This is a genomic window from Rhodococcus sp. YH3-3 (assembly GCF_001653035.1).
Lineage (GTDB): Bacteria > Actinomycetota > Actinomycetes > Mycobacteriales > Mycobacteriaceae > Rhodococcus_F > Rhodococcus_F qingshengii.
The window spans coordinates 1,783,675-1,878,674 of record NZ_BCWH01000002.1; the positions used below are offsets into that span (position 1 = coordinate 1,783,675).

General features: G+C 63.4%; 77 protein-coding genes and 2 pseudogenes (1 of these 79 running past the window's edge). 41 read left to right on the plus strand and 38 right to left on the minus strand.

Annotated elements, in window-relative coordinates; all coding sequences use genetic code 11:
- The 3 genes from YH3_RS21420 to YH3_RS21430 form a co-directional block, all read right to left on the minus strand.
- On the minus strand, positions 1-1,024 hold a 1,024-nt coding region (locus YH3_RS21420), incomplete at its 3' end, for a lytic transglycosylase domain-containing protein (protein WP_238592673.1).
- Positions 1,025-1,138: 114 nt separating this feature from the next.
- Positions 1,139-1,681, minus strand: coding sequence for a DUF1003 domain-containing protein (locus tag YH3_RS21425; RefSeq protein WP_003945067.1), 543 nt, complete (start codon positions 1,679-1,681; stop codon positions 1,139-1,141).
- Positions 1,678-2,964, minus strand: coding sequence for a magnesium transporter MgtE N-terminal domain-containing protein (locus tag YH3_RS21430; protein ID WP_003945077.1), 1,287 nt, complete (start codon positions 2,962-2,964; stop codon positions 1,678-1,680). Before YH3_RS21430 ends, YH3_RS21425 begins: the two co-directional genes overlap by 4 nt.
- Before the next feature lie 72 nt (positions 2,965-3,036).
- Between YH3_RS21430 and YH3_RS21435 the strand changes: the two genes are divergently transcribed.
- From YH3_RS21435 to YH3_RS21460, 6 genes are all read left to right on the plus strand, one after another.
- A complete protein-coding gene (locus tag YH3_RS21435; protein ID WP_054187358.1) occupies positions 3,037-3,999 on the plus strand; it encodes a CoA ester lyase in 963 nt (320 codons plus the stop codon).
- A gap of 107 nt (positions 4,000-4,106) precedes the next feature.
- Entirely contained in the window at positions 4,107-4,601 is a 495-nt protein-coding gene (locus YH3_RS21440) for a general stress protein (RefSeq protein ID WP_003945065.1), read from the plus strand.
- 251 nt (positions 4,602-4,852) lie between these two features.
- Positions 4,853-6,190 (plus strand): ABC transporter substrate-binding protein, encoded by a 1,338-nt coding sequence (locus YH3_RS21445; protein ID WP_030536939.1) that lies wholly within the window; start codon positions 4,853-4,855, stop codon positions 6,188-6,190.
- An 80-nt stretch (positions 6,191-6,270) separates the two neighbouring features.
- The gene (locus YH3_RS21450; protein WP_044480569.1) at positions 6,271-7,152 is read left to right on the plus strand and encodes a carbohydrate ABC transporter permease; all 882 of its coding nucleotides are present in this window, start codon (positions 6,271-6,273) and stop codon (positions 7,150-7,152) included.
- 1 nt (position 7,153) lies between these two features.
- Entirely contained in the window at positions 7,154-7,984 is an 831-nt protein-coding gene (locus tag YH3_RS21455; RefSeq protein WP_003945075.1) for a carbohydrate ABC transporter permease, read from the plus strand.
- A 4-nt stretch (positions 7,985-7,988) separates the two neighbouring features.
- Positions 7,989-9,158 carry an ABC transporter ATP-binding protein gene (locus YH3_RS21460; RefSeq protein ID WP_003945069.1) on the plus strand — a complete coding sequence of 390 codons (1,170 nt, stop codon included), beginning with the start codon at positions 7,989-7,991 and terminating at the stop codon, positions 9,156-9,158.
- Between the two features lie 3 nt (positions 9,159-9,161).
- Here the strand turns inward: YH3_RS21460 and YH3_RS21465 are convergent, their stop codons facing one another.
- Complete coding sequence (locus tag YH3_RS21465; RefSeq protein ID WP_207624637.1) at positions 9,162-9,398, minus strand: hypothetical protein; 237 nt, start codon at positions 9,396-9,398, stop codon at positions 9,162-9,164.
- A 126-nt stretch (positions 9,399-9,524) separates the two neighbouring features.
- Here YH3_RS21465 and YH3_RS21470 point away from each other — a divergent pair, with 126 nt between their 5' ends.
- Together YH3_RS21470 and YH3_RS21475 are read left to right on the plus strand one after the other, a co-directional pair.
- On the plus strand, positions 9,525-10,790 hold the full coding sequence (locus YH3_RS21470) for a sensor histidine kinase (protein WP_064444249.1): 1,266 nt from the start codon (positions 9,525-9,527) through the stop codon (positions 10,788-10,790).
- A gap of 10 nt (positions 10,791-10,800) precedes the next feature.
- Positions 10,801-11,907 (plus strand): winged helix DNA-binding domain-containing protein, encoded by a 1,107-nt coding sequence (locus YH3_RS21475; protein ID WP_064444032.1) that lies wholly within the window; start codon positions 10,801-10,803, stop codon positions 11,905-11,907.
- On the opposite strand, the gene YH3_RS21480 is transcribed toward YH3_RS21475, so the two are convergent.
- The gene (locus YH3_RS21480) at positions 11,900-12,763 is read right to left on the minus strand and encodes a hypothetical protein (RefSeq protein ID WP_003945080.1); all 864 of its coding nucleotides are present in this window, start codon (positions 12,761-12,763) and stop codon (positions 11,900-11,902) included. The two genes, YH3_RS21475 and YH3_RS21480, sit on opposite strands and share 8 nt — an antisense overlap.
- Positions 12,753-13,392, minus strand: a pseudogene (locus tag YH3_RS36780) (metallophosphoesterase). The gene YH3_RS21480 and the pseudogene YH3_RS36780 overlap by 11 nt, the downstream one beginning before the upstream one ends.
- A 71-nt stretch (positions 13,393-13,463) precedes the next feature.
- On the opposite strand from YH3_RS36780, the gene YH3_RS21490 reads away from it, so the two are divergent.
- Complete coding sequence (locus YH3_RS21490; protein WP_007736116.1) at positions 13,464-14,048, plus strand: suppressor of fused domain protein; 585 nt, start codon at positions 13,464-13,466, stop codon at positions 14,046-14,048.
- Between the two features lie 25 nt (positions 14,049-14,073).
- Here YH3_RS21490 and YH3_RS21495 read toward each other — a convergent pair whose 3' ends face one another.
- Positions 14,074-14,520 (minus strand): SRPBCC family protein, encoded by a 447-nt coding sequence (locus YH3_RS21495; protein ID WP_007736117.1) that lies wholly within the window; start codon positions 14,518-14,520, stop codon positions 14,074-14,076.
- 134 nt (positions 14,521-14,654) lie between these two features.
- Entirely contained in the window at positions 14,655-15,725 is a 1,071-nt protein-coding gene (locus YH3_RS21500; RefSeq protein WP_007736118.1) for a magnesium and cobalt transport protein CorA, read from the minus strand.
- A 169-nt stretch (positions 15,726-15,894) separates the two neighbouring features.
- Here YH3_RS21500 and YH3_RS21505 point away from each other — a divergent pair, with 169 nt between their 5' ends.
- The 4 genes from YH3_RS21505 to YH3_RS21520 all read left to right on the plus strand — a co-directional run bounded on the left by YH3_RS21505 (position 15,895) and on the right by YH3_RS21520 (position 19,370).
- Complete coding sequence (locus tag YH3_RS21505) at positions 15,895-16,749, plus strand: PHP domain-containing protein (protein WP_007736119.1); 855 nt, start codon at positions 15,895-15,897, stop codon at positions 16,747-16,749.
- The gene (locus YH3_RS21510; RefSeq protein WP_164490628.1) at positions 16,746-17,360 is read left to right on the plus strand and encodes a MarC family protein; all 615 of its coding nucleotides are present in this window, start codon (positions 16,746-16,748) and stop codon (positions 17,358-17,360) included. The genes YH3_RS21505 and YH3_RS21510 overlap by 4 nt, the downstream gene beginning before the upstream one ends.
- Before the next feature lie 3 nt (positions 17,361-17,363).
- Positions 17,364-17,756 (plus strand): hypothetical protein, encoded by a 393-nt coding sequence (locus tag YH3_RS21515; protein WP_007736120.1) that lies wholly within the window; start codon positions 17,364-17,366, stop codon positions 17,754-17,756.
- Positions 17,757-18,176: 420 nt separating this feature from the next.
- Positions 18,177-19,370, plus strand: coding sequence for an NADP-dependent malic enzyme (locus tag YH3_RS21520; protein WP_058228126.1), 1,194 nt, complete (start codon positions 18,177-18,179; stop codon positions 19,368-19,370).
- Positions 19,371-19,443: 73 nt separating this feature from the next.
- Here YH3_RS21520 and YH3_RS21525 read toward each other — a convergent pair whose 3' ends face one another.
- From YH3_RS21525 to YH3_RS21540, 4 genes are read right to left on the minus strand one after another with little or no spacing between them, the layout of a single operon-like run.
- Entirely contained in the window at positions 19,444-20,133 is a 690-nt protein-coding gene (locus YH3_RS21525) for an ABC transporter permease (protein ID WP_003945081.1), read from the minus strand.
- A complete protein-coding gene (locus YH3_RS21530; protein ID WP_007736121.1) occupies positions 20,130-20,813 on the minus strand; it encodes an ABC transporter permease in 684 nt (227 codons plus the stop codon). Before YH3_RS21530 ends, YH3_RS21525 begins: the two co-directional genes overlap by 4 nt.
- A 4-nt stretch (positions 20,814-20,817) precedes the next feature.
- On the minus strand, positions 20,818-21,963 hold the full coding sequence (locus tag YH3_RS21535) for an ABC transporter ATP-binding protein (RefSeq protein WP_003945084.1): 1,146 nt from the start codon (positions 21,961-21,963) through the stop codon (positions 20,818-20,820).
- 4 nt (positions 21,964-21,967) lie between these two features.
- Positions 21,968-22,906, minus strand: coding sequence for an ABC transporter substrate-binding protein (locus tag YH3_RS21540; protein ID WP_003945094.1), 939 nt, complete (start codon positions 22,904-22,906; stop codon positions 21,968-21,970).
- Positions 22,907-23,109: 203 nt separating this feature from the next.
- Here YH3_RS21540 and YH3_RS21545 point away from each other — a divergent pair, with 203 nt between their 5' ends.
- Positions 23,110-23,994, plus strand: coding sequence for an ABC transporter substrate-binding protein (locus YH3_RS21545; RefSeq protein WP_030536932.1), 885 nt, complete (start codon positions 23,110-23,112; stop codon positions 23,992-23,994).
- A 51-nt stretch (positions 23,995-24,045) separates the two neighbouring features.
- Here YH3_RS21545 and YH3_RS21550 read toward each other — a convergent pair whose 3' ends face one another.
- The 3 genes from YH3_RS21550 to YH3_RS21560 all read right to left on the minus strand — a co-directional run bounded on the left by YH3_RS21550 (position 24,046) and on the right by YH3_RS21560 (position 27,452).
- Entirely contained in the window at positions 24,046-24,987 is a 942-nt protein-coding gene (locus tag YH3_RS21550; protein ID WP_050656196.1) for an alpha/beta hydrolase fold domain-containing protein, read from the minus strand.
- Positions 24,988-25,050: 63 nt separating this feature from the next.
- The gene (locus tag YH3_RS21555; RefSeq protein WP_007736128.1) at positions 25,051-25,881 is read right to left on the minus strand and encodes an SDR family oxidoreductase; all 831 of its coding nucleotides are present in this window, start codon (positions 25,879-25,881) and stop codon (positions 25,051-25,053) included.
- Positions 25,878-27,452, minus strand: coding sequence for an NAD(P)/FAD-dependent oxidoreductase (locus YH3_RS21560; RefSeq protein ID WP_003945071.1), 1,575 nt, complete (start codon positions 27,450-27,452; stop codon positions 25,878-25,880). Before YH3_RS21560 ends, YH3_RS21555 begins: the two co-directional genes overlap by 4 nt.
- Before the next feature lie 71 nt (positions 27,453-27,523).
- Between YH3_RS21560 and YH3_RS21565 the strand changes: the two genes are divergently transcribed.
- A complete protein-coding gene (locus YH3_RS21565) occupies positions 27,524-28,153 on the plus strand; it encodes a TetR/AcrR family transcriptional regulator (RefSeq protein WP_007736130.1) in 630 nt (209 codons plus the stop codon).
- Between the two features lie 72 nt (positions 28,154-28,225).
- Here the strand turns inward: YH3_RS21565 and YH3_RS21570 are convergent.
- From YH3_RS21570 to YH3_RS21590, 5 genes and pseudogenes are all read right to left on the minus strand, one after another.
- Positions 28,226-31,830 (minus strand): annotated as a pseudogene (locus YH3_RS21570) (multifunctional oxoglutarate decarboxylase/oxoglutarate dehydrogenase thiamine pyrophosphate-binding subunit/dihydrolipoyllysine-residue succinyltransferase subunit).
- Between the two features lie 175 nt (positions 31,831-32,005).
- A complete protein-coding gene (locus tag YH3_RS21575) occupies positions 32,006-35,815 on the minus strand; it encodes an ABC transporter ATP-binding protein (protein WP_064444033.1) in 3,810 nt (1,269 codons plus the stop codon).
- 36 nt (positions 35,816-35,851) lie between these two features.
- Complete coding sequence (locus YH3_RS21580; protein WP_042450365.1) at positions 35,852-36,625, minus strand: ABC transporter permease; 774 nt, start codon at positions 36,623-36,625, stop codon at positions 35,852-35,854.
- Positions 36,622-37,623, minus strand: coding sequence for an ABC transporter ATP-binding protein (locus tag YH3_RS21585; RefSeq protein ID WP_030536929.1), 1,002 nt, complete (start codon positions 37,621-37,623; stop codon positions 36,622-36,624). The genes YH3_RS21580 and YH3_RS21585 overlap by 4 nt, the downstream gene beginning before the upstream one ends.
- A gap of 68 nt (positions 37,624-37,691) precedes the next feature.
- Complete coding sequence (locus YH3_RS21590; protein ID WP_064444250.1) at positions 37,692-38,441, minus strand: hypothetical protein; 750 nt, start codon at positions 38,439-38,441, stop codon at positions 37,692-37,694.
- Between the two features lie 154 nt (positions 38,442-38,595).
- Between YH3_RS21590 and YH3_RS21595 the strand changes: the two genes are divergently transcribed.
- Positions 38,596-39,006 (plus strand): VOC family protein, encoded by a 411-nt coding sequence (locus YH3_RS21595; protein WP_003945129.1) that lies wholly within the window; start codon positions 38,596-38,598, stop codon positions 39,004-39,006.
- An 11-nt stretch (positions 39,007-39,017) separates the two neighbouring features.
- Here YH3_RS21595 and YH3_RS21600 read toward each other — a convergent pair whose 3' ends face one another.
- Both YH3_RS21600 and YH3_RS21605 read right to left on the minus strand, forming a co-directional pair.
- Positions 39,018-40,052 carry a glutathione S-transferase family protein gene (locus tag YH3_RS21600; RefSeq protein ID WP_064444034.1) on the minus strand — a complete coding sequence of 345 codons (1,035 nt, stop codon included), beginning with the start codon at positions 40,050-40,052 and terminating at the stop codon, positions 39,018-39,020.
- Between the two features lie 23 nt (positions 40,053-40,075).
- Positions 40,076-40,765, minus strand: a complete 690-nt coding sequence (locus YH3_RS21605) for a hypothetical protein (protein ID WP_042450362.1) — start codon at positions 40,763-40,765, stop codon at positions 40,076-40,078.
- Positions 40,766-40,890: 125 nt separating this feature from the next.
- Between YH3_RS21605 and YH3_RS21610 the strand changes: the two genes are divergently transcribed.
- Positions 40,891-41,514, plus strand: coding sequence for a PadR family transcriptional regulator (locus tag YH3_RS21610; RefSeq protein ID WP_063316848.1), 624 nt, complete (start codon positions 40,891-40,893; stop codon positions 41,512-41,514).
- A 2-nt stretch (positions 41,515-41,516) separates the two neighbouring features.
- Positions 41,517-43,001: a DHA2 family efflux MFS transporter permease subunit gene (locus YH3_RS21615; RefSeq protein ID WP_003945132.1), complete on the plus strand. Its 1,485-nt coding sequence runs from the start codon at positions 41,517-41,519 to the stop codon at positions 42,999-43,001.
- Here YH3_RS21615 and YH3_RS21620 read toward each other — a convergent pair.
- Positions 42,961-44,361 (minus strand): FAD-binding oxidoreductase, encoded by a 1,401-nt coding sequence (locus YH3_RS21620; RefSeq protein WP_064444035.1) that lies wholly within the window; start codon positions 44,359-44,361, stop codon positions 42,961-42,963. The two genes, YH3_RS21615 and YH3_RS21620, sit on opposite strands and share 41 nt — an antisense overlap.
- Here YH3_RS21620 and YH3_RS21625 point away from each other — a divergent pair.
- The 4 genes from YH3_RS21625 (at position 44,360) to YH3_RS21640 (ending at position 48,217) form a co-directional block, all read left to right on the plus strand.
- Positions 44,360-45,160: an enoyl-CoA hydratase/isomerase family protein gene (locus YH3_RS21625; RefSeq protein ID WP_007736151.1), complete on the plus strand. Its 801-nt coding sequence runs from the start codon at positions 44,360-44,362 to the stop codon at positions 45,158-45,160. The two genes, YH3_RS21620 and YH3_RS21625, sit on opposite strands and share 2 nt — an antisense overlap.
- Before the next feature lie 93 nt (positions 45,161-45,253).
- On the plus strand, positions 45,254-46,447 hold the full coding sequence (locus YH3_RS21630; RefSeq protein ID WP_007736152.1) for a class I adenylate-forming enzyme family protein: 1,194 nt from the start codon (positions 45,254-45,256) through the stop codon (positions 46,445-46,447).
- A gap of 35 nt (positions 46,448-46,482) precedes the next feature.
- Positions 46,483-47,244, plus strand: coding sequence for a crotonase/enoyl-CoA hydratase family protein (locus YH3_RS21635; protein ID WP_042450356.1), 762 nt, complete (start codon positions 46,483-46,485; stop codon positions 47,242-47,244).
- 7 nt (positions 47,245-47,251) lie between these two features.
- Positions 47,252-48,217 (plus strand): adenosine deaminase, encoded by a 966-nt coding sequence (locus YH3_RS21640; RefSeq protein WP_019749316.1) that lies wholly within the window; start codon positions 47,252-47,254, stop codon positions 48,215-48,217.
- 3 nt (positions 48,218-48,220) lie between these two features.
- Here the strand turns inward: YH3_RS21640 and YH3_RS21645 are convergent, their stop codons facing one another.
- Positions 48,221-49,534 (minus strand): D-arabinono-1,4-lactone oxidase, encoded by a 1,314-nt coding sequence (locus YH3_RS21645; protein ID WP_042450351.1) that lies wholly within the window; start codon positions 49,532-49,534, stop codon positions 48,221-48,223.
- Between the two features lie 78 nt (positions 49,535-49,612).
- Here YH3_RS21645 and YH3_RS21650 point away from each other — a divergent pair, with 78 nt between their 5' ends.
- Together YH3_RS21650 and YH3_RS21655 are read left to right on the plus strand one after the other, a co-directional pair.
- Positions 49,613-50,260: a TetR/AcrR family transcriptional regulator gene (locus YH3_RS21650; RefSeq protein WP_020908434.1), complete on the plus strand. Its 648-nt coding sequence runs from the start codon at positions 49,613-49,615 to the stop codon at positions 50,258-50,260.
- Positions 50,261-50,330: 70 nt separating this feature from the next.
- The gene (locus YH3_RS21655) at positions 50,331-51,506 is read left to right on the plus strand and encodes an amino acid deaminase/aldolase (protein ID WP_007736155.1); all 1,176 of its coding nucleotides are present in this window, start codon (positions 50,331-50,333) and stop codon (positions 51,504-51,506) included.
- A 29-nt stretch (positions 51,507-51,535) separates the two neighbouring features.
- On the opposite strand, the gene YH3_RS21660 is transcribed toward YH3_RS21655, so the two are convergent.
- Positions 51,536-54,979, minus strand: coding sequence for a bifunctional RecB family nuclease/DEAD/DEAH box helicase (locus tag YH3_RS21660; RefSeq protein WP_064444036.1), 3,444 nt, complete (start codon positions 54,977-54,979; stop codon positions 51,536-51,538).
- Between the two features lie 83 nt (positions 54,980-55,062).
- Here YH3_RS21660 and YH3_RS21665 point away from each other — a divergent pair, with 83 nt between their 5' ends.
- Complete coding sequence (locus tag YH3_RS21665; protein WP_082920627.1) at positions 55,063-55,704, plus strand: alpha/beta hydrolase; 642 nt, start codon at positions 55,063-55,065, stop codon at positions 55,702-55,704.
- Between the two features lie 5 nt (positions 55,705-55,709).
- Here YH3_RS21665 and YH3_RS21670 read toward each other — a convergent pair whose 3' ends face one another.
- Positions 55,710-56,327: a cysteine hydrolase family protein gene (locus YH3_RS21670; RefSeq protein WP_176450541.1), complete on the minus strand. Its 618-nt coding sequence runs from the start codon at positions 56,325-56,327 to the stop codon at positions 55,710-55,712.
- A gap of 92 nt (positions 56,328-56,419) precedes the next feature.
- Between YH3_RS21670 and YH3_RS21675 the strand changes: the two genes are divergently transcribed.
- From YH3_RS21675 to YH3_RS21685, 3 genes are all read left to right on the plus strand, one after another.
- Positions 56,420-57,121: a FadR/GntR family transcriptional regulator gene (locus YH3_RS21675; RefSeq protein WP_064444038.1), complete on the plus strand. Its 702-nt coding sequence runs from the start codon at positions 56,420-56,422 to the stop codon at positions 57,119-57,121.
- Positions 57,118-58,488: an FAD-binding oxidoreductase gene (locus YH3_RS21680; protein WP_064444039.1), complete on the plus strand. Its 1,371-nt coding sequence runs from the start codon at positions 57,118-57,120 to the stop codon at positions 58,486-58,488. Before YH3_RS21675 ends, YH3_RS21680 begins: the two co-directional genes overlap by 4 nt.
- Positions 58,489-58,575: 87 nt before the next feature.
- Positions 58,576-59,562: an NAD-dependent epimerase/dehydratase family protein gene (locus YH3_RS21685; protein ID WP_238592675.1), complete on the plus strand. Its 987-nt coding sequence runs from the start codon at positions 58,576-58,578 to the stop codon at positions 59,560-59,562.
- A gap of 56 nt (positions 59,563-59,618) precedes the next feature.
- On the opposite strand, the gene YH3_RS21690 is transcribed toward YH3_RS21685, so the two are convergent.
- The 4 genes from YH3_RS21690 to YH3_RS21705 all read right to left on the minus strand — a co-directional run bounded on the left by YH3_RS21690 (position 59,619) and on the right by YH3_RS21705 (position 63,880).
- Complete coding sequence (locus YH3_RS21690; protein WP_042450345.1) at positions 59,619-61,406, minus strand: long-chain fatty acid--CoA ligase; 1,788 nt, start codon at positions 61,404-61,406, stop codon at positions 59,619-59,621.
- A 139-nt stretch (positions 61,407-61,545) separates the two neighbouring features.
- On the minus strand, positions 61,546-62,244 hold the full coding sequence (locus YH3_RS21695; RefSeq protein ID WP_003945151.1) for a hypothetical protein: 699 nt from the start codon (positions 62,242-62,244) through the stop codon (positions 61,546-61,548).
- A 126-nt stretch (positions 62,245-62,370) separates the two neighbouring features.
- Positions 62,371-62,997, minus strand: a complete 627-nt coding sequence (locus tag YH3_RS21700; RefSeq protein ID WP_007736162.1) for a phosphoribosyltransferase — start codon at positions 62,995-62,997, stop codon at positions 62,371-62,373.
- Between the two features lie 55 nt (positions 62,998-63,052).
- Entirely contained in the window at positions 63,053-63,880 is an 828-nt protein-coding gene (locus YH3_RS21705) for a carbon-nitrogen hydrolase family protein (RefSeq protein ID WP_064444040.1), read from the minus strand.
- Between the two features lie 102 nt (positions 63,881-63,982).
- Here YH3_RS21705 and YH3_RS21710 point away from each other — a divergent pair, with 102 nt between their 5' ends.
- Positions 63,983-65,758: a DEAD/DEAH box helicase gene (locus YH3_RS21710; protein WP_003945121.1), complete on the plus strand. Its 1,776-nt coding sequence runs from the start codon at positions 63,983-63,985 to the stop codon at positions 65,756-65,758.
- 101 nt (positions 65,759-65,859) lie between these two features.
- Here YH3_RS21710 and YH3_RS21715 read toward each other — a convergent pair whose 3' ends face one another.
- The 4 genes from YH3_RS21715 to YH3_RS21730 all read right to left on the minus strand — a co-directional run bounded on the left by YH3_RS21715 (position 65,860) and on the right by YH3_RS21730 (position 70,499).
- The gene (locus tag YH3_RS21715; protein WP_064444252.1) at positions 65,860-67,758 is read right to left on the minus strand and encodes an ABC transporter ATP-binding protein; all 1,899 of its coding nucleotides are present in this window, start codon (positions 67,756-67,758) and stop codon (positions 65,860-65,862) included.
- A 92-nt stretch (positions 67,759-67,850) separates the two neighbouring features.
- Entirely contained in the window at positions 67,851-68,447 is a 597-nt protein-coding gene (locus YH3_RS21720) for a hypothetical protein (protein ID WP_007736169.1), read from the minus strand.
- A 56-nt stretch (positions 68,448-68,503) separates the two neighbouring features.
- Positions 68,504-68,914 (minus strand): YchJ family protein, encoded by a 411-nt coding sequence (locus tag YH3_RS21725; protein ID WP_007736170.1) that lies wholly within the window; start codon positions 68,912-68,914, stop codon positions 68,504-68,506.
- Between the two features lie 22 nt (positions 68,915-68,936).
- A complete protein-coding gene (locus tag YH3_RS21730) occupies positions 68,937-70,499 on the minus strand; it encodes a long-chain-fatty-acid--CoA ligase (RefSeq protein WP_064444041.1) in 1,563 nt (520 codons plus the stop codon).
- 262 nt (positions 70,500-70,761) lie between these two features.
- Here YH3_RS21730 and YH3_RS21735 point away from each other — a divergent pair, with 262 nt between their 5' ends.
- The 5 genes from YH3_RS21735 (at position 70,762) to YH3_RS21755 (ending at position 77,011) form a co-directional block, all read left to right on the plus strand.
- The gene (locus tag YH3_RS21735; RefSeq protein ID WP_003945134.1) at positions 70,762-71,535 is read left to right on the plus strand and encodes an ABC transporter ATP-binding protein; all 774 of its coding nucleotides are present in this window, start codon (positions 70,762-70,764) and stop codon (positions 71,533-71,535) included.
- 4 nt (positions 71,536-71,539) lie between these two features.
- Positions 71,540-74,074, plus strand: a complete 2,535-nt coding sequence (locus YH3_RS21740) for an ABC transporter permease (RefSeq protein WP_019749299.1) — start codon at positions 71,540-71,542, stop codon at positions 74,072-74,074.
- Between the two features lie 68 nt (positions 74,075-74,142).
- Positions 74,143-74,589: a hypothetical protein gene (locus YH3_RS21745; RefSeq protein WP_007736175.1), complete on the plus strand. Its 447-nt coding sequence runs from the start codon at positions 74,143-74,145 to the stop codon at positions 74,587-74,589.
- Positions 74,590-74,696: 107 nt separating this feature from the next.
- Positions 74,697-75,872 carry an acyl-CoA dehydrogenase family protein gene (locus YH3_RS21750; protein WP_007736177.1) on the plus strand — a complete coding sequence of 392 codons (1,176 nt, stop codon included), beginning with the start codon at positions 74,697-74,699 and terminating at the stop codon, positions 75,870-75,872.
- An 8-nt stretch (positions 75,873-75,880) separates the two neighbouring features.
- Positions 75,881-77,011 carry an acyl-CoA dehydrogenase family protein gene (locus YH3_RS21755; protein WP_042450334.1) on the plus strand — a complete coding sequence of 377 codons (1,131 nt, stop codon included), beginning with the start codon at positions 75,881-75,883 and terminating at the stop codon, positions 77,009-77,011.
- 58 nt (positions 77,012-77,069) lie between these two features.
- Here the strand turns inward: YH3_RS21755 and YH3_RS21760 are convergent, their stop codons facing one another.
- Positions 77,070-78,416 carry a DUF5691 domain-containing protein gene (locus tag YH3_RS21760; protein WP_007736181.1) on the minus strand — a complete coding sequence of 449 codons (1,347 nt, stop codon included), beginning with the start codon at positions 78,414-78,416 and terminating at the stop codon, positions 77,070-77,072.
- A 104-nt stretch (positions 78,417-78,520) separates the two neighbouring features.
- Here YH3_RS21760 and YH3_RS21765 point away from each other — a divergent pair, with 104 nt between their 5' ends.
- Together YH3_RS21765 and YH3_RS21770 are read left to right on the plus strand one after the other, a co-directional pair.
- Entirely contained in the window at positions 78,521-79,732 is a 1,212-nt protein-coding gene (locus YH3_RS21765; RefSeq protein ID WP_058037442.1) for a hypothetical protein, read from the plus strand.
- A gap of 136 nt (positions 79,733-79,868) precedes the next feature.
- Entirely contained in the window at positions 79,869-80,639 is a 771-nt protein-coding gene (locus YH3_RS21770) for a hypothetical protein (protein WP_003945109.1), read from the plus strand.
- 2 nt (positions 80,640-80,641) lie between these two features.
- On the opposite strand, the gene YH3_RS21775 is transcribed toward YH3_RS21770, so the two are convergent.
- On the minus strand, positions 80,642-81,589 hold the full coding sequence (locus YH3_RS21775) for an aldo/keto reductase (RefSeq protein WP_007732210.1): 948 nt from the start codon (positions 81,587-81,589) through the stop codon (positions 80,642-80,644).
- A 183-nt stretch (positions 81,590-81,772) separates the two neighbouring features.
- Here YH3_RS21775 and YH3_RS21780 point away from each other — a divergent pair, with 183 nt between their 5' ends.
- From YH3_RS21780 to YH3_RS21790, 3 genes are read left to right on the plus strand one after another with little or no spacing between them, the layout of a single operon-like run.
- A complete protein-coding gene (locus YH3_RS21780) occupies positions 81,773-82,198 on the plus strand; it encodes a hypothetical protein (RefSeq protein WP_030536906.1) in 426 nt (141 codons plus the stop codon).
- Entirely contained in the window at positions 82,198-86,151 is a 3,954-nt protein-coding gene (locus tag YH3_RS21785; protein WP_064444042.1) for an HAD-IC family P-type ATPase, read from the plus strand. The genes YH3_RS21780 and YH3_RS21785 overlap by 1 nt, the downstream gene beginning before the upstream one ends.
- An 11-nt stretch (positions 86,152-86,162) precedes the next feature.
- Entirely contained in the window at positions 86,163-86,444 is a 282-nt protein-coding gene (locus tag YH3_RS21790; RefSeq protein WP_064444043.1) for a hypothetical protein, read from the plus strand.
- Between the two features lie 86 nt (positions 86,445-86,530).
- On the opposite strand, the gene YH3_RS21795 is transcribed toward YH3_RS21790, so the two are convergent.
- Together YH3_RS21795 and YH3_RS21800 are read right to left on the minus strand one after the other, a co-directional pair.
- Complete coding sequence (locus tag YH3_RS21795) at positions 86,531-92,014, minus strand: carboxyl transferase domain-containing protein (RefSeq protein WP_064444253.1); 5,484 nt, start codon at positions 92,012-92,014, stop codon at positions 86,531-86,533.
- 542 nt (positions 92,015-92,556) lie between these two features.
- On the minus strand, positions 92,557-93,330 hold the full coding sequence (locus tag YH3_RS21800; protein ID WP_238592676.1) for a hypothetical protein: 774 nt from the start codon (positions 93,328-93,330) through the stop codon (positions 92,557-92,559).
- Between the two features lie 215 nt (positions 93,331-93,545).
- Here YH3_RS21800 and YH3_RS21805 point away from each other — a divergent pair, with 215 nt between their 5' ends.
- Together YH3_RS21805 and YH3_RS21810 are read left to right on the plus strand one after the other, a co-directional pair.
- Positions 93,546-94,277 carry a GNAT family N-acetyltransferase gene (locus tag YH3_RS21805; protein WP_003945124.1) on the plus strand — a complete coding sequence of 244 codons (732 nt, stop codon included), beginning with the start codon at positions 93,546-93,548 and terminating at the stop codon, positions 94,275-94,277.
- Positions 94,278-94,330: 53 nt separating this feature from the next.
- Positions 94,331-95,000 carry the 5' portion of a sigma-70 family RNA polymerase sigma factor gene (locus tag YH3_RS21810; RefSeq protein WP_003945115.1) on the plus strand. It continues 305 nt past the right edge of the window, so the window shows 670 of its 975 coding nt (coding positions 1-670); it begins with the start codon at positions 94,331-94,333; its stop codon lies beyond the right edge, outside the window.

Here is a 95,000-nt window from a genome sequence, read left to right on the forward strand (position 1 = left end):
CCGGCGGGATCAGTGCCTGGATCTCGGGTGAGAGTGCAGGCATGTCCGGCAGACCCGGGAAGAGGGGAGTGGTGGTCGGGGTCGGCGTCGTCGACGCTGATTCCTTGTCGCCGGCCGCCGGATCGGTAGCCGCAGCCGCGGCGAGTACGGCCGAAGCGGCGGAGTCTGCCGAGGCGGCGGCGTTGATCGCGGAGCTGCCGGTGTTGATGCCCGAGGTGTACGGCAGCTGACCGGAAGGAATGACACCGTTCTTGTATGCCGTCGACCACATGATCACGTTTGCTGCGTAAGCGGCCGAGTTGTTGTATCGCAGAACAGCTTTGGTCTCCTGGGCGACATCGCGCAGGTTGAGTCCGCCGCTGCAGAGGTACTTCGCTGCCGAGAGTGCCGCATCGAAGACGTTGTTGGGGTCCTTGATTCCGTCCCCGTTGCCGTCGCTGGCATATCCGGCCCAGGTGGCCGGAATGAACTGCATCGGCCCGACGGCGCGGTCGTGAGTGGGGTCGCCGTCGATTGCGCCCTTGTCGGTGTCCCGAATGACTTCGTTGCCTGCCAGCCGTCCGTCGAGGACGGGGCCGAGGATCGGGGTGACCGTCGTACCCACCGAGGTCGTCTTGCCGCCGTTGGCGTGACCGGATTCGATGCGTCCGATGCCGGCCAGAAGATGCCAGGGGATTCCGCATCCCGGTGCCTCGGTCATCATCACCAGCTCCGCGGAGCGGTACGCGTTCAGGACGATCTCGGGGATGCCCAGAGAGGTGAGGACGACGGCCGCAGCGTTGGGCGCTGCCGGGGCGCCGGCGACCGTATCGCTGGGCGGGGCCGATCTTTGCGTTCGGACCGTGCGGGGCGTCGGGAGGAAGTCGACAGAGTCCGGCTGCGCAATCGAGGCGGAGCCCGCCAGTGCGATCGGAACCTGTGACCCTCCGGTCGGTGCGCTTCCGGCAGTGAGGGCCGCTGGACCTGTGACGACGAGCAGTCCCCCCACCAGTGTGGATGCTGCAATCATTCCGCGTACTCGCACGATTCCCCTTTGCTGGCGCTCCCGCTCCGGAGTACCCACCGTGATATCCATATTGCTGTGACTTACGTTACATATCGGTCACGGTGCGTGCAGCAAAACTCAGCGAACGCTCAGCTAGTTGTGACTTTGTTTCGCAGTATTCGAGTCACGGTGCTTCTTCTTCGGGGTCGGTTCGCCGTCGGCAGCAAGGATCGACTTGATCTCCTCGAGCTCCCGTCGCAGGTAGTCGCGGGTGGCAACCTCGCCGACGGCGATACGCAGAGCTGCGAGTTCTCGGGCGAGGAATTCGGTATCCGCCTTGGTTTGCTCGGCGCGTGAGCGGTCCTCCTCGAGTGAGACCCGGTCGCGGTTCTCCTGACGGTTCTGGGCCAGCAGGATCAGCGGCGCCGCGTAGGCGGCCTGGGTGGAGAAGGCCAGGTTGAGCAGGATGAACGGGTACGGGTCCCACTGCAGGGCCACCGCGAACACGTTGATCAGGATCCAGACGATCACGATGATCGTCTGGATTGCGAGATAACGCCCGGTGCCGAGGAAGCGGGCGATGCGTTCACTGACGCGCCCGACAGCTTCGACGTCGAAATCGAGATTGAACCGGCGGCTTCCGCGGGGCGTTTCCAGTCGTTGCCGTGCGGTCGTGCTCGACGCCCGTTCGCTCATCGGAGTAGTTCCTCGTCGTCGGAGTAATCCTCACGCCAGTCTTCCGGCAGGAGGTGATCGAGCACGTCGTCGACCGTCACGGCCCCGATCAGGTGGTTCTCGTCGTCCACGACCGGCCCGCATACCAAGTTGTACGTCGCGAAATATCGGGTGACCGACGCCAACGAGTCGTCCGGGGCCAACCGGGGCATGTCGGTGTCGAGTAGTCCGCCTACCAGGCTGGCGGGAGGCTCGCGGAGAAGCTTCTGCAAGTGGACGCAGCCGAGATACCGCCCGGTCGGAGTCGCCGTCGGCGGACGTACGACGAAGACCATGCTCGACAGCGCCGGGGTCACGTCGTAGTTGCGGGCGCGGGCAAGGGCCTCCGCGACCGTCGTCGAGGCCGTCAGTACCACCGGTTCGGGCGTCATCAGACCACCGGCAGTGTCCGGGGAATGCTCGAGCAGGCGTCGAACAGGTTCGGAATCCTGCGGGTCCATCAACTGAAGCAGTGACTCGGCCTCGGTTTCGGGCAGCTCGCCCAACAGGTCGGCGGCGTCGTCGGGATCCATCGCTTCGAGTAGATCGGCGGCGCGTTCGACTTCCAGGTGCATCAGCAGATCGGTCTGGTCGTCCGCCGGCAGTTCCTGCACGACGTCGGCGAGGCGTTCGTCGTCGAGCGCCACGGCCAGTTCGTGGCGGCGCTTCTCCGGCAGTTCGCGCATGGCGTTGGCCACATCGGCGGGTCGCATGCCTTCGTACTGGAGAAGCAGGTGAGCTACGCCCTGGCCGGGGAGTGAGAGATCGCTCTGGGTGAGGCCGGCGACGTGCTGCCAGTCGACGATGTGAATCGCCGCGCGTCGACCGAGGCGTCCGCGATGGCCGCGAACCGCGACCTTGGAGACCACCCAGTCTCGCGTCCGCGTCGATTCGATTCCGAGATCGACGACTATCGTGTCGACGCCGTGAAGCTCCTCGAGTTCCGGGTCGTCCACGCGCACATGCGAATCGAGTACCTGCGCCAGAGCGAGCACTTCGCCCGGGCGCTGGTTGAAGCGCCGCAGACTGACGTTGCCGGTGGTGAGGGTGACTGCACTCGGTTCGATTGCTGTCACACGCAACATCGGAACGAAAATGCGTTTGCGCGTGAACATTTCGATCACCAGACCGAGAACGCGGGGTTGCTGGCGTCCGATGCGGACCGTGATGACGACGTCGCGCACACGACCGATCGATTCGCCGTCCGGGCCGAGTACAACCAGGCCGGCAAGCCTGGCTGCAAATACCTTGCCTGCTGCTGCCATGATTGCAAGGCTAATTCGTCCAGCGTCAAAATCTGCAACGGCGCCACCGAAAATCGAGAAGGGCAGTCCGCAATGACTTCACGCAACCGTTCCCGTCGATCGGTATTGGCAGTTCCCGGCAGCAGTCGGAAGATGATCGACAAGGCGAAGGGATTGCCCGCCGACGAGATCTTTCTCGACCTCGAAGATGCGGTGGCGCCGCTGGCGAAGCAGGCGGCCAGGGAGTCGATCGGCGACGCGTTGGCCGAGGACGGGTGGGGCAAACAGGTCAAGGTCGTCCGGGTCAACGACTGGACCACCGAATGGACGTATGCCGACGTCGTGGAGGTGGTGGGCCGCGCCGGAGCGCATCTGGACGCCATTCTGCTGCCCAAGGTTCCCGATGCGAGTCACGTCCAGGCGCTCGATTTGTTGTTGACGCAGGTCGAGAAGGCCAACGGTCTCGAGGTCGGCAGGATCGGGATCGAACCGCAGATCGAGAACGCGATCGGCTTGACCAACATCGACGCGATCGCCACCGCGAGTCCCCGCGTCGAGGCGCTCGTGTTCGGCCCGGCCGACTTCATGGCGAGCTTGAACATGCGAACTCTGGTCGTCGGTGAGCAACCGGACGGCTACGACCGCGGTGACGCGTATCACCACATCCTGATGACCATCTTGATGGCCGCGCGGGCGCACGGCGTCCAGGCCATCGACGGGCCGTACCTGCAGATCCGCGACGTCGAGGCTTTCACTCGGTCGGCTGCGCGAACGGCAGCGCTCGGTTTCGACGGCAAGTGGGTTCTGCACCCCACGCAGATCGAGGCGGCCAACGAGGTGTTCAGTCCGCGCCAATCCGATTACGACCGTGCGGAACTCATCTTGGACGCGTACGCGTTCCACACCTCGGCTGCCGGGGGAGGGCGGGGCGCCGTCATGCTCGGCGACGAGATGATCGACGAGGCGAGTCGCAAGATGGCACTGGTGATTTCGGCCAAGGGTCGCGCCGCGGGGATGGCGCGCACGTCGGAATTCACGCCGCCCGAACACGCCTGACGCTCGCATAGCCGAACGAATCAGGTCTGTAAAGGGCACAATAGGGGGTAGATGTACTTGCGTCATCCGCGTGGATGACGTGCCCGAAAAGAGGAGCGCAGCCAGCCATGTCCAATCCGCTCGGTCAATCGTCGAATGGGTCGCGCCGTGGAGCGTTGCCGACACCGCCTTCGGGATGGCCCATCGGGTCGTACCCCACCTACGCCGAGGCGCAGCGCGCAGTCGATTACCTCTCCGATCAGGAATTCCCGGTTCAGGACGTCACGATCGTCGGCGTGAACCTGATGCAGGTCGAGCGAGTTCTCGGTCGGTTGACGTGGGCCAAGGTGATCGGTGGCGGCATCGTCTCCGGTGCTTGGCTCGGTGTCTTCTTCGGCCTGGTGCTCGGAATCGTCACCGGTGGTTTCCTCGCTCCGCTGATCGCGGGCATCGTGGGCGGCATCATCTTCGGTGTCATCTCCACGACGATTCCGTACGCCGCGACGCGTGGGCAGCGGGACTTCGCCTCGACGATGCAGTTGGTCGCCGGACGTTACGACGTACTGTGTGAGCCCAAGACGGCGGAGTCGGCGCGCGACCTGCTCGCCAAGCTCGCCATCTGACATTCTCGCTCGGGCTGCCAACTTGTGTGATCTCGGTTACTTTATGTACACGCGGGCGAGGTAGTACTGGCTTCCCGTGACCGTTTGCCGGACAAGGAAATAGGTCCCTTCTCCGGCAAAAGTGCCGATGTGTGGTGCGTCGGCCAGCCGTAACGACTGCGCCGTCTCGCCGCCCGAGGAGGACGGCTGTGCAGAACAAGAGATCGCGGGCGGGGCAGAACGAGAGATCGCGGGCGGGACAGAAGAAGAAATTGCGGGCGGGGCTGCTCGGCGCGGCAACATTGTTGTTGGCGCCCTTGCTCAGTGCGTGCGGATCGGACAATGACGACGGCGTGGTGCTGTCCTTCTACACCGCTGCCGACGGCGCCGAGCAGTATGCGGAGGCCGCCGCCAATTGTTCGGCGGCGTCGAACGGCGCGTACCGGGTCGAGCAGAAAACTCTGCCCAAGGGTGCCGACGACCAGCGACTTCAGTTGGCCCGGCGTCTGACCGGCAATGACAAGTCACTCGATCTGATGACGCTCGACGTGGTGTGGACTGCCGAATTCGCCGAAGCGGGATGGGCATTGCCGCTTCCTGACGACGTGGCGGCCGAGGTCAGCAACGGGACGCTCGAGGGTCCGCTGGAGTCGGCGAAGTGGCAGGACCAACTCTATGCGGCGCCATTGAACACCAACACCCAATTGCTCTGGTATCGAAAGGATTTGATGCCGGACGGGCAACCACCCCAGACCTGGGATCAGATGATCGACATCTCCGAAGGCCTGGCCGCGGAGGGGCGCCCCAGCTGGATCGGTGTGCAGGGCAAGCAGTACGAAGGATTGATGGTCTGGTTCAACACCCTTCTCGCCAGTGCCGGCGGATCGGTGGTGGGGCCGGACGGAACAACCGTGACGGTGGCCGACGGTGATGCTGCCCAGCAGGCGCTGACCGTCATGAAGCGCGTCGCTACCGCCAAGGGTGCGGATCCCTCGATCTCGCAGGGGGATGAAGCGTCGTCGCGACTGGGTATGGAGAGCGGCAAATCTGCCTTCCAGGTCAACTGGCCGTTCGTGCTGCCCGGCATCATGGAGAACGCCGAGAAGGGCGATCTGCCGTACATCGACGACAAGGGCAACGTCACCAGTGAGAACACCGGAAACACGGTGCTCACGGTGAACGGAGAACGGAATTTCCTTGCCGCTCCGTATCCCTCGGTGATCGAGGGTAAGCCGGCCGAGGTCACGATCGGCGGCTTCAACGTGGCGGTGGCCAAGACCAGCCAGCATCCGGACCTCGCTTTCGATGCGCTGACCTGTCTGCGTAACGAGGAGAATCAGCGCAACAACGCGGTAGCCGGTGGCGTTCCGCCGACTCTCGAGAGCCTGTACGACGACCCGGCGTTCCAGGAGGCGTACCCGGCGTGGCGTGAGGTTCGCGACAGCCTGGACACCGCTTCGGTTCGGCCGGTTTCTCCTGCCTATCAGAGTATTTCGACGCTCATCACTGCCACGCTGAACCCTGTGGGAAACATCGATCCGGAATCGACCGTGAACGATCTTGCCGAGCAGGTACGCAAGGCAGTCAATTCCGAGGGGCTGATTCCGTGACGATCGACAGCGAAAATTCGGGAGCTGCACCAACAGTCGCGACGCCATCGCCGGAGCCGAAGCACTCCGCGAAGTCGAAGATGTCCGACGGAAAGGCGGCTGAGCGTCGACTCGGTCTCTGGCTGGTGGCCCCGGCCGCGATTCTCATGATCGCGGTGACCGCGTATCCGGTGGTCTACGCCGTTTGGCTGAGTTTGCAGCGCTACGACCTGCGCTTCCCGGATCAACGAAAGTTCGTGTGGTTCGACAACTACGTGTCGGTGCTGACCGACGGTTACTGGTGGCAAGCGTTCGCGGTGACGACGTCGATCACGGTTGTCTCGGTCGTCATCGAGTTCGTTCTCGGACTGACCATCGCACTGGTGATGCACCGAACGATCGTGGGTAAGGGGCTCGTCCGCACCGTTGTGCTCATCCCGTACGGCATCGTCACCGTCGCGGCGGCATACAGCTGGTACTACGCGTGGACGCCGGGGACCGGCTACCTCGCCAATCTCCTGCCCGACGGCAGTGCGCCGCTCACCGACCAGATCCCGTCGCTCGCGATCATCGTCCTTGCCGAGGTCTGGAAGACGACGCCGTTCATGGCGCTGCTCCTGCTCGCCGGCTTGGCGCTCGTGCCCGATGACCTTCTCAAGGCGGCTCAGGTGGACGGCGCCGGCGCGTGGACCCGGTTGGTACGCATCATCCTTCCGCTGATGAAGCCCGCCATCCTCGTCGCTCTGCTGTTCCGCACACTCGACGCATTCCGCATCTTCGACAACATCTACGTGCTCACGAAGGGAGCGAACGACACCGGGTCGGTGTCGATTCTGGGTTACGACAATCTGTTCAAGGCATTCAACTTGGGCATCGGATCCGCGATCAGCGTGTTGATCTTCGTGTGCGTGGCCGTGATCGCGTTCATCTTCATCAAACTTTTCGGTGCTTCGGCTCCCGGATCCGATACGGAAGGACGCTGACATGACCGTGACTCCCAGACTCAAGATCAGCTGGTCCGTCGTCAACCTTCTGGTCTTGCTGTACGCGTTGGTTCCCGTCCTGTGGATTGCGAGCCTGTCCTTCAAGCCCGCCGGAACCATCAAGGACGGCAAGTTCATTCCGGAGAAGTGGACCCTGGACAACTACCGAGGAATCTTCGACACCAGCGCCTTCACCAGTGCTCTGATCAACTCCATCGGCATCGGACTCATCTCGACGGTCATCGCCGTGGTGATCGGAACCATGGCTGCTTACGCGATTGCGCGCCTGGATTTTCCGGGCAAGAAGCTGCTGGTGGCTGTTGCCCTGCTGATCGCGATGTTCCCGCAGATTTCATTGGTGAGCCCGCTGTTCGACATCGAACGACGGCTCGGACTCTTCGACACCTGGGCCGGACTCATCCTGCCGTACATCACCTTTGCGTTGCCGTTGGCGATCTACACGCTCTCGGCATTCTTCAAAGAGATTCCTTGGGAACTCGAGAAGGCGGCGCAGATGGACGGCGCGACGCCGGGGCAGGCGTTCCGGAAGGTGGTAGCTCCGCTCGCCGCGCCCGGCATCGTCACGGCGGGCATTCTGGTGTTCATCTTCTGCTGGAACGATCTGTTGTTCGCGATCTCGCTGACGTCGACCGAACGCTCCATCACCGCCCCTGCGGCCATCGCAAACTTCACCGGCGCTTCACAATTCGAGGAGCCCACCGGGTCGATCGCCGCGGCCGCCATGGTCATCACCATTCCGATCATCATCTTTGTTCTGTTCTTCCAACGTCGTATCGTGGCCGGGCTTACTTCCGGCGCAGTGAAGGGATAAGCCTGTGGCCGAGATCGTGCTGGACAAGGTGACCAAGCTGTACCCGGACGGAGCCAAGGCGGTCAGTGATGTCGACATCACCATCGCCGACGGAGAATTCATCATTCTCGTGGGCCCGTCCGGTTGTGGAAAATCCACGACTCTCAACATGATTGCCGGGCTGGAAGACATTTCGACCGGTGAGTTGCGGATCGCGGGTGAACGCGTCAACGAACGCGCCCCCAAGGACCGCGACATCGCGATGGTCTTCCAGTCGTATGCGCTGTATCCGCACATGACGGTGCGCCAGAACATCGCGTTCCCGTTGACCTTGGCGAAGATGTCCAAGGACGAGATCAACGCCAAGGTCGACGACGCGGCGCGGGTCCTCGACCTCACCCAGCATCTCGATCGCAAACCGGCGAACCTGTCGGGCGGTCAGCGTCAGCGTGTGGCGATGGGACGCGCAATCGTGCGCAGCCCGAAGGCGTTTCTCATGGACGAGCCGCTATCCAACCTGGACGCCAAACTGCGCGTGCAGATGAGGACGGAGATCGCCCGTCTGCAGCAGCGGCTCGGTACGACAACGATTTACGTGACCCACGACCAGACCGAGGCGATGACGCTCGGCGATCGGGTAGTCGTGCTGCGCGGCGGAATCGTGCAACAGATCGGTGCGCCGCAGGAACTCTACGATCGTCCGAACAATCTGTTCGTGGCGGGGTTCATCGGGTCCCCGTCCATGAACTTCTTCCCCGGACAGTTGACGGCCGACGGTGTGAGCACGCCGATCGGCGATGTTCGCCTGCCCGCGGCGGCGCAGTCGAAGATCTCGGGCAGCGGCTCGGGCAAGGACGTCGTGGTCGGTATCAGGCCGGAACATTTCGAGGACGTGGCGCTGGTCGATGCAGCGCAGAAGCCGCACGGTGGGACGTTCACCGTCGACGTCGACGTGCTGGAATCGATGGGTTCGGACAAGTACGCGTATTTCCTCGCTGGTGGCCCCGCCGTCAACTCTCGTGAACTCGAGGAACTCGCCGCCGATTCGGGAACGGCCGTCGCTGGTGGCGGTCAACTGGTTGCCAGGCTCTCGTCCGAGTCCACGGTGGCCCAGGGCAGGTCTGTCGATCTGTGGTTCGATCCCGCCAAGATCGCGGTGTTCGACGGCGGTACGGGAGCCAATCTGCTGCTGTGACCTTTACCCGGGCAAGGTGACCGAATACGTCGCGCCCCAGGGGAGCGGTACCTGTTCGGGGCCGGGCGCTGCGTCGGCCGGTTCGGGTAGGGGGACCAGGCGGCCGAATTGTTCGTGATGGGTGGAGGCCGGGGTGGCTTGCGCTGTCCCGGCCACCACGGCGATCGGCGCCGCTGCCAGGGCGCCGGCGACGGCAAATCGAGTGGCGATGCGGCGCTTGCTTGCTCGGGTCGAGATCATGAGCACTCCTGCGTGGTTTCGAGGTTCGGTGAATGCTGTGCCATTCACGGTATTGCGGGTTGATTGTGAAATCTCGTGTGCGAAGCTCATTCACAGGGAACTGGGATGGGCGGCACAGGAGGACAGATGAACGAATCCTCGGTACGAACCGAGCACCTGCCCGGTGGCCCGGACCTCGAGCGGATCATGCGCGAACACGCCTACCGCGGTGCGTACCTCCAACTGACGGTGCGTGGCGCTCTGGTGCTGTTCATCGCCCTGACACTGATCTTCGTCCCGCCGATGAACGACGCGGGATGGTGTTTCGCGATTCTGGGCGCCTATGCCCTCTGGTCGGCAGCCGTGGCGCTGTGGATCCGCAAAGGCGGCACCGGCCCGGTGACGATGATCTGGCTCGGCTTGTTCGTCGACCTCGCCGTGCTCGCAACTCTGACATTGCTGACCGGTCTCGCAGCCGAGCAGAGTTGGACCGCCGACATCTTGAGCAACGGGCTCTTCGTCATTCCGGTTCTTGCGTGTACGCAACTGCGGACGGACGTGTGTGTCGGCGTCGTTGCCTGCACGATCGGGGTGTTCTTCGTTTCCAGTTGGGCAACGATGACTTCGAACTCCGAGCCGTGGCCGTCGATCCTGCTGAGCACCATGGCCTTGGCCGGAGTGGGCGCGGGCGCAATCGGATTGACTCGGATTCAAAGATCACGCGTGTTGACCATCGGACAACTCGTCGGGCATCGCACGAGCCTTCTTGCCGAGCTCATGGGGCTCGAGCAGCGTGAGCGCACGGAACTGTCGGAGCAATTACACGACGGGGCGCTGCAGTACGTCCTCGCGGCGCGGATGGATCTCGACGAATTGGCAGACAGCGCGGAGCCTGTCGCCCTGGCGCGAGCCGCGAAAGCGCTCGGTGAAGCGACAACGCTGTTGAGATCCTCCGTCTCGGAGTTGCATCCCACTGTCCTTGTTCACGTGGGTCTTGCCCGCGCAATCGGGGACCTCGCGCGATCGGCGCAGGGACGCGGCGGAGTGGTGGTCGACGTCGACACTTCGGGCTGGAACGACGATCTGCGCACGTCCGCGGACGAAGTCTTGTTCGGCGCCACCCGAGAGCTTCTGGGCAACGTCGTCAAACATGCCGGCGCGCAGAACGTCCGGATCGAGCTTGCACGACTGGACCACCGTGCGGTGCTCGTGGTCTCGGACGACGGTCGGGGGATCAGCGCCGATCGGATTGCCGAACGACGGGCTGCCGGGCACATCGGACTGCTCTCGCACGAACTGCGGGTTGTTGCCGCGGGTGGCTCGTTCTCGGTCGGACCGGGTGAAGAGTCCGGAACCCTCGCGCGAGTCGAGATACCGTTCGAGATCGTCACCGCCACTGACCACGATCGTTGAGGAGTTGTCGATGGCTGCACTGATCACCGATCGCGAGCTCAACCTGGCGACTCTGGCGCGGCAGTTCCTGCTGCGGAGGGCCGAGGTCAGTGCGTTGGATGCGATCGAGCACCTGGCAGGTCTGCAGGCCCAGGCGCCGAACCCGCCCTACCTGGCGCTGTGGGCGCGGCTGAAGAACTTTGCGGCAGAAGACCTCTCCACCCTTGTCGAGAAGCGCCAGGTGGTGCGGCTTGTTGCCATGCGGGGCACGGTCTTTGCTCTTTCGGCCGCGGATGCGGGTCCCTTCCGGGCCACGGTTCAGACGATCATGGAACGCGATCTCCACACCAACAGCACACAGCGTGCGGCGCTCACCGGGTTGGATCTCGACGCTCTGGCGCGGGCGGGACGGGACCTCGTAGCGGACGGGCCGCTCACCCAGATGCAGATGAGACCGATACTGGCAGAGCGCTTTCCCGGTCACGCGGCCGAGGGACTGGCGCACGGAGTTCGAGGACTTCTGCCGATGGTGCAGGTCCCACCGCGAGGCCTGTGGGGACGATCCGGAGTACCGGCACTGACGACCTTGGAGAATTGGCTTGGCACGGAAGTGAGTTCATCGCCGGATCCGGATGCGATGGTGCTTCGTTATCTGGCGGCCTTCGGGCCCGCCAGTGTGAAAGATGCGCAAGCGTGGTCAGGGCTCACGAGACTCGCCGAAGTCTTCGAGAGGCTACGTCCCGGCTTGATCACCTTTGTCAACGCGAAAGGGGCCGAGGTGTTCGACCTGCCGGACGCGCCACGACCGACCTCCGGAACACCGCCGGTCAGAATCCTTGCTCCGTTCGACAACATCCTGCTCTCGCACGCCGACCGCTCGCGAATCATGGACGAGCAGTACCGAACTCGCGTCTTCACCGTCAACGGCATCATCAAGCCCGCCATCCTGGTGCGCGGAAAGGTGGTGGGATTCGCGACGGTGACGCCGGACAAGGAGACGGTCGAATTGGGCGCGACTCTGTTTGCGCAGCAACCGAAGACCGCGCTCGCATCCATCGAGAAGGAAGCGCGTGCGTTGCTGAAATTCATGCACCCGAAGATCCCGAACCGAGAGGTGCGGATCGCTGTCGCTACGTAGCGGGCTTGTGCTTTCGCGGTGCTCGATCGCGTAGTTCGGCCACGATCTCGTCGTTCCACATGTGGCGCCGCACCAACCGGTACCGCTCCCGTGCAATCCACAGATATGCCTCGGCGTCGGTGTGTTCGGGCAACATGTCGGCGCCTCGCAGCATTCGCACGACGGGGAGAAACTCCTCACCGAACCAGCGGCGGGCGACGGTGTCCCGGCCGAGAAACTCACCCTTCTCCTGCATGAGGCGAAAACCCCACGCCTCCACGCACTCACTGAGTTCGGCGTACTCCCACGGGTCCGTGACTTGTACGGCTTCGCGTTGTGAACCCTGCAGCGGAACGCGGGTGAGGAAGAGGCGGCGATGATCCTTGATGAGCAGATCGGCGCGCTGAGTGATGCCTTCCGGTGAGATACGCGTGATGATCTCGGTGACGTACGCGTCGATTGTCTTCTGGTGCATCGCACACGCAATGGACACTCGGTGGTGCCCGTCGATCACGAAATGCATGGAGCCGACGCGATACAACTGAACAGGTGGTACCGATTCGCCGCGTCGTTGCGCCACCGCAAGTCGCTCCCAACGAGCGCGCGAGTGAGTGGACGTCGGACGGAAGTACCTGTCGAAATCACCTGTGCGGTCGACACTTCCGACTATCGATTCGATGGTGACGACCTGCAGCCCCAGAGACTTCTCGCCGACCTTGCCCAGAGCTGCGACAACCTCGTCGAACGGCAGGATCGCGTTGACGTCGTCGGGTTCGCGTCGTAGCCAACTGACCAGACGTGCCACGTCGGCACGTCGACGCTGACGAGCGAAGTCGTTTTCCGCGTCGGCTGTGGGAAATCCGGTGTCACGAGCCATGTCGGCGCCTCACGATCGTCGGCGGAGTACCTGGGGAAATCTCCATCAGCGTGAAGCCGACGGTATTGAGCACGATAGTCCGGCCTACCTCCAGATCGAGAGGGGTTCGCCCGTGCGGGTGGATGTGTCCGTGGACCATCACCGTCGGATCGAGGTTGTGAATCAAAGGCGTGAAGCATTCGAACCCTCGATGTGGCCGATCCTCGGCGTCGCCGACACCGCGGGCGGGACTGTGGGTGAGCAGCACATCCACGCCCGCCCGGCTGCCGGGAAGCCGCGATTGCCAGGCGTTTCGCCAGGTATCGGATGGAACCGCCGAGGCCGGCGATCCGCAGACCGGCGACGGTCACGATGCGTCCGTCGGCGTTGACTGCGCCGGTCGGCCCTGGCCACTGCGCCGGCATCCCTGCCCGCGTCCAACCGGATCTCTTGTTCGAATATCCGGACAGATCGGCGTCGTGGTTGCCGGGAACGAACACGCACGGCGCATTCAGCTGATCGGACAGGTACTCCAGATACGCAAACGGCAGATCGCCTGCGCCGAGGATCACGTCGACTCGGAGTGAACGAACCTGACTGCTCCACAGGAATTCGACAGTCTCGTCGCTGACAGCGAGAACGGAGACCATTTCGACGACGCTACCGCCACCGCGAGGTATCTGCGCTGCGAACCTCGCGGGCACGGTGTTTAGATGGACGAGTGTCAGACAGCGTCGTATCTTCCGTCCGGGCCCATCTCGTCAGCAGCATCGAGGGGCCGGACCCCACCGCGGCCTCAGTGACGTTCCTCGGTGTCGAACCGCTGGACGTGCTGCGTTTCGAATCACCCGACGGCCTGGTCCGCTACGTCACACTGGGGTGCTCGCGTCATCCGATGGGCGACCCCAACGAACTGGTCGCAGACCCCACACGCGGACCCCGCGCCGAGTTGGTACTCACGCTGCGCGGTGGCACCGGTGTGGCGTCAGGTGTGGCCAGGACGCTCGCGGTGCTGGCCGCGGCGCCGTCCGTCGAAGGCGTCGTGCTGCTCGAGGACGCACTGTTGGACCTGGGCGAGCCGCTGTGGAAGGACACTGCGTTCACGGCGGTGCTTCTCGGTGACAGCGGGATCGAAGACCTGACGCTGCCGGAGCCGTTCGACCCGGTGCGCTTCCTTGGTGTGGTCCCCCTGACCGGTACCGAAGCCGCCTGGGTGCGTCTGCGCGGCGCGGAGGCACTGAGGGAAGCGTGGACCGAGGCGGGGATCGACATCCGCGATCCGCACCGTTCCGCTGCCTCGCTCTAGCTGCGCTGGCGCTTTGTCCGTCAGATCATTCGGCGTGCACGAGGATGTCCGCCAAGTTCTCGAGACTTACCCGAACCGTCCGTGAAAATGCTTTCGTGACGATCGGGTCGGCCATCTTGCCGAATACTCCTCCCAGGCCGCTTTCGCTGTCGAGTCGGTAGGTGACCCGAGTGCCGTCACCGACTTCTTCGCAGGTCGTGGTCTGCGAGAAGCTGACCGGACTTTCGACGGACGTCGATTTCGACGATCTCGGTGGGTCGTACTCGGTGAATTCGGATGTCCACTCGAGACGCTTGCCCAGGATTCGCGAGACACCGTGCCAGCGGCTTCCCACGCCCATCGGGCCGTCGGTGATCTGTTTGCACTCGACCATCGAATTCTCCCAGTTGGGCCAGTTCTCGGCGACGGCGATGTACTCCCAGACGTCCTTGGGTGGCAACGCGATCTCCACGGATTGCTCGACTGTAGGCATGGTTGCTCCTCCACTTCTCCTAAGATCTGAATTTGCTTGTCGCAAAATGGATTTCGGGAACGGAATGAAAATGCGTACCCATATCCATTGTCCGCCTGCGACGGTGGCAAGTACAGGGAGTCAGCGTGAGTGGTTCACAGCCAGTTGTTGCGGCGGAAGAGAAAGAACAAGCCGACACACACCGAGGCGATGAGGAACAGGATGGACTGGTAGCCGTACTTGTAACCGAGTTCCGGCATGTTCTCGAAGTTCATCCCATAGATACCGGCAACGCCGGTCGGCACGGCGGCGATCGCGACCCACGCGGAGATCTTGCGCATGTCGGTGTTTTGCTGCACCGCGATCTTCGCGAGTGCGGCGTCGACCAGCGAACTCAACACCTCGTCGTATTCCGAGATACGTTCGGCCACGATCGTGTGGTGATCTCGTACGTCACGGAAGTATCGCCGGATCTCCTTCGGGACGAGGCCGCCCGCGGGCTGGGTCAGCTGGAGCAGTGGCAATCCGAGTGGAGTGACCGAGCGTCGTAGTTCGACGATTTCACGTTTGAGCAGGTAGATGTGCTCGACGGCAACGGTGTTCCGCGGGTTGAACACCAACTCTTCCATGCTGTCGACGTCCTGTTCGACGAGTTGGATGACGGAGAGATAGCTGTCGACGACGTGGTCGGTGATCGCGTGCAACACCGCGAACGGGCCCATGGTGAGGCGCTCGGGGTTCTGCTCGAGTGACTTGCGCACGCTTGCCAGTTCGGAGTGATCCCCGTGCCGGACGGTCACCACGAAGTCGGGGCCGACGAACACCATGATCTCGCCGGTTTCGACGATCTCGCTCGCCGTCGCGACGGACTCGTGCGGCACGTAGACGACCGTGCGCAGCACCAGGAACATGACGTCGTCGTAGCGTTCGAGTTTCGGGCGCTCGTGTGCATGGACGGCATCCTCGACCATCAGCTCGTGGAGTCCGAAAGTTGCTGCGACATCTTGCATCTGACCTTCGTCGGGAGCGTGCATGCCCACCCAGACGAACGCGTTGTCGCGACTACGAACCTCGGCCAACGCAGCGCGGTGCGTGTACTTGCCCGGCAACCGCACGCCGTCCACGTAGACCGCGCAGTCGACGATCGCGCGGGCTGCCGGAACGGGGATCTTGGGCGCATCGGCTTGCGTCGATTTGCCGTTCGACCAATTCGGCAGTGACGGCATGGTTGGCACGCTCGCTCCTTCTCGGTCTGTAATGCAGTGGAACGGCAGGGGAACGGCACTACAGCGACACCTGATCGAATTGCGCTGCCGCTGCGGCGTAATCGTACGTCAGCTTCCGGCTCGCCCACCGGAGCGCGATGAAGTTGCCGATTGCTGACACACTGGAACAGTGCGAATAGATCTTCACACCCACTCCAACGCATCGGACGGCACCGACACCCCGGCTGCCCTCATGCGCGCCGCAGCCGACGCCGGACTCGACGTCGTCGCCATCACCGATCACGACACGACTTCGGGCTGGGCCGAGGCGGCGCAGGCCTTGCCGGCCGGCGTCAGCCTGGTTCGTGGGATGGAGATGTCGTGCGAAGGTCGAGGTGAGCGTGGTTGGCCGGTCGCTGTACATCTGCTTGCGTACCTGTTCGATCCGACGCACCCCGAATTCGCAAAAGAACGTGAGCGACTGCGCGCCGAACGCGTCGAACGTATCCGGGTGATGACGACCATGATGGCGCGTGACGGTCTGCCCGTCGATCCCGATCAGATCCTCGCCGACGCCGGTCCGTCCGTCGGACGCCCGCACGTCGCAGCGGCCCTGATGCGAGCGGGAGTGGTGTCGAGCATCAGTGAGGCTTTCTCCGACCTGTTGTCCAGTCGAGGGCGATACGACGTTCCCAAGTACGACACTCCGCTCGAGTACGCCGTCGAACTGGTGGCAGCGGCCGGGGGAGTAACTGTCCTTGCGCATGGACGGGCGCGTTCGCGCGGCGGATTGCTTGCGCTCGACCACATCCGTGATCTGGCCGAGCTGGGTCTCGGGGGTCTCGAAGTCGATCACCCGGACCATCGCAGCGACGATCGTGACGTCCTGCGCCGACTGGCCGTCGATCTCGGCTTGGCAGTCACCGGATCCTCTGACTACCACGGCGAGAACAAGACGATCGGACTCGGCGACGAGCTCACGGACGAAGCCGAGTTCGACAAACTCGTCTCGGCTGCCACCGGCGTGGAGGTACTGGGGCGCTGATGCTCGACACCACGCTCTACCTCACCGTGTTCATCACGCTGTTCGTGATCATGGACCCGCCCGGAGTCATCCCGGTGTTCTTGTCACTCGTCGGACGTAAAAGCCGTGAAGATCGCAATCGAGCGGCATGGCAGGCCCCCGCCGTCTCCCTGGCGGTCATCTCGGTCTTTGCCATCGGCGGTCAGGCGATCCTCAACTACCTCCACATCGGCATTCCGGCGTTGCAGGGCGCCGGCGGACTACTCCTGCTTCTCATCGCACTCGAACTGCTGACCGGCAAGGCCTCCAACCGTCCGCAGGGAGCCGACGACGTCAACGTCGCACTCGTTCCTCTGGGAACGCCGATGATGGCCGGTCCCGGTGCGATTGCAGCCGTCATCGTCTTTGTCGCCCAGGCCGACGGTGAAGCGGCGTCGTATCTGGCCATCGCGTTGGCGATTCTGTCCATCCACCTCGTGCTGTTCGTGGTCCTGCGCTTCTCGACCGCACTGATCCGGATACTGGGCGAGGGTGGCATCAGTCTGCTGGCACGCATCGCCGGTCTTCTGCTCGCCGCCATCGCGGTTCAACTCATTGCGGAATCAGTCCGCGGATTCGTCGCGGGAGCGTAAGAGATGACATACGACGACAGGTACGACCGGAACGACAGGTACGAGGACGACTACCAGTACCAGGAATATCAGGACTATCAGTACGAAGACGATTACGACTATCCCGCCGACAAACGACAATGGCTGCTGGTCCGCGCTCTACGCGCCCTGAGTGGCACCGTGGCGGCCGGAATCGTGGTCTTGACACTCGTGATCATCGGTTCGGCATATCTGGGCGGCAACCGCGGATTCCCGGGTCCGGGAACAACGTCGATCACCGCGCACATTGCGGCCTCGGTGGTTGCTCTCGCCGCGCAGATCTGGTGCGACCGCAGGAGGGGTATCGCGGCGGTTGCCGGATCGGTGGTCGTGCTCGTGGTGGCAGGGCTGTTGTTGGTGACGCAGTGGTGGGGATGACTGGGTGGGGATGACACGGTGGGGATGACTGGGTGGGGATGACACGGTGGGGATGACGGCTCGGGTTCGAGTGTGGTGAGGAATCCGACCGCTTGGAGGATTTGATTGTGATCCGACTCTGGTGGCAAACTGGAGTTACTTCGAGGCGGCGCCACAGCCCGGCCCCGAAGTGCAGGTTTCGTCAGAATTTCTCCCGAAACCTAGATTGCATGGATACGCCAGGGCTCACCCGCCCCACACCATGACGCTTCGGATGTATTGCGGCCCACTTTCTCGCGCACGCCGAATGCTCTTCTTCTCAGTAGTCGTTCGCGGAAGAAATGATCTCTGACCGTTGTGAACGTAGTTTCGCAGCGGTCCGAAGGATTACTTCCCAGTAACCCAGCCCCGCTTGAGGCTGGACTAATCAGGAGTGTCATCGTGTCCCTCGTGACTGAAGCCATCAACGTACCCAAGGTCGAGTTGACCGACGAAGAAATCTTTGCCGCTCACGTCGGTGGCAAGCTCTCGGTCGAGACCACAGCACCGCTCGATACGCAGCGGGCCCTCTCGATCGCCTACACGCCGGGTGTTGCTCAGGTGAGCCGCGCCATCGCTGCAGACGAAACCCTCGCCGATCGATATACGTGGACCAACCGACTCGTCGTCGTGGTCAGCGACGGCACCGCGGTTCTCGGACTCGGCGACATCGGCCCTCGCGCGTCGCTGCCCGTCATGGAGGGCAAGTCGGCGCTGTTCAAGAACTTTGCCGGACTGAACTCCATTCCGCTGGTTCTCGACACCAAGGATCCCGACGAGATCGTCGAGACACTCATCCGACTGCGTCCGAGCTTCGGCGCGGTCAACCTCGAGGACATCTCGGCGCCGCGTTGCTTCGAGATCGAGAAGCGCGTCATCGAAGCTCTCGACTGCCCCGTCATGCACGACGATCAGCACGGGACCGCCATCGTGGTCCTCGCGGCACTCAAGGGCGCCGTGAAGGTCCAGAGCCGCGACATCACCACACTCAAGGTCGTCATCTCCGGCGCCGGCGCTGCGGGTGTTGCCTGCGCGAACATCCTGCTCGCCGCCGGAATCAGCGACGTCATCGTGCTGGACTCGAAGGGCATCATCTCGGGTGAGCGCAACGACCTCAACGACGTGAAGGCAGAACTCGCGGCCCGCACCAATCCCCGTGACCTGCATGGTGGTGCCATCGAGGCTCTCGAAGGTGCTGACGTGTTCCTCGGTGTCTCGGCGGGCAAGATCCCCGAGGAGCTCATCGCTTCGATGGCTCCCGAGTCGATCGTGTTCGCACTCTCCAACCCGGACCCGGAGATTCACCCCGAAACCGCGTCGAAGTACGCGGCGATCGTGGCGACGGGCCGTAGTGATTTCCCGAACCAGATCAACAACGTTCTTGCCTTCCCCGGTGTCTTCAAGGGCGCGCTCGACGCCGGCGCCCGTCGCATCACCGAAGGTATGAAGCTCGCTGCCGCCGAGGCAATCCTGTCGGTGGTCGGCGACGAGTTGGCGGCGGACAAAATCGTCCCCAGCCCACTCGACCCTCGCGTGGCACCCGCAGTAGCGGAAGCCGTCGCGGCCGCAGCGCATGCTGAGGGCGTGACCAGCTAAGAGGGACTACGAAAGCCCCGATCGGAACCCGCACACAAGGTTCCGATCGGGGCTTTTTCGTGTGTACCGAGAGCTACAGACGAGTGAGGTCGGGTGTTCGGCGCAGCCTGCCGGTCCCGGGAACCGATGCCCAGACCACCAGCGCCAGTAAGCCGTCCACGACGAGAGCCACAACCGCGACCAGGATTGCGCCGACGACCACTCGGTCGTACTTGTAGAGCGCGAGACCGTCGAAGATGTACCGGCCGAGGCCGCCGAGGTTGACGTAGGCGGCGACCGTTGCCGTGGCAATCACCTGTAGTGTCGCGTTACGCAGTCCGCCGAGAATCAATGGCAGCGCATTGGGTATCTCGACGCGGAAGAGCACTTGGAGTTCGGTCATACCCATCGCCCGTGCGGCCTCGACGACGCCGCGGTCGACGCTGGCGATTCCGGCGTACGTGCCGGCGAGTAGTGGGGGAATACCAAGAATGACGAGGGCGAGAATCGGCGGCATCACTCCCAGACCCATGAGAAGAACGAGGAAGGTCAGCAGGCCGAGAGTGGGCAGTGACCGCAGTGCGTTGACCAGACTGACGACCACGATCTCACCGCGACGCAGATGGCCGATGAGTAATCCGATGGGCACCGCGATCACAGCCGAAAGTGCCACGGCCAGAACGCTGTACCAGAGGTGCTGGAGGATGCGGGTGCCGATTCCGGTGTCGCCGCTCCAATTTCCGGGATCGACGATGAAGTCCCAGGCCCCGGTGAAGATGCTCATACGGGTTCCCCCTCGGCTGACAGGACGGCGGGAACCTTCGACGAGGTCGACGTTCTGGTCCACGGGGTCAGGAATCGGCCGATCAGATACAGGATCAGATCGAGCGCCAGTGCCAGCACGACGATCGCGATGATGCCCGCAACGATCTGGTCGGGATAGTCGCGGTCGTAGCCTTGTTTGAACAGGACTCCAAGCCCGCCGATTCCGATCAGAGATCCGACTGACACCAGCGAAATATTGGTAACGGCAATAACTCTGATGTTCGCGATCATCACCGGCAGCGCCAATGGCAACTCGACCGTCAGAGCGCGTCGTAGTGGTGTGAAACCGACGGCGGTGGAGGCGTCGATGACGTTGTCCGGCACCGAGTCGAGTGCTTCGGGTACTGCCCGGATGAGCAGTGCCGTCGCATACACGCTGAGTGCGATCACGACGTTGAGAGGATCAAGGGTCTTGAGTCCGAACAACTGGGGGATGGTGACGAACAGCGCGAGCGACGGAATCGTGAACGCAATGCTCGCCAGGGTCAACGTGATTCGGCGCAGCCATCTGACGTTGCGGATCGCTGTTCCGACCGGAACGGCAATCAGGAGACCGATCAGCAAAGGAAGCAGTGCCAGATACAGATGGGTCTTCGAGTAATCCACGACCGTCGAGAAATTGTCGATGAGCCAGCGCATGCCGCTACGACCCGAATCCCTCGGTGAAGGCGACGCGGTTGCGTTCCTCGTCCTCGCGTCGACGCTGATCTGCCAATTTCGCAACGACTTCGGAACCGAGGATCCCGCCGATGACCGCGCCCTCGCCGTCGACGGCAACGCCGATACCGGACGGCGACGAGATTGCCGCATCGAGTGCTTGGCGGAGGTCGCCGCCGGGGGAGAACAGCGAACCACCGGCAGACGTCGACTGAGCAAGGGTTCGTCCCGAGCGCAGGCCTTCGACGCCGGTCACGTCGATCCATCCCTGCGGAGTTCCGTTGTCCGTGACCACGAGAACCCATTCGCCCAATTCGAGACGTAGAGCCTTCAATTCGTTCTCGACGGCCGTGCGTACAGGGTGCAACGGAACCTCGTCGGCAGCGCGGAACGACAATCCCCGATAGCCGCGATCGCGTCCGACGAATCCGGCGACAAAATCCGTTGCCGGAGCGGCCAACACGTCGCGAGGTGCCGCCACCTGCTGAAGCCGCCCGCCGGGACCGAAGACGGCAATGTGATCACCGAGTTTGACTGCCTCGTCGATGTCGTGGGTGACAAAGACGATCGTCTTCTTCAGTTCGCTTTGCAGACGGAGCATTTCGGTCTGCAGATCCTCACGCACCACCGGGTCGACGGCGCTGAACGGCTCGTCCATCAACAGGATCGGCGGATCGGCCGCCAATGCACGCGCAACTCCCACACGCTGTTGCTGTCCACCCGAGAGTTGCCCGGGGTAGCGGGTGGCAAGTGAGATGTCCAGACCGACTCGTTCGAGCACACCCAACGCGGCTTTACGGGCGGCGCGGCGGGACTCACCGCGCAGCACCGGAACCGTTGCGACGTTGTCGATCACGGTGCGGTGCGGAAGCAGGCCGGCGTTCTGGATGACGTACCCGATGCCGAGACGCAGCTTCACCGCGTCGGTCTGGGCGATGTCACGACCGTCGACGAAGATCTTGCCCGACGTCGGTGTGATCATCCGGTTGATCATGCGCATCGACGTCGTCTTGCCGCACCCGGACGGCCCCACGAACACCGTGAACGACTCGGCCTCGATGGTGAGATCGAGACGGTCGACGGCGGTGGTGCCGTCCGGATACTGCTTGGTGACGCCCTCGAAGGTGATCACGTGACTACGAGACCGGCTTGTCGAGGCCCTGCGCCGTCACCCACGCCTTGGCCGCCGCTGCCGGCTCCGTCTTGGTGTCGCCGGACACCTGGACGTTGAGTGCCAACAACTCTTCGGTGGTGAGCTTGGCGGACACCGCATCGAGGACTGTCTTCAACTTGTCGGAAGACTTCGACGCGCGCAGCACCGGCACCACGTTCTGAGCCGGGAAATTGTTCTTCGGGTCTTCGAGAACCACGAAGTTGTTCTCCGGGATGGAGGCCGACGTCGTGAAGATGTTTGCCGCGGTGATGTCACCGGAGGAGAGAGCCTTCACGGTTGCCGGTCCACCGCCGTCGGCGATCGGAACGAAGTTGGCTGCCGAGATGTCGAGGCCGTAATTGGACTTCAAACCGGGCAATCCGGCTGGACGTTCCTGGAACTCGGCCGGAGCACCGAACTTGACCTCGGCGGAATGCGGAGCCAGATCGGCGATCGTCTTCAGGTTCCACTTGTCAGCGGTTTCCTTCGTGACGACGACGGCGTCCTTGTCCTCGGCGGATGCAGGCGTCGCAATTGCCAATTCCGACCCGAGAGCTGCGGGAAGAGCAGCGAGGACGTCAGCGGAGCTGGTGGCCGTGCTGTCGGGATCCAAGTACTGCAGGAGATTTCCCGTGTAATCCGGAATGACACTGATGGACCCGTCCTTGAGTGCCGGAATGTACGCCTCGCGGCTGCCGACGTTGAACGACGTGGACACATCGAACCCGTTGACACGCAGTGCTTCGGCGTAGATGTTGGCGATCGTCTCGGATTCGGTGAAGTTGGCGGAGCCGACGACGATCGCGTTGGGATCGCTGTTGGAGTCACCGTCGCTGCTACCGCACGCTGTCAGTGCAGTCAGAGAGACAACGGTTGCCGCGGCTACGAGCCAACGGTTGGAACGAAATCGTGAGGTGCGCATGAGCGTCCTTCCGGTTTTTCGGGCGTCCCGTGTTTCGGGCGTCGGAAACCATTCCCTTGTGGCGAAGCCACCCGAGTGACTTCGACGGCGCCGCCACCGAGTGGCTGCGTCAGGACTGGTTACCGCGCATCGCCCGACAAGTGTAACGATAGGTACCGACATGGCACGGTTTTCGATCCATGGGATTGGATGTGAGGATTTCGGTGAAGAGCACACGCACGAAGTATTCGACTGTTGTTGCAGCACTGATGGTCCTGCCGATTCTCAGCGGATGCGCAAACGGTGATTCGGTGGTAGAGGGTGCCGAAGCGGAGTCTCGTGACCAGATCGTGGTGGCTGCTGACGCATCGGTGGAGAGTTCGGTGTTGGCCGAGGTGTATTCGACGGTGCTCTCCTCCTCCGGCCTGTCGGCTCGCGTCGAATCGGTGGGTGGTGGCCGAAACCAATCACTCGAGGCTCTGGACGCAGCGCGAGTCACTTTGGTGCCCGAGTTCACCGGCGCGCTGCTCGATCACTACGACCCGTCATCCCCGGCCCGCAAGGCCGACGACGTCTTCGAAGCCTTGAGTCGCTCTCTGCCGGAGGGTCTTTCGGTCTCCGACTATGCGATGGCCGAAGATCGTGCGGTCCTCGCACTCGACACCGGATACGCACAGTCGTTGGGAGCGAAGACGATAGAAGCCTTTGCTCCTTCGTGTGCCGCGGCGAGGCCGCTCGTCTCCGCGAGATTCGTCGAGGACGGGGCAGTGGAACAGTTGGCCGAGGGCGCCGAGTGTGTCTTCGCCGGTGTCGATCAGGCAACGCCGGCAGACGTACCCGGTGCACAAGTATTCGGAACCACGACGCTGTCGGCGTTGGCACAATCCGATGCCGTCACAGTGCTCGCTGATTCGAATCACGTTCTGGCTGCGCAGAATGTCGTTCCGCTCTTTCGAGCGGGCGCACTGGGAGATTCGGCTGTCAAGGCGCTCAGCGTCGTTGCCGGTGAACTGTCCACCACCGATCTCGCCGCAATGATCGAGCAGGTGCGGACCGGCAAGGCGTCAGCCTCGGAAGTCGCCCGCACCTGGTGGGACACCCGTCAGTGACATGGACGGAGTGGGCCACCCGTCAGCGACATAGACGGAGTGGGCCACCCGTCAGTGAGCGCTTGATCCCACTGCTGAACTCGAATCATCCTTGGCACGAATCAGTTTCGATGCGATGAACTGGCCGAGGTCGGAAACGGCGTCTGCTGCTTCCTTCACCAGTGACGCCTGTGCGTGAGCCACGTGCCAGAGTCTTGCGTACTCGACCAGGGACACATCGACGCTGGCAGCGGCGAGCTTGTCGGTGAACGTCATGATCTGCGGGTAGAGGACTTCCTCGGAACCGACGTGAATCCTGGTGGGTGGCAACCCGTCGAGCTTGCCGTGCATCGGTGCGTAGCCGGGATCAGTACGGTCGCCTCCGGCAAGGTAGGCGTCGGCGGCGTCGAAGGACCACGCTGTGTTGACCACCAGGTCGGCCTTTTTGGTGGCACCCCGATCGCCGGGATCGACCCACGGTGAGATCAGTGCAAGCGCGCCGGGGGTCACGCCGTGACGCTCGATCAGACGAATAGCGGTCGCCGCGGCCAAACCGCCACCGGCCGAATCGCCGGCAATGGCAACGCGGTCTTCCGAATAGTCGAACTCGGTGACCAACTGCATGAAGGCTGAGACCGCGTCGTCGAGAGCGGCGGGATACGGATTCTCCGGCGCGAGACGGTAGTCCAAGGTGAAGACCGCACTGGACGACTCACGGGCGAGATGAGCTGCGAGAGAACGGTGTGTGGACAGCGAACCCAGCGTGTACGCCCCGCCATGCAGGTAGAGAACTGCGGTGGGGCGCTCGGTTGCGCCGACGGTGATCTTCTCTGCCGGTCGGCAAGCCAGCTCCAGCGGGCGCACGACGGCGCCCGCTGGAACCTGCTGTAGCGGTGCCCCGGCCTCGAGCAACAGACGTTGAATCCGATACGGCAGCCGCGAGTTGAAAGCCAGACGGAAGTACGGCTTCAACAAGAATGCGACCACGGGCAGCGGAAGGGTGAACGTGCTCACCGGCAGGGCTCCTGACTCTATATGCGAACTGCGCTGTGAAACGAACTGCGCTGTGAAACGAACTCAGCTGGACTTGGGCATCATTCGGCCGGCGACGATCGCGACGATGCGCTGGTAGCCCGATCCTACGAGGCGAACCCAGGCGTCGAGTGCGATTGCGTCCATCCCGATGAGAACTCGCGGCTTGCTCTTGCGAACACCGTTGACGATCGTCTTGGCGGCGTCCTCCGGTGTGGTGCGCGCGAGCTTGCGGTCGAAGAACTCGGAGAAGACCGCAAGATCTTCACCCGGGCCTGCGGTGGCGTTGCGTGCGATGGCGGTCTTGATTCCGCCCGGGTGCACACAGGTCACCTTCACCGGGTGCTTGGCGATCAGCATTTCCTGGCGAAGCGACTCGGTGAAACCGCGAACGGCGAACTTGGCCGAGTTGTAGGCGCTCTGACCCGGCATCGACAGCAGACCGAAGAGGCTCGACACGTTCACGATGTGCCCGTCGCCGGAGGCGATGACGTGGGGGAGGAATGCCTTGGTGCCGTTGACAACTCCCCAGAAGTCGACGTCCATGACACGTTCGAAGTCCTTGAATTCGGACTTCTCGAAAGTGCCGTGGTAGGCGATTCCGGCGTTGTTGTAGATCTGGTTGACCTTGCCGAAATGGGCGACAACCGCGTCGGCGTACTCGAGAACCGCTTCGCGCTGGGTGACGTCGAGATGGTCCGACTTCACCTCGGCGCCGATGGCTTCCACCAGACGCGTTGTCTCGGCGAGCCCGATGGTGTCCACGTCGGAGATCGCCAACTTGGCGCCCTGGCCGGCCAGGTTCAGTGCTAGTGCGCGACCGATGCCCGATCCCGCTCCGGTGATGACTACGACCTTGCCTGCAAAATCACTCATTGTGCTACTGCCTTCTCGTCGTCGAGGTCGATCTGTGAAGTGGTCGCGGTGCCGACGGCGCCGAGATCCGAGGTGGCGACGCTGCGGTATGCCGCGAGGTCGAAATGCTTGGTGGCGTTGCGGAACTGGAAGGTGAAGCCAGGCCACAGGGTGGTGTTGTTTCCGTGCTTGTCCATGTACCAGCTGGCGCAACCGCCGTTGTTCCACACGCTCTTGGACATAGCTGCCTGCAGGTCCTTGTTGTACTTGTCCTGCTTGTCCTTGCGCACCTCGATGGTGCCGATGTCGTACTTGTCGATGGTGGCGATCGCGTCGACCAGGTAGTTGATCTGCGACTCGATCATGAAGACCATCGACGAATGTCCGAGGCCGGTGTTGGGTCCGACGAGGAAGAACATGTTGGGGAAGTTGGCAACTGCCGCGCCCTTGTATCCCTGCATGCCGGTCTCTTCGAAGACCTCGGCGAGCGAGCGTCCGTCCTTGCCGAAGATTCCCGCGAAGGTGGGGGAGTCGGTGACGTGGAATCCGGTCGCCACGACGATGGCATCGATCTCACGGGTGGTGCCGGTCTTCGAGACGATCCCGTTGGCGGTGACCTCCTCGATGCCTTCGGTCACCAGGTCGACATTGTCCTGGGCGAGGGTGGGGAAGTAGTTGTTCGAGATCAGCATGCGCTTGCAGCCGATCTGGAAGTTGGGCATGACCTTCTTGCGAAGATCCTTGTCCTTGATCTGGGCCTTCAGGTGACGCTCGGCGGCGAACTGCAACGGCTTCATGAAGACCGGCGCCTTGGCCAGGCCGACGACCTGCGTCTCTCGCATCCAGTAGATACCGGTGCGGCACAACTTCTGGAAGCCGGGGAGGTACTTGAACGCGAGGTGCTCGATCTTGGTGTACTCGCGGTCTGCGCGGGGCAGGATCCACGGCGCCGTGCGCTGGTACACGTCGAGATGCGAGACCTTCTTGCCGATGGCCGGCACGATCTGGATGGCCGAGGCGCCGGTTCCGATGACGGCCACACGCTTGCCGGTCAGATCGGCGTCGTGGTTCCAACGCGAGGAGTGGAAGATCTCGCCCTTGAAGCCGTCGATGCCCTTGATGTCCGGAAGTGAAGGCTCACACAATGCGCCGACGGCCGAGACGACGATCTTTGCGACGAATTCGCCCTTGTTGGTGCTGACGTGCCACCGAGCAGACGCCTCGTCCCAGCGTGCGGAGAGAACGTCGCAGTCGAAGATGTGCTTGTCGAGCACCTTGTGGCGGTTGGCCACCGACTGGATGTACTTGTAGATCTCGGGCTGAGTGGAGAAGGAGCGTGTCCACTCCGGATTGAGTGCAAAAGAGTACGAGTACAAATGCGACGGCACGTCACACGCGGCGCCCGGGTAGCTGTTGTCGCGCCAGGTCCCGCCGACGTCGTTGCCGCGCTCGAGAACGACGTAGTCGGTGATGCCGGCCTGTGCCAGTTTGATCGCCGCACCGAGACCGGCGAAACCACTGCCGATGATCAGTGTGCCGACGTGGCGAGTATCCGCGGCAGGTGCTGAGGTATCTGTAACTGGAAGACTCATGTAGGGAACGATATGCCTTTATTGAGTCACGGTCAATAGCTTATTGACGAATATTCAGTAGTCTGTTGGGCATGGACGCAGTAAAGCGAACGCGGCTCGACCCTGCGCAACGCCGAGCGCAACTCATCGACCTCGGGGCGCGGATGCTGGCCGAACGGCCGCTCGAACAGATTTCCGTCGAGGACATCGCCGATCAGGCTGGTGTCTCGCGGGGGCTTCTGTTCCACTACTTCGCGTCGAAAAGCGAGTTCCATCTGGCGATCGTCCGACACAGCAGTGAACAGATGCTCCAGCGCACCGAGCCGAGCGAGTCGGACGATCCGATGCTCACCCTCCGCTCGGTGCTGGCGTCGTACGTCGACTACGTGACCGAGAACCGCAATACCTACGTCTCGCTGCTCCGGGGGACCGCCAGCGGGGATCCGCAGATGCGTGAGGTGTTCGAGCAGACTCGCGACATCATGGCCAAGAGAACCCTCGATCAGCTCCCGAAGATCGGCCTGACTCGAACACCTCAGGTGGAGTTGGCCGTTCGCGGTTGGATCGCGTTTGTCGAGGAAGCCACCATCAGTTGGCTCCGAGCGCCCGCCATCACCCGCGAGGAACTGATCGACCTGACGGTTCAGTCGTTACCTGCGTTGGCACTGGCCGCCGTCGGCTTCGATGCCGGGCCGGATCTGGGCCTGCTGCAATCGAATTGACGTGAACGCAGAAAGGCCGGGCCCCACACTCCTTGCGGAATGTGGGGCCCGGCCCTTGTCAAATTACTGAGATCAGTTGGTCGGCAGGAACGCCTCGTCCAAGATCTCCTGCTGCTCCACCGCGTGGACCTTGCTCGATCCCGAAGAGGGAGCGGACATCGGACGACGCGAGATGCGCTTGATACCGGTCAAGGTCTCCGGCAGAAGGTCCGGCAGAGCCAGCCCGAGGAACGGCCACGCACCCTGGTTTGCGGGCTCTTCCTGGACCCAACGGAACTGATCCGCATTCGGGTAACGGTCCAGGGTCTCCTTGAGGCGACGCTTCGGCACGGGGTAGAGCTGCTCCATGCGCACGATGGCGATGTCGTCACGCTCGTCCTTGTGCTTCTTCGCCAGGAGTTCCCAGTACAGCTTGCCGCTGACCAGCAGAACCCGCTTGACCGATTCGCGTGCGCTTTCGCCGCTCTCGTATGCCGGCTCCTCGAAGACCGAACGGAACTTGCCCGTCGTGAAGTCCTCGACGTTGCTGACGGCAGCCTTGTTACGCAGCATCGACTTGGGCGTGAAAACCACCAGCGGACGGCGGATGCCGTCGAGGTGATGGCGACGCAGCAGGTGGAAGTAGCTGGCCGGAGTCGACGGAACCGCAACGGTCATCGAGCCTTCTGCACACAGCTGAAGGAAACGCTCGATGCGGCCGGAGGTGTGGTCCGGACCCTGACCCTCGTGACCGTGCGGCAGGAGCAGCACGACGTCGGAGAGCTGACCCCACTTGGCCTCACCCGAAGAGATGAACTCGTCGATGATGGTCTGCGCGCCGTTGACGAAGTCACCGAACTGCGCTTCCCACAGGACCAGAGCGTCGGGGTTACCGACCGAGTAGCCGTACTCGAAGCCCAGACCTGCGTACTCGGTGAGTGCGGAGTCGTAAACCATGAACTTGCCGCCGTTTTCGGCGTCGGCAGCGATCTTGGCGATCGGGCTGTACTCGTTGCCGGTCTTGCGGTCGATGAGGACCGAGTGACGCTGCGTGAACGTTCCTCGCTTGGAGTCCTGACCCGCGAGGCGGATCAAGGCACCCTGCTCGGCCAACGAGCCGAACGCGAGCAATTCTGCGAACGCCCAGTCGACATGTCCCTCACGGGCCATCTCGCGGCGCTTCTCGGCAACCGGCTTGACGCGCGGGTGAACGGTGAAGCCCTCGGGGACGTTGACGAACGCATCACCGATGCGCTCGAGAACCTCGGGAGCGACAGCCGTGGTCAGGCGAGCCGGGGGAGTCTGGTCGAGTTCGACGGACTCGGACGGTTCGGGCTGGAACTTCTCGAGTTCACGGACCTCGTTGAAGACCCGTTCGAGCTGGCCCTGGTAGTCGCGAAGTGCGTCTTCGGCTTCCTTGAGCGAGATGTCACCGCGGCCGATAAGGGACTCGGTGTAGCTCTTACGAACGCTGCGCTTGGTGTCGATGACGTCGTACATGGCCGGCTGGGTCATCGACGGGTCGTCGCCCTCGTTGTGACCGCGACGGCGGTAGCAGATGAGGTCGATGACAACGTCCTTGCCGAACTTCTCACGGAAGTCGACGGCCAGCTGAGCAACCCAGACGCAAGCCTCGGGGTCGTCGCCGTTGACGTGGAAGACCGGTGCGGCGATCATCTTCGCGACGTCGGTGCAGTACTCGGACGAGCGTGAATGTTCCGGAGCGGTGGTGAAGCCGACCTGGTTGTTCACGACGATGTGCACGGTGCCACCGGTGCGGTAACCGCGAAGCAGCGAGAGGTTGAGCGTCTCGGCGACAACGCCCTGACCGGCGAATGCAGCGTCACCGTGCAGCATGAGCGGCAGGACGGTGAAGCCTTCTTCACCCTTGTCGAGGATGTCCTGCTTGGCGCGGACCAGGCCTTCGAGAACCGGGTCGACGGCCTCGAGGTGCGACGGGTTTGCGGTCAAGGAGACAGCGATGTCGTTGTCACCGAACATCTGGATGTACGTTCCGCTGGCACCCAAGTGGTACTTCACGTCGCCGGAGCCGTGAGCGGCTGCCGGGTTCATGTTGCCCTCGAACTCCGTGAAGATCTTGGAGTACGGCTTGCCGACGATGTTGGCAAGCACGTTGAGACGGCCACGGTGCGGCATGCCGATGACGACCTCGTCGAGCTGGTGCTCGGCGGCCTGGTCGATCACGGCGTCCATCATCGGGATGACGGCTTCGGCGCCTTCGAGCGAGAAGCGCTTCTGGCCGACGTACTTGGTCTGCAGGAACGTCTCGAAGGCCTCGGCGGCGTTGAGCTTGCTCAGGATGTACTTCTGCTGAGCGACCGAAGGCTTGGCGTGATGGCCCTCGACGCGGTCCTGGATCCACTGACGCTGATCCGTCTCGAGGATGTGCGTGTACTCGACGCCGACGTGGCGGCAGTACGCGTCGCGCAGCACGCTCAACACGTCGCGCAGCTTCATCTTCTCTTGACCGTGGAAGCCGCCGACCTTGAACTCACGGTCCAGATCCCACAGCGTCAGGCCGTGGCTGATGACGTCGAGGTCGGGGTGGCTGTGGAACTTGTCCTTGACGAACTGCAACGGGTCCGTGTCGGCCATGAGGTGGCCGCGGTCACGGTATGCAGCGATCAGTTCGAGAACGCGGGTGTTCTTGTCGACAGCGCCTTCCGGCACGTCCTTGCGCCAACGCACCGGCTCGTACGGGTTGCCGAGCGCGTGGAAGATCTCGTCGTAGAACTCGTCGCTGATCAGCAGGTTGTGGATCGTGCGCAGGAAATCGCCCGACTCGGCACCCTGGATGATGCGGTGATCGTAAGTCGAGGTGAGAGTCATCAACTTGCCGACGCCCATCTCGGCCAGCTTCTCGTCGCTGGCGCCCTGGAACTCGGCGGGGTATTCCATCGCGCCGGCACCGATGATGGCGCCCTGGCCCTTCATCAGGCGAGGAACGGAGTGAACCGTGCCGATACCGCCCGGGTTGGTCAGCGAAATGGTGACGCCGGTGAAGTCTTCGCCGGTGAGCTTGCCTTCACGGGCGCGTCGGACGATGTCCTCGTATGCCGCGTGGAACTGGACAAAGTTCATCGACTCGGTGTTCCGGATGGCGGCAACTACCAGTGAGCGGTTGCCGTCCTTTCCGGGAAGGTCGATCGCGAGTCCGAGATTGGTGTGCTCGGGCGTGACCGCGTTCGGCTTGCCGTCGATTTCGGCGAAGTGCCGGTTCATGTTGGGGAACGCGTTGACTGCCTGGACGATCGCGTAACCCAAGAGGTGGGTGAACGAGATCTTGCCGCCGCGGGTACGCGCGAGGTGGTTGTTGATGACGATGCGGTTGTCGAACATCAGCTTCGCGGGGATGGCACGCACGCTGGTTGCAGTCGGGATCTCGAGCGAGAGCGACATGTTCTTGACGACTGCGGCTGCGGCGCCGCGGAGAACCTTGGTTTCCTCGGCTCCGCCGGCAGGGGCGGGCTTCGCAGTAGCGGCCGCGGGCTTGGCTGCTGCGGGCTGGGCCAGGCAGTCCCGTTTCCACCTCCCGTGTTCGCCGAGTCCGGCGAGTAATCGGTCAAGAATTCGTGCCAACTGGGATCCACGGACGACGGATCGTCCTGGAAGCGTTGGTACATCTCGTCAACCAGCCACTGGTTCTGTCCGAATTGGGATGTAGAACTGCTGCTCACGGCAGGTGTTCGCCTCGTTTCTATTTCGGTACCCGATCAGAGCGCCTATATACATGAGATTAGCCCGAGCGTGTGACGAGCAATTGTGCGGCACACAATTTGTGAGCTGTCTCACGGAAGTCCGTGATCTTGCGATCGCGCACTACCTCTCGGCGGTACAAATCCGTGCCGACTGTCACGCGACGGGGTTGCCTTCGATGACAGTTCTCGACGTCAGATTATTCCCCTCACGCGCCTGCGATGCATCCCAGAGTCCCGAGTAGTGACCACCGGCATACCGCAGAACATCGTGCGGGCCGTATTCAACGATACGTCCCCGGTCAACTACGACAACGAGGTCCGCTCGGGCAGCTGTCGCGAGGCGGTGAGCTACGACGACGGAAGTCCGTTTCCGGGTGACCGACCGACTTGCTTCGAGCACCATTCGTTCGGTCGCGGGATCGAGCGTCGCGGTCGCCTCGTCGAGGAGCAGAAGGTCCGGGTCGACGAGTTCGGCACGGGCCAATGCGATCAGTTGGCGTTGGCCCGCCGAGAGCCCCTGGCCGCGCTCGCCGACGGGATGATTCATGCCTCCACGCATGTCGGCTATCGAATTCAGAGCGCCGACGGAACGTGCCGCTTCCTCGATCTCCGCGTGCGACGCCGACGGCCTGCCGTACGCGATGTTGTCGGCGACCGTGCCGGTGAACAGATGGGCTTCTTGTGGGACCACGCCGAGGCGACGTCGGTACTGCGAGAGGTGGAAGTTCCGGATGTCGGTTCCGTCCACGTCGACCGATCCGGACGTCGGGTCGTAGAAGCGGGCGAGCAACTTCACGACCGTCGACTTCCCGGCACCGGTTCGGCCGACCAGAGCGACGGTCGTGCCCGGCGGGATTTGCAGATCGAAATCGGAGAGGGCGTCGACGTCCGCACCCGAGTACCGGAACCCGACCCCGTCGAGATGGACGGCGCCGTCGAGTCGTCCGGAGATCGCGATCAAATCCTCGCTGTCGGCAGTCTCGATCGAACTGCGAGTGCGCAGCAGGTCGCCGATTCGTTGCAATCCGACGTTTGCCTGTTGGTAACCATCGAACACTTGTGAGAGTTGCTGAATCGGTCCGAACAGCAGACCGAGGTAGAGCACGAAAGCGATCAGTACGCCGGGCGAAGTCGATCCGTTGGCGATCTGGTGCGCACCGACGAACACGACCGCGGCCAACGCGAGGTCGGACAGGAACGAAATGAAAGGGAAGTAGATCGAAATGGCTCGCTGCGACCGCATCCGCGATCGGCGGTAGCTCTCGGAGCGTTCTGCGAACCTACGCGCCGCACCTTCTTCGCGGCGGTAGGCCTGAGCCGCTCGCAGACCGGCGATGTTCTCCTGGAAGTCGGCATTGACGAGCGAGATCCGTTCGCGGGACTGGCTGTAGGCAACCGAGGAGATCTTGCGGAAGATCACGGTCGCAACCACGAGCGGTGGGATGACGGCCAGCGCCACCAGGCCGAGCGTCACGTCGGTCGCCAGGAGGGCGATCGAAATTCCGCCGACGGTCAGGACGCTCACGATCGCCGTTGACATACCGGTTTGGATGAACGACGAGAGCGCGTCGACGTCGGTGGTCATACGCGTCATGATGCGGCCGGACAATTCCCGTTCGTAGTAGTCCAGACCCAGGCGCTGCAAGTGTGCATAGCTGCGGACGCGGAGCCCGAACAGCACGCGTTCACCGGCTCGGGCCGTGAGCACCGTCATGACCGCCACGATGACCCAGTCTGCGGCGACCAGGAGCGCGCCGAACGCCGTCGCGATCCAGAGTGTGGTGCTGTCCGCGGTCACGACTCCGTGGTCGATCGCATATCTGACGAGGGAGGGAAATGCGATCGCCGCGGCGGAGTCCAGGGCAAGGCACACGACAACCGCCAGTAGAACCCAGCGGACCGGCCTCAAGATCTGTCGGAGTGAGAACTGTGGATTCGATTCGCGCAGGCTCTCAGGAGCAATTCCGGGGTCTTCGCGTGCGGGTGGGAGAGCGTCGACTGCTGCCCGCAGAGACGGAGTCACCGCGATTCCGCTGAGCGCTCCGGCCATCGGTCCGCCCGCACCCTGCGTCGTAGCGGCTGTGCTGTCGGCTTCGGATTCCGGTGCCTGCGGCCACAACTGCTCGGTTGTCGGCTCGCTGCGGTCACGTCCGAAAGCATCGGAGTCGACGTCGTCGAGTTCGGCCGGTAGTTCCGGCGGCGAGGAGAACAGGGCGCGAAAGAGCGGACATCGCGCTTCCAGTTCGTCCACGGTTCCGGAGTCGATGATCCGTCCGCCGTCGAGAACCGCGACGCGATCTGCCAGCGTCAAGGTGGATCGCCGGTGCGCGAGGATCAGCGTGGTTTGCCGTCGTCTGGCCCGGAACGCGTCGAAGATCGCAGCCTCGGTTGCCGCATCGACCGCGGAGGTGGCGTCGTCGAGGACCAAAATCCGCGGGTCGACGAGGAGGGCTCGGGCAAGCGCGATGCGCTGACGCTGGCCGCCCGACAGCGTCAGACCTCGTTCACCGACAACGGTGTCGTATCCGTCCGGGAGTGCCTCGATGAAGGTGTCTGCCTGTGCCAATGCAGCTGCGGCGCGGATGTCCTCGTCGGAGGCGTCCTCGCGCCCCAGTGCGATGTTGGCGGCGATGGTGTCCGAGAACAGGAAAGGTTCGTCGAAGACCAGGCTGACGGCGGCACGAAGCTGTTCTGTGCGCAGTTCGCCGATGGGGAACGTCTCGCCCGCGGTATCGACGGTCACTACACCCGAAGTCGGGGCGTAGAACCGGGGGAGAAGCAAGGACAACGCGGTCTTGCCCGACGCGGCCGGCCCCACGACGGCGACGGTCTCGCCCGGTTCTATGCGGAGGTTCAGCCCGGTCAGGACGTCGCGTTCGGTGTCGAATCCGAATGCCACGTCGTCGAAGGTGACTCCGAGAGGACCGTCGGGCAGGTCCACCGGATGGTCTGGATCGGCGATGTCCGGCTGAGCGTTGATGACGTCGTAGACACGCTCGACAGCGGCGCGCGCCAGCTGCGCCATGACGATGACCGACGACAGAGTTCGGGTGACTCCGGTCATCGTCACGATGTAGGTGGCGAACGCGAGAAACGTTCCCACGGTGATCTTGTCGTGCAGTGCGAGATACCCGCCGAGAGCGATCACTCCCACCTGCCCGAGCTGGGGCAAGGCGGCCATGGTCGGCGCGAATTTCGCGTTCAACCACGCGGCGCGAAGACGCTCCGAATACAACGTGCGGCTGTGCTTTTCGAGTTGGTCGACGGCTCGTTGTTCCTGCCCGAATCCCTTGACGACGCGCACGCCCGTGACGGTTTCCTCGACATGTTGGGCGAGGTCGGCGGCCCGCTGCTGCGCGGACCATGTTGCGGCGAAAAGCATCGGTCGCATCAGGAACACCACCAGCCCTACTGCGGGGATGACGGCGACAGCGACGAGAGTCAACAGCGGCGAGAGCCACGCCATGATGCCGATCGCGAGCACGAATTGCAGGAGCGCACCCGCGGACATGGGCACCATCGCGAGCAAACCCTGGACGAGTTGTAGATCGGTGATGGACCGGGATACCACCTGGCCTGTGCGGATCTGATCCTGCCCGCGTCCGTCGAGGCGTTGCAGCGAGCCGAGCAGGGCGAGCCGCAAGTCGTGTTGAACATCGAGCGAGAGTCGGCCGGCAAGCATCCGTCGGCCGTACTGGCACGCGAAGCGCACGACCGCGAGCAGCGCGATCGCCAGCGCGGCGAACCCGATCACCTTGCCTGGGTTCTCCTGGCTTGCGGCGTCGAGCGCATAGCGGGTCAGAAGAGGAAACGAGATGTCGATCGCCGAAGCGATGACGGTCACCAGAAGCGCGCCGATGGCAACTCTTCGGTGCAACCAGCATGCGTGCGCCAAGCGGCGGATCCAGCCCGGAGCTCGATCGACCTCTCCAGCTACCGGACTGTCCGTGTTGATCGTGTTCATCGAGATCCACGGTAGACCCGGCCCCAGACAGCCTTTTCAGGTGATGTCGCGGGTCCTGGTCCGCAGCCAACCGAGCCCGCAGAACAGAACCACCCAAGCTGCCAGCATCATCGGGCCGCTCGGCCAGGACGCAAACGCGTCGACGTCGATCGACGGGGCCGCATTGACGATCGTGCCGATCGTGGCCGACACCGGAAGCGCGGCCCCGACCCCGCCGAGATCCATCGCGAGCAGCACTGCGCGGACGATCCATTCACCGAAGACGAACCACAGGATGACCGAGAGGGCACCGGCCATCGACGAACCGGTGAGCAGTGCCACCCCGGCGCCGAGCAGTGCCCACAGAGCGCACGCCAGAATGCCTGCGGCGCAGATGGCGAAGAGATCGGTGGTGAAGCTGAAGTCCCGGCCGAAGAGCAACATCGCGCCGATGCTGACTACTTCGACCGCCAACGCGTAGCCGACGGCGAATACCGCGACGACGGCAAGTTTTGCGCCGAGAACTCCGTCACGGCCGCGAGCTGTGAGGAACGTCGTGGTGAGAGTTTTGTAGCCGAATTCGGATCCGGCGGTGAGTGCTCCGAAGACAGCCGCGAACACCAGGACAAGCGTGTTGGAGACACCGAGGCTGACGCCGGTGGACACGACATCGACGTCGAAGGTGGTGTCTGCCGAATCGGCCACGACTTCGACGAACGTCCTGGTGGAGGCAGCAATCAGCACGGCCACGACGACCGGTGCGATGGCCAGTGCCCACCAGTAGCGCAGGGTGAGAACTTTGAGTGTCTCCGCGCGCACGAGCGTGGTCATCGGTGTCCTCCGGAAGGTCCGTATGCGGCAGGGCCGTAATAGCCCGGGCCCGAACCGGGACCGGGTGGGCGGTGGTATCCGACCTGGGGGACGGCATATTGCGGCGTTGTCATGGCCAGGAACAGTTGCTCGAGATCTGCGCCTTCGGTTGCGACACCGAAGATCGTGACTCCGGCGGCGGATGCCACCGGTGGCAGTACCGACGTGTCGGTGCCGCCCACGGCGAGCCGTCCGTCCTGGGTGATCTGGGCGTCGATGATTCCGCGAGCGGCCAATGCCGTGGCGAGGAGCGCTGGGTTGGAACACGAGACGAGCAGTCGACTGCGCTGCGAGCGGCGAAGTTCGTCCATGGTCCCTTGGTAGACGAGTGAGCCGGCGCTGACGATGACCACGCTGTCGACGGTCGCTTCCACTTCACGAAGCGCGTGACTCGAGATCAGAACCGTTCGGCCGGAACCGGCGAAGGTCTGCAGGAACTGACGAAGCCACGCCATGCCCTCGGGGTCGAGTCCGTTCGCGGGTTCGTCGAGCACGAGGATCTCGGGATCACCGAGCATCGCGGTGGCAAGGATCAGGCGTTGGCGCATCCCGAGCGAGAAGGTGCCGGTCTTGTGGGCTCCGACCGATCTCAGACCGACCATGTCCAGCACCTGCGCCGCGCGCTGAGTCGGCATGCCGATAGCGGCCGCGTAGATCTCGAGGTGTCCGAGGGCCGTTCGTTTCGGATGGAGACTGCCGACGTCGAGTACTGCGCCGACGGTCCGAGCCGGGTTGGGCAGCAAACGCATCGGGGTGCCGTTGATCGTGGCCGATCCCGACGTCGGTGACACCAGTCCGAGGAGCATCCGCAACGTGGTCGTCTTGCCCGAACCGTTCGGACCGAGAAACCCGGTGATCGAGCCCGCCTGAACGTCGAAGCTCAGGTCGTTGACCGCGCGCGCCGCCTTGAACGTCTTCGTCAACCCACGAATCTCGATGGGGGCAGAGAAGGATCCCATTGCGGTGTTCGTCAATGCTGCTCCCGGGTCGGCGGCGAATACGTGATGCGAGCCTACGGCCCGGACAGCTATCTGCGGATGGCCCGGCGTGTCTCCGTCTGGGGAAGCACTGCGGCATCGTCGGCAGGCATCACGATCAGGTGGTCGGTCCACCTGGCCGGTGCCGGTCCGAAGGCTTCGCGCGCATTCTTGACGACGCCCTTGCCGATTGCACGGTTGCCCGCACCGCCGATGACCGCACCGATTCCGGCCGGAACGAGCTTGCCGAGGATCAGTGCGCTGCGCTTCGCGGCGTACTTGGTCACGAATTTCCGCACGAGGGTGCTGTTCATTCCCCTCATCGTGGGTCCGGGAATCTTGCTCGTGATTGCCGTTCCCCAATTCTTGGCTGTGATTCCGGTGGCCTTCTGCACGATCTCCATACCGGATTCGCCGAGGGCGACTGCCAGGACCAGGGCACGTCGTTGCTGGTGATCCTGTACGGAGATTCCATGCACTGACGCAGTTGCCAACGTCAGCAGCGCTGACGCCTCGAGGAAGAAAGCCGATTCCGCACCGACGGCAGCGATGGACGCGACCGTTCCGACGCCCGGCACGGCGGCGGTGGCGCCGACGGCACTGCCGCTTCCGGTCACGGCGAGAATGAACATCTTCTCCATCCGCTCGACGATCTGAGCAGGTGACTCGTCGGGGTGGGCCTTACGGACATGGTTGACGTATTTGGCCACTGCGGGCGCTTGCAGGCGGCTTCCGTTGTCGAGAACGGAAACGAGGACCTTCTCGATACGCCCGCTGTCGTTGTTCGTCGACTTGCTCATTGCTGCCCCTCCACAGTTGTCCTCCTCTGAAGCGAGGTGGACCGTATCTCGAGAATAGGTGAAGTTTTCGCTGGCGGCGGTGATCACCGGGGCCATAGGCTCGTACGAGACTCGGTTTTCTTCGTGAGTTTTCCCAGGCAGGAGTTCGAGTGTTATGACCGCCACTTCGGAATCTCGTTCGACGACCATCTGGCCGACGCTGCGCTACCTCGACGCCCGTGCGGCAATCCACTTTCTGGTGAGCACCTTCGGTTTCGTGGAGAAGGCCGTCTACGGAGAGGGAGACGTGGTGGACCACGCCCAACTCGACTGGCCGGGCGGTGGCGGCATCATGTTGGGTTCGCCGCGCACCGATTCGGCGATCGCCGGCCTGCCGCCTGGAATCGGTTCGGTGTACATCGTCGTGGACGACGCGGACGCCGCCGATGCACTCCACGAACGCGCTGTCGCGGCGGGCGCCACGATCACGCAGGGATTGCGCGACGAGGACTACGGTTCGCGGGGGTTCACCTGCCGTGATCCCGAAGGTGTGTACTGGAGTTTCGGCACGTACGCAGGGGAGTAGCCCCCCGCGACCTACCTGGTGGCCCAGTGCTCTGCCGGAACCACTTCCGACGGGATGGGCGGATGAGGTGGTGTGCCGTCCCCGAACGGTCGGCCACCCAACTGTTCGCGCCCGTGCGGTTCGAGCCAGTGTGTCAATTCCGGTCCCTTGGGCACGATTCCGGAGGGATTGATCTCGGAATGCACGATGTAGTAGTGCGCTTTGATCTGTGTGAAGTCGATGGTGTCACCGAATCCGGGGGTTTGGAACAGATCGCGCGCGTAGTCCCACAGCACCGGCATCTCGCTGAGTTTGCTTCTGTTGCACTTGAAGTGGCCGTGATAGACGGGATCGAACCGCGCCAGCGTGGTGAACAGGCGCACATCGGCTTCGGTGATGGTGTCGCCCACCAGGAAACGTTGCCGGGCAAGACGTTCGGTGAGCCAGTCGAGGCGAGCGAACAGCGTGTCGTATGCCTCGTCGTACGCCTGCTGTGAACCGGCGAAACCGCAGCGGTAGACGCCGTTGTTGACGTCGCGAAAAACGTACTCGGCCACTTCGTCGATTTCGTTTCGCAGAGGCTCCGGGTACAGATCCGGTGCGCCTTCGCGGTGGTACTTCTTCCATTGCGTCGAGAAGTCGAGGGTGATCTGTGGGTAGTCGTTCGTGATCACCTTGCCCGTGGCGATCTCCACCATGGCGGGCACCGTGATTCCCCTGGGGTAGTGGGGATCTCGGGCGAAGTATGCGTCCTGCAGTCGCGGGATCTTCAGTACGGGATCGACGCCGCCCGGGTCGAGATCGAAAGTCCAGCTTCGCTTGTCGTGAACCGGACCGCAGATGCCCATCGACAGTACGTCTTCGAGGCCGAGTAGGCGGCGGACGATGATGGCGCGGTTTGCCCACGGGCAGGCACGTGCCACGATCAACCGGTATCGCCCGGGTTCGACGGGGTACCCGTCGCGGCCGTCCTCGGTGATCCGGGTCGGGATGTAGTTGGTGTCGCGTTTGAATTCACGACCCACTTCGACGAATGTCGGTTCGCTCGCGCAGTCTTCCGTACTCATCTGCGGTCCCTCTCGTTCGAGTGTCAACTGGGCAGGTGCACGTGTACCCGAGCGTATGCCCCCAGAACGTCGAATTTGGCTTTACGTGGAAGCGTCGCTCCGATCGCACTGCCGCGACTTGTGCGTAGCTGCGGGATCAATCCGGAATCGAGAGCGTCCTCCGCAGCGAGAAGCGTTACTGCGCAGCTGATTCCGTGACGGCGATGCGCTGGAGCAGTCAGGGTCGTGAGATCTGCCACGAATCCCTGAAATTCGGAGTATGCCGCGCATCCGAGCACCTCGGCGGAATCGGTGAGGGCGGTGAACCACCGCGTCCGGTTCCCGAGGTCGGCTGTGGTGCTGTCGTCGGGTGGGCACAGCGCAGCGACGGCGAGGGCATCGTCGATGTCGTGGGAAATCAGTAGTTGCTCGTCGGGTGGCGCGTCCGTGTAGTCGCCGAGGAAAGCGAGATCGACGGGGCCGGTGATTCGGCCGCCGTGATCGCCGGCGATCTCGAGCAGACGCGCCGGTTGCAGCAGGGCGTCGACGGAGATGTCCTCGGTGCGCTCGATGAACCACTGCGGCCCGACGATCGCACCTGAGCCTGCCAGATCGAGAACGTGGATGTCGTCGCCGACGACGCGGGCCGTGTGTGCCGGCCGAAGTGCCGAGTCGCCGAGGCCCAGTTCACGTGCCCAAGCGAGTCGGATGATGTCGAGGTGATGTTCGTCCACTCGCTACAGGCTAGTCCGATTCGAACGGGTTGATCGAGATGGACAGAGGTCGTATATTCCATGTGGACTATTTCAGGTGGAATAGTCAAGAAATAGTCAATTGCGGCTGTCAGGGAGGGGGACTCATGGGTGACGTGTCACTGACGCCTCTGGGAATCACCGTTCTGGGCCTGCTGTCCGAGCGTTCGATGCATCCGTACGAGATGTATCAACTTGCCTCGGTTCGCCGGGGCGATCAGTTGGTGAAGATCAAGCCGGGATCGCTCTATCACACGGTTTCCCGGTTGGAGAAGCAGGAACTTCTGGCTTCGATCGGGACCGATCGTGAGGGCAACCGGCCCGAACGGACGACGTACGAGATCACCGCCCGGGGCCGTGAGGCCCTCGAGCATCAACTACGTGAGATGTTGGCGGTTCCGGTGCGGGAGTATCCGCGGTTGCCGCTCGCGCTCGCCGAAATGCACAACCTCTCTGCGTCCACCGCGTGTCAGATGCTTCGAATTCGTCTCGCGCACCTCGACAAGACGATCGCGAAATTCGAGGCCGACTACGAAGCGGTGAAGGCGGCGGAAAAACCACGAATCTTCACGGTGGGCGCGGACTACGCCCACGCACTGACCGTCGCCGAAAGAGAGTGGATCGGCGCGTTGGTGACAGACATCGAGAGCGGCGAAATGCCCTGGCTCTCACAAGAACTTCTCGACCGGCTGGCCGGCTCCGCAGGCTCGTCCGCACTACCTAAGGACTGAAGATGGAAAAGCAGGTCAATCCCTGGCACGCGCTGTGGGCGCTGTGTATCGGGTTCTTCATGATTCTGGTGGACAGCACCATCGTCGCTGTCGCCAACCCTGCGATCATGGAGGACCTCGGCACCGACATCAACAAGGTCGTCTGGGTCACCAGCGCGTACCTGCTGGCGTACGCGGTGCCGTTGCTCGTCACCGGCCGGCTCGGTGACAGGTTCGGACCGAAGAACCTGTACATGATCGGCCTCGTACTGTTCACCGGCGCTTCACTGTGGTGTGGTCTGTCCGGCAGCGTCGAGATGCTCATCGTGGCAAGGGCTTTCCAGGGTCTGGGCGCCGCAATGATGACGCCTCAGACGATGGCCGTCATCACACGCACGTTCGCGCCGAACAAGCGTGGCGCCGCAATGGGCCTGTGGGGCGCGGTTGCCGGTGTTGCGACGCTGGTCGGTCCGCTTGCCGGTGGTGTGTTGGTCGACAATCTCGGCTGGGAATGGATCTTCATCGTCAACGTCCCGGTCGGTGTCATCGCCTTCCTCCTCGCGTGGAAGCTTGTTCCGTCGTTGCCGACCAGCGAGCACAAGTTCGACATCCCCGGCGTGATTCTCAGCGCCGCAGGCATGTTCCTGCTCGTGTTCGGAATCCAGGAAGGCAGTTCGTACGACTGGAACGGATTCGTCTGGAGCCTGATCGGCGCCGGTGTGGTGTTGCTCGCGGTGTTCGTGTTCTACCAGTCGCGCAACAAGAACGAGCCCTTGCTCCCACTCGAACTCTTCAAGGACCGCAACTTCTCGCTCGCCAACGTCGCCATCACCGCGATGGGCTTCGCGATCACGTCGATGGTCCTTCCGCTGATGTTCTACACCCAGGCAGTTCGCGGACTCTCCCCGACGCAGTCGGCGCTCCTCCTCGTTCCGATGGCCGTGCTGACCGGCATTTTTGCGCCGATCATCGGCAAGCTCGTCGACAAGACGCATCCGCGCTACATCGCGGGCACCGGCTTCCTGCTGTTCGCGATCGCCCTGGGCTGGCTGGCATTGGTTATGTCTCCCGACGTCGCGATCTGGGAACTGCTCCTGCCGATCGGCCTGATCGGCTTCGCCAACGCATGCATCTGGTCGCCGCTCGCGGCCACCGCCACACACAACCTGCCTCCGATGCAGGCCGGCGCCGGCGCCGGCGTCTACAACACCACCCGGCAGGTGGGTGCGGTTCTCGGCAGTGCCGCGATCGGAGCACTGATCACCGCACGATTGGCGGCTCAGGGTCTGACCGGCGGCAGTTCCGAAGCCGGAGTGGGTCACCTACCCGAGTTCGTCCGTGAACCGTTCAGCACGGCGATGTCGGAGTCGATCTGGCTGCCCGCAGGCGTGCTGCTCATCGGCTTCGTCGCTTCGGTGTGCTTCGCTCGGCCTCTGCGCGGCGACGCACACGACGACGCGATGGCCGTCAGTGCCGAAGCGCGTCGGGAAACATCACTGCACGATTGAGATAGTCGCTCGGGTCCAGGGCTCGCTTGATCGCCCACATCGTGGCTATGTCCTCCGCAGAGAGGGCCAGGTCCAGATAGTTGCGTTTGAGCGAGCCCACCCCGTGCTCGGAACTGACGTTTCCGCCGTGATCGCGAACCAGTTCGAGGACGCTGCGGTACACGGTGTCGGCGTTCGGACAGTTCAGGACGTTGAGGTGGATGTTTCCCTCAGCGACGTGTCCGAACAGGATCGGAATTGCCTCGGGCGCTCGGCTCGCGATCACCGCCGTTGCGTCCTCGGTGAAGGTGGCAAGCGAGTCCAGCGGTAGCGCCGCGTCGAATTTCAGTGGGGGACCGAACAATCCGACCACCTCGGCGAAGCATTCGCGGGCCGCCCACAAGCGCGTCGAGCCGGGGGCGTCGACCGCCACTGCCGGGGTCTGCGGTGGGCCGATGCGTTCGAGCAGCTCGGCCAGGTCTTCCAGCGGATCGTGGGCCGCGGACACCTCGGCGAGGAGGTACCACGGTCGCCCCGTCGGAACCGCGGCTTTCAAATGGCGTGCGGCCAGTTCGAGACCGCGCCCGTCCAACAATTCGAGTGCGTCGACGCCGTCGAGAGTGCGCAACACTCGCCCTGCCTCGACGACGTCTTGGAGTGCGTCGAAACCGATCAGCGACGTCACGCGGTAGGTCGGTATCTTCCGTAATTTCAGGTCGACGGAAGTGACCACCCCTAGAGTTCCTTCGCTACCGACCCACAGCGCGGGCAGGTTGTATCCGGAGTTGCCCGACAGCACTTTCGGTGACCGGCGCACAGTAGTTCCGTCGGGGAGTACCACCTCGAGTCCGAGCATCTGTTCGGCCATGTTCCCGTATCGAACCGTGTGCAGGCCACCGGCATTGGTGGACACCATGCCGCCGATCGTCGCAGTGTCCCGCGAGGCTATGTCGACACCGAACTTCAAACCGGCGGCGGCGGCCGCCGAATGTACCTGCGCGAGTGCCACTCCCGCACCGACGGTGATCCGACCGGCGGCAACATCGACTTCGCCGATGGCCTGGAGGCGTTCGGTGGAGAGCAGGACGTCGTCGTGCTCGGGCACCGTCCCGGCGACCAGACCGGTTCGCCCGCCCTGAACGGTGACCGGTACGCCGCGCGAGCGGCACACGTTCAGCACTGCCGAGACTTCGGCGGTATTTCCGGGTCGGACCAGAGCGCTGGCGCGCCCGCTGTAGCGCCCTGTCTGGTCGGTGGAACGGGTCGCCAACACGTCGGCGTCGTCGACGACGAACCGGTGTCCCACAACGTCCGCGAGTGCATTTCTCAGACCCTCCACCCGACGATCGTAGGCCGGTTCGATGTGGCAGTGTGGCGGCATGACTGCTCCCGAATCGCATCCCACCCGCCTCGAGCGCTTCACCACCGATGGTGGTGCCGAGGTGGCTGTCCTGACGTTCGCGCACGGACCACTCAATCTGTTCGATCAGGCCATGTTCGACGCCGTCATCGCCGATGTTGCAGCGCTGACCGAAAACCCACCGCGCGCTGTGCTTCTGCGCGCCGAGGGCAAGGTCAACTCGGCCGGCGTCGACGTCCATGTGTTCGACGGACTGAACCCGGAGCAGGGAGCGGAATTGTGGCGCGAACTGTTCGCCCAGATCTGCCATCCGCTCGAGGCGTTGCCGTGCCCGGTCATCTACGCGGCGCACGGGCTGACGCTGACTGCTGCCTTCGAGATCTCCTTGGCCTGCGACATCATCCTCGCGGCGCCGAAGGCGAAGTTCGGACTGGTCGAGACAGTGGTCGGTCTGACGCCGTCCATGGGTGGACCGCAGCGTTTGGCCGAGCGCGCCGGTTCCGGACGGGCTCGGGAGTTGGTCATGACCGGCGATCTCTACGACGCCGCAACCCTGCACTCGTGGGGCGTCGTCAATGCAGTTCACGACGATGTCGATGCTGCGGCGCGTGCCCTGGCGGCCCGGTTGGCGGACGGGCCCACGCGAGCCCACGACGCCACCAAGCAGATCGTGGCGGCCTGGCGTTCCGGCGGGATCGCCCACGCGGATTCGGTGACTCCCGGGGTGTCCGGTGCGCTGTTCGCCACCGATGACCTACGCGGCGCTGTCCGCAGTTTCCTCGAGGTCGGACCGGGCAAAGCGGTCTACTCCGGAAAGTAAGGTTGCGACGATTATCGCCAGAGACCTCCACGAACTGTGATCCACGTCATATAGTCGAATGGCCGGTGGGTTGTCAGTGACGTGGAGGTATCGATGCGGTCGACGCTTGTGGAATACCCGTGTTCGACTCAGCTCCTCGCCGACGCCCGTGTCACCCGTGCGGGTGACGGGGTGCTTCGGTACAGCCAACTCGACCCGTCGCTGTCCGAACTCCTCGATATCGCCGTTCATCGATTCTCCTCACGCATCGCGGTGGAGGAGGTCGACGGCGAGCAGGTCACCTTCGCGGAGTTGTGGGCCGAGGCGTCGCGGGTCGCAGGCGGGCTGAAGTCGCGAGGCGTCGAGATCGGTGACCGTGTGGCCATTCGCGTCGCCGCCGGGGTGAGGTGGATGGAGGCGTGCCTCGGCGTCATTCTCGCCGGCGGTGTTCCAGTCTCCGTGGGTGTTCATCTGAGCGACGACGCGGCGGACTTCGTCATCGCGGACAGTGGCTCGGTGTTGGTGCTCGACGGGGAACTCCCACACGGTGTTCCGTTCATCGACGACGGTGCCGCCCCGGAGGAGATGGCGATCCTCGCGTACACCGCCGATTCTTCGGGCGAAATGCTGGGCGTCGAGTTGAGCAACGAGAACGTGCTCTCCGCCATCGTCGGCATTCTGCACTCGCGCGATTACGGCGTCGAAGGTGTGCGCAATCTGTTGGTGGACAATGACTTCAAGTCGGTACGGCAATTCGTGCACGTGCTCGCGACGTTGGTGGTCGGTGGAACGGTGGTCCTCGCCGGCGACTTCTGGCGTGAGAGTGTGCATACCGTCGACATCGTGACCGGGCGGCCCGAGGACCTGCTCGAGCCTCGGTTGCTCACCCTCGGGCCGGCGGCGCGTGCCGGTTCGAGGTCGGTGCAGTGGATCGATTGCAGCGGGTCGCCGATCACGGTCGAACAGGAAGCCAAGCTGCTGACCCTGTTCCCGGCTGCTCGGCATGTGATCGGGTGGGGCAAAACCGAGACCTGTGGGGCTGGTCTCATTCTGCCAACCGAGTCGGCACCCACCCACCTCGGAAGCGTCGGAATCGCTTTCGGTGGAATGGAAGTGGCGTTGTACGGCCCGGATGCTCCAGGTGGTTTCGGTGAGTTGCTGTGCCGTGGACCGAGTGTCACGCGTCGGTATTGGAACTCGCCGCAAGCGACCTCGACGAGGTTCACCCAGGGGTGGTTCTGCACTCACGACACCGCGCAGATCGACCCCGATGGCTTCGTCCGTATTGTCGAACGCAACGTCGCGTAGTCACGCGAGCGTGGTCGACAAACGAGAGGGACATCATGGCGGACGAGGTTCTCACCGAGCGGCGCGGGCGGACACTGATCATCACCATCAACCGGCCCGAGGCGCGTAACGCCATCAACTCGGCGGTCAGTCACGCATTGGCCGCTGCGGTCGAAGAGCTCGATGCGGACGACGATCTGTCCTTGGCGGTGCTGACAGGAGCCGGCGGAAACTTCTGTGCCGGTATGGATCTGAAGGCATTCGTGGCCGGCGAGAACGTACTCGTGCCGGGACGCGGTCTCGGATTCACGGAAGGGCCGCCGCGTAAGCCGATCATTTCGGCGGTCGAGGGCTTCGCGTTGGCAGGCGGCACGGAACTCGTGCTTGCCACCGACCTGGTGGTCGCGTCGTCCGAAGCGAAGTTCGGTATCCCGGAGGTCAAGCGAGGGCTGGTCGCAGGTGGAGGCGGATTGTTGCGCCTGCCCAAGCGGATTCCGTACCAGAAGGCATTGGAACTGGCCCTGACCGGTGACAGTTTCACAGCCGAGGAGGCCTACCGCTACGGCTTCGTGAACACGGTGACCGAGCCGGGTAAGGCGCTCGAAGGCGCGCTGGAGCTGGCTGATCGCATCACCCGCAACGGACCGCTCGCGGTTGCGGTCACCAAGGAGATCATCGTCAAGGCCGGCGGTTGGTCCGACGACGAAGCTTTCGCGAAGCAGTTGCAGGTCATGGCGCCGGTGTTCGCGTCCGAAGATGCACGCGAGGGCGCGACGGCGTTCGCCGAGAAGCGCGCCCCGGTCTGGAAGGGGCGGTAACACCGACATGGCTACACCTGTCGCAGAGCTGCACATGCACATCGAGGGTTCTCTGGAACCCGAACAGATTTACCGACTTGCCGAGCGCAATCGAATGGACTTGCCGTACAAGGATATCGACGATCTGAAGTCGAGGTACGAGTTCACCGATCTGCAGTCGTTCCTCGATCTCTACTTCGCCAACATGGCCGTCCTGCGCACCGCGGAGGATTTTGCCGACCTGACGCGAGCGTACTTCCGCCGCGCGGCTGCCGCCGGCGTCGCGCATGCCGAGTTCTTCTTCAATCCACAGGCGCACGTGGTCCGTGGTGTTCCGCTGACCGAGGTCCTGGACGGGATCATGGATGCGGTGGCATCGAGTGAGCGCGAGTTCGGGCTCAGCAGCGCGGCAATCGCCGCCATCCTCCGAGATCAGCCCGTCAAAGACGCCGAGGAGATCTTCTCCGAGATAATTCGCCTGCAGGCTCCAATCGTCGGGCTCGGACTCGACTCCGCGGAGGTCGGCAACCCGCCGTCACTGTTCGAGGACGTGTTCGCCCGCGCGCGTGCCGAGGGTTTGCACGTTGTGGCTCACGCCGGTGAAGAGGGACCGCCCGAGTACATCTGGCAGGCGCTCGACATTCTCGGCGCCGAGCGGATCGACCACGGAGTCCGGGCACTAGAGGATCCTGCCCTGATCGAGCGTCTGGTCGACGAGGAGATTCCACTGACGGTCTGCCCGTTGTCGAACGTTCGTCTGCGGGTGTTCGATTCGCTGTCGGATCATCCGCTTCGATCGATGCTCGAGATGGGTTTGATCGTCACGGTCAACTCCGACGACCCGGCCTACTTCGGGGGATACGTCGACGACAATTTCACCGAACTGGGCCGAGCCCTGGGTCTGACCGAGGCCGAGCGAGACACCCTCGCCCGGAACTCGATCAAAGCCTCGTTTGCGAGCGATGCGCGAAAAGCGGAACTGCTGCGGCGCTGACCGTCAGTCGCCCAGCACCTGACGCAAGTATTCGTTGTCGAACACACGATTCGCGTCGTACTTGTCTCGAACGGCGACAAAGTCGTCGAGTCGGTCGTACGTCGGACGCAGGTCGTCGACGGTCCGGTTGTGCATTTTTCCCCAATGCGGCCGGCCGTCGACGGCGCGCGCGATGGCTTCCACCGCGGCGAAGTACTCCGTTTCGGGTCGGCGGTGGTACTGGTGTACCGCGATGTATGCGGTGTCGCGTCCGTGAGCAGTGGAGAGCCAGAGGTCGTCGGCGGCAGCGAAACGTACTTCGACGGGGAAAGCGACGTTGGTTCCGGACTTCTTCATCCAGCGATCGATTTCGTGAAGTGTCTCGGTGACGTGTTCGCGGGGAATCGCGTATTCCATCTCCTTGAACTTCACCCGGCGCGAAGACGCGAATACCCGGTAGCTGCGATCTGTGAACTCGCGGGCGCCGAGCAATCGGGACGACACGTTGTTGATTCTCGGGATCGCGGCCGGTGCCAGGGTGGCAACGCGGTTGACACCTTCGAAGAGTGTGTTCGAGAGGAGTTCGTCGTCGACGAACGCGCGGACCTTGCCCACCGGATCGGGTTCGGTATCTCCCGGGAGTCGCGTATTGCTCTTCGTCAGGACACGATCGGTGTGCGGGAACCAGTAGAACTCGAAGTGATCCAGGCCCAGGCGATCGCCCTCGAGGGTGTCCAGTATGTGAGACAGCGTGTCGGGTTCCTCGATTGCGCGAAGTGTGAATCGCGGAACGCAGGCGAGAGTGATCTTCGAAATGATGCCGATTGCGCCCAATCCGAGGCGGCCCGCTTCGAACAGCTCGACGTTTTCGTCGGCGCTTGCGGTAACGACGGATCCGTCGGCGAGAACGATCTCGATTCCGCGAATCTGTGTGGCGATACCGCCGAATCGTGCGCCGGTGCCGTGCGTGCCGGTGGACGTCGCGCCGGCCAGTGACTGGACGTCTATGTCACCGAGATTTGCCATCGCATATCCGCGTTGCCACAAGGCGTCGTTGAGAGCATGAAGGCGAGTGCCTGCAAAAACAGTGACCAGCGCACCGTCGTCGGTCGGTGTGATCGAGTCGATTCCGCTCAAGTTGTCCAGGCTGACGAGGACACCGTCAGTGACCGCGACACCGGTGAACGAGTGGCCGGCGCCGACGGCCTTCACACGTTGGCCACGCGAGGCGGCCTCGGCGACCAACGACGAAAGTTCACGGGTATTTGTCGGCGTCGCAAAGCGACGCGGCGCGGCGCTTTGAGTGCCCGCCCAGTTCTGCCAAGTGTCCGAAGCCATTACGCAATAATGTACTTGGACGGTCGTCCAGGCAAGTATTGCGCGAAGATTTTGTCATTTGCGTTCTACGATCATTGGATGCTGAACAGGCTCCCGGCGGACGAACGCCGCACACAATTGGTCGAGTCCGCCTTGTCTATTGCGGAACAGCGCGGTGTCAGTTCTGTGACGGTAAGGGCGGTGGCAGAGGAGGCCGGGGTATCGCTCGGCGTCGTTCATTACTGCTTCGAGAGCAAGGAAGCGCTGATCGCGGCAATGGGTGAAACGCTCATTCTGCAGCTCAGTGCGTCGATGCAGTATGCGTTCGCGCAGGTCCGCCATGCGCCGGATCTCAGTGGCGTGCAGGGGCTCAGGGAATTGCTGCACATCGGCCTGACCGGAATGTGGCCGACCATCGAGGCAACCCCGGATCGCCAGTTGTTGACCTACGAAATTACTGCGCAGGCACTGCGTAGTCGCAATCTCGGAGCCGAACGTGCTGGGGCGGTTGCATTTGAGCAGTACCGAATCATGGATGAGCTCGCGGTGTCGTTTCTCGAAGAGTGTGCCAAGATATCGGGCACGGTGTGGACGGAGCCGTTGAGTTCGATTGCGCGACTGAGTCTTGCGATGATCGACGGCCTTGTTCTGCGATGGCTGGTCGATCGTGACTCCGACGCGACTATTGCCGAGTTCGGAGAAATGGTTCAGGTAATCGCCAACAAAGCCGTGGTCGCGCCTCAGTAGAACCGCCATCCTGGACATACGTCCAGGATTGGTGATTGACTGGTCGCACGCCGCGACGATTGGATCATCTGTGACCAGGACCCTTGATCGACTCACTGCTGCCACGCGAGAACTCGACCCGCCTCTGGCTGCTCTGGATCTGACCACACTGCGCAGTAATGCAGCCGACCTGGTGCGCCGCGCCGGTGGAACCCCGGTGCGAGTGGCGAGCAAATCGGTTCGTTGTCGGACGGTTCTGGCTGAAACTCTCGGCGACACACTGACCGCGTCCGGCGGATTCCGCGGAATCATGGCGTACTCACTGCGCGAGGCTCTGTGGCTGGTCGGGCTCGGCGCACGGGACATCCTGATGGGGTACCCGACCGCCGATCGTGGCGCCATCGCGGATCTCGCTGCCGACGACACCGCTCTCGCATCGATCACCTTGATGGTCGACGACGATGCGCAGTTGGACCTCATTCGTTCGGCGTCGACGGGGGATGCGCCTGTCCGCGTGTGTCTCGACGTCGACGCGTCACTGCGGATCGGCCCGATCCATCTGGGCGTACGACGCTCGCCACTGCGCGAACCTGGCGCGGTCGCCGCACTCGCGGCGCGTGCGCGCCAACGCGGATTCTCCGTCGTCGGAGTGATGTTCTACGAAGCCCAGATTGCCGGCCTTCCTGACACCAGTGCTCCGATCGGTTGGGTCAAGAAAGCCTCTGCCCGCGAATTGGCGTCCAGAAGGGGCGCTGTGGTCGCGGCCGTCACCGATGCCGTGGGTGCACTCGAGATCGTCAACAGCGGCGGTACGGGGTCGCTGGAGGTCAGCTCGGCCGATCCTGTGGTGACCGAGGTAACAGCAGGCTCCGGACTGTACGTACCGACCCTGTTCGACCGCTACCGTGCCTTCCGTCCCGATCCGGCGCTGTTCTTCGCGCTGTCGGCCGTGCGCAAACCGACGCCGTCGGTCACGACCCTGTTCGGTGGCGGATACATCGCGTCGGGACCTGCGGGAGCCACCCGCGTTCCGTCACCGGTCTGGCCCGCCGGTCTCAAACTGCTCCGCAACGAAGGTGCCGGCGAAGTCCAGACGCCGGTCACCGGGAAGGAAGCCGGCAACATCGCGATCGGCGACCGTGTGTGGTTCCGTCACGCCAAAGCCGGCGAGCTGTGCGAGCGCTTCGACCGCGTGTACGTGGTCGAAGCCGACGGCACCCGAACCTCGGTTCCCACCTATCGCGGCGAAGGGCAGTGCTTCGGGTAGGGCAGTGTTTCGGGTAAGACAGGCTTCGGCTAGCTCGTCAGCCTCATGAACGCGCCCAGTTCGACCAATCCCGCAGGCGTACTGGGCATGTACTGCGTCAACGCGTGCGATCGAACGATGATCGCGCACCACTTGCCGCGTGAGACAGCAACATTGAGACGGTTTCGCGACAGCAGGAACGACATCCCTCGCGGGACGTCCTCGACGGCAGATGCGGCCATCGACACGATTGCCACCGCGGCCTCGCGGCCCTGGAACTTGTCGACGGTCCCGACCTCGACCTCCGTGAGACCGGCTTCGGTGAGATCGCGCTCAACGGTACCGACCTGGGCGTTGTATGCCGCGACCACGAGGATGTCCGCCTGCTCCAGGGGCCGGGTTCCCTCGAACTCGCTCGGGTCGGACCATGGCGTACCGAGAAGGCCCTGGATCTGGCGAACGATTTCCTGGGACTCTTCCGGGGAGTACGTGGAATTGCCGCGGTGATCGACGAACACCGTGTGCACTCCGGCAGCGAGTCCGTCGAGTTTTCTTGCCGCACTCACGGTTTCCTGGGAATGCAGCTTGCCCTCGTACGACAATGCGGACACGGGCGCACACAGATCCGGGTGCATCCGCCAAGTCTTCTTGAGGAAGTAGCCGAGTTCGGGTGGCAGTGCGCCGTGTCCCTCGGCGAGCCAACCGAGCGCCGATTCGTCGACAGGTTCGGGGTGAGTACCTTGGCTCACCTGCGGCAACTGCTGCGGATCGCCCAGCAGCAACAGGTTTCGCGCGGAAATCGCGACGGCAATGGTGTTGGCGAGCGCGAACTGGCCCGCCTCGTCGACCACGAGCAGGTCCAAGCTGCCCGCCGGAACACGATCGGTGTTCGCGAAGTCCCACGCAGTGCCGCCGATGACGCAGCCGACGCCTTCGGCCTCGGCGATGAATCTCGCATATTCTTCGGATGCGATGTCCTGCCATTCTGCGGTCTTGCTGCGGCTGCCCTTCTTTGCGACCAGTGCGGGGTCCACGCCGGCCTTCAGAATGCCGCCGAGCATGTTCTCGACCACCGAATGTGATTGTGCCACGACTCCGATTCGCCAATGGTGTTGTTCGATCAGTGTCTTGACGACACGAGCGCCCGTGTAGGTTTTGCCGGTACCGGGAGGACCTTGCACCGCCACGTAGGAATCGTCGAGGTCGAGAAGTGCGGCGGTGATGGCGTCGGCGTAGTTGTTGTCGGTGCCGACGGGCGGGAGCGGTGAACCCGAGAGGGTTCTCGGGGTGCTGCGCCGGAGAATGTCGACTGCCGCGATGTGTGGCAGTTCGGGCAGGCTCTCGCTGGCGTCGGACGCGGCAGCGGCGATGGACTTCTCCATGCGTCCGGTGGGAATCGGACGACCAGGTGCCAACGCGACCGGGGAATCGATGTATTCGTCACCGCTGAGCAGTTCTTCGACGGTGACCACGTCGAGTCCTTCGGACTTGACGACGGCGGTGACCTTGACGCTGCTGGTGCCGCGTTGGGTGGGGTTCTCGCTTGCAACGGCATCGGGGGAGGGGGTTGCGTAGAGAGCGAACAGATCACTGCCCGGACTCAAAGATGTTCCGGTGCCGAAACTTCCGGTCAATTGGATGTGGCGACGAAACTTCTTCTGCCGCGCGGTGCTCTTGTGCCAGTCCGCTTCGATTTCGGACTGTTCGACCACCATGACGTCGCGGATGTCCACCAGGTCTTCGATCGGTGTGACCAATCGGTCGAAGTGGGCCCACCAGTACGGCTTCCGCTCGCGATTGTGGTAACCGACTGCTGCGGCCAGTAGAGCAGCTGCCTGCTGATCGGGGGTGCGTGTCGAACCTGCCTTGTGTCCTGCGAATTCGCGGAGTGCGATTTCCGATTCGGTGAGTTCTTCGAGTGGAATCTTGATCTGTCCGGTCGGCTCTCGAAGTTCGACGCCGTGTTCTGCGGCGCGCTCGGCGAGCCAATCGCGCAGGCGGAGAGTGGATTCGCAGTCGTACTCGTTGTAGTCGGAGATGCCCTGAAGAAGTTCCCTGGCCTGGTCGGCTTGTCCGCCGTCGCGCAATTCGCAGTAGTCGGCATAAGCGACGACCGAGGCGGCGGCGTTGGTCACGTCGCCGTCGCGGCCGTGCTCACCCATGTAGAGCGGCTCGAGTTTCTTGATGCTGTACGAGCGTTGTCCGATCCGCAGGCACGCGCGGACGATCGGGTACAGGTCGACGAGCACGTTCTCGCTGAGCAGGGTGTCCACGGTCTGCTCGCCGACACCGTGACGTGCGGCCAAGCGCAACAGCGCCGATTTCTCGTACGCGGCGTAGTGGTAGATGTGCATGCCTGGATGAGCTTCTCGACGCGCGGTGACGTAATCGAGGAAGTCGAGGAGCGCCTGGCGCTCACCCTCGCGATCGTGTGCCCAGAACGGCTTGAACACGTAGTCGTCCGCAGGCCCTTCGACCACACCGAACAGATACTCCAACCCCCAATCGGTGGACCCGTCCTCGGCCCAGAGCGGATCGCCCTCGAAGTCGAAGAAGATGTCGCCGTCGTCGGGGATGGGGAGTCCGCCGAGCGCCGAGGGTTCGTAGACCTCGAATTCGGCGTCGCCGGACAGTTCCTGGCGTAGTTGAACCGCTGCCTGTGCGCGGAGCTTGTCGAGTGTTTCCCGGCGGATTCCCTCGACTGGGCCGGTGCTCGCGGCGAGTTCGTCGATTGTCGTGATCCCCGAGACGATCAGCTGTTCACGCTGATTGCCGCGGACACCCGCAACCAGCAGCAGGTCTCGATGGCTTTCGACCTCGACGCTGCAGGTGTCGCATCGACCACAACGCAGGTACCGATCGTCGAGCCACTGTGTCGGTTTCCCCTCGGCGCGGTGCTCGTCGAGGACTCGTTCGAGTTCAGCTCTACGTGCCGCGAATACCGGCGCGATGTCTCCGATGTCGTGCGACGACGTGCTGCCGTCGCCTAGCAGTAGATGAACTTGATCGGAGGCGGCAATTGCATTGCGCTCCAACGCATCCGCGTATGCGGCGAGTTGTAGAAGTGCCGACACCTTGGCGTGCCGGGAGAGCTTGCTGTCGTAGACCGCGTAGGTGTCGCCTTCGCGGACGAGGAAATCGCAGAACCCGAGGAATCGGCCGTCGAAAAAGGTTCCCTGATAAATGACTGGCGCGCCCGATCGTGCTGCCTCGACGGTGGCCAACGTGGCAGCGGTCAGGCCTGCGCGTGAGTGTTCCGGTCGCGGCATGACGACGACGCCGTCTCCGTGTTGATCGATGAACTTCTGAAGCTGTTCGCGCTCGTGCGAGTCGCCGAGGCTCGACGTCCGCTCGAGCATCGGATCCGCCTCGGCGGCCTGGGCCGCGATCAGACCGGTACGGGCGTCGAGTTGCCGCAGCAGTGCGAACTCGCACGAGGCCGCAGCCGAGAGGTCGCTGGCGCTGTAGACGATCTGATCATCGAGTAGGAACACAGGGCGATTGTGCCATCGCTCACCGACAAGGCAACCCACCAGTAATCGCCCACGAGCCGCGGATACCGGTAGCGGCGTGCAGAATGACGATCATGCCTTTCTTCGACGGACGAACCGGTCAGGTGCACTTTCGGCATTGGCCGGCGGTAGGGGGTGCGGTGCCCACGGTGTCACTGGTCTTTCTGCACGGTCTCGGTCAGCACAGCGGCCAGTATCACCGCTTCGCGGGCGCAATGACGGCGTCGGGGATAGACGTGTGGGCGATCGATCACACCGGGCACGGTTTGTCGGAGGGTGATCTGGGAGTCGGGGCTCCGCTCTCCGATCTTGCTGCCGATGCAGCCGCGCTCGCTGACATCGCTTTGGCGGAACTGCCCGAAGTCCCGCAGGCGGTGATGGGCCATTCCTTGGGTGCGGTGACGGCGCTGACGATGCTGGCTCATCGCGATCACGATTTTGCCTCCGCAGTGCTGTGCGGCATTCCGCGCAGTGCGGTCGAGCAACACGGGTGGGCGGAACTCTCCGACGCGGGCATCCCAGTCCTGGTCGTTCACGGTACCGACGACCGGATCGCCCCGGTCGATCCCGTCCGGGACTGGGCGCGGACGCTGCGCAACGTCGAGATGCGCGAGTTCGAGGACGCCGGTCACGACCTGCTGCACGAGAAGGTTCACGCCAGTGTCACCAACGTCAGCCGTGAATTCCTTCTCGCGCATTCCAGGTAGTCCTCTCAGGAGAGCGCGCCGAGCACCTCTTTCGACGTGACGGGATGCGAGAACATCGGGTAGTCGTAGGTGATCGCGTTCTCGTGTTCGGCGACCGAAGTTCCGGCTACACAATCGGTGAGTGTGATGACCCGGTAGCCGTTCTCGTATCCGGTGCGCATGGTCGATTCGACGCAGCAGTTGGTCAGGAAACCGCCGAGAAGTATCGTGCGAATTCCTTTGCTACGCAGAATGAAATCGAGGTTGGTGCTGGCAAAAGTGTCGAGTCCACGCTTGCCCTCGATGACGATGTCGCCGTCTTTCGGAGTGAGGTCGTCGACGATAGCGGCGCCCCACGAACCCTTCACGAAGGCCTTTCCGTCGACGACGCCCTTGAGGATTCCGTACGGATGCGAGGTGATTTCGTTGTATCCCTCGGCGAAGGTGATCGGTGCGTGCATCACGGTGACACCCGCCGCACGGGCCGCATCGACCAGCGCAGTGGTGTTCGCGAGGAGTCCGTTCGATTCCATGACTGGTGCGACGGCCTCGTGAAGAACACCGCCCTCGGTGGTGAAGTCGTTCTGGTACTCGATGAGCACGACGGCGGTGGTCGCGGGATCCAATTCGAGCTTGTCGGTCATGGTCGGCACCTTCTCTGTTGTGGTCCGGGTCACGAATCTCCTCAATTAAACAGTTTGTCAGACAAGCAGGCAAGGGGTGGTAGCGTCGCGGCATGGATACGACTCCGTTGTCGCGCATGCCGCTCAGCCTTGCCGTGTCGGGACGAATCCGCGCTGCCATTCTCGACGGTTCACTCCCGGTCGGTGAGGCATTGCCCACCGAACAGGAACTTGCACAGACGTTCTCGGTGGGTCGATCGACGGTCCGTGAGGCCCTTCGGGTCCTGCAAGCGCAGGGATTGTTGACCGGCGCGGACACCACTTCTACTGCCAGGCCTCGGGTGACGCACGAGCATACGGCCGATTCCGCGGCCACAGCTCTCAGCACGGCGTTGCAGGTGGGTGCAGTTCCATTGGGCGATCTTGTCGAATTGCGAGTGCTGCTCGAAGCTGCTGCGCTGCGCACTGTCGTCGCGGTGCCAAACGGCGCCCGGGATGCGATCGAGCGGATGCGCGTCGCAACCCTTGCCGACGACTCGGTCGCATTCCACGACGCCGATGTCGACTTTCACGTTGCGCTGGCCGGAGCCGGCGGGAACAAGGCGTTCGGGTTGGTCATGACGGTTCTCCGCGACAGCATCGCCGGCTACCTGCTGAGCGAACTCGACTCGCGCGAGAACTCGGCGGCCACGCTCGGCGCACTGTTGGCCGAGCACGAGGGTATCGCCGGCGCGATCGAGCGCGGCGCAGCTGACGAGGCCGCCGTTTTGGTCGAGCGCCATGTGCGCGGATTCTACGAAGGACGAACACAATGACCACGAGTATCGATCTGTTGGGTGAACGCTTGCAGAAAGCGGTGGGGGACAGGGCGACAACCGATCCCGACCGAATGGGCGCGTACGTCCGGGATCAATCACTGCTCACCACAGCCGGAACGCCCGCCGCGCTGGTCAAGGCGAAGACGGTCGACGACGTCGTTGCGGTCATGACGGTGGCGCACGAACTCTCCGTTCCCGTGGTGACACGAGGGGCAGGTACCGGGTTGGCCGGCGCCGCCAACGCACTCGACGGATGCATCGTCTTGAGCGTCGCGGGCATGGATCGCATTCTCGAGATCGATCCTGCCGCGCGCACCGCCACGGTGGAGCCTGGAGTGATCAACGGTGACCTGGCGGAAGCTGCTGCACAGCAGGGACTTTGGTACGTACCGGATCCGGGAAGCCGGTCCATCTCGAGTATCGGCGGCAACCTGGCGACAAATGCAGGCGGCATCTGTTGCGCCAAGTACGGCGTCACCGGTGATCACGTTGCGGCCCTGACGGCGGTACTCGCCGACGGGCGTGTGATCCGTACCGGTGCACGGACGCGCAAAAACGTTGCGGGGCTGGACCTGACACATCTGCTCGTCGGGTCGGAGGGCACTCTCGCGGTCATCGTCGAAGCCACGATGCGGTTGCGTACGGCGCCCACTGCCGCGACCACTGTGGTCGCCTTCTTCGATTCCGCGGAGTCCGCGATCGATGCCGTCCTCGCCGTGTCGGCGGTGGCCGAACCGTGTCAGATGGAGTTGATGGACGACGTCACCATCGGCGCCGTCAATCGGCTGACCAAGATGGGGCTGGACGAATCGGCCGGGGCGATGCTGCTCATCCAGTGCGACGGTAGGTCGGCGGCCGCCGAGGCAGCGGACTGCGCCGCGGCGTGCGAAAGCGCCGGGGCCCGAGAGGTTTTCCACACCGACGATCCGGTGGAAGGTGAAGAGTTCACCGCCGCGCGCCGCATGGCCTTGCCGGCTCTCGAGGCGTTGGGCACGGTACTTCTCGACGACGTCGCGGTGCCGGTGCCGGCGTTGCCGTCCATGTTGGAATGCATTCGTGAAGCGGCCGATCGCCACGGCGTCACGATCGGAACCTTCGGTCACGCCGCCGACGGCAATCTCCACCCGACCATCGTGTTCGACGCTGCCGAATCGGGTGCGCAGGATCGTGCGCGCGGAGCTTTCGACGACATCGTTGCCGGCGCACTGGCGTTGGGCGGAACGATCAGCGGTGAACACGGTATCGGGGTTCTCAAAGCGCCGTACATGGCGGACATGGTCGGCCAGACCGAACGCGAAATGATGCTTGCAGTGAAGGCTGCATTCGATCCGAAGAACGTTCTCAATCCCGGACGAGGTATCTGAGCGGTTAGTCCGTGCCTCAGTCGCCGGAAGTTGCGCTACCAGACGAACGTGTTGCCGCACGACGCTTTTCAAGTGACGATGGCCCTCATGAAGCTGTTGATGCTCGGAGGAACACGGTTCCTCGGCCGCGCTCTCGTCGATGACGCTTTGGCTCGGGGCTGGGAAGTGACAGTGCTCCATCGTGGGCTCACCGGAGCGCCACCACCTACAGCGGAGGTCCTGTTCGCGGATCGCACCGATCAGCGTGCGATGGTTGATGCGCTCGGTGATCGTCGATGGGATCTTGTCGTCGACACCTGGTCGGGTAGCCCCCGAGTGGTCGGTGAGAATGCACGCGTTTTGCGCGGTCACGTCGACCGGTACGCATACATCTCCAGTGGATCCGTCTACCAATGGGGCTTGCACGTAGACGAGACCTCGCCGGTGGTTGCCGCATCTGCGACCTCCGATGACAACAGCGATTACGCGTCCGCCAAACGTGGGGCCGAACTCGCTGTCCTGGAATCCTTCCCGGACGCGTTGCTCGCGAGGGCAGGGTTGATACTCGGCCCGCGCGAGGACATCGGGCGGTTGCCGTGGTGGTTGCAGCGTATCGCGGCGGGCGGACGTGTCGTTGCTCCCGGAGTGCCGACCAGACCGTTGCAGTACGTCGATGCCCGCGACATCGCAACCTTTGTCCTGGCCGGACTGGCCGCCGGGATCAGCGGGGCATACGACGTCATCAGCCCGTCCGGCCACACCACTACCTCCGGACTCCTCCAGGCGTGCGTGGTTGCCACCGGTTCGGACGCTGAACTCGTGTGGATCGACGAGGACAGGCTGGCGGCCGCTGGAGCGCAGCCGTGGACACAACTTCCGTGTTGGGTGCCGCAGGAGGGTGAGTTCGCGGGCTTCCTCGAAGCCGACACCGCCAAGGCGGGGCAAGCAGGGCTGCGGTGCCGGCCCGTCGAAGACACCGTGCGCGATACCTGGGAGTGGATGCAGCGGGAAACTCTGCCGACTCAGCGGGAGGATCGTGCGGTGCACGGCCTTCCATCCGAGATCGAAAAGGAACTACTCTCCGCCGGACAGTGAAACGAGTCTGGCCCGGTTCGCATTCGAACCGGGCCAGACTCGTGAAAGACGATCGATCAGGCGTACAGGTCGCTGATCTTGGTCTTGTGAGCTTCGTGAATGATGTTGCGCTTGAGCTTGAGCGTCGGCGTCAATTCACCGGTCTCCTGGGTGAAGTCGACCTCGAGGATCGTGTACTTCTTGATCTGCTCGGGGTTGGAGACCTTCTTGTTCGCGTCGGCAACGGCCGAGTCGATCTCGGCGATCAGGTCGGCGTTCTTCACCAGATCGGCAATCGGGGTGCCGGCGGGCAGGCCGTTGCGCTCGACCCAACCGGGCAGAGTCTCCGGATCGAGGGTGATCAGTGCACCGATGAACGGCTGACCGTCGCCGACGACGAGGCACTGGCTGATCAGAGCGTGCGCGCGCAGGGAATCTTCGAGGCCTGCCGGTGCGACGTTCTTGCCGCCCGCGGTGACGATGATTTCCTTCTTGCGTCCGGTGATGGAGACGTAGCCCTCGTTGTCGATCGAGCCGAGGTCGCCGGTGTGGAACCAGCCGTCGACGATGGATTCGGCAGTGGCCTTCTCGTTGTGCCAGTAGCCGGCGAACACGACCGGGCCCTGCAGGAGGAGTTCGCCGTCCTCGGCGATCCGTGCTGCATGGCCGTTGATCGGCTTGCCGACGGTGCCGACGCGCTGCGCGCTCGAGGTGTTGACGGTGATTGCGGCGCTGGTCTCCGTGAGTCCGTAGCCCTCGTAGATCGGGATGCCGACGCCGCGGAAGTAGTGGCCGAGGCGCGCGCCGAGGGCTGCGCCACCGGAGACTGCACGCTCGCACTCGCCACCCAGAGCTGCGCGCAACTTCGAGTAGACGAGCTTGTCGAATACCGCGTGCTTGAGCTTGAGTGCCAGTCCGGGGCCACCCTTTTCGAGGGATTCGCTGTATTCGATGGCGGTGGCAGCAGCCTTGTCGAAGATGCTGCCCTTACCGCCGTCGACTGCCTTCTGGCGAGCCGAGTTGTACACCTTCTCGAACACGCGGGGCACCGAGAGGATGAAGTTGGGCTTGAAGCCGGCGAACTGCTCGAGCAGCGTCGTCAGGTCCGACGTGTGGGCGACGGTGACCTTGGCGTCGAAAGCGCCGAAGGAGATCGCCCGCGCGAATACGTGGGCAAGCGGCAGGAACATCAGAGTCTTCTTGCCGGGGACCATGGACTCCGGCATCGCCAGGCGGCAGGCGTTGGACTCGGCGTAGAAGTTGGAGTGCGTCAGCTGGACACCCTTGGGGCGTCCGGTGGTTCCGGAGGTGTAGATCAGGGTCGCGGGCGAGGCAGCGGTGACCTGGTGACGACGAGTGTGCAGTTCTTCGTCGGTGATTGCCGAACCGCGACTGGACAGCTCGTCGATCGCACCCGACTCGATGACAAGAACCTCGCGGAGGGCTTCTGCGCCGTCGGTGACTTCCTTGTGAGTCTCCGCGTGCTTGGCCGTTTCGACGACCAGAAGTGTCGTCGCTGAATCCTCGAGGATCCACTGCGCCTGATCAGGGGAGGAGGTCTCGTAGATCGCGACGGTGCATCCGCCTGCAGTCCAGATGGCGTAGTCGAGAACGACCCACTCGTAGCGAGTCGCTGACAGGATAGCGACGCGGTCGCCGAGCTCGACACCTGACGCGATCAGGCCCTTGGCAACTGCGGAGACCTGCTTCGCGAATTCAGCTGCAGTGACGTCGACCCATCCGCCGTTCGACGGCCTCTTGAACGGCACGAATGTGGGGTCTTCTTCGGCGTGACGGAACACGGAGTCGGCCATGGATACGTTCTCCGGAATTGAGAACGACTGTGGAACTGAGAACTCGCGCACTATTGACCCCTCCAGTGACTACTGACATTTCTGATGTGCATTGCATCACATTAGTCGTCATTTTGCACTGTCGTTACTATTCGGTAGAACTGGTCGGGCGCTGACCTGCAGTTTAGTGTGACCGCCTGTTTACAGGTACTCAGGCGACGTGTTGGAGCGTGCGACCGTGCACGGACAGCCACCGCCGAATTGCGTAGTCCAATCGGTCCGGATCCACTCCGAGTTGCTCTGCAGTAGCTGCAAGGATCTCCGAGGTGTCTCCCGGCAACTCGGTGGTGCCGAGTGTCGCGCTGATGAAGGTGTCGGCAGCGGTCCCCAGATCGGTGTGCGGAATTCCGGCCAACATCAACAGGTGGGCCCAGGTCACTTCGGAACCGTCTCCGCACGCGTCCACCCAGGCATGGTGAACGGCTTCGAGAGCGTTGTCGGAATCGGCGGCCGACAGCAGGTCCTCGACGCTGTTGATCCGCAAGTGATGGAGTTTCTCGGCGACCTGTTGGATGTGCCGTGCCTCGATCGGGACACCCGTCGCCGTGTAGCGACGCTTGTACGAGCCGATCTTGCCTGCCCACTGGTCCGAACTGCCGGCTTCCTCGAAGGTGCGGAGTAGTTCACGTGCGCCATCCGTGACGGGTTTGTCCTCGCGGGCTTTCCGGTACGCCAGGTAGCGATCGACGACGGTCACTTCGCTGTGACCCGACGTGGACTGAACGGATTCGATGATGCACAGGGCGAGGCTCTGTCGATAAGCGTCTGACGCAACCCAGGCGGAAGGGTCGCCCAGGCGGTCACGGCACGCAGCTGCGACGGCGTCGACGGTATCGGTCGAGATGGTCACGGTTCCTCCAGAAAGCCGAATTCTTTTTGTTCCATTTGGGCTATCGGCACCGAGGAGCGAAATGTTGCACACATCACAAATTCTCAGAGATCTCTTGGACTGTGCTCAGGCTGGAGAGGTGTGCACTCAGGCGAGGAAGGACAGCACTTCGTCGTCGCTGAGTTGATGAAAGTCCTCGAATGCAGCACCGACGCCGCCTAACAGGGCAGGAACGAAGGGGCAGACGACCCGATCGGCGGAGCACGCGATCACTCTCATGGCTTCGGGGGACGCTACTGGGACAGCGACGATCACGGCGGCAGCACCCGCGGTGCGCGCGCATCGGCAGGCAACGGCGGCACTCGCGCCCGTAGCCATTCCGTCGTCGACGATCACCGCAGTGCGTCCGTGGAGGGAAACCGGGGTCCGCCCCTCGCGCAGGAGATGCGCCCGCCGTTCCAATTCGGTTCGCTCGTCGCGTTCGACGGCGACGAGTTCTCTTTTCGAGACGCGAACCGCTGCGATGACGTCGTGGTTGAGGACCCGCACGCCGCCCTCACCGATGGCGCCCATCGCCAGTTCCGGGTTGTACGGACTGCCGAGCTTGCGCACCACCACGATGTCGAGCGGAGCGTTTAGTGCCGCAGCCACCTCGGCTGCGACCGGAACTCCGCCGCGCGGGAGTCCGAGAACGACGGGCTTGTCGATACGCAAGGTCTCGAGCCGCCCGGCCAGAAATTTGCCGGCGGAAGATCGATCCCGATACTGGGTCACTGCGTTGTCCTCGAGAAGCTCGAACCCCGACCAGTTCGACGCTACTCGCTGCAGGTCACCGCGACGAGACTGTGAACCTCCGCAGCGCGAGAGCGGGATTCTTCTCGCGTACCTCGGTGATGCGAGCAGCCGAAACGAGTGCGGTGGCGACCCCGACCTGCTCGCCAAGTGAACACATCACGACGCCCATCGGGTCGACGATCATGCTGGCACCCGCGCCGCCGCGCGCGCTCTGATCTGCCGCTGCGATGTACATCGTGTTCTCGATGGCCCGGGCGCGCACGAGAGTGGTCCAGTGGTCTTCCTTGAGCGGCCCCGGCACCCACTGGGCGGGCAGGAGCAAGATGTCTGCGCCGACGTCGACGATGCGCCGGGTGACTTCCGGGAAGCGCAGGTCGTAGCAGGTCTGGAGGCCGAAGGTCAGGCCGTCGCACCCGAAAGTCTGCGGTTCGGTGATCTCGCCCGCGCGGATCACGGCCGACTCCTGGTAACCGAAAGCGTCGTAAAGATGCAGTTTCCGGTAGGTCGCCACCAGTTCGCCGTTCGGGTCCATCGCGACGAGGGTGTTGGAGATTCTGCTCACGTCGTCGATCCGCTCGTTCATTCCTGCCACGAGGAAGATTCCGAACTCCGCGGCGACCGACGCCAGCGCCGAACCGAATTCGCCGTCCAGGTCCTCCGCGGACTCGATCAAACGCTCATCCGTCTTCGGTGCGGTGAACATCGAGTATTCCGGCGCCACGACAACTTTCGCGCCGCGTGCTGCTGCATCGGAAGCCAGTGATCGCAGTGATTCGAGGTTGGCTTTCTTGTCCGTCCCCGGGGCGAATTGGGCAATCGCGACAACGGTCTGGGAGGGGGTGGCTGCGGTGGCTTCGGTCATGCTTCCTACGCTAGGCGAAACCCGCTGGGAGGGTGGATCTGTCGTAAAAGCACCCCCGGTATGTCGTCGTGTCTATACTCTATCCGCTAAACTGCTGGTCAAATGAGTGATATTGAGCGTGACCCCGAACCCCCAACATTTGCCGACCTCGACATCGATGATCGGGTACTGAAGGCACTGTCAGACGTGGGCTACGAGTCGCCCTCGCCCATTCAGGCTGCCACCATTCCGCCGCTGCTCGAAGGCAAGGACGTCGTCGGTCTCGCACAGACCGGTACCGGCAAGACCGCAGCCTTCGCAGTTCCAGTCCTGTCGCGGATCGACACGTCGATCAAGCAGACCCAGGCGCTGGTGCTTGCTCCCACGCGTGAGCTGGCGCTTCAGGTTGCCGAGGCATTCGGCAAGTACTCCGCGCACATCCCCGGACTCAACGTGCTGCCGATCTACGGTGGCCAGAGCTACGGCGTCCAGCTGTCGGGCCTGCGCCGCGGCGCACACGTCGTCGTCGGTACCCCGGGTCGTGTCATCGACCATCTCGAAAAGGGCACCCTGGATCTGACCAATCTCAAGTACCTCGTTCTCGACGAGGCCGACGAGATGCTCAAGATGGGGTTCCAGGAGGACGTCGAGCGCATCCTCCGCGACACCCCCGGCGACAAGCAGGTCGCCCTGTTCTCCGCAACGATGCCCGGCTCGATTCGCCGGATCTCGAAGCAGTACCTGAACAATCCGGTCGAGATCACCGTCAAGTCCAAGACGTCGACCGCCTCGAACATCACGCAGCGCTACATTCAGGTTGCTCATCAGCGCAAGCTCGATGCACTGACCCGAGTCCTCGAGGTCGAGGCATTCGAGGCGATGATCATCTTCGTCCGTACCAAGCAGGCCACCGAAGACCTGGCGGAGAAGCTGCGGGCCCGCGGGCACTCGGCTGCCGCGATCAACGGTGACATCGTCCAGGCACAGCGTGAGCGGACCATCGGTCAGCTCAAGAACGGCGCCCTCGACATCCTCGTCGCGACCGACGTTGCCGCTCGAGGCCTCGACGTGGATCGAATCTCCCACGTCGTCAACTACGACATCCCGCATGACACGGAGTCGTACGTCCACCGCATCGGTCGTACCGGCCGCGCCGGTCGTCAGGGTGACGCGTTGCTGTTCGTCGCCCCGCGTGAGCGTCATCTGCTCAAGTCCATCGAGAAGGCGACCCGTCAGCCGCTTGCGGAGATGCAGCTTCCCAGTGTCGACGACGTCAACGCCCAGCGCGTGGCCAAGTTCGGTGACTCCATCACCGAGAGCCTGGCCTCGGAGAATCTCGCGATGTTCCGCAAGATGATCGAGGACTACGACCAGGAACACGACGTTCCGCTCATCGACATCGCTGCCGCTCTGGCGTTGCAGTCGCGCGACGGCGAAGCATTCTTGCTTTCTCCCGAGCCGCCGGCACCGCCGCGTCGTGAGCGCGAGCCTCGTGAACCACGTCCTCCCCGTCGTTTCGACGATGGCCCGGCCCCGCGCTCGCGTGGGCCCGAGGGCCAGGAGCTGGCCGCGTACCGCATTGCAGTCGGCAAGCGTCACCGCGTCGTTCCGGGTGCCATCGTCGGTGCCATCGCCAACGAGGGTGGGCTTCGTCGAAGCGACTTCGGGCACATCAGCATTCGCCCGGATCACAGCATCGTCGAGTTGCCGGCAGACCTCTCCAACGAGACTCTCGAAGCTTTGCGTCGCACACGCATCTCCGGCGTCCTGATCCAGCTGCAGCCTGATTTCGGGCCGCCGCAGGGACGTCCGAGTGGCCGTGGCGACCGTGGTGGCCGGGACGATCGTGGTGGACGTGACGACCGCCGCGGTGGCGGACGCGATCGCTACAACGACTGACCTACAGCTTCAACGACTGTCATGAAGACTGAAACAGGCGCTGCCCTCCGCGAGGAGGACAGCGCCTGTTTTCTGTGTGGGGGGCAAGGCGCTGCGCGGTATCAGATCGGCGTCGGTGCGAGGGCGCCGTTCTTCCGGGCGTTGGTGTCGAACTGCGTGCGGTACAACTCGGCGTAGCGGCCGCCGCGCGCGAGCAGTTCCTCATGGTTGCCGCGCTCGACGATCTGGCCTGCCTCGACGACAAGGATCAGGTCCGCGGAACGGATCGTCGACAATCGGTGAGCGATCACCACCGCAGTCCGCCCGGCGAGTGCTTCGCCGAGTGCTTCCTGAACCGCAGCTTCCGACGTCGAGTCGAGATGCGCGGTGGCCTCGTCCAAGATGACGACGCGAGGCTGGGCCAGGAGCAGGCGTGCGATGGTCAGGCGTTGACGCTCGCCGCCCGAGAGGCGGTAACCGCGTTCACCCACCACGGTCTCCAGTCCGTCGGGCAGCGACGCAACCAGGTCGGTGAGCCGTGCGCGCTCCAGAACCTCACGCAGATCCTCTTCGGTGGCATCCGGTCGCGCAAGGAGCAGGTTGGATCGAAGGCTCTCGTGGAACAGGTGCCCGTCCTGCGTGACCATGCCGACGGTCTCCCGGATGGAATCGGTACTGAGGTCTCGGACGTCGACGCCGCCCAACTCGACCGAACCGGAGTCGATGTCGTAGAGGCGCGGAATCATCTGCGCCACGGTCGACTTTCCGGCGCCGGACGTGCCGACCAAGGCGACCATCTGTCCTGCTTCGGTGCGGAACGACAGGTCGTGCAACACGTCCTCGCCGCCGCGGGTGTCGAGGATCGCGACTTCCTCCAGGGACGCGAGAGACACCTTGTCCGCGGATGGGTATGCAAAAGTGACGTTCTTGAACTCGACGGACACCGGTCCCTGCGGCACCGTGCGTGCATCGGGCTTCTCGGTGATGAGCGGCGCCAGATCGAGAATCTCGAATACCCGCTCGAAGCTGACCAGGGCGCTCATGACGTCCACCCGGGCGCTGGCCAGTGCGGTCAACGGCGAGTACAGCCGCGTCAACAACAATGCCATCGCCACGACGGCGCCTGCGTCCAACTGTCCGCGCAGCGCGTAGAAACCGCCGAGTCCGTAGACGAGGGCAAGAGCAAGGGCCGAGACCAGCGTCAGCGCTGTGACGAAGACGGACTGCAGCATTGCGGTCCGGACTCCGATGTTGCGCACACGCCTGGCGCGAACCGCGAACTCCGCAGATTCTTGCGACGGGCGGCCGAACAGCTTGACCAGAGTCGCGCCGGGAGCGGAGAACCGCTCCGTCATCTGGGTGCTCATGAGCGAATTATGGTTGGCTGCTTCACGATTGAGTGCTGCAAGTTTTGCGCCCATGCGCCGTGCGGGGATGACGAAGATCGGGAGAAGTAGCAGCGCGAGGACGGTGATCTGCCAGGAGATCCCGAGCATGACGATCAGCGTGATCACCAGGGTGACCAGATTGCTGACCACTCCGGACAAGGTGTCGCTGAAGGCGCGCTGAGCGCCGATGACGTCGTTGTTGAGACGGCTGACCAGTGCTCCGGTTCGAGTTCTGGTGAAGAACGCGATGGGCATCTTCTGGACGTGATCGAAGACGGTGGTGCGCAGATGCAGGATCAGGTCTTCGCCGATGCTGGCCGAGAGCCACCGGGTCAACAGTCCCAGAGCGGCTTCGAGAAGTGCTACCAGTGCGATCAGGGCGGCAAGTTTGACGACCACGTCGACGGCGTCGCCGCCGACTATCGCGTTGACCACGCGCCCGGCCAGGACAGGTGTTGCCACGGCAAGCGCAGCAGTGACGACACTCAGTACGAGGTACCAGCTGAGGTTGCGTTTCTGTGGAACTGCGAACGTCGCGATCCGCTTCAGTGTCGCCTTCGAGAACGGGCGCCGATCTTCTTGCGCGTGCATCGCGTTGTACATCGCGTTCCACGCGGTGACTTCCATACTCATGACTTCGCCCCTCCGGTCGCCGGCCACGAAGATTACGTGGCCGGTACGACACGAAGGTAGAACCTCAACCAAACTTCAGGTCAAGTGCGGCCTCAGCGGGCCACGTCGACCACCACGCGAGGAGGGTCGCTGAGCGTCGTGACCGTGAACGGCTGCTTCTCGGTCACGCCGATGAACGACTGCGTGACTCCCTCGAAGACGTTGGACCCGTTGACCTCGGTCACGACTCCGCCGACGCCGGGGACCGGGTTGGGGCCGGAGTACTGCTCGACTCCGCTGTCGAAGGGATATGCGGAACCGTCGATCAGGACCTGGATCACTGCGGCACCCTTGATGTCCACGGGCTTACCGCTGCCTTCCTGCGTCGCCGCGTCGACGTACTTGACGCGCCAACCGGGTGTGCCGGTTCCGCCCATTTCGTAGACGACACGATCGAATCCGTCGTGCTCGCCCACTCGGATGTCGACGACGGTGAGCTTGGATTCGGTGCCCGCAGCCGACGTCTTGTCGGAGCTGTCCGTCGGGACTGGTTCTGTGGTCGACGCTGCTGCACTCGAGGTCGAGGTCGAGGTGACGGCCGAGGTGGCTGCCGTGGGAGTGGTCTCCGCGTCCTGCGAACAGGCAGTCAGGCTCACGCCCACTGCGATGGCAGCGACAGCGGCAAATGATCTCGTCCGGTTCGTTGTCATGACTCGATCGTAGGGCTCGCGTTATCGGGATCCGCGGCGGCGGTGCCCGGAGTTACCTAACCGATATCGCCGTCGACATAGAGCCACTTACCCTCTGTTCGCGCAAATCGACTGCGTTCGTGGAGCATTCCCCGCTCGCGTCCGAATGTGTAGTGAGCGCGAAATTCCACGACGCCGTCGGAATCGAACAGCCCGCCCCGTTCGGTGTCCAGGATCTCCAACCGGAGCCATTTCTGGTCGGGGTCGAGATCGAGTTGGGCTGGACGATGGTCGGGATGCCAAGTCTGCGTGAGATATTCGTCGTCCATCACAGCGAAAGCCGTGTAACGCGAACGCATCAGGGTTTCGGCGGTCGGTGCGTGCGCTACTCCGCTGATGTACTTGCCGCAGCATTCGGCCAACGCGTTGCCGCTGCCGCACGGGCACGGATCGGTCGGATTGGGTGTGGTGGGGCGGCGCGAAGTCACCGCCCCATTACAGCACGCGAACTCAGACCAGTTTGTGTTCGCGGTTCTCCCAGTACGGTTTGCGGAGGTCGCGTTTGAGGATCTTTCCGGTGGGATTGCGGGGAAGAATCTCGACGACGTCGATACTGGTCGGGCACTTGAACTTTGCGAGGCGTTCCTGTGTATAGGTGATCAGTTCGGCTTCGTCGATCTGCGCTTCGGCAGTGAGAACCACGACAGCCTTGACGGTTTCACCCCAACGGTCGTCGGGAACGCCGATGACCGCGACCTCGGCGATTGCCGGATGCTCCACCAGTACTCGTTCGATCTCGGGGGAGTAGACGTTCTCGCCGCCGGTGATGATCATGTCCTTGAGGCGGTCCTCGATGAAGACGAAGCCGTCGGAGTCGGCGCGGCCCATGTCGCCGCTACGTAGCCACCCGTCTGCGGTAATCGTTTCGGCCGTCGCCTCGGGCTTACCCAGGTATCCGGGTGTGCACTGTTCGGATCGCCACCACAGTTCACCGGTCGTTCCGGTGGGCACGTCCTCGAGCGTGACGGGGTCCACCACGCGCATCTCGACGCCGGGGATCGCCGTACCTGCCGATGCCATGCGCTCGACCTGCGACTCGTCGCGGTGAACGTCCGGCATCAACGCGGTAATGACGCCTGCCATTTCGGTCATGCCGTAGACCTGCACGAATTCGGTGTCCGGCCACGCTGCGAGTGCCGCGCGCAACAGTGGGAGCGGCATGGGGGCGGCGCCGTAGGTGATGCGTTTGAATGCTTTGAAGGCGGCGACCGCCTGCTCGCCTGCGGCCAGGACTCCGGCAATGACCGGTGGGACGAGAAAGGCGATGTTGGCTCCGGCGGCGAGGCCGGCGAAGATCGACGGTCCGTCGGCTTCTCTCGTGAAGTAACAGCGGCCACCGGTGTGAATTGCCATGATGGCGTAGCACGTTCCGCCGACGTGGAACATCGGCATCGCGATCAAGAATCGGTGATCCTCGTGGGCCGGCAGGATTTCGAGGACATTGTTGCTGTGCGCGAACAGGTTTCGATGCGTGAGCTGGACACCCTTGGGGCGACCGGTCGTCCCGGAACTGTAGAGAACCAGAGCGGTGGCATCGGGGCTCACCTCGGGGCGGGCGTGCAGCGGTGTGACCTCGTCGATCCACGGCTCGAATTCGTCGTGTTCACCGCCGACGGCGAAGATCGATTCGACGGCCGTCAAGCGGTCTCGCATCGCGACGACCTGGGGGAGTAGTTCGCTGCCGACGAACAGAATGCGAGCGCCACAGTCCGCGAGGACGTAATCCAGCTCTTCGCTCGAAAGTCGCCAGTTGGGAACGACATTCGCGGCGCCGAGTAGTGAGGCGGCGTAGGTGACTTCGAGACAGGACAGATGATTCTTGTCGACGAACGCGACAGTGTCGCCGGCACCGATGCCTGATTCGGCGAGGGCGGCGGCGATACACAAGATGCGGTCCCGCCACTGAGCCCACGTGAATTCGGTCCCTTGGAAGGTCATCGCTGCTTGATCAGGCTTGACCGTCGCCCAGTGCTCTAGCCGATCGAAAATGATTCCAGCGGTGGCGTCGGACATTCGGCCGCCTCTCTCGTGTGATTGGTGTCACAAGGTTAATGTGCGCCCGGTCTTCGTATCGCTGTTTCCAGTCAATGCGCACAAGCAGGAGGGGTCGCATTCCCCCCACCCTGACCGGCTCGGCCGCAGATATCAGGGTGGTCCCCGATGGCGGGCGCGCCCGCCACCCGACAGGATGGAACCAACCATTGCGGGCGTCCGTGTTTTCACGGGCGCCCGTCACGCCCGCAAAGTAGCACCGAAGTGAACAGGAAAGGCGATCATGAGTTCGCACGCCCAGGATGTCGCGGCCCGCGCAGTCGGCCTGTCCAAGACCTACGGCACCGGAGATACCCAGGTGCACGCCCTCAGTTCGGTGTCCGCAGATTTCGCCCGCGGTGAGTTCACGGCGATCATGGGGCCGTCCGGTTCCGGTAAGTCGACGCTGATGCATTGCCTCGCCGGTCTGGATTCCGCCAGTTCGGGTTCTGTTCTCATCGGTGACACGGAACTCACGACGCTTTCCGACAAACAGATGACCCAATTACGACGCGATCGCATCGGTTTCGTTTTCCAGGCGTTCAACCTGGTGCCGACGCTGACGGCGCTCGAGAACATCACGTTGCCGCTCGACATCGCGGGACGCAAGGCGGACCCGACCTGGCTGAACAGCGTCCTGACCAAGCTGGGTCTCGGGGATCGCCTCGATCATCGGCCGGGAGAGCTCTCGGGTGGTCAGCAGCAGCGTGTGGCGTGTGCGCGTGCGCTGGCGGGTCAGCCGGAGATCATCTTCGGCGACGAGCCGACCGGAAACCTCGATTCGAAGTCCTCCGGTGAGGTGCTCTCGATCCTGCGGGCGGCCGTCGACGAGTTCAACCAGACCGTGGTGATCGTGACGCACGATCCGCGGGCAGCGGCGTATGCCGACCGGGTGGTGTTCCTCGCGGACGGCAAGATCGTCGACGAATTGCGCGAGCCTACGGCGGATTCGGTCCTCGACCGGATGAAGCGTCTGGACGCTCCGCAGGCGGTCGTGAACGTGGAAGCCGGGGCTTGAGCACATGGCTTCGGTAAGCAACTCGCCGATGCGCAAGGTTTCCCTGCGCAACTTGGCGGCACACAAGGTGCGACTTGCGCTGACGGTTCTCTCCGTGGTGCTTGGCACGGCTTTTGTCGCGGGGTCGTTCGTTTTCACCGACACCCTCCAGAAGACTTTCGATTCGATCTTCGAGAACACCGCCCAGGGCGTCGACGTCCGGGTATCGATGGAAGAGCGCAACACCAGTGGCGTTCCGGTCGAGGATGTCGACAAACTTGCCGCAGTCGACGGCGTCCGAGCGGTAGCCCCGGCCGTCAGTGGACAGATCGTCCTGATCAACGCAGACGGCGGCGCTGTTCAGACCGGCGGCGCGCCGAGTATCGGTCAGTCCTACCTACCGCCGGGCCAGGCGATTGCCGAACCCGACACCTTCGTCGAGGGCGCGCCTCCAACGCAGACCGGTCAGGTCGCGCTGAACACCAGCGCCGCCGAGCGAGCCGGACTGAAGGTGGGGGACTCCGCCAAGGTTCTGGCACCGGCCCGCGGAATCGTGGACGTGACGTTGTCCGGCATCTACGAGGGGGCGGGCAGTGACACCGGCGGGTTCATCGGCGCGCTCTTCACCGACGAGCAGGCCCGTGGACTCTTCACCGACGGCCAACACGTCGAGTACATCGACGTCGCGGGCGACGGGGTGTCGCAGACGGAACTGCAGCAACGCGTCGAGCAGGTTTTCCCCGATCTCAAGGTGCAGACCGGCGACCAGGTTCGTGAGGAGACCAAGGCCGAGGTCGACTCGGCGCTGAGCTTCATCAACTACTTCCTGTTGGCGTTCGGCGCGATTGCTCTGCTCGTCGGAACGTTCATCATCTACAACACCTTCTCGATGATCGTGGCGCAGCGTCTTCGTGAGCTGGCGCTGCTGCGTGCGATCGGTGCGAGCCGAGCGCAGGTCGGCCGTTCGGTGGTCACCGAGGCGCTCGTGGTCGGACTCATCGGCAGCATCATCGGTCTGCTCGGCGGTATCGGTCTCGCCTACGGATTGCGCAGTCTGCTCAACACATTCGACGTCGGTCTGCCGGAAGGCCCGCTCCAGGTGGGCGCCCGCACGATCATCGTCGCGTTGGTGGTCGGCGTCGTCGTCACGACGCTCAGCGCTTACGCCCCGGCTCGTCGTGCGTCGAAGATCCCGCCGGTGGCGGCCATGCGTGAGGAGTTCGCCTCCACCGGCGACTCACTGCGAGTGCGGACGTTGATCGGTGCGATTCTCGGCGTGATCGGTGTGGCACTGCTCGTGTTCGGCTCTCGCGGTACCGGCGGCGGCGCGGCGCTGATCGTCGGCCTCGGTGCGTTCTCGTTGATCATCGCGGTGCTTCTCGGGGCTCCCGCGCTGTCGCGGCCGATCGTCGGCGCGCTCGGTGCCGTGTTCGCCAAGCCGTTCGGTGCCATCGGGCGATTGGCTCGTACCAATGCGGTGCGCAATCCCCGTCGCACGGCCGCAACGGCATTCGCGTTGACTCTCGGTCTGATGCTGGTGACGGTCATCGGAGTGTTCGGTTCCTCGGCCAAGGCGAGCATCAATGCTCTTGTCGACGTGGGTGTTTCGGCCGACTACATCCTGACCGGTCCCAACGCGATCGGCGTGCCGCGAGGTGCGGCCGACGCGGTCCGACAGGTGCCCGACGTGCAGAGCGCGACGTCGTTGCACGGAGTGCGTGCGAAGGTCGACGGTGAGGACGAGCAGGGCGCTTCGTTCGACGGCCCGATCGAAGGCGTGCTCGAGTACAAGATCCTCGAGGGCACGGTCGATCTGACCGGCAACAACATGCTCGTCTCGAAGTCGACTGCGGATGACAAGGGCTGGACTGTCGGCTCGACCCAGACGTTGACCGGTCCTGGCGGCGTCGAGTACCAGACCGTTGTCGCGGGAGTGTTCGAGGACAACCAGCTGATCGGCTCGTGGATCGTCTCGGACGAGGCGTACAGGAAGCTGATGCCGGCCGAGAGTCTGCCGGACTTCGTGGTGCTGGTGAAGGCGAAGCCTGGCGCGGATCTGACAACGCTGCGATCCGAGCTCGAAACGGCCACGGAGAAGTACGTCGTCGTCCAGGTGCAGGATCGTGAGGAGTTCAAGGGAACTCAGGGCCAGCAGATCAACACGTTGTTGGCGATCCTCTACGGACTGCTTGCACTCGCGGTCGTGATCGCAATCCTGGGCATCATCAACACCCTGGCACTCTCGGTGGTCGAGCGGCGACGAGAAATCGGAATGCTGCGAGCTGTCGGCATGCAGCGAGGACAGATGCGACGCACGATCTACCTCGAGTCGGTCCTCATCGCGGTGTACGGCGCGGCGGTCGGAGTTGTTCTCGGCATCGCGTTCGGTTGGGCCTTCGTGAGCACTCTCGCGGATCAGGGCCTCGACAAGATCACGATCCCGTGGGGTCAGGTGGTCGGAATGCTGATCGGCTCGGGTGTGGTGGGTGTCTTGGCGGCGCTGTGGCCGGCCAACCGAGCGGCCAAGACGAAGCCGCTCGAGGCGATTGCAGACATGTAGGGCCTTCGGCCCCCGTGCGCACTTTTGGTAGCGGTAACAGCCGAAAGTGCGCACGGTACCGTTGCCACATGAGCACCCTTCAAGAAGTCGGCGAACGTGAATCCTGGCGCTGCTGGCTGTGTGACGAACCGGTCGATCCCGACATGTCCGTCAATGATCCGCGCGGCCCGAGTATCGACAGCATCAACACCGCAAAAAAGGGTGGCAAGACCAAAGGCGGCGTCGAACGCTTGGCGCACCGCGCATGCAACACCAAGAAGGGTGCGGTCAAACCTGTTGTGGAATGGCCGGATCGGCTGTTCGTCGTGGATCCCGCTCCGATCATCGGGGTCGTGGAGCAGCTCGAGCGAAAGGGTGGCCGCGTCGCCGTCGCTCGCTGCCCCGGCAAGGACGACGCCCAGGAAGCGTCGGATTGGTTGATCGATCGGTTGTCGCGTCTGGCTCCCGCGTTGAATGTCGAAACAAGTATCGACGCCGCGGGCGGGGGTTACCTGTTGGTCCTGAAAACCGTGTAGGGGGTCGGCCCTGAGTGCCGTCTTTTGCGGTACCTGTTCCGCCTCCATAGCTGTCGGGGTACGGTCGAACCGAACATGAATCCGGTTTCGAGTGCGAAGGAATCCCGATGAACCTGGCATTGACCGACGAGGAACTAGCGTTCCGCGACGAGATGCGGACGTTCTTCCGTACGCAAATCCCCGCGGACATCAGGGAGGCGTACGCCCACGGCGAGGAGTTGGGGCGCGACCGTATGGTCGAGGCGCAGCAGATCCTCAACGCTCACGGTCTGGCGGTACCGCACTGGCCGGTCGAGTGGGGCGGCAAGGACTGGACCCCGGTCCAGCACAACATCTGGCTCGACGAACTGCAGCTTGCGTCGGTTCCCGAACCTTTGGCGTTCAACGCCAACATGGTCGGTCCGGTCATCGCGGCCTTCGGCTCGCAGGAGCAGAAGGAGAAGTTCCTTCCGGCGACTGCGAACCTCGACATCTGGTGGTGCCAGGGATTCTCCGAACCCGAGGCCGGTTCCGATCTCGCTTCGCTCAAGACCCGTGCGGTCCGCGACGGCGACGACTGGGTCATCAATGGTCAGAAGACCTGGACGACGCTGGGACAGTACGCCGACTGGATCTTCTGCCTGGTGCGCACCAATCCCGATGCGCCCAAGCGTCAGGCCGGCATCTCGTTCATCCTTGTCGATCTGAAGACGCCTGGCGTCACGGTCCGCCCGATCAAGCTGATCGACGGCGGCTACGAGGTCAACGAAGTGTTCTTCGAGGACGTCCGCGTTCCGGGAGAGAACCTGGTCGGTGAAGAGAACCAGGGCTGGGGCTACGCCAAGTTCCTGCTCGGCAACGAGCGAACCGGTGTCACCCGCGTCGGTTTCTCGAAGGTTCGTCTGGCCCAGGCCAAGGCCCGCGCTGCCGAGGTCAAGGTCGGCAACGGAACACTGCTCGAAGATCCGCTCTTCGCTGCTCGCCTCGCCGAACTCGAAAACGAATTGCTTGCCCTCGAGCTCACTCAGCTCCGGGTGGTAGCCAGTTCCGCTGACGGCCAGCCGAACCCGGCGTCGTCGCTGCTAAAGCTTCGTGGCTCCGAATTGCAGCAGGCGAGCGTCGAACTGCTGATGGACGTGGCCGGCCCTGATTCACTGCCGTACGACGCGGGCAGCGACATCGCCTCCGCGAGCTGGGCGCAGCACACTGCCCCGACGTACCTGAACTACCGCAAGGTATCCATCTACAGCGGATCGAGCGAAGTGCAGCGCAGCATCATCGCCTCCTCGATCCTCGGATTGTGAGGCGTGGCATGGACTTCGAACTCAACGACGAACAAAAACTTCTCCGCGACACCACCAAGGATCTCCTCGCGCGTAGCTACGACGCCGAGAAGCGCAACGCGATCATCGACTCCGATCCCGGGTGGAGCCCGCAGGTCTGGAAGCAGTTGGCCGAGGTCGGCTTGCTCGGCCTGACATTCTCGGAGGACGACGGCGGCATGGACGCCGGCCCAGTGGAAATCGGCGCGGTCATGACCGAGATCGGTCGACGCTTGGCACCCGAGCCGCTACTCGACGCGGTCGTGACGCCGGGCGGGCTCATCTCCGAAGGGGGCAGCGCAGAGCAGCGCTCGTCGATTCTTCCCGGAGTGGCCGAGGGCACCACGTTCCTCGCGTTCGCCGACCAGGAACCCGGAATCCGTTGGCCGGCAACCGAACGGGCCACCGCGGCGGCCCAGGTCGACGGCGGCTGGACCATCACCGGTATCAAGAATCCCGTCGGCCACGGCGCGACGGCGGACATCTTGGTCGTGAGCGCTGCGCTCCCCAGCGGTGGCGTCGGACTGTTCCTCGTCAAGAGCGATGCCTCCGGTTTGGTACGCAAGTCCTACGCCACTCACGACGGGTTGCGCGGGGCGCAGATCGAGTTCACCGATACGCCGGCCGAAGCACTCGGTGAGGGCGGTGACGCTACTGCTCTGATCCAGGCCGCGCAGATCCGTGAGCAGGCCGCGCTGTGCGCCGAGGCTGTCGGAGCGATGGAAGAGGCGCTACGCCTGACCACCGAATACCTCAAGACGCGTAAGCAATTCGGGGTTCCCCTCGCAAAGTTCCAGACACTGACACACCGCGCCGCCGACCTGTACGTCTCGCTCGAGTTGGCACGCAGCATGAGTCTGTACGCAACGATGTCCCTTGCCGACGGCGTCGTCGATCCAGTGATCGCTTCGCGGGTGAAGTTGCAAATCGGGCGTTCGGCTCGGCTCATCGGCCAGGAGGCGATCCAGATGCATGGTGGTATCGGTATGACCGCCGAGTACCCGGTGGGGCACTACGTGAGCCGTCTCGTCGCCATCGAGCACACCCTCGGCAGCACCGAAGATCACCTTCGGGTGTTGGCCGCCGGTGTGGCTGATCACGAGATGGTCAGCGTGGTCTGATCTTTCACGAACGACGAAGGGGCCGCATTCCGTTCCAAGGATGCGGCCCCTTCGTCGTTCAGCGGTGATTGCGCAGGACGTCCAAGCGGAGTCGGCGCTGCTCGATGTTGACGGCGCTGTCGGTGAACGCTTGTTGCCACCCGGGGTCGCTCGTTCGTGCCGCCGCGTCCTGCAGAAGCGGTACGGCGTCGAAAGGGAAGCGCGCCTGCACGCTTCGCAGGGTGGAAAAGTGACTGTGACGCGAGTGGATGCCCAAGTCCTCACCCGTCGCAGCATGCTCCATCGCTTCGTTCTCCAAGGCATTCAACAACTTTTCGGCGACGGCCAGGGGCCATGGGCGGTCGATGCCGTCGAGTAGTGCGCTGCCGTCGACGCCCAGAAGGTACTCGTCCGCGTGGCCGGCAACGATGTACTCGACGCGCTCGCGTGGGTCCGCGATGGCGACGATTCTCCGGTCGGTCGTGCGCCCGTCCCGCTCCAGAAATGCCGACGCCCACGCGGTGTTCTTCTGGAGAACGGTTGCGGCAATCCATGATTCGATCATCACCGCGCGCCATTGCTTCTCGATGGGGATGGTGAGGGCCTCGCGTGGCGAACCGGCCATAGATTCCCACAGCGTCAGCGGAGTGGCGGTCACGACTTGCCGTAACCACCAGCGCCGGATGCCCTTGTTCTTGTAGTGGACGTCTTCGATGCCGTCACGAAATGCGAGGTCGTCGAGCGAGCCGGGCAATCGGACGGCAAGGCGCGGCCGCAAGGGCTTCGTCTCGAGCCGCACCCAGGACCGAGCCCGAGTGACCATTCGAGAGGCAAACGGAGATCGGGGGAGTTGCCGTAGTAGTTGAATTGCACGCTCACGGACCCGCACGGCTGGATCGTCGAGTGCACGCTCGAGGAGCGCGTAGTCGTGTTCACCCAGCCCGACGTCGAGATGGTCGAGGAAGTGCAGCCGGCTTGCCGTGGCCTCGTCGTCCCAAGCGATCTCGAGCTCTTCGCTCGCCAGTTCCGGGTCGACCGTACGTATGTAATCGAACCAGGCCGTACGGTCGTCCCGATCGGGCGAAAGCCACAGCTCGTCCCGGCGTGATCCGATTCGTCGTAGCTGGGCCCAATCCGGGTTCTGCTCCGCCAGGTACTGCCCGCGTCGACCGGCGAGGCGAAGTAGCGCCTCGCGGTGCTCGGGATACTTCAGCGCGGCTTCCATGAAGAGCGGGACACTGGCCGCGGGCGCGAGGAATCCGCGTTGGTCGGCCATCGCGAACCATTCCGCGAGAGTCCAGGAACGAACCTGCAACAAGGACTGAAGTTGTTCGATCGCGAGGTCGGGAAGCAGCGGTTGAACTGCTGGATCAGTCTTCGATGCGCGCGAGTGACCTGCGTGCGCGTCTGATCGCAGGGAGGTCACCCGCCTACGGTATGGCAGGGGTGCGTCGAGCTGGGTCGCAGGGGTCGGGCGCGTGTCGGCAGATTCTGGAACAGTGGTAACCGGCGACCACAAGGAGGCGTGAGATGGCAGACGGAACTGATGACGTCTTTGTCGTGGCGTCGGTGACCGAACGGCGAACGCTCATCTCCACCCGAGTGAGGGAGTGGTGTGCGGCGGGGACAGTCGAGTCGAACCGGCCGGAGTTGTCCGATGATGTCGCGCTGCTGATCGCCGGCGGCTATGCGGACGAGTCGACGCGGTCGATCCTGGCGAACCGGCGCAGTGTCGGACGTTCGTTCCCGGAGATCGGCGGCTTCTCGGAGTTGCGGTATCTCACCGACGAGCTGGCCCGCACCAGACGTCGACTGCTCGCGACTCGCATCGGCCCTGTTCAGGTTGTCCTCGAACGACGGGTGCAGGCGCTCGAGAAGCGCGTTCAGTCGATGCGGTCGGCGATCGTGCATTCCAATCGTCACTTCGCGAGCAGCGTCCGTGCCATCCGCAAGGACCGGCGCGACGGCCTGCATCTCGACGTCGAGCAACGCGAGGCTCTCTTTGCCGGGCTCACCCGTACACCGGTTCCAGCCAAGCTGCCGGTGGGGCTCGGTGTCGTGGCCAGCAGTGGAAACGCAGCACTCGACAAACTCGCCGCCCAGTTCGGGAAGGTCCAGGGAACCGGTGTCATCGCCGATGCCGGAAGGCGCATCGCGGAAGTCCTCGACGGACTGGTCGATTCAGAACCCGAGGGACGCGCCGGTGAGTACGACGCCTTGCTTTACCTCGCCGGGAATCTGTTCGACCGGATCGAAAGCTCCAGCGCGTGGCATTCCGACCACTTCGTCATTCAACGCAACCAACTCGACCTGGCCGACGAGATCACCCAGATCGCGGTCGACACCGTCGCGCTGCGTTCGATTCTTGCGGAGTTGGACGACGCGGCTGCACTGGCACGCGACGAGGGAACCCGAGCCGGAATCGCTTCGCGCAGGGAAGCGCTCGGCGCGGTCTGGGACCAGCTGGTCGAGCGCGTCGCGGCCCTCGCGCGGATCGGTGACCTGGTCGCACGGGCCGAGGATCAGTTGAGTTCGCAGCGCGCGGTTGCGCATGCAGCGAGCCTCGACAGCCGGATCGACGACCTACTTGCGCGCTCGGGATCACGTGAACTTTCGGCTGCAAACACGCACTACGTCGGGGATCAATTCGACGGTGTGGAAGAGCTGATGTTCGCTCACCGGGCGGCGCTTTACGGGGACATTGCACTGCTGACCTCTGGGAACGAGCGTCGGGCGCCGTAGTCAGGCCGTCGCCGGAGCTGTAAGGTCGGGGGTACTGACCGGCCACACGATCGAAGTAAAGGCCGGGATTTCGCTCAATGCTCGACCCCGATGCCGATCCGGTGATGCGGGCGTACCCGCTCGAGACAGGTCGATCATGGAAGACACCGCAAGCCGCGGCATCAATGCGTTCATTTCCGAAGCTACGCAGCGTGGGGGCAAGGCTGTCCGTCTCACGCACTCACGTCGTAATCCCGTCGAGGTGACGGGCGCTGACGGTGTCAGCCGAATCGTCCGCGTGCGGTCCAAGCTCGACGGTGACTGGCAGGCCAGGCGTCAGGACGAGTCGCTCGAGAGTGACGACACCCGCTCCGAGTTCTGGGTGTTCGTCGACCTGGCAGCAGATCCGCACGAGTTCTACATGTTGCCCTCCAACGAGGTCGCCGACGACATCCGCGCCGAGGTCGACCTGTGGATCATGGACAGCCCCGGACGTAATCGCACCGGCCATCACGCGATTCCGCGTGGGCGCGTCGTGCACGGTCACGATCGTTGGGATGCGCTGGGCTTGGCCGCGGTCAAGGATCCGAGCATTTACGTCGAGACCCCGGTTGCGACCAAGCGTAAGACGTCGCCAGTCGCCGCGAAGAAGCGTCGCGCCAGCGGTGTCGAGGAGATCGAAGTCGTCGACAATCGCCTCGAGATGACAGCCGATTGCCACGGATATCGCTGGGTCGGGCGCTTCGACGAAACCACCGAGGTCGTCGAGATCATGCGCGGACCGATGGAAGGCCGCCGATTCCCAGATCCGACCGCGGCCGCAAATGCCGTCACCGGTCACATCTCAGGCGACACCGAGAGCCATGACGGTTGGTCGTTCTGGACGATCAACAACACGGCCCTCGGCGCTCATCTCAAAACTGCCTGATCTCAGGCTCCGACTGCCGCCGACACCCGTTCGAGAGTGTCCAGTTCATTCGACGAGAGCACCAGATTCGGGGCGTCCAGTAGCGCCGGGAGCTGCTCGGGCCGGCTGACGCTCGCGATCGGTGCGGTGATGCCCGGTCGAGTCAGCAGCCAGGCCAGCGCGACGGTCGAGATCTCGCTGTCGTGTGCCTGCGCGATTGTCGCCAGTTCCGCGACGACGTCGAGTCCGGCGTCGCTGAAGTATCCGGCCGTCAGTCGTTCGCGGGAGCTGCCTTCGATGTCCGCGCGGGTCTTGTATTTTCCGGTCAGGAAGCCGGAAGCGAGAGCGAAGTACGGGAAGACGCTGATGTTGTTGTCGGTGGCGATCTGGGCAAGTTCGGGTTCGTACGACTTGCGGTGAACCAGGTTGTAGTGCGGTTGCAGCGCGATGGGCGCGGCGTAACCGTTCTCCTCGGTGATCCGCAGCCACTCCCGGACGCGGTCGGGGCTGTAGTTGGAGATTCCGAGATAGCGAACCTTGCCCGCGACGACCAACGCGTTGAAGGCTTCGAGCGTTTCTTCGAGCGGAGTCTGCGGGTCGTCGAAATGCGCGTAGTACAGATCGATGCAGTCCGTCTGCAGGCGCTGCAGCGACGCCTCAGCTGCGGCCGCGATGTTGTCGGCCTTCAGGCCCTTGAAATCGGGATGGCTACCCACCTTGGTGGCGACGACGATGTCGTTCTGCAGTCCCCGATCGGTGATCCATTTCCCGATGATCGTTTCGGATTCCCCACCGGAATTGCCGGGAGCCGACGCCGTGTACGAGTCGGAGGTGTCGATGAAATTTGCACCGGCTTCGGCGAACGAGTCGAGGATCTCGAAGGACGTCTTCTCGTCCGCGGTCCATCCGAAAGGGTTGCCGCCCAAGCTGAGTCGGAAGATGTCGAGATCCGAATTTCCGATGATCGCCACTGTGTGGAACTCCCGTCGATGAAGGTGGTCGCTGCATCCCGCACCGTACCCTCTCACGGCGCTGGCGATGGCGCGCCCTCGCCAGGTTCGCCGAAAAATGTATCGGATCGTGATTGCCGCCGTCGGTGTTGGGTATGGCCTCAAATACTGAATTCTTCGATGGACTGCTGATAGGAGCGTCCGATGATGATTGTGGACGAAGCCACCCGCGTCGTTCGTGGTGTGGCAGACGCAACGACGACGGTGGCCGGAGCCGTCGGCGGTGGAGTGATCGGTGGAGTGACGGGCGGGATACGCGGATCGGCGGAGGGTGTCCGAGACGGAATTCGTGCGGGTAGTTCCTCGACGCCGACGGCGGTTCTCACGATGGCGGCCGTGGGTGCGGCGGGATTGGTGGAATGGCCGGTGCTCTTGGCAGTCGGCGGCACGGCCCTGGTACTCCACGAATGGGATCGCAAGAGCGGTCGGCCGGATCGCCAGGTCAAGGCGGTTGGCCGCACGAGCAAGCCGGAACAGGTAAAGAAGGAATCGAGCGGAAACTCCCACAAGGCGGCCGGCCGGTCACAGGATCGAACTCACAGTTCTTCGCACACTCGATCCACTCACTGATGTTCTCAGCGATGGCCCGGCGTGCGGTGTCGGTGGCAACTTTGCCGCCGCGCCTGGCGTTGTCGGGACTCGCGTTGGTGGGCGGTTCGACGATTCCGCGAACCGCTGTCAGTGACGTGGCGTTGCGGACCGGCACCCTCGCGTTGGCGGGTGTGGGGATGATTCCTGCAGCAGCGGGATCGATATTCGGTGCCCCGCGAATCCCAGGTTCCGCCTATGTCTCGGCGGCCGCGTCGGCGATCAATTATCAACCCCGGGTGCGTCGGCGAATCGAACAGCGCCTTGGCCGTTCGCTCACCGACTTCGCATTGGAGTCGGCGACGTCGTTCGCGGATGTTCTGACCTATGCGCCTGCGTCATTGGGCGTGGATTTCGGGCTGCGGACGATGCTGCTGCGCGAAACTCTGGCGGCGCGAAACTCTCGGCGGGTGTGGTCATTCGAACCTGGCGGTCGCGGTGCTTCCACGAGGCCTGACCCGAGTGGTCCGGGGGAGCGTTATGCCGACAGGATCGCTGGGGTTCAGCTGGCGGCCGGGGCTGCACTGGCTACCGTGTCCGCCGGCGGTGACACCGTCGCGACGAGTATCAAGGTTTCGGCGCCGCGGCCGCTTCGGATGTCGCGCGAATCATTCGCTGCTGGTGTGTCATACGGTCTGTGTCGGACGCACCACACCGCCGTTTCGGACTCTGCGGCTCTACGCATGCTCGATCGTATTGACACCGTCCTCGTCGATCCGAGCGTCCTCTTCGACGACTCGCTCCGGGTTTCCGACATACGAGAGGTGGCCGAGTCGGATCGCGTCGCAGTGTGGGAACAAGCCAGGAAAGCTCTGAACGACGGAACTGTCGGAGTGGGAAGGCACCGCATCGGCGGCGCCGAAGTGGTCGTGCGACCCGTGCGAAAAGGTCTGGCGGAAACACTGATAGGCGAAATACGTGCGGCCGGGGTCGCAGCCGTCACGATCGACGACGACGGGCTCGGATCACTGCGAAGTGGATTCGACGAGCTCTATCCGGCGCAATCGACTGCCGAAGCCGGCCTGCGCGAGGCTCTCTCGGCGTTGGTGGCCGAGGGTCGGACAGTTGCGATCGTGTCGAGTAGGGCGATATCGGGACAGGCAGTGCTACGCATCGGGATTTCACCACCGAGTGGCGAGCACGTGAGTGCCGACATCCACACCGACTTGGCCGGGGCGTGGCGGGTTGTCCATGCGCTCCCGGCTGCTCGAACAGCGACGAGGCGCGGTGTCGAACTCTCCTCAGGTTCTTCGGCATTGGGTGCCTTGATCATGCTTCCGGGAGTTCGAGGGGCAGGGCCGGGGCCGGTCACGGCTGGTTCGGCCGCGGGACTGTGGACCGGATACACCTTGTCCCGATCTGTGATTAAAGCGCCCGTCCCTGTCGGTACTCCGAGCGATACCTGGCATGAGATGGACGGTGATGCTGTCGTTCGCGAACTATCCGAATCCATCCGACATACACCGCACCGTGCGGAAGCTCGTGTGCGAGCGCCCGCACGGTTCAGGTTGATCCGTGACGGATTGTCGGCGTTGCGAACAGAATTGGCGGATCCACTGACGCCTGTATTGGCGACCGGCTCCGCTGCCAGTGCAGTCCTCGGTTCACCGGTAGACGCCGTCCTGGTCGGCTCGGTCTTGGTCGGCAATGCCGCGATGTCCGCTGTTCAACGGCTTCATTCGGAGCGGGCGGTGCAGCGGCTCTTGCGGACTCAGGAACCGGTAGCTCGGCGAGTAACCAACGACGGCACGGTCGAGACAGCGGCCGACGCGCTCGAACTCGGTGACGTCGTGGCAATCGAGTCCGGGGACATCGTGCCCGCAGATTGTCGCCTGTTGAGCGTCGAATCGCTGGAAGTCGACGAGTCGTCGTTGACGGGAGAGTCCCTGCCCGTCGACAAGCAGACCGACCCGACCCCTGGGATGCCACTGGCCGAGCGACGGTGCATGGCCTACGCAGGGACAACAGTGCTTGCCGGATCCGGTCGTGGCGTGGTCACGGCCATCGGAGCCCGAACGGTGACCAGGCGTGCCGATGTCGGTGTGTCCCGATCCGGACCTGCTGTGGGCCTGACCAACAGACTTCGCGAACTCACGAGGGCGACTCTGCCGGCCAGTATCGGCGGTGGGGCGTTGGTGACAGTCGCGGGTCTGCTTCGTGGTACCGGTCTGCGCCGCGCCGTCACCGGAGGTGTGGCCGTGGCTGTGGCTGCCGTGCCGGAGGGGCTGCCTCTGGTTGCCACTCTGGCTCAGCAGGCCGCAGCGCGAAGGCTCACTGCAGCAGGAGTGTTGGTTCGTGCGCCACGATCGATAGAAGCGCTCGGTCGTGTCGACGTGGTCTGTTTCGACAAGACCGGAACCCTCAGCGAGAACAAGCTACGGGTGGCCGCGGTCGAACGCGTCGACGGCTGGGACGAAAGCGAGATTCTGGAAGTTGCGGCGCGCAGTGCCCTGGGAAGTCGCGACGATCGCGTGTTTCATTCGACGGATGCCGCCGTCGTCGATGCAGCCCAGCAAGCTCTGGACGATGCTTCGGTTTTCGGTGACGTCGAGGCGAACAACCTCGTTCCGTTCAGGTCGGGGCGGCCGTACTCGGCAGCTTTGCTCGGCAGGCGGATCGCACTCAAAGGTTCGCCGGAATTCGTGACCGAAGCAGGACGAGATCCGAATGCTGTGTCGGCGACGCACGTTCAAAGCATGGCCGGACGCGGTCTGCGGGTGGTTGCCGTCGCCCAGCGCGAGTTGTCGGAACACGACGCGCGACGCGCAGGCGAAGACTCGCAATTTCTCGAACAGTGTTGCTCCGAGGGGTTGGAAGCGGTCGGCCTTCTCGGACTCTCGGACACGCTGAGACCCGAAGCAACGCAACTTGTTCGAGAACTTCGAGGCGACGGACGGCAAGTGCGCGTGCTGACCGGGGATCATCCGACAACAGCGGCCGCGGTCGCCACCGAACTGGGGTTGGACGTCGCACGCGAGGATGTTGTCACCGGTCCTGACTGGGAGAACTTCTCTCGCGCCGAAAGACGGGATGCGGTCCGCGGCAGCAGCGTCTTTGCGCGCGTGACACCCGAGCAGAAGGTCGAGATCGTGCAAGCGTTGGAGACCGACGGGCGAGTGTGCGCCATGGTCGGTGACGGCGCGAACGATGCTGCGGCGATCCGAGTTTCCAGCGTGGGAATCGGGGTGGCGTCGACCGACAGTGATCCGGCGCGCGGCGCCGCAGACATCGTGCTCCTCGACGGCCGTGTCGGCGGACTGACCGACGCATTGGACGAGGGCAGTCAATTGTGGCGGCGGGTCAGATCAGCGGTAGGGGTTTTGCTCGGAGGCAACGCGGGTGAAGTCGCATTCGCGCTGATCGGTTCTGCGTTGTCCGGCGAATCACCGCTCAACGCAAGGCAGTTGCTGCTGGTCAATCTGATGACGGACGCCTTGCCCGCTGCCGCGCTTGCGGTGAGCACCCCGTCCGAGAACGGATCCGAGAAGTCCGAACAGATGGACGCTCATGCCTTGTGGCAGACGATCGCTGTCCGCGGCGGTGCCACGGCAATCGGTGCGCTGGCAGCGTGGCTTCTGGCCCGGGCGAGCGGTAGGAGGCGGCGAGCGTCGACGGTGGCGTTGGTTGCCGTGGTGGGCACCCAACTTGGGCAGACGCTGCTCGAATCACGCAGTCCGCTGGTGGTCGCAACCGTTTTGGAGCGGATTGCCGCAACTGAGGAGAACGCGAACGGTCAGTCGACGATTCGCAAGATCCCGACGCGAACGAGCACTGCGTACACCTCCCGAACCGGGGGAGTCAGCGCCCGCGACAGCGTGGAAATCAGCGACGTGGAAATCAAAGAAGCGGAAACCGGTGAATCGGACACGCTTGTGAGCGTCGCTGCTGGAAGTGACACGTCGCCGAACTCCCGGGCGACCCGAGATGAATCCTGAGGAATCGTGACATGTCCCAGAACACCGTCGACCACACGAACCGCGTCGATCACCGCGCGGTAGTCGAATCCGTCCGTTCGGCACGGAGCTTCGAGTTGGAGCTACCGATCGTCGGTGCCATCCCTGTTCCGAGACCCGAGCAGATCGCCTACTTTGCGGTGATGGGACTGATGGTCGCCTTCGAGATCATCGAGTGGCCCGTGGCAGTCACCATTGCAGCGGGGCATCTGCTCGCAACAGAGCAGCACAATCACGTCCTCGAAGAGATCGGAGAGGCGCTCGAGGGCGTCTGACGCAGGCGCGCCTGGACACAAATCGAGGCCTGGACACAAATCGAGCGGCCCCGCATTTCGCGGGACCGCTCGACGTGCGGAGAAACTTACTGCGCGAGTGCGCGCTTCATGCCGCGTTCGACTGCTGCGATGATCTGCGGACGCAGTTCTGCGGCAGGGACGATCTCATCCACCGAGCCGACCTCTCGGGCCCGCTGGATGTTGTGGATCGCTTCGAATTCGGATGCCACTTCGCCGAGCTTGTCGGAGCGGACGGCGATGCGCTGAGCGTTCAGTTCTACGCGCAGATGTGCTTTCTCCGTGTCATCCTTGGCTGCTGCCAAGTCTGCCTCCAGTTGCTGCACCTTCGGGTCGTTGTTGGTGCGGGTGTTCACCTCACGGGTGAAGACCACTGCGGCGGCGGGGGCGCCGCCGAGTACCGACGCGAACGAGCCTTCGACAGCAAGAACTTCCATGTTGTCGTTGAGCGCACCGGAGAACACGACGAACGCGCCGCCGTGGTAGCGGGAGACGACGCAGAACACGATCGGTCCGTCGAAGTTGACGATGGCGCGGCCGATCTCGGCGCCGTACTCGAGCTGGATGTTGCGCAGCGACTCCGGGGAACCGTCGAAGCCGGACAGGTTGGCCAGCACCACGATCGGACGGTTGCCGCTCGCAGCATTGATCGCGCGAGCAGTCTTCTTCGACGAGTTCGGGAACAGCGTTCCCGACGTCCAAGTGTCGGGACCGTCGGCGGGGAAGTGCCCCTTACGTGGGATCGCGCGGGATTCGATGCCCACCACTGTGACCGGATGTCCGGCGAGGTGCGCGTCCAGAACGACCGAGGTGTCGGCGCCGGCCATGTCGGCCCAACGCTCGAGAACAGAGTGGTCCTGGTCGACCACCGAACGCATCACGGTGCGAATGTCGAAGGGCTTCTTGCGATCCGGGTTCTTCGCCGAGGAGAAGATGTCGCCGACCGTCTCGAAGTCGCTCGACGGGTGGGTGTGCGGGAAACTACGCACGTCGCGATCGACGGGGTCCGTCGTCGCTGCGCGGCGCGGGAACCGTTCGCCGGGAGCGAGGTACGAGTGTGCGTAGTGACGGAACAGGATCTCGCACGCCGCAGTGAGGTCGGGGGCCCAGTACTGCGCCTGGCCGTTGGGGCCCATGACGCGGTCGTAACCACCGATACCGAAGTTGTCCTCGGCCGACACACCACCGGAGTAGTCGAGAGACTGCTTGCCGGTCAGCACCATCGCGCTGTCCGGGGTCATCACCAGAATGCCCTTGGTGTGCATCAACATGGTGGCTTCGGCGTTCCAGTAGGGCTGAGCGCCGACGTTGATGCCCGTGACGACGATGTTGATCTCGCCGCCGTTCTGGGTGAAGGTGATGATCCGGCGCAGACCGCGGGAGACCCAGTCCATGTTCTCGGTGCCGCTCTCCATCGAGATGGTGGCACCGGAGGACAGTGCGAACCACTCGACCGGAGCGTTCAACTTCTCGGCCAGGTCGATGGCAGCGACGACGCGTGAGCACTCGGCCTCGGCGACGGTACCGAGCGCCTTGGTGGGGTCACCGAATAGCGCGACACGGGTCATTCCCTCGGGATAGCGCGGCCTCGGCGTGTTCACGAGGCCGACGACGATGCCGGCCTTGTTGAGCCCGTACGGACGCTCGACAGGTGACAGGACGCCCGCTTCGTCGAAGTCGTGCTCGACGAAGGTGCCCTTGGTGCCGGTCAGGAGTGGAATCAGCTCGTACGGGTACACAGTTCCGCGTGCCCGCGAACTCTGGACCTTCTGGGCGTACGCGTCGAGGGGGAGCAGCGGTTCGGTGGGGGGTGTGGTCTTGTTGATGACCACACCGGCACCCGCGCGGTAGGAGAATCGCAGCGCAACTTCCTTGGGCGCGCCGCCCTTTCGGTCCTTCAGCCGAGTGATGAGCGTGATCTCTTCGAGCCCGGCGCCGACGGTCAGTCGGGCTGCGTTCTGAGCGATCACCGAGAAGCGCTCGCTGGGAACGTCGGCGACCGGCCACACGTAGAGCACGACGCGGTTGGCTGCGAGTCGACGCTTGTCGCCCCGCTGGGACTGCGCACGACGGATACCGTCGAGGCAGGCAGCGAGCGTGCGCTCGATGGCCGGGAGTGCAACCATCTGACCTTCGTCGTCGAGTTGCGGTGTCACGTCGCGGATTTCGGCCAGAGCGATCAGGCGCTCGTCCTTCGGATTCTCCTTGGCCGAGAGGTGGAACAGGTAGGTGTTCTCCGGAGCCGGGAGGCGCTTTCCGTTGAAGTTCTTCAGGCGCCACATGTCCAGACGCTGACCCGTGAGCGGATGCATGTCGCGGATGATGTGGTCCTCGACCAGTTCGCCGTCGACGGGGCGGAAGGTGACCCACCGGACCGGATCCCCGTTCGGGTTGCAGATGATCACCGTCGCGCGGCGAGACCGTGTGATCGTCTCGTTGCGCGAGAGTTCGGTGCGCAGCGTCTCGACGAGCGCGTCGCCGTCGGCGGGCTGATCAGGCCAGTCGAGGTAGATGTCGACTACCAGCCCGCGACCGGATGGAGCATCCTGCGCGATCGTGGCGACATCGTCGAGAGCCGTACCGAGAGCGTCGAATTCGGCCACCGTCGAGACCAGATGCAGCCCGTCGCCCTTGAGGTCGAAGTTACCGGTTACGAAACGGCGGTCGACGTGCTCGAAAACGCGGACGTCTTCGAACGAGTGAATCTTGTAGTAGCGACGCGTGATGACCTCGAGCAGAGGGCCGCCATCGCGGTTGCCGAGGCCGATCTTTCGACCCAACAGGTCCAGGAGCGGTTCGGGAGTGGCGACGAGATTGGCGATTCGCTCGTCGAAATCTGCAGCGTCCGGCTGCTCTTCGAGGTAGGCGAGGTTGCCGCGTACTCCGTCGTAGACGTCTTCGCGAACTTTGCGGATGCGCGGCTCGTCGAAGAACCGGAAGCGAAGGTTGCGGGCGACGTCGCCGATGACGGGGTAGCGGACCTGCGTCGCGACGATGAGTCGATCGAGAACCTCGTTGAGCTCCTGCGCCGAGCAACCGGGAGCCTTGTCGCCGACGAGCCAGCCTTCGAGAAGTGCTGCAATGACCGGGATCTGGGCTTCCATGCGCTGCAGAGCCAGGAAGAGTCGGTACACCGCTTCCTCGACGGCCTGGCGATCTTCCAGATCGGTGACGTCGTAGTGGCGAAGTGCCCGTTCGAGTCTCGTGCGGAACGACGCCGGCAAACCTTCGCGCTCGGAGTCGAGTGAGTGCAGGAAGGTGTGGAAGTGCTCGCGGGGGCTGTGGACGGATTCGTCCTTCGCGGACTCACCCGAGGTGGGCTTGTTGCGCGAGAGTTCGCAGATGTCGGCGAAGGTGGTCAGCACAGCCAGTTCGGCCTGTACCAGTTCGCGGTCCTCGGATTCGAGTGCGCTGCGAAGTGCGTCGTACTCGGCCAGAACAGCATTTGCGTGCTTACCGCTGACGTCGTAGCCACTGATCATCGCGGTCAGTGCTTCCAGCTGTGCCAATGCATCTGCGCGGGTATCGGACCCGGAAGTTGCTGCGGGAAGATCGAATTGGACTCGCGGAGCCTTCTCCGTGACAGCTTCCTCACTGACCTGGTCGACGCGCAGGAGCGGTGCGCCGGCATCGACCTGGGAGTTGACGGTAGCGAGAACCTCACGCACTTTGCCCGCATACGGAGCGCGAACCGCGGTCTCCATCTTCATGGATTCGAGCACGACCAGAGTGGATCCGGCTTCGACGTCGTCGCCGACCGCGACCGGTACTGCTACCACTACGGCGGGAGCCGGCGCGCGGACCACTCCGGCGTCGTCCTGGCTGATCTGGTGGCTGATGCCGTCGACCTCGACGAGATAGCGAGCCGGGCTCACGACGGAAACGACGTGGAAGCGCCGATCACCGATCACCAGCCGTGACTCGAAGTCGCCGAGACGATCGACGTCGACCTCGATGTCGCCGGCGTCTCCGTCGACGCGGTAGCGGTGCGGGCCGATACGCCCGACGGTCAGTTTGTATGCCTGACCTTGGTAGTTGAGCTCGACGGTACGGCCGATCGCGTGGTTGGCGCGGGGACGGCCGCCGCGTGCCGAGGCGAGGAAGGCCGCACGCTCGAGGGACTCCTCGGCGTCGTAAGCATCGATGGCGGTGGCGATCAGTGCGACGTCCGCGCGACGAGTGGTGCCGGTCAGGGCGCCTGTGCGGTCGAGCCAGCCGGTATCCGCGGATGCCGAGATGACCTCGTCGCGATCGAGTAGATCGAGGAGGAACGACTTGGTGGTAGTGCCGCCGTCGAGTACGACAGTGGTTTCACGAAGGGCGGTACGCAGGCGCGCAAGTGCCTCGGAGCGGTTGCGGCCCCAGGCGATGACCTTCGCGACCATCGAGTCGTAGTCGGGCGGAATGACGTCCCCGGCAGCGATACCGGTGTCGACCCGGATGCCGGAGCCGAGCGGAAACTTGAGGAGTTGAACGGTGCCGGGTGCCGGCGCGAAATCGTTGTCCGCGTCCTCGGCATTGAGGCGGGCTTCGACGGCGTGGCCGAATGCGGGCGGGCAGTCACCGACCAATTCGTCACCACTGGCGACCAGAATCTGCAGTTTGACGAGATCGATTCCGGTGGTGACCTCGGTGATCGGGTGCTCGACCTGCAGACGGGTGTTGACCTCGAGGAACGTGAAGAGCTTGTTCTCGGGCTGGTAGAGGTATTCGACCGTGCCTGCGCCCTGGTATCCGGCTGCCTTGACCAGTTCGGCCGACACCTTCTTGAGGTGGTCCGACTGTTCTTCGGTCAGGACGGGGGAGGCGGATTCTTCGATGACCTTCTGGTTGCGACGCTGAATCGAGCAGTCGCGAACGCCCGGAGCCCAGACATTACCGTGGTTGTCGGCGATGACCTGTACCTCGACGTGGCGTGCATCGGTGACAAGGCGTTCGAGGAAGACGACGGGGTCGCCGAAGGACCGCTCTGCTTCGCCCTGCGTGCGCTCGAGTGCAACTTCGAGTTCGTCTTCGGCCCAGACCTTGCGGATACCGCGTCCGCCGCCGCCGCTTCGGGCCTTGATGATCAGGGGATATCCGATGGACTGAGCATGACGACGAGCGTCGGCGCGCGTTTCGACCGGTCCGCCGCTCCACGGGGCGACAGGTACGCCGACCTTCTCGGCCAGGATCTTGGCGGCAACCTTGTCGCCGAGCAGGCGCATCGCGTCGGCGCTCGGGCCGATGAACGTGATGCCCAGTTTCGCGACGATCTCCGCGAAGGCGGGATCCTCGGCCACGAAGCCCCAGCCGACCCAGACTGCGTCGGCCTTGGCTGCGAGCAGTGCTCGCTCGAGTTCGGCGTAGTCGAGGTACGGGCTACCGGTGCCGGTGCTGCGCAGGGTCACGCCCTCATCGGCCTGGCGGACGAACATGGCGCGGCGCTCGGCCTCGGTGTGCAGTGCAATGACGCGAATGCCGTAGTCGTGTTCGGCGTTCAGTTCGCGTACAGCCCTGATCAGCCGGACCGCGGCCTCACCTCGATTGACCACTGCGATTCGTTTGAACATTGTCACTGCCACCGTCCTTGATGAGATTCTTCGTCACGTACGTTGCGATATGAGCCGACCGTGTCCCACATACCCGGATTCCCCGGTTCGTGAACTACGCCGCGATGCGCTGTGTTTCCCCCGGTTGCGCGTCGGCAAGTGATTGCCCTTCCGGTTCGTCGAGTCCCCTGCGCTGAAGCACTGTGTGCACCGAGGCGCTGTGTGCGCTGAGACACTGTGTGCCTTGTGCGCCACCCTGCAGGCGTGGACTCAGAACCGCTCCAATCACGAATCAGCAACATATTGTGTCTGCTTCCAGGGAATCCCTGGTTTATCTAAGAATGCAGTATGTCGACGCTCATGTCACCTGGGCGAATTGAAGAATATTAGTCAACGTGAACCACGGTTACACATATGGTGTTAAATCATTGCGGTGCAATGGAATTCGGACTTGTGACACGGATCACGATGGTAATGTAATCGGCAAGAAAGTGAATACTCACTGGTAACAAAATCGCATATTCGGAGAATTCTCTGGGTTGCTCGATTATTACTGATCGGTACTACTGGCGAGTATTTTTTATGTCCGGTCGGACCGTATTCGAGAAATCGCGTTCGATGGTTGCGATGTGCTTTGCAATCGCGTCGAGTCCTGAGGGAGGGAGGTGCAATCCGTTGCCGAGAGCAAGTGAAGTCCGCTTGAAGTGCTCCACGAGTGGTTCGTATTTCGTGACCAGCCTCAGCCTGACGGTCTCGCTCAGGTACTTCACGCTTCCCGCGTTGTCGACGAAGTCACTGAACTTCACGAGGAACACTGCGGGATCCGCTATCGCGCGGATGACGTGATCCTGATATCCGGCGGTGGTGTTGTCGCATGGGTAGTCGATTGGATTGGTCACTGCCTCAACAAGTTCGGAGATTCTGTGGCCGAAGCGCGACGCGATGAGTGTTGACGCACGTTCCTGCGCTTCGGATGCGGACATGTCGTCTGCAGTCTGGCCACCGAGGAGCGCGATGACGGCGTGTGGTCGGTCCTCGACCGTGTCGTGAAGCGCGGTTGCGCTCAGGATCTCGACATCGGAGCACCCGTACCGAAGCAGCCGCAATACATTTCGTAGGGGATGAACGATGTAGGGATCCTCGTCGGACTTGATCCCGTTCTTTCTGAACTGATCGAGGTGCGCAAGGGTCGCGACCTCCATGGCGAGCCGTAGGGTTTCACCCGAGATCGCCAGCTCGTCGACGGCGCTCTCGATGGCGAAGACCAGCGTTGCAGCGTCCATCTCCTTCAGGGGCAACTGGTCGAATGCAGACCTGATCGGGTCGGAGTTGCTCATGCCAAATAGCCTTCCGGTTGGTGAGGCGTCGCGACGAATGTCCTGGTGCAGATCTGCAATCGAGCCCTGATTGACGCCGGAAATACAGGTCGAGGTCAGAATCATCTTGATTCTATCCGGCGACTACGACAGCAAGTGTTCCTAGCGTTGTCATAGAGGTGGGCGGGGAGGTTCGTTCGCCTCCATCACAGGCAAATAGGGCAGGAAGAGGTTCGATGACCACGGAGGCGACCCTGGCGTCGTTTGTCGAGACAGTTGACACGGATGTCGACACCCATCCGCTGGACGATCCTGTGCGACAAGGACTTCGCGGACATCATGCGCAATTCGCTCGCTGGGCAGGGAGAGTTGCGCGGTACGACCCGACGGTCGCGCCGTTTGTCGGTCATCCGCCCGAGTTGGACGCCGAGGACTGGGAGAACCTACTCACACTCGTAGGTCCTGGCGGCACAGTAGGTTTACGAGGATTTGATCACCGCCCGCCGGAAGGGTGGCGCGTTGTGGATCAGTTCGGCTCGGTGCAGATGGACGGATCCGCACTCGAAGTCTCCGTTGATCCGTCGGTCGAACTTCTCGGAACGGGCGACGTTCCCGAAATTCTGGCATTGATCGAGCGCACCAAGCCAGGACCGTTTCTTCCTCGTACCGTCGAGATGGGCAGTTACTACGGCATTCGCGTCGACGGAAGACTTGTTGCCATGGCGGGGGAGCGGTTGCACCCTCCGGGATGGACGGAAATCAGTGCGGTGTGCACTGACAGCGACTTTCGGGGTCGAGGCCTGGGTACGACGCTGATCCGTGCCGTCGCTGCCGGGATTCGCGAGCGCGGCGAGCTGCCATTTCTCCATGCAGTGCAATCGAATACGAATGCGATCAGACTCTACGAATCACTGGGGTTCGTTCTCCGGAAGAGATCCAGGTTGACTGCGGTGCAGGCGCCTGCCTGATCGAATTCTCGCCGACGCCTGTGTTTCGGGCGCTCGGCCACTAGTCTGAACAAATGACAGTCGATCAGGCGTTGGACAGTGATTTCCTCACTCTTGCCGATCCGTACCGCCGCGAGTTGCTGGCGCACTGCTATCGCATGATGGGGTCGATTCACGACGCCGAAGACCAGGTCCAGGAGACGTTCATCCGGGCTTGGCGCGGGTTCGACGGTTACAAGGGCCAGTCATCTCTGAGGACCTGGCTCTACCGCATCGCGACGAATACCTGCCTGACCGCGCTGGAGGGGAGATCGAGGCGTCCCCTCCCGACCGGCCTCGGCGCACCTAGTTCGGACCCGGCCGACGATTTGATCGAGCGCAACGAGATTGCCTGGTTGGAACCGATCGCCGATTCTGCGTTGGGCGACGTCAATGATCCGGCCGTCATGGTCGTCAATCGCGATTCGGTCAGGCTCGCGCTTGTTGCCGCTTTGCAGCACTTGTCCGCGCGCCAACGTGCGGTTCTGGTTCTACGTGACGTTCTGCAGTGGAAGGCGTCGGAAGTTGCGGAGGCGCTGGACACCACAACCACTGCGGTAAACAGCCTGCTGCAGCGGGCTCGCGCGCAGATCAATCACATCGGACCCACCGAGGACGATCTCGTGGAACCGACTACCGAGGCTGCTCGGAAGTTGCTTCGCGACTACGTGCACAGCTTCGAGAGCTACGACGTCGAGGCCATCG

Excerpts from the sequence above, each read along its gene's own strand:
- YH3_RS21555 (WP_007736128.1), bottom strand. The coding sequence starts at position 25,881 with ATGAGTGATTTTGCAGGCAAGGTCGTAGTCATCACCGGAGCGGGATCG.
- YH3_RS21780 (WP_030536906.1), top strand. The coding sequence starts at position 81,773 with ATGATGATTGTGGACGAAGCCACCCGCGTCGTTCGTGGTGTGGCAGAC.
- YH3_RS21745 (WP_007736175.1), top strand. The coding sequence starts at position 74,143 with ATGAGCACCCTTCAAGAAGTCGGCGAACGTGAATCCTGGCGCTGCTGG.
- YH3_RS21730 (WP_064444041.1), bottom strand. The coding sequence starts at position 70,499 with ATGTCCGACGCCACCGCTGGAATCATTTTCGATCGGCTAGAGCACTGG.
- YH3_RS21450 (WP_044480569.1), top strand. The coding sequence starts at position 6,271 with ATGTCCGACGGAAAGGCGGCTGAGCGTCGACTCGGTCTCTGGCTGGTG.
- YH3_RS21540 (WP_003945094.1), bottom strand. The coding sequence starts at position 22,906 with ATGCGCACCTCACGATTTCGTTCCAACCGTTGGCTCGTAGCCGCGGCA.
- YH3_RS21790 (WP_064444043.1), top strand. The coding sequence starts at position 86,163 with ATGTCCCAGAACACCGTCGACCACACGAACCGCGTCGATCACCGCGCG.
- YH3_RS21630 (WP_007736152.1), top strand. The coding sequence starts at position 45,254 with ATGCGGTCGACGCTTGTGGAATACCCGTGTTCGACTCAGCTCCTCGCC.
- YH3_RS21455 (WP_003945075.1), top strand. The coding sequence starts at position 7,154 with ATGACCGTGACTCCCAGACTCAAGATCAGCTGGTCCGTCGTCAACCTT.
- YH3_RS21440 (WP_003945065.1), top strand. The coding sequence starts at position 4,107 with ATGTCCAATCCGCTCGGTCAATCGTCGAATGGGTCGCGCCGTGGAGCG.
- YH3_RS21720 (WP_007736169.1), bottom strand. The coding sequence starts at position 68,447 with ATGACAACGAACCGGACGAGATCATTTGCCGCTGTCGCTGCCATCGCA.
- YH3_RS21475 (WP_064444032.1), top strand. The coding sequence starts at position 10,801 with ATGGCTGCACTGATCACCGATCGCGAGCTCAACCTGGCGACTCTGGCG.
- YH3_RS21615 (WP_003945132.1), top strand. The coding sequence starts at position 41,517 with ATGGAAAAGCAGGTCAATCCCTGGCACGCGCTGTGGGCGCTGTGTATC.
- YH3_RS21575 (WP_064444033.1), bottom strand. The coding sequence starts at position 35,815 with ATGAACACGATCAACACGGACAGTCCGGTAGCTGGAGAGGTCGATCGA.
- YH3_RS21735 (WP_003945134.1), top strand. The coding sequence starts at position 70,762 with ATGAGTTCGCACGCCCAGGATGTCGCGGCCCGCGCAGTCGGCCTGTCC.
- YH3_RS21480 (WP_003945080.1), bottom strand. The coding sequence starts at position 12,763 with ATGGCTCGTGACACCGGATTTCCCACAGCCGACGCGGAAAACGACTTC.
- YH3_RS21470 (WP_064444249.1), top strand. The coding sequence starts at position 9,525 with ATGAACGAATCCTCGGTACGAACCGAGCACCTGCCCGGTGGCCCGGAC.
- YH3_RS21770 (WP_003945109.1), top strand. The coding sequence starts at position 79,869 with ATGGAAGACACCGCAAGCCGCGGCATCAATGCGTTCATTTCCGAAGCT.
- YH3_RS21435 (WP_054187358.1), top strand. The coding sequence starts at position 3,037 with ATGACTTCACGCAACCGTTCCCGTCGATCGGTATTGGCAGTTCCCGGC.
- YH3_RS21530 (WP_007736121.1), bottom strand. The coding sequence starts at position 20,813 with ATGCGCTGGCTCATCGACAATTTCTCGACGGTCGTGGATTACTCGAAG.
- YH3_RS21465 (WP_207624637.1), bottom strand. The coding sequence starts at position 9,398 with ATGATCTCGACCCGAGCAAGCAAGCGCCGCATCGCCACTCGATTTGCC.
- YH3_RS21755 (WP_042450334.1), top strand. The coding sequence starts at position 75,881 with ATGGACTTCGAACTCAACGACGAACAAAAACTTCTCCGCGACACCACC.
- YH3_RS21565 (WP_007736130.1), top strand. The coding sequence starts at position 27,524 with ATGGACGCAGTAAAGCGAACGCGGCTCGACCCTGCGCAACGCCGAGCG.
- YH3_RS21635 (WP_042450356.1), top strand. The coding sequence starts at position 46,483 with ATGGCGGACGAGGTTCTCACCGAGCGGCGCGGGCGGACACTGATCATC.
- YH3_RS21515 (WP_007736120.1), top strand. The coding sequence starts at position 17,364 with ATGACATACGACGACAGGTACGACCGGAACGACAGGTACGAGGACGAC.
- YH3_RS21765 (WP_058037442.1), top strand. The coding sequence starts at position 78,521 with ATGGCAGACGGAACTGATGACGTCTTTGTCGTGGCGTCGGTGACCGAA.
- YH3_RS21590 (WP_064444250.1), bottom strand. The coding sequence starts at position 38,441 with ATGAGCAAGTCGACGAACAACGACAGCGGGCGTATCGAGAAGGTCCTC.
- YH3_RS21715 (WP_064444252.1), bottom strand. The coding sequence starts at position 67,758 with ATGAGTATGGAAGTCACCGCGTGGAACGCGATGTACAACGCGATGCAC.
- YH3_RS21425 (WP_003945067.1), bottom strand. The coding sequence starts at position 1,681 with ATGAGCGAACGGGCGTCGAGCACGACCGCACGGCAACGACTGGAAACG.
- YH3_RS21560 (WP_003945071.1), bottom strand. The coding sequence starts at position 27,452 with ATGAGTCTTCCAGTTACAGATACCTCAGCACCTGCCGCGGATACTCGC.
- YH3_RS21620 (WP_064444035.1), bottom strand. The coding sequence starts at position 44,361 with ATGCCGCCACACTGCCACATCGAACCGGCCTACGATCGTCGGGTGGAG.
- YH3_RS21800 (WP_238592676.1), bottom strand. The coding sequence starts at position 93,330 with ATGAGCAACTCCGACCCGATCAGGTCTGCATTCGACCAGTTGCCCCTG.
- YH3_RS21685 (WP_238592675.1), top strand. The coding sequence starts at position 58,576 with ATGAAGCTGTTGATGCTCGGAGGAACACGGTTCCTCGGCCGCGCTCTC.
- YH3_RS21640 (WP_019749316.1), top strand. The coding sequence starts at position 47,252 with ATGGCTACACCTGTCGCAGAGCTGCACATGCACATCGAGGGTTCTCTG.
- YH3_RS21750 (WP_007736177.1), top strand. The coding sequence starts at position 74,697 with ATGAACCTGGCATTGACCGACGAGGAACTAGCGTTCCGCGACGAGATG.
- YH3_RS21665 (WP_082920627.1), top strand. The coding sequence starts at position 55,063 with ATGACGATCATGCCTTTCTTCGACGGACGAACCGGTCAGGTGCACTTT.
- YH3_RS21740 (WP_019749299.1), top strand. The coding sequence starts at position 71,540 with ATGGCTTCGGTAAGCAACTCGCCGATGCGCAAGGTTTCCCTGCGCAAC.
- YH3_RS21595 (WP_003945129.1), top strand. The coding sequence starts at position 38,596 with ATGACCGCCACTTCGGAATCTCGTTCGACGACCATCTGGCCGACGCTG.
- YH3_RS21680 (WP_064444039.1), top strand. The coding sequence starts at position 57,118 with ATGACCACGAGTATCGATCTGTTGGGTGAACGCTTGCAGAAAGCGGTG.
- YH3_RS21500 (WP_007736118.1), bottom strand. The coding sequence starts at position 15,725 with ATGCCGTCACTGCCGAATTGGTCGAACGGCAAATCGACGCAAGCCGAT.
- YH3_RS21495 (WP_007736117.1), bottom strand. The coding sequence starts at position 14,520 with ATGCCTACAGTCGAGCAATCCGTGGAGATCGCGTTGCCACCCAAGGAC.
- YH3_RS21430 (WP_003945077.1), bottom strand. The coding sequence starts at position 2,964 with ATGGCAGCAGCAGGCAAGGTATTTGCAGCCAGGCTTGCCGGCCTGGTT.
- YH3_RS21625 (WP_007736151.1), top strand. The coding sequence starts at position 44,360 with ATGACTGCTCCCGAATCGCATCCCACCCGCCTCGAGCGCTTCACCACC.
- YH3_RS21580 (WP_042450365.1), bottom strand. The coding sequence starts at position 36,625 with ATGACCACGCTCGTGCGCGCGGAGACACTCAAAGTTCTCACCCTGCGC.
- YH3_RS21650 (WP_020908434.1), top strand. The coding sequence starts at position 49,613 with ATGCTGAACAGGCTCCCGGCGGACGAACGCCGCACACAATTGGTCGAG.
- YH3_RS21675 (WP_064444038.1), top strand. The coding sequence starts at position 56,420 with ATGGATACGACTCCGTTGTCGCGCATGCCGCTCAGCCTTGCCGTGTCG.
- YH3_RS21670 (WP_176450541.1), bottom strand. The coding sequence starts at position 56,327 with ATGACCGACAAGCTCGAATTGGATCCCGCGACCACCGCCGTCGTGCTC.
- YH3_RS21585 (WP_030536929.1), bottom strand. The coding sequence starts at position 37,623 with ATGGGATCCTTCTCTGCCCCCATCGAGATTCGTGGGTTGACGAAGACG.
- YH3_RS21525 (WP_003945081.1), bottom strand. The coding sequence starts at position 20,133 with ATGAGCATCTTCACCGGGGCCTGGGACTTCATCGTCGATCCCGGAAAT.
- YH3_RS21785 (WP_064444042.1), top strand. The coding sequence starts at position 82,198 with ATGTTCTCAGCGATGGCCCGGCGTGCGGTGTCGGTGGCAACTTTGCCG.
- YH3_RS21710 (WP_003945121.1), top strand. The coding sequence starts at position 63,983 with ATGAGTGATATTGAGCGTGACCCCGAACCCCCAACATTTGCCGACCTC.
- YH3_RS21610 (WP_063316848.1), top strand. The coding sequence starts at position 40,891 with ATGGGTGACGTGTCACTGACGCCTCTGGGAATCACCGTTCTGGGCCTG.
- YH3_RS21600 (WP_064444034.1), bottom strand. The coding sequence starts at position 40,052 with ATGAGTACGGAAGACTGCGCGAGCGAACCGACATTCGTCGAAGTGGGT.
- YH3_RS21805 (WP_003945124.1), top strand. The coding sequence starts at position 93,546 with ATGACCACGGAGGCGACCCTGGCGTCGTTTGTCGAGACAGTTGACACG.
- YH3_RS21705 (WP_064444040.1), bottom strand. The coding sequence starts at position 63,880 with ATGACCGAAGCCACCGCAGCCACCCCCTCCCAGACCGTTGTCGCGATT.
- YH3_RS21795 (WP_064444253.1), bottom strand. The coding sequence starts at position 92,014 with ATGTTCAAACGAATCGCAGTGGTCAATCGAGGTGAGGCCGCGGTCCGG.
- YH3_RS21645 (WP_042450351.1), bottom strand. The coding sequence starts at position 49,534 with ATGGCTTCGGACACTTGGCAGAACTGGGCGGGCACTCAAAGCGCCGCG.